The 114,313-nt window shown below is 53.7% G+C and carries 115 protein-coding genes, 3 tRNA genes, 1 riboswitch and 1 other annotated feature (1 of these 120 running past the window's edge); of the genes, 51 read left to right on the top strand and 67 right to left on the bottom strand.

What is annotated here, in order from left to right; all coding sequences use genetic code 11:
- Window positions 1-136 precede the first annotated feature (136 nt).
- A complete protein-coding gene (locus WG219_10805; GenBank protein WXL27901.1) occupies window positions 137-550 on the top strand; it encodes a hypothetical protein in 414 nt (137 codons plus the stop codon).
- Window positions 551-645: 95 nt separating this feature from the next.
- Here the strand turns inward: WG219_10805 and WG219_10800 are convergent, their stop codons facing one another.
- The 13 genes from WG219_10800 to WG219_10740 all read right to left on the bottom strand — a co-directional run bounded on the left by WG219_10800 (window position 646) and on the right by WG219_10740 (window position 13,517).
- Entirely contained in the window at window positions 646-1,749 is a 1,104-nt protein-coding gene (locus WG219_10800; protein WXL27900.1) for an AAA family ATPase, read from the bottom strand.
- On the bottom strand, window positions 1,746-3,443 hold the full coding sequence (locus tag WG219_10795; protein WXL27899.1) for a GspE/PulE family protein: 1,698 nt from the start codon (window positions 3,441-3,443) through the stop codon (window positions 1,746-1,748). Before WG219_10795 ends, WG219_10800 begins: the two co-directional genes overlap by 4 nt.
- Window positions 3,444-3,672: 229 nt before the next feature.
- The gene (locus tag WG219_10790) at window positions 3,673-4,035 is read right to left on the bottom strand and encodes a hypothetical protein (GenBank protein ID WXL27898.1); all 363 of its coding nucleotides are present in this window, start codon (window positions 4,033-4,035) and stop codon (window positions 3,673-3,675) included.
- Between the two features lie 701 nt (window positions 4,036-4,736).
- Complete coding sequence (locus tag WG219_10785; GenBank protein ID WXL27897.1) at window positions 4,737-5,729, bottom strand: amidohydrolase family protein; 993 nt, start codon at window positions 5,727-5,729, stop codon at window positions 4,737-4,739.
- Window positions 5,726-6,298, bottom strand: a complete 573-nt coding sequence (locus WG219_10780; protein WXL27896.1) for a 3-hydroxyanthranilate 3,4-dioxygenase — start codon at window positions 6,296-6,298, stop codon at window positions 5,726-5,728. Before WG219_10780 ends, WG219_10785 begins: the two co-directional genes overlap by 4 nt.
- Before the next feature lie 12 nt (window positions 6,299-6,310).
- Window positions 6,311-6,736 (bottom strand): RidA family protein, encoded by a 426-nt coding sequence (locus WG219_10775; protein WXL27895.1) that lies wholly within the window; start codon window positions 6,734-6,736, stop codon window positions 6,311-6,313.
- Window positions 6,726-7,514 (bottom strand): fumarylacetoacetate hydrolase family protein, encoded by a 789-nt coding sequence (locus tag WG219_10770; GenBank protein ID WXL27894.1) that lies wholly within the window; start codon window positions 7,512-7,514, stop codon window positions 6,726-6,728. Before WG219_10770 ends, WG219_10775 begins: the two co-directional genes overlap by 11 nt.
- Before the next feature lie 2 nt (window positions 7,515-7,516).
- Window positions 7,517-8,548 (bottom strand): 4-hydroxy-2-oxovalerate aldolase, encoded by a 1,032-nt coding sequence (gene dmpG, locus WG219_10765; protein ID WXL27893.1) that lies wholly within the window; start codon window positions 8,546-8,548, stop codon window positions 7,517-7,519.
- 10 nt (window positions 8,549-8,558) lie between these two features.
- Window positions 8,559-9,500 (bottom strand): acetaldehyde dehydrogenase (acetylating), encoded by a 942-nt coding sequence (locus tag WG219_10760; GenBank protein WXL27892.1) that lies wholly within the window; start codon window positions 9,498-9,500, stop codon window positions 8,559-8,561.
- A 12-nt stretch (window positions 9,501-9,512) separates the two neighbouring features.
- Window positions 9,513-10,328 carry a fumarylacetoacetate hydrolase family protein gene (locus WG219_10755; GenBank protein WXL27891.1) on the bottom strand — a complete coding sequence of 272 codons (816 nt, stop codon included), beginning with the start codon at window positions 10,326-10,328 and terminating at the stop codon, window positions 9,513-9,515.
- A gap of 14 nt (window positions 10,329-10,342) precedes the next feature.
- A complete protein-coding gene (locus tag WG219_10750) occupies window positions 10,343-11,809 on the bottom strand; it encodes a 2-hydroxymuconic semialdehyde dehydrogenase (GenBank protein ID WXL27890.1) in 1,467 nt (488 codons plus the stop codon).
- 113 nt (window positions 11,810-11,922) lie between these two features.
- Window positions 11,923-12,879 (bottom strand): LysR substrate-binding domain-containing protein, encoded by a 957-nt coding sequence (locus tag WG219_10745; protein ID WXL27889.1) that lies wholly within the window; start codon window positions 12,877-12,879, stop codon window positions 11,923-11,925.
- Between the two features lie 158 nt (window positions 12,880-13,037).
- Window positions 13,038-13,517, bottom strand: a complete 480-nt coding sequence (locus WG219_10740; protein ID WXL27888.1) for an AraC family transcriptional regulator — start codon at window positions 13,515-13,517, stop codon at window positions 13,038-13,040.
- A 449-nt stretch (window positions 13,518-13,966) separates the two neighbouring features.
- Here WG219_10740 and WG219_10735 point away from each other — a divergent pair, with 449 nt between their 5' ends.
- Genes WG219_10735 through WG219_10720 form a run of 4 tightly spaced genes read left to right on the top strand, consistent with a single transcriptional unit; the run spans window position 13,967 to window position 16,689 of the window.
- The gene (locus WG219_10735; protein WXL27887.1) at window positions 13,967-14,431 is read left to right on the top strand and encodes a cupin domain-containing protein; all 465 of its coding nucleotides are present in this window, start codon (window positions 13,967-13,969) and stop codon (window positions 14,429-14,431) included.
- 44 nt (window positions 14,432-14,475) lie between these two features.
- Window positions 14,476-14,889, top strand: coding sequence for a RidA family protein (locus WG219_10730; GenBank protein ID WXL27886.1), 414 nt, complete (start codon window positions 14,476-14,478; stop codon window positions 14,887-14,889).
- Window positions 14,890-14,920: 31 nt separating this feature from the next.
- Window positions 14,921-15,856 (top strand): tRNA U-34 5-methylaminomethyl-2-thiouridine biosynthesis protein, encoded by a 936-nt coding sequence (locus WG219_10725; protein WXL27885.1) that lies wholly within the window; start codon window positions 14,921-14,923, stop codon window positions 15,854-15,856.
- Between the two features lie 11 nt (window positions 15,857-15,867).
- Window positions 15,868-16,689: a tRNA U-34 5-methylaminomethyl-2-thiouridine biosynthesis protein gene (locus tag WG219_10720; protein WXL27884.1), complete on the top strand. Its 822-nt coding sequence runs from the start codon at window positions 15,868-15,870 to the stop codon at window positions 16,687-16,689.
- A gap of 73 nt (window positions 16,690-16,762) precedes the next feature.
- Here WG219_10720 and WG219_10715 read toward each other — a convergent pair whose 3' ends face one another.
- On the bottom strand, window positions 16,763-18,085 hold the full coding sequence (locus WG219_10715) for an OprD family porin (GenBank protein ID WXL27883.1): 1,323 nt from the start codon (window positions 18,083-18,085) through the stop codon (window positions 16,763-16,765).
- A gap of 359 nt (window positions 18,086-18,444) precedes the next feature.
- Between WG219_10715 and kynU the strand changes: the two genes are divergently transcribed.
- Both kynU and WG219_10705 read left to right on the top strand, forming a co-directional pair.
- A complete protein-coding gene (gene kynU / locus WG219_10710; protein ID WXL27882.1) occupies window positions 18,445-19,689 on the top strand; it encodes a kynureninase in 1,245 nt (414 codons plus the stop codon).
- 27 nt (window positions 19,690-19,716) lie between these two features.
- Window positions 19,717-21,129, top strand: coding sequence for an amino acid permease (locus WG219_10705; GenBank protein WXL27881.1), 1,413 nt, complete (start codon window positions 19,717-19,719; stop codon window positions 21,127-21,129).
- A 109-nt stretch (window positions 21,130-21,238) separates the two neighbouring features.
- Here the strand turns inward: WG219_10705 and alaC are convergent, their stop codons facing one another.
- Both alaC and acnB read right to left on the bottom strand, forming a co-directional pair.
- A complete protein-coding gene (gene alaC / locus WG219_10700) occupies window positions 21,239-22,477 on the bottom strand; it encodes an alanine transaminase (GenBank protein ID WXL27880.1) in 1,239 nt (412 codons plus the stop codon).
- Between the two features lie 169 nt (window positions 22,478-22,646).
- Window positions 22,647-25,256, bottom strand: a complete 2,610-nt coding sequence (gene acnB / locus WG219_10695; GenBank protein ID WXL27992.1) for a bifunctional aconitate hydratase 2/2-methylisocitrate dehydratase — start codon at window positions 25,254-25,256, stop codon at window positions 22,647-22,649.
- A gap of 410 nt (window positions 25,257-25,666) precedes the next feature.
- Between acnB and WG219_10690 the strand changes: the two genes are divergently transcribed.
- Complete coding sequence (locus WG219_10690; GenBank protein WXL27991.1) at window positions 25,667-26,146, top strand: DUF1289 domain-containing protein; 480 nt, start codon at window positions 25,667-25,669, stop codon at window positions 26,144-26,146.
- Window positions 26,147-26,165: 19 nt separating this feature from the next.
- Here WG219_10690 and WG219_10685 read toward each other — a convergent pair whose 3' ends face one another.
- On the bottom strand, window positions 26,166-27,029 hold the full coding sequence (locus tag WG219_10685) for a universal stress protein (GenBank protein WXL27990.1): 864 nt from the start codon (window positions 27,027-27,029) through the stop codon (window positions 26,166-26,168).
- Between the two features lie 258 nt (window positions 27,030-27,287).
- Here WG219_10685 and miaE point away from each other — a divergent pair, with 258 nt between their 5' ends.
- Window positions 27,288-27,893 (top strand): tRNA isopentenyl-2-thiomethyl-A-37 hydroxylase MiaE, encoded by a 606-nt coding sequence (miaE, locus tag WG219_10680; GenBank protein ID WXL27879.1) that lies wholly within the window; start codon window positions 27,288-27,290, stop codon window positions 27,891-27,893.
- 24 nt (window positions 27,894-27,917) lie between these two features.
- Here miaE and WG219_10675 read toward each other — a convergent pair whose 3' ends face one another.
- Window positions 27,918-28,646, bottom strand: a complete 729-nt coding sequence (locus tag WG219_10675) for a UDP-2,3-diacylglucosamine diphosphatase (GenBank protein WXL27878.1) — start codon at window positions 28,644-28,646, stop codon at window positions 27,918-27,920.
- Window positions 28,643-29,137 carry a peptidylprolyl isomerase gene (locus WG219_10670; GenBank protein ID WXL27877.1) on the bottom strand — a complete coding sequence of 165 codons (495 nt, stop codon included), beginning with the start codon at window positions 29,135-29,137 and terminating at the stop codon, window positions 28,643-28,645. The genes WG219_10675 and WG219_10670 overlap by 4 nt, the downstream gene beginning before the upstream one ends.
- 170 nt (window positions 29,138-29,307) lie before the next feature.
- Here WG219_10670 and WG219_10665 point away from each other — a divergent pair, with 170 nt between their 5' ends.
- The 3 genes from WG219_10665 (at window position 29,308) to WG219_10655 (ending at window position 33,910) form a co-directional block, all read left to right on the top strand.
- A complete protein-coding gene (locus WG219_10665; GenBank protein ID WXL27876.1) occupies window positions 29,308-30,972 on the top strand; it encodes a glutamine--tRNA ligase/YqeY domain fusion protein in 1,665 nt (554 codons plus the stop codon).
- A gap of 61 nt (window positions 30,973-31,033) precedes the next feature.
- Entirely contained in the window at window positions 31,034-32,416 is a 1,383-nt protein-coding gene (gene cysS / locus WG219_10660; protein WXL27875.1) for a cysteine--tRNA ligase, read from the top strand.
- 156 nt (window positions 32,417-32,572) lie between these two features.
- Window positions 32,573-33,910, top strand: coding sequence for a hypothetical protein (locus WG219_10655; GenBank protein WXL27874.1), 1,338 nt, complete (start codon window positions 32,573-32,575; stop codon window positions 33,908-33,910).
- 52 nt (window positions 33,911-33,962) lie between these two features.
- On the opposite strand, the gene folD is transcribed toward WG219_10655, so the two are convergent.
- Window positions 33,963-34,817, bottom strand: a complete 855-nt coding sequence (gene folD / locus WG219_10650) for a bifunctional methylenetetrahydrofolate dehydrogenase/methenyltetrahydrofolate cyclohydrolase FolD (protein ID WXL27873.1) — start codon at window positions 34,815-34,817, stop codon at window positions 33,963-33,965.
- A gap of 265 nt (window positions 34,818-35,082) precedes the next feature.
- Here folD and WG219_10645 point away from each other — a divergent pair.
- From WG219_10645 to WG219_10620, 6 genes are all read left to right on the top strand, one after another.
- A tRNA-Arg gene (locus WG219_10645) sits at window positions 35,083-35,159 on the top strand.
- Window positions 35,160-35,191: 32 nt separating this feature from the next.
- Window positions 35,192-35,267, top strand: a tRNA-His gene (locus tag WG219_10640).
- A gap of 53 nt (window positions 35,268-35,320) precedes the next feature.
- Window positions 35,321-35,405, top strand: a tRNA-Leu gene (locus WG219_10635).
- 288 nt (window positions 35,406-35,693) lie between these two features.
- Window positions 35,694-36,644, top strand: a complete 951-nt coding sequence (locus WG219_10630) for a GNAT family N-acetyltransferase (protein ID WXL27872.1) — start codon at window positions 35,694-35,696, stop codon at window positions 36,642-36,644.
- 543 nt (window positions 36,645-37,187) lie between these two features.
- On the top strand, window positions 37,188-37,733 hold the full coding sequence (locus WG219_10625; protein WXL27871.1) for a spore coat U domain-containing protein: 546 nt from the start codon (window positions 37,188-37,190) through the stop codon (window positions 37,731-37,733).
- 45 nt (window positions 37,734-37,778) lie between these two features.
- Window positions 37,779-38,165: a spore coat protein U domain-containing protein gene (locus tag WG219_10620; GenBank protein WXL27870.1), complete on the top strand. Its 387-nt coding sequence runs from the start codon at window positions 37,779-37,781 to the stop codon at window positions 38,163-38,165.
- 1 nt (window position 38,166) lies between these two features.
- Here WG219_10620 and WG219_10615 read toward each other — a convergent pair.
- Window positions 38,167-39,389, bottom strand: a protein-coding gene (locus WG219_10615) for an IS3 family transposase (protein ID WXL27869.1) whose coding sequence is annotated in 2 segments (ribosomal slippage) — window positions 38,167-39,104 and window positions 39,104-39,389 — 1,224 coding nt in all. Because the reading frame shifts where the segments join, the coding sequence is not laid out codon by codon here.
- Window positions 38,995-39,111: a sequence feature (AL1L pseudoknot), on the bottom strand. Its footprint overlaps the gene before it by 117 nt.
- A 309-nt stretch (window positions 39,390-39,698) precedes the next feature.
- Here WG219_10615 and WG219_10610 point away from each other — a divergent pair.
- Window positions 39,699-39,902 (top strand): FimD/PapC C-terminal domain-containing protein, encoded by a 204-nt coding sequence (locus WG219_10610; GenBank protein WXL27989.1) that lies wholly within the window; start codon window positions 39,699-39,701, stop codon window positions 39,900-39,902.
- Window positions 39,899-40,846 (top strand): spore coat U domain-containing protein, encoded by a 948-nt coding sequence (locus tag WG219_10605; protein WXL27868.1) that lies wholly within the window; start codon window positions 39,899-39,901, stop codon window positions 40,844-40,846. Before WG219_10610 ends, WG219_10605 begins: the two co-directional genes overlap by 4 nt.
- 256 nt (window positions 40,847-41,102) lie before the next feature.
- On the opposite strand, the gene WG219_10600 is transcribed toward WG219_10605, so the two are convergent.
- From WG219_10600 to ppsA, 8 genes are all read right to left on the bottom strand, one after another.
- On the bottom strand, window positions 41,103-42,065 hold the full coding sequence (locus WG219_10600; GenBank protein ID WXL27867.1) for an OmpA family protein: 963 nt from the start codon (window positions 42,063-42,065) through the stop codon (window positions 41,103-41,105).
- 107 nt (window positions 42,066-42,172) lie between these two features.
- Window positions 42,173-42,781, bottom strand: coding sequence for an RNA polymerase sigma factor SigX (sigX, locus tag WG219_10595; protein WXL27866.1), 609 nt, complete (start codon window positions 42,779-42,781; stop codon window positions 42,173-42,175).
- A gap of 68 nt (window positions 42,782-42,849) precedes the next feature.
- Window positions 42,850-43,674: a mechanosensitive ion channel domain-containing protein gene (locus WG219_10590; protein WXL27865.1), complete on the bottom strand. Its 825-nt coding sequence runs from the start codon at window positions 43,672-43,674 to the stop codon at window positions 42,850-42,852.
- Between the two features lies 1 nt (window position 43,675).
- Window positions 43,676-43,921 (bottom strand): CrfX protein, encoded by a 246-nt coding sequence (locus tag WG219_10585; GenBank protein WXL27864.1) that lies wholly within the window; start codon window positions 43,919-43,921, stop codon window positions 43,676-43,678.
- Between the two features lie 54 nt (window positions 43,922-43,975).
- Entirely contained in the window at window positions 43,976-44,971 is a 996-nt protein-coding gene (locus tag WG219_10580) for a zinc transporter ZntB (GenBank protein ID WXL27863.1), read from the bottom strand.
- Between the two features lie 20 nt (window positions 44,972-44,991).
- Window positions 44,992-45,480: a ribonuclease E activity regulator RraA gene (gene rraA, locus WG219_10575; protein WXL27862.1), complete on the bottom strand. Its 489-nt coding sequence runs from the start codon at window positions 45,478-45,480 to the stop codon at window positions 44,992-44,994.
- 103 nt (window positions 45,481-45,583) lie between these two features.
- The gene (locus tag WG219_10570; GenBank protein ID WXL27861.1) at window positions 45,584-46,579 is read right to left on the bottom strand and encodes an alpha/beta fold hydrolase; all 996 of its coding nucleotides are present in this window, start codon (window positions 46,577-46,579) and stop codon (window positions 45,584-45,586) included.
- A 63-nt stretch (window positions 46,580-46,642) separates the two neighbouring features.
- Entirely contained in the window at window positions 46,643-49,015 is a 2,373-nt protein-coding gene (ppsA, locus tag WG219_10565) for a phosphoenolpyruvate synthase (GenBank protein WXL27860.1), read from the bottom strand.
- Window positions 49,016-49,189: 174 nt separating this feature from the next.
- Between ppsA and WG219_10560 the strand changes: the two genes are divergently transcribed.
- Entirely contained in the window at window positions 49,190-50,008 is an 819-nt protein-coding gene (locus WG219_10560) for a pyruvate, water dikinase regulatory protein (GenBank protein ID WXL27859.1), read from the top strand.
- Between the two features lie 165 nt (window positions 50,009-50,173).
- Here the strand turns inward: WG219_10560 and prpF are convergent, their stop codons facing one another.
- The 5 genes from prpF to WG219_10535 all read right to left on the bottom strand — a co-directional run bounded on the left by prpF (window position 50,174) and on the right by WG219_10535 (window position 56,918).
- Complete coding sequence (prpF, locus tag WG219_10555; GenBank protein WXL27858.1) at window positions 50,174-51,361, bottom strand: 2-methylaconitate cis-trans isomerase PrpF; 1,188 nt, start codon at window positions 51,359-51,361, stop codon at window positions 50,174-50,176.
- 113 nt (window positions 51,362-51,474) lie between these two features.
- Entirely contained in the window at window positions 51,475-54,084 is a 2,610-nt protein-coding gene (gene acnD, locus WG219_10550) for a Fe/S-dependent 2-methylisocitrate dehydratase AcnD (GenBank protein ID WXL27857.1), read from the bottom strand.
- Between the two features lies 1 nt (window position 54,085).
- A complete protein-coding gene (prpC, locus tag WG219_10545) occupies window positions 54,086-55,246 on the bottom strand; it encodes a 2-methylcitrate synthase (GenBank protein ID WXL27856.1) in 1,161 nt (386 codons plus the stop codon).
- 68 nt (window positions 55,247-55,314) lie between these two features.
- The gene (gene prpB, locus WG219_10540; GenBank protein WXL27855.1) at window positions 55,315-56,199 is read right to left on the bottom strand and encodes a methylisocitrate lyase; all 885 of its coding nucleotides are present in this window, start codon (window positions 56,197-56,199) and stop codon (window positions 55,315-55,317) included.
- Window positions 56,196-56,918 carry a GntR family transcriptional regulator gene (locus WG219_10535; protein WXL27854.1) on the bottom strand — a complete coding sequence of 241 codons (723 nt, stop codon included), beginning with the start codon at window positions 56,916-56,918 and terminating at the stop codon, window positions 56,196-56,198. The genes prpB and WG219_10535 overlap by 4 nt, the downstream gene beginning before the upstream one ends.
- A 297-nt stretch (window positions 56,919-57,215) precedes the next feature.
- Here WG219_10535 and WG219_10530 point away from each other — a divergent pair, with 297 nt between their 5' ends.
- From WG219_10530 to pabB, 4 genes are all read left to right on the top strand, one after another.
- The gene (locus WG219_10530) at window positions 57,216-57,752 is read left to right on the top strand and encodes an ATP-dependent zinc protease (protein ID WXL27853.1); all 537 of its coding nucleotides are present in this window, start codon (window positions 57,216-57,218) and stop codon (window positions 57,750-57,752) included.
- Window positions 57,753-57,757: 5 nt separating this feature from the next.
- On the top strand, window positions 57,758-59,284 hold the full coding sequence (locus tag WG219_10525) for an inactive transglutaminase family protein (protein WXL27852.1): 1,527 nt from the start codon (window positions 57,758-57,760) through the stop codon (window positions 59,282-59,284).
- Between the two features lie 3 nt (window positions 59,285-59,287).
- On the top strand, window positions 59,288-60,274 hold the full coding sequence (locus WG219_10520) for an alpha-L-glutamate ligase-like protein (protein ID WXL27851.1): 987 nt from the start codon (window positions 59,288-59,290) through the stop codon (window positions 60,272-60,274).
- Window positions 60,275-60,510: 236 nt separating this feature from the next.
- Entirely contained in the window at window positions 60,511-61,878 is a 1,368-nt protein-coding gene (gene pabB / locus WG219_10515) for an aminodeoxychorismate synthase component I (protein WXL27850.1), read from the top strand.
- Between the two features lie 41 nt (window positions 61,879-61,919).
- On the opposite strand, the gene WG219_10510 is transcribed toward pabB, so the two are convergent.
- Entirely contained in the window at window positions 61,920-62,198 is a 279-nt protein-coding gene (locus tag WG219_10510; GenBank protein WXL27849.1) for a GNAT family N-acetyltransferase, read from the bottom strand.
- 495 nt (window positions 62,199-62,693) lie between these two features.
- Here WG219_10510 and oprI point away from each other — a divergent pair, with 495 nt between their 5' ends.
- A complete protein-coding gene (gene oprI / locus WG219_10505; GenBank protein WXL27848.1) occupies window positions 62,694-62,945 on the top strand; it encodes an outer membrane lipoprotei OprI in 252 nt (83 codons plus the stop codon).
- A 111-nt stretch (window positions 62,946-63,056) separates the two neighbouring features.
- On the opposite strand, the gene cysK is transcribed toward oprI, so the two are convergent.
- Window positions 63,057-64,031, bottom strand: a complete 975-nt coding sequence (gene cysK, locus WG219_10500) for a cysteine synthase A (GenBank protein ID WXL27847.1) — start codon at window positions 64,029-64,031, stop codon at window positions 63,057-63,059.
- A gap of 114 nt (window positions 64,032-64,145) precedes the next feature.
- Here cysK and WG219_10495 point away from each other — a divergent pair, with 114 nt between their 5' ends.
- The 4 genes from WG219_10495 to WG219_10480 all read left to right on the top strand — a co-directional run bounded on the left by WG219_10495 (window position 64,146) and on the right by WG219_10480 (window position 67,810).
- Window positions 64,146-65,210, top strand: coding sequence for a DUF748 domain-containing protein (locus WG219_10495; GenBank protein ID WXL27846.1), 1,065 nt, complete (start codon window positions 64,146-64,148; stop codon window positions 65,208-65,210).
- A 133-nt stretch (window positions 65,211-65,343) separates the two neighbouring features.
- The gene (locus tag WG219_10490) at window positions 65,344-66,189 is read left to right on the top strand and encodes a MoxR family ATPase (protein WXL27845.1); all 846 of its coding nucleotides are present in this window, start codon (window positions 65,344-65,346) and stop codon (window positions 66,187-66,189) included.
- 14 nt (window positions 66,190-66,203) lie between these two features.
- Window positions 66,204-66,599, top strand: coding sequence for a GFA family protein (locus WG219_10485; protein ID WXL27844.1), 396 nt, complete (start codon window positions 66,204-66,206; stop codon window positions 66,597-66,599).
- Window positions 66,600-66,631: 32 nt separating this feature from the next.
- A complete protein-coding gene (locus tag WG219_10480) occupies window positions 66,632-67,810 on the top strand; it encodes a VWA domain-containing protein (protein ID WXL27843.1) in 1,179 nt (392 codons plus the stop codon).
- A 56-nt stretch (window positions 67,811-67,866) separates the two neighbouring features.
- Here WG219_10480 and WG219_10475 read toward each other — a convergent pair whose 3' ends face one another.
- From WG219_10475 to WG219_10465, 3 genes are all read right to left on the bottom strand, one after another.
- A complete protein-coding gene (locus tag WG219_10475; GenBank protein WXL27842.1) occupies window positions 67,867-68,391 on the bottom strand; it encodes a DUF2937 family protein in 525 nt (174 codons plus the stop codon).
- A 21-nt stretch (window positions 68,392-68,412) separates the two neighbouring features.
- Window positions 68,413-69,189 (bottom strand): class II glutamine amidotransferase, encoded by a 777-nt coding sequence (locus tag WG219_10470; GenBank protein WXL27841.1) that lies wholly within the window; start codon window positions 69,187-69,189, stop codon window positions 68,413-68,415.
- A gap of 92 nt (window positions 69,190-69,281) precedes the next feature.
- Window positions 69,282-69,755, bottom strand: coding sequence for an MFS transporter (locus tag WG219_10465; GenBank protein ID WXL27840.1), 474 nt, complete (start codon window positions 69,753-69,755; stop codon window positions 69,282-69,284).
- A gap of 149 nt (window positions 69,756-69,904) precedes the next feature.
- Here WG219_10465 and WG219_10460 point away from each other — a divergent pair, with 149 nt between their 5' ends.
- The 3 genes from WG219_10460 (at window position 69,905) to WG219_10450 (ending at window position 72,967) form a co-directional block, all read left to right on the top strand.
- Window positions 69,905-71,941 (top strand): S9 family peptidase, encoded by a 2,037-nt coding sequence (locus WG219_10460; GenBank protein ID WXL27839.1) that lies wholly within the window; start codon window positions 69,905-69,907, stop codon window positions 71,939-71,941.
- 131 nt (window positions 71,942-72,072) lie between these two features.
- Window positions 72,073-72,441 carry a YajD family HNH nuclease gene (locus tag WG219_10455; protein WXL27838.1) on the top strand — a complete coding sequence of 123 codons (369 nt, stop codon included), beginning with the start codon at window positions 72,073-72,075 and terminating at the stop codon, window positions 72,439-72,441.
- 55 nt (window positions 72,442-72,496) lie between these two features.
- Window positions 72,497-72,967 (top strand): RNA methyltransferase, encoded by a 471-nt coding sequence (locus WG219_10450; protein WXL27837.1) that lies wholly within the window; start codon window positions 72,497-72,499, stop codon window positions 72,965-72,967.
- 13 nt (window positions 72,968-72,980) lie between these two features.
- Here the strand turns inward: WG219_10450 and WG219_10445 are convergent, their stop codons facing one another.
- The 5 genes from WG219_10445 to rnd all read right to left on the bottom strand — a co-directional run bounded on the left by WG219_10445 (window position 72,981) and on the right by rnd (window position 77,189).
- Window positions 72,981-74,207, bottom strand: coding sequence for a hypothetical protein (locus tag WG219_10445; protein WXL27836.1), 1,227 nt, complete (start codon window positions 74,205-74,207; stop codon window positions 72,981-72,983).
- A 69-nt stretch (window positions 74,208-74,276) separates the two neighbouring features.
- A complete protein-coding gene (locus tag WG219_10440; protein ID WXL27835.1) occupies window positions 74,277-74,726 on the bottom strand; it encodes a YcgN family cysteine cluster protein in 450 nt (149 codons plus the stop codon).
- An 84-nt stretch (window positions 74,727-74,810) separates the two neighbouring features.
- Window positions 74,811-75,743 (bottom strand): D-2-hydroxyacid dehydrogenase, encoded by a 933-nt coding sequence (locus WG219_10435; protein WXL27834.1) that lies wholly within the window; start codon window positions 75,741-75,743, stop codon window positions 74,811-74,813.
- Between the two features lie 22 nt (window positions 75,744-75,765).
- Entirely contained in the window at window positions 75,766-76,059 is a 294-nt protein-coding gene (locus tag WG219_10430; protein ID WXL27833.1) for a YcgL domain-containing protein, read from the bottom strand.
- Entirely contained in the window at window positions 76,056-77,189 is a 1,134-nt protein-coding gene (gene rnd / locus WG219_10425; GenBank protein ID WXL27832.1) for a ribonuclease D, read from the bottom strand. The genes WG219_10430 and rnd overlap by 4 nt, the downstream gene beginning before the upstream one ends.
- A gap of 141 nt (window positions 77,190-77,330) precedes the next feature.
- Here rnd and WG219_10420 point away from each other — a divergent pair, with 141 nt between their 5' ends.
- From WG219_10420 to WG219_10405, 4 genes are all read left to right on the top strand, one after another.
- Window positions 77,331-78,392 carry an SMP-30/gluconolactonase/LRE family protein gene (locus WG219_10420; GenBank protein ID WXL27831.1) on the top strand — a complete coding sequence of 354 codons (1,062 nt, stop codon included), beginning with the start codon at window positions 77,331-77,333 and terminating at the stop codon, window positions 78,390-78,392.
- A gap of 87 nt (window positions 78,393-78,479) precedes the next feature.
- Window positions 78,480-79,334: a sulfurtransferase gene (locus WG219_10415; GenBank protein WXL27830.1), complete on the top strand. Its 855-nt coding sequence runs from the start codon at window positions 78,480-78,482 to the stop codon at window positions 79,332-79,334.
- A gap of 237 nt (window positions 79,335-79,571) precedes the next feature.
- Complete coding sequence (locus tag WG219_10410; protein WXL27829.1) at window positions 79,572-80,057, top strand: hypothetical protein; 486 nt, start codon at window positions 79,572-79,574, stop codon at window positions 80,055-80,057.
- Window positions 80,058-80,208: 151 nt separating this feature from the next.
- On the top strand, window positions 80,209-81,396 hold the full coding sequence (locus WG219_10405; GenBank protein ID WXL27988.1) for an outer membrane protein transport protein: 1,188 nt from the start codon (window positions 80,209-80,211) through the stop codon (window positions 81,394-81,396).
- A 60-nt stretch (window positions 81,397-81,456) separates the two neighbouring features.
- On the opposite strand, the gene WG219_10400 is transcribed toward WG219_10405, so the two are convergent.
- The 12 genes from WG219_10400 to ttcA all read right to left on the bottom strand — a co-directional run bounded on the left by WG219_10400 (window position 81,457) and on the right by ttcA (window position 91,067).
- Window positions 81,457-82,023, bottom strand: coding sequence for a glutathione peroxidase (locus tag WG219_10400; protein ID WXL27828.1), 567 nt, complete (start codon window positions 82,021-82,023; stop codon window positions 81,457-81,459).
- A gap of 135 nt (window positions 82,024-82,158) precedes the next feature.
- Window positions 82,159-83,358, bottom strand: coding sequence for an MFS transporter (locus tag WG219_10395; protein WXL27987.1), 1,200 nt, complete (start codon window positions 83,356-83,358; stop codon window positions 82,159-82,161).
- Window positions 83,359-83,459: 101 nt separating this feature from the next.
- Entirely contained in the window at window positions 83,460-84,194 is a 735-nt protein-coding gene (locus WG219_10390; GenBank protein WXL27827.1) for an adenosylcobinamide-GDP ribazoletransferase, read from the bottom strand.
- Window positions 84,191-84,766 carry a histidine phosphatase family protein gene (locus tag WG219_10385; GenBank protein WXL27826.1) on the bottom strand — a complete coding sequence of 192 codons (576 nt, stop codon included), beginning with the start codon at window positions 84,764-84,766 and terminating at the stop codon, window positions 84,191-84,193. Before WG219_10385 ends, WG219_10390 begins: the two co-directional genes overlap by 4 nt.
- The gene (gene cobT / locus WG219_10380; protein ID WXL27825.1) at window positions 84,763-85,818 is read right to left on the bottom strand and encodes a nicotinate-nucleotide--dimethylbenzimidazole phosphoribosyltransferase; all 1,056 of its coding nucleotides are present in this window, start codon (window positions 85,816-85,818) and stop codon (window positions 84,763-84,765) included. Before cobT ends, WG219_10385 begins: the two co-directional genes overlap by 4 nt.
- Window positions 85,815-86,336, bottom strand: a complete 522-nt coding sequence (gene cobU, locus WG219_10375) for a bifunctional adenosylcobinamide kinase/adenosylcobinamide-phosphate guanylyltransferase (GenBank protein WXL27824.1) — start codon at window positions 86,334-86,336, stop codon at window positions 85,815-85,817. Before cobU ends, cobT begins: the two co-directional genes overlap by 4 nt.
- A 15-nt stretch (window positions 86,337-86,351) precedes the next feature.
- Window positions 86,352-87,014 carry a 5,6-dimethylbenzimidazole synthase gene (gene bluB, locus WG219_10370; GenBank protein WXL27823.1) on the bottom strand — a complete coding sequence of 221 codons (663 nt, stop codon included), beginning with the start codon at window positions 87,012-87,014 and terminating at the stop codon, window positions 86,352-86,354.
- A 138-nt stretch (window positions 87,015-87,152) separates the two neighbouring features.
- Window positions 87,153-87,311: riboswitch (cobalamin riboswitch) on the bottom strand.
- A gap of 49 nt (window positions 87,312-87,360) precedes the next feature.
- Window positions 87,361-87,888 carry a C40 family peptidase gene (locus WG219_10365; GenBank protein ID WXL27822.1) on the bottom strand — a complete coding sequence of 176 codons (528 nt, stop codon included), beginning with the start codon at window positions 87,886-87,888 and terminating at the stop codon, window positions 87,361-87,363.
- Between the two features lie 175 nt (window positions 87,889-88,063).
- A complete protein-coding gene (locus WG219_10360; GenBank protein ID WXL27821.1) occupies window positions 88,064-88,693 on the bottom strand; it encodes a C40 family peptidase in 630 nt (209 codons plus the stop codon).
- Between the two features lie 50 nt (window positions 88,694-88,743).
- Window positions 88,744-89,532, bottom strand: coding sequence for an NAD-dependent deacylase (locus WG219_10355; GenBank protein WXL27820.1), 789 nt, complete (start codon window positions 89,530-89,532; stop codon window positions 88,744-88,746).
- A gap of 14 nt (window positions 89,533-89,546) precedes the next feature.
- Window positions 89,547-90,218, bottom strand: a complete 672-nt coding sequence (locus WG219_10350; protein ID WXL27819.1) for a DNA-3-methyladenine glycosylase I — start codon at window positions 90,216-90,218, stop codon at window positions 89,547-89,549.
- 24 nt (window positions 90,219-90,242) lie between these two features.
- On the bottom strand, window positions 90,243-91,067 hold the full coding sequence (gene ttcA / locus WG219_10345; protein ID WXL27818.1) for a tRNA 2-thiocytidine(32) synthetase TtcA: 825 nt from the start codon (window positions 91,065-91,067) through the stop codon (window positions 90,243-90,245).
- Window positions 91,068-91,164: 97 nt separating this feature from the next.
- Here ttcA and WG219_10340 point away from each other — a divergent pair, with 97 nt between their 5' ends.
- From WG219_10340 to WG219_10325, 4 genes are all read left to right on the top strand, one after another.
- Window positions 91,165-91,767, top strand: a complete 603-nt coding sequence (locus WG219_10340) for a DNA-J related domain-containing protein (GenBank protein WXL27817.1) — start codon at window positions 91,165-91,167, stop codon at window positions 91,765-91,767.
- A gap of 149 nt (window positions 91,768-91,916) precedes the next feature.
- Window positions 91,917-92,516 carry a Yip1 family protein gene (locus WG219_10335; GenBank protein WXL27816.1) on the top strand — a complete coding sequence of 200 codons (600 nt, stop codon included), beginning with the start codon at window positions 91,917-91,919 and terminating at the stop codon, window positions 92,514-92,516.
- A 112-nt stretch (window positions 92,517-92,628) separates the two neighbouring features.
- Complete coding sequence (locus tag WG219_10330) at window positions 92,629-93,123, top strand: SprT family zinc-dependent metalloprotease (protein ID WXL27815.1); 495 nt, start codon at window positions 92,629-92,631, stop codon at window positions 93,121-93,123.
- A gap of 24 nt (window positions 93,124-93,147) precedes the next feature.
- The gene (locus tag WG219_10325; protein WXL27814.1) at window positions 93,148-93,684 is read left to right on the top strand and encodes a cytochrome b; all 537 of its coding nucleotides are present in this window, start codon (window positions 93,148-93,150) and stop codon (window positions 93,682-93,684) included.
- A gap of 41 nt (window positions 93,685-93,725) precedes the next feature.
- Here WG219_10325 and WG219_10320 read toward each other — a convergent pair whose 3' ends face one another.
- The 6 genes from WG219_10320 to WG219_10295 all read right to left on the bottom strand — a co-directional run bounded on the left by WG219_10320 (window position 93,726) and on the right by WG219_10295 (window position 100,000).
- On the bottom strand, window positions 93,726-93,998 hold the full coding sequence (locus WG219_10320; GenBank protein WXL27813.1) for a hypothetical protein: 273 nt from the start codon (window positions 93,996-93,998) through the stop codon (window positions 93,726-93,728).
- A 114-nt stretch (window positions 93,999-94,112) separates the two neighbouring features.
- A complete protein-coding gene (locus WG219_10315; protein ID WXL27812.1) occupies window positions 94,113-94,253 on the bottom strand; it encodes a hypothetical protein in 141 nt (46 codons plus the stop codon).
- 101 nt (window positions 94,254-94,354) lie between these two features.
- Window positions 94,355-95,536, bottom strand: a complete 1,182-nt coding sequence (locus WG219_10310) for a CaiB/BaiF CoA-transferase family protein (GenBank protein WXL27811.1) — start codon at window positions 95,534-95,536, stop codon at window positions 94,355-94,357.
- Window positions 95,537-95,567: 31 nt separating this feature from the next.
- The gene (locus WG219_10305) at window positions 95,568-97,205 is read right to left on the bottom strand and encodes an AMP-binding protein (GenBank protein WXL27810.1); all 1,638 of its coding nucleotides are present in this window, start codon (window positions 97,203-97,205) and stop codon (window positions 95,568-95,570) included.
- A gap of 158 nt (window positions 97,206-97,363) precedes the next feature.
- Window positions 97,364-98,503 carry an acyl-CoA dehydrogenase family protein gene (locus WG219_10300; GenBank protein WXL27809.1) on the bottom strand — a complete coding sequence of 380 codons (1,140 nt, stop codon included), beginning with the start codon at window positions 98,501-98,503 and terminating at the stop codon, window positions 97,364-97,366.
- 171 nt (window positions 98,504-98,674) lie between these two features.
- Window positions 98,675-100,000 carry a dicarboxylate/amino acid:cation symporter gene (locus tag WG219_10295; GenBank protein ID WXL27808.1) on the bottom strand — a complete coding sequence of 442 codons (1,326 nt, stop codon included), beginning with the start codon at window positions 99,998-100,000 and terminating at the stop codon, window positions 98,675-98,677.
- A 365-nt stretch (window positions 100,001-100,365) separates the two neighbouring features.
- On the opposite strand from WG219_10295, the gene WG219_10290 reads away from it, so the two are divergent.
- The gene (locus WG219_10290; GenBank protein WXL27807.1) at window positions 100,366-101,364 is read left to right on the top strand and encodes an AraC family transcriptional regulator; all 999 of its coding nucleotides are present in this window, start codon (window positions 100,366-100,368) and stop codon (window positions 101,362-101,364) included.
- A gap of 3 nt (window positions 101,365-101,367) precedes the next feature.
- On the opposite strand, the gene WG219_10285 is transcribed toward WG219_10290, so the two are convergent.
- From WG219_10285 to WG219_10270, 4 genes are all read right to left on the bottom strand, one after another.
- Window positions 101,368-102,714 carry an ATP-binding protein gene (locus WG219_10285; GenBank protein ID WXL27986.1) on the bottom strand — a complete coding sequence of 449 codons (1,347 nt, stop codon included), beginning with the start codon at window positions 102,712-102,714 and terminating at the stop codon, window positions 101,368-101,370.
- A gap of 2 nt (window positions 102,715-102,716) precedes the next feature.
- On the bottom strand, window positions 102,717-103,394 hold the full coding sequence (locus WG219_10280) for a response regulator (GenBank protein WXL27806.1): 678 nt from the start codon (window positions 103,392-103,394) through the stop codon (window positions 102,717-102,719).
- Between the two features lie 60 nt (window positions 103,395-103,454).
- Window positions 103,455-104,060, bottom strand: coding sequence for a hypothetical protein (locus WG219_10275; protein ID WXL27805.1), 606 nt, complete (start codon window positions 104,058-104,060; stop codon window positions 103,455-103,457).
- 102 nt (window positions 104,061-104,162) lie between these two features.
- Entirely contained in the window at window positions 104,163-105,344 is a 1,182-nt protein-coding gene (locus WG219_10270; GenBank protein ID WXL27804.1) for an MFS transporter, read from the bottom strand.
- A gap of 330 nt (window positions 105,345-105,674) precedes the next feature.
- On the opposite strand from WG219_10270, the gene WG219_10265 reads away from it, so the two are divergent.
- Together WG219_10265 and WG219_10260 are read left to right on the top strand one after the other, a co-directional pair.
- The gene (locus WG219_10265) at window positions 105,675-106,385 is read left to right on the top strand and encodes a 4'-phosphopantetheinyl transferase superfamily protein (GenBank protein ID WXL27803.1); all 711 of its coding nucleotides are present in this window, start codon (window positions 105,675-105,677) and stop codon (window positions 106,383-106,385) included.
- Between the two features lie 59 nt (window positions 106,386-106,444).
- Window positions 106,445-107,737: a M18 family aminopeptidase gene (locus WG219_10260; protein ID WXL27802.1), complete on the top strand. Its 1,293-nt coding sequence runs from the start codon at window positions 106,445-106,447 to the stop codon at window positions 107,735-107,737.
- Between the two features lie 7 nt (window positions 107,738-107,744).
- On the opposite strand, the gene WG219_10255 is transcribed toward WG219_10260, so the two are convergent.
- On the bottom strand, window positions 107,745-108,461 hold the full coding sequence (locus WG219_10255; GenBank protein WXL27801.1) for a UTRA domain-containing protein: 717 nt from the start codon (window positions 108,459-108,461) through the stop codon (window positions 107,745-107,747).
- 309 nt (window positions 108,462-108,770) lie between these two features.
- On the opposite strand from WG219_10255, the gene WG219_10250 reads away from it, so the two are divergent.
- The 7 genes from WG219_10250 to zapE all read left to right on the top strand — a co-directional run.
- A complete protein-coding gene (locus WG219_10250; GenBank protein ID WXL27800.1) occupies window positions 108,771-109,823 on the top strand; it encodes an ABC transporter substrate-binding protein in 1,053 nt (350 codons plus the stop codon).
- Window positions 109,824-109,874: 51 nt separating this feature from the next.
- The gene (locus tag WG219_10245) at window positions 109,875-110,681 is read left to right on the top strand and encodes an alkaline phosphatase family protein (protein ID WXL27799.1); all 807 of its coding nucleotides are present in this window, start codon (window positions 109,875-109,877) and stop codon (window positions 110,679-110,681) included.
- On the top strand, window positions 110,681-111,520 hold the full coding sequence (locus WG219_10240) for an ABC transporter permease subunit (protein WXL27985.1): 840 nt from the start codon (window positions 110,681-110,683) through the stop codon (window positions 111,518-111,520). Before WG219_10245 ends, WG219_10240 begins: the two co-directional genes overlap by 1 nt.
- On the top strand, window positions 111,507-112,301 hold the full coding sequence (locus tag WG219_10235; GenBank protein ID WXL27798.1) for an ABC transporter permease: 795 nt from the start codon (window positions 111,507-111,509) through the stop codon (window positions 112,299-112,301). The genes WG219_10240 and WG219_10235 overlap by 14 nt, the downstream gene beginning before the upstream one ends.
- Window positions 112,302-112,330: 29 nt before the next feature.
- The gene (locus tag WG219_10230; protein WXL27797.1) at window positions 112,331-113,320 is read left to right on the top strand and encodes an ABC transporter ATP-binding protein; all 990 of its coding nucleotides are present in this window, start codon (window positions 112,331-112,333) and stop codon (window positions 113,318-113,320) included.
- On the top strand, window positions 113,320-113,973 hold the full coding sequence (locus tag WG219_10225) for an HAD family hydrolase (protein ID WXL27796.1): 654 nt from the start codon (window positions 113,320-113,322) through the stop codon (window positions 113,971-113,973). Before WG219_10230 ends, WG219_10225 begins: the two co-directional genes overlap by 1 nt.
- An 89-nt stretch (window positions 113,974-114,062) precedes the next feature.
- Window positions 114,063-114,313, top strand: partial view of a cell division protein ZapE gene (gene zapE, locus WG219_10220; GenBank protein WXL27795.1) — the beginning only. The gene runs 865 nt beyond the window's last position; 251 of the gene's 1,116 nt are visible here — the first part of the coding sequence; it begins with the start codon at window positions 114,063-114,065; its stop codon lies beyond the right edge, outside the window.

Genomic DNA, 114,313 nt, shown 5'->3' with positions numbered 1-114,313 from the left:
GGCGCTTTCATGCATGTGTTTTTAACGTTTGACCGGGCTAGAAAATAATACTGTACAAATAACCAGTATTATCTGATAGTAAAGGCACATACCCAATCTGGCCGTGTCGTTCGAGGGTCGAGCAAAGCATGGCGTCATGACTGAGGAGTTACTGGCAATGCGGAATCTGCTTACTACTTGCTTACTGATGATGGCTTTGACGGGGTGTGCCCAACCCCAAATCGACCAGCCGAGAGTCAACGGCGCTTATTTAGTGATTGACGGTCAACAAGCATGGGCCGTACAGGTGGCGGATGGTAAGCGCACGCAGGAGCAGGGCCTCGTGGTGGATGTCATCAAGGCAGGTAGCCAAGAGGCATCGGTAGCAGCCAGCTATGTGATCGAGACAAAAAACTGTGGGCGCATGCAGTGGCTGAGTGAGCGATCAGATGCGGCAGATGGAATTACCAGCCTAATGCTCGTCCATAGTCAGTCAGGCGTTAATGGCTCTGGCTGTGAGCTTGGTCAGTCGGTTAGCAAGGTTTGGACTGTGTTGGACTACTCGAGCTAACACCTAGCCTGATTCAAACGCATGAACGGGCTGACGGCAGACTTCACTGCACACACTCAGCCCTTTCAATCTGTCTAGCGACTTACAGTGCCAGGCTATTGAACCAGTGAACGCAACGCATAGACCTCAGCCCAAGGCTCTTCCTTACGTGGTGCTATGACCGTTTCAAAGTAGTACTTGAGCCTTCTGCGGTCATCTGGATTGTCCTTTAGCGCGGAGCCGATGATGTGATGGAGCAGGTTCTCTACTGTCATCTTCCCGTCACCGTAATACCAAGCACTGAGGCACGCTGCGTGTGCCACGGATACTGCTTCTGCGGTAGATAAAGCTGCTCCGGCTAAGCGGCTGGTGCTGCGACCATCCGTGGTTTGGCCATTGCGCAGCTCATGAAACATTGTGGCCAGCACTTCGATAAGACGAACATCAAGCTCCATCTCAATGCCTGCGCGAGTGTTGGCTTTTTTGACATCCCGCAGAACGACGCCGATTTCATCAGGCAGGTTTTTGATTGGACGAATCTCTTCGAAGTCTAAGCGCCGCTTCAGGGCTGCACTCATCTCATGCACGCCAGCGTCAAGGCTGTTGGATGTGGCTACGAGGTTGAAACCCTCGCGAGCCAAGATGATACCGTCATCACCGGCTATTTCAGGAATTACCACCACACGATCTGACAGGATTGAGAGCAGGGAATCCTGAAGGGTCTGTGGGCAGCGGGCGATTTCTTCAAAGCGGACAAGCCGTCCTTCCATCATGCCGCGTAATAACGGGCTCGGTACCACTGCCTCGAAACAAGGCCCCTTGCTGGCAAGGATGGCTGCGTTCCAGCTATATAAGAGCTGCTGAACCTGTGTGACTGCGCCGCCTTGTAGGGTGAGCGTGGAGTTGCCAGAAATAGCCGCCACTAACAATTCAGACAGCCATGACTTAGCCGTGCCAGGCTCACCGACGAGTAAGCATCCCCTGTTTGTGCAGAGCGAAATGATGATGCGTGTGACCATCGCACGATCGGCTACGAATTTACGTTCGATGCCCAAGGTTTCATCGCCCAAGATGAATTTCTCAACGGCAATTGGCGACATGCGCCAACCAGGTGGAATTGGGCCAAGGTCCAGGGCCGCTAATCGTTCCAACTCATCATAAAAAAGTATTTCAGCGGGCTGGCGCTGAGCTGCTTTTTTGCTGTTATTCAGAGCATTCATACTGGGTTCCTCCGACCGCCGCGGACTTCGGGGGCCATACGCTCTTTAGGAAGAATTCGCGGCAATTCAGACATGGGAATGACACCCTCGATAACGTGATCGATAGCGCTGTCACGCATGGTGATAAGCCCTGAATCAAGCGCACGCCAACGCAACTCACCGATTGGGGGCTGGCTGGAGATGGCGTTGCGAATATCGTCATCCACTCCCATGTATTCGATAATCGCGACGCGTCCCCGTGTGCCGCGACCGCCACAGTTCTCGCATCCCTTGCCCTCAAAACAGCGGAAATCAGCAGGGGCACCATCGGGGAATAGCTCAGCAAGGATCGCCGGGTCAGGTACCGCTGGCACGCGGCAATGCTTGCAGATTCGTTTCGCCAGACGCTGAGCAATGACCGCCAGCAACTCCGCTGCAATCGAGTTAGGGTGAATGCCTAAGTCATACAGGCGCTGTAGAGAATCGACGGCATCGTTACTGTGCAAGGTCGAAAGCACGATGTGACCGGTTTGCGAAGCGCGAATAGCCTCCAGGGCGGTTTCCTTGTCGCGGATTTCACCGACCATGATCACATCAGGGTCCTGGCGCACGAAGGAACGCATGGCATCGGCAAAACTAAAGCCGATATCGCTGCGTACTGTGGTCTGCTGGACATTATCAATTGAGTATTCGATGGGGTCCTCAACCGTAATGACTTTGCGTCGCCCATCGTCCGCCAGGTTTTGCAGGCCTGCGTATAGAGTCGTGGATTTACCTGAGCCAGTAGGACCAACCACCAGCACTAAACCAGCAGGGTTATCCAGCAAGCGCTCGTAATAGGAGCCAATCAGAGGAGACATGCCGAGTTCGGCAACAGTCATCGCGCGTCCAGTCTGTGGGAGCAGGCGGATGACCGCATATTCACCGTGGTGCGAAGGTTGTACCTGCACCCGCAAGTCGTATGACATGTTGCGCAGCTGTAAGCGCGAGCGTCCGCCTTGTGGCAGGCGGCTCTCGGCAATATCTAAGTCTGCGCGCAGCTTAATGACGTTAATGATGCCTTTGAACTCGCGAGGGGATAGCGGGTACTGCGGCAGGTCCTGTAAATCACCATCTATCCTCAAGCGGATGCGAACACGCTTGCCATACTTTTCTATATGAATATCACTGGCTTTGTTTCGAACAGCATCCATCAGGATGGCTTCGTAAACGGAAACCAGGTATGGACTTACATGATCGTGGTCATCCTCGGGCTGCTCAGCATCGTCGTCCAGTTGCTGATAGCGCCCAGCATCGTCAAAGGCTGATTGAGATGATTGTTCGGCTGCAAATCGTTTTCCCTGCGCACATAAATTCAATGCACCCCAAACACGTCTGAAGTCGGTTGGCGTTACTAACCAGCACTCCACACTCAGGTTAGGGCTTAGGCGCTCAACCATATCAGCGCGAGCATCTGGGTTATCGGTGATGAATGTGAGTGTTGTATCGTTCTGTGCTACTGGGATCAGTCGAGAAATGTCCAAAAAGGCCCGTGAAAACCGACGGAACAAAGCCACATTTAGCGACGGGATAAGTGTATCGGCATCCACAAACTTCATGCCGCGCTGAAGCGCTAATGAGCGATAAAGGCCGACTTCCTCAAGGTTCATTTTGCGATTGAGGATGTCTAGAACGTTACTTCCTTCAGCGGCCGCTTGCGCTTTTGCCTGCTCCAATGAGGGCTCATTGACGACCCCCATGTCGATCAAGATTTGCTCGGAGTTGCGATTAAAATCTACACGACCGAGTGAATGCCCACGAACCAACTTTCCGCCACACTTGGTGTAGCTTACCAAGGTATACTCTGATCCAACCTTATCTTCTAGGCAGACTAAGTTACCTGCTTCTAGCAGGTAATCTTGTAGCTTAGAGATATTCGTTATAAACGTTGTGCAGATAACTAAGTCACAGGGGTTTGTCGAGCTCAATATTGCTTTCAGCCGACTGAGGGATGACCTCAATATTGGTCAAGCCTAAGCGCTCAAATCGTTCTTTAGCGGCCTCTGCAACGTACGTGTTTTGCTCAACATAGAGGACGCGCTCGGTGAGCTTGGAGAGCACAGCAGCAAAGTATCCTGAGCCTCCACCAACATGCATGACTACATCGGTAGGGTTGATATCAGGAAGAATTGAAAGAATTAGGCCGACTACCTCAGCCCGCGGAATCGAATGCCCAGTTGTGGAAAGCGGAAGATCTTTTCCATTAATAAAGTCGCTGCGAGAAATCGATCGCAGCGCAGAGCGAATCCTTGGGTGGTTTGTTTCCATCAAATAACTCCTACTGCAGTGCAGAGTTGATGCGCACCTACAATTACCAGCTGTATTGGGCAATATTTAACTTGCCCGGTTTTTACGCAGACGAGGTTATTTTTATAATGGCGCTTATTGGTTAGGTTTTGCTCGATTTAAAACGACCAAAACAGGTGGCTAATTTTTAGCCGTATTCCCATTTTATTACTTTTGCGAGTCTTTGTGTCTGACTGAAAGTGCTGTGAGGAGTTATGTTTTTTGGTTAAATTTTTCAAGTTAAGCAAATATACCCATTTCTAGGGATGTTATTTTAGTTGCAGGCACTGTATGTGCTGTTCTGCATATGTAGCAAATGAGAATCGATCAGTTGGCGCGTGGAGAATTATTGAGCATAGACAAACTGTCGTTATGCAGATGAGCTATTAAAGTTGAAATTATAAAAGCTTGGATTTAATAAGATGCCAGGACAAGTATTATTAGAGTGAGTAGGTGCGCCAAAATAACCATTGCTGGGTTTGGCAAGCACATACACACGCTATAATATTGAAAGTCATTAATGTTTTTATGCGCAAAATAACTATCAAGCGCATTAGTGCGTAATTAGCGTGACATTCGACTGGACGAGATTGAGTGCTGCTAGGCGCTGAGGAGCAGGGCGCCTGTTTTATCAGGGCCGCGCCTTTGAGTTGCACCGCCCCATTAATGAGGCGGTCTCTGCCTTAACCGTTCAAGCCAAAAAACGTCTGGGCATTTTGTCCGAGAATCCGTGACTTATCGCTCTGCACCAGTAGAGGATGCTCGTTAACGCCAGCCCCGATTCGCTGCTCGCCAAGGGGGAAGGGCGCATCTGACCCCAGCATGACGCGATCACTGCCCATCGTATCGACCAACAGCTTTAGTGCACCGGGATCAAACACAGCTGAGTCCACGTAAAAACGATTCACGTAGCTGGATGGCAGATACGGGCAGTCTTCGCGAACAATGTCCCTGTGCCGCCAAGCGTTATCCACTCTGCCTAGCAAGAACGCAAATGCACCGCCTCCGTGGGCAAAGCAAATGTTCAGTGAGTCAGGCAAACGTTCAAAAGCGCCTGACAGTATCAGCGACAGAATACCCAGCTGGGTTTCGGCGGGCATGGCCACTAACCAAGGCAACATCCATTTACGCATGCGGGCACCACCCATCATGTCCCATGGGTGAACCAGCACCGGGATGCTTTCGTTGGCACAGTGAGTCAAGAACTCGATAAGGGCCGGATCATCCAGATCCCGGTCACCCACGTGGTTACCGATCTGTATACCGATATGGCCCAGTGTTTTGGCGCGGCTCGCTTCACGGCATGCTGCCTCAATGTCTTGCAGCGGCACCTGAGCAAGCACTTTAAGGCGACTGCTGTAGTCGGCGGTCATTTCGATTGCCCGGTCGTTCATCAACTGGGCCCAGGGCAGGGCGCGCTCGATCGGGGCTTCATAAGCGAACATGACCGGCGTGGCGCACATGATCTGGATATCCAGCTGTTGCTCATCCAAATGCTCAACACGACGCTGCATATCCCACAGGGCATCATGAACGGGGCGGAAAGGCTGGCTGCCTCGCATGATCTGTCCTGTTCGGCCGTTGGTTTGCAGCCAGGGCGCGCGCTGCTCATCGAGCTTGGCAGCCTCAGCCTGGCTGATGAGCGGGAAAAAGTGGCTGTGCATATCGATTTTCATGAGTGTTTCACTGCTTCATGAGTTCGGTGCCAGGCTTGCCAGTCGCTGCCAGGGTGTATTTCGCCGCAATTGCTACAGCGGCGTTGTTCATCAGAAGTGGCGTAGAACTGCTGATAAACCGGTGGCAGGTCGTGAATGATGCTGCTCAGTTGCATCTCATAACGCTTGATCACTGTTCCGCAGCGGGCGCATGACCACTGCAACGCATCAAGGGAACCCTGTGGGCGTTGACGTTCGATAACCAGACACAAGCTGCCGGGCTCGGGTCGCTGCGGGGAATGGATGACGTGCGGCGCCATCAGGTAAATGTCACCTTCGCGCAGGTCCAGGCGCTCGTAGCGGCCACGGTCCCAGATCAGTAAGTGGGCATTACCTTTGAACTGGTAGAAAAACTCTTCCATTGGATCATCATGAAAATCAGTACGCTGGTTGGGGCCGCCGACGATGGTCACCATGTAGTCGGCGTCCTGCCAGATTTGCTGGTTGTTGACCGGTGGCTGAAGCAGGTGCTGGTGATCATCAATCCAGCGCTTAAAGTTCAGCGGCGGGCTGTAGTGGTGCTTATCCATTGCCTATATTCCTTAGCGCTGTAACGGGCTGTGGGCGACCGCTTTGATTTCGATACGCAGGTGCGGATGCGGTAGCTGGTGCACCGCTACGGTTGTGCGGGTCGGCCCGGTTTCATCGAAATACTCGGCATACACCTCGTTGTAGCCTGCGAAGTCATTCATATCGACCAAATAGCTACTGAGTTCTACGAGGTCTGCCAGGCCCGCGCCTTCGCTGGCCAGAATGTCGCGGATGTTCTCGATCACCGCTCGGGTTTGGGCGCGTATATCCAGATTGGTTGCGCCCAACTCGTCGACCTCAACGCCGTCAAAGCTGTTATCCGGACGCCGTGAGCTAGTGCCGGAGACATAGAGAAAATCCCCGGCCCGCTTGATGTGTGGGAAGCGCCCGCGGGGTTTTGCCTTGTCAGCTAATACAGTGGCGCGATTAGTGCTCATTGCTTGGTGCTCCTTTAACACTGAATCCACATTCGCCGTATCCGGCGATTTCAACGCTGACATGGCTGCCCGCATGCAGTGCTTCGGCAGCGGTCGCTGCGCCCGCCATGATCAGGCTTCCCGCTGGCAGGCACAGCTCTGCCGCGCTGAGCAGTTGCGAAGCCTGCACAATGCTGCGCAGGGGATGGCCCAGAATGGCGGCGGTCGAGCCAGTCTGGCGAACCCGCCCGTCAATGCGTACCAGCACCCCAGCGTTGCTCAGACCGCTGAAATCACGGGACCAGGGACCGACCACTAGACCGGCTGATGAGCAGTTGTCCGCGACGACGTCTTCCAACGTGAATTTGAAGTTCTGATAGCGGGAATCGATGATTTCAACGGCCGGAGCAACCGCTTCAAGATAGTCAGCGGCCTCAAGCTGTGTGAGGGGGCGGTCAATGGCTTTGCGCGTGATAAAACACACTTCAGGCTCAGTACGAGGGTGGATATAGCGCTGTAAATCAATAAAGCCACCATCCTCTTCAAGCATGGCATTGGTCAGCCAGCCCCAGATCAGGCTGTCTACGCCCATTTGCACCATCTTCGCCCGGCTGGTGAAGCCGAGTTTGACGCCGATACTGCGCTCGCCAATGTCATAACGGCGCTGCATTGAAGCACGCTGAATCAGGTAGGCTTGTTCGAGCGAGAAGGGGGTGTGGCTGCTGAACTGGCTGACGGCATTGGCGCTGCGAGCCGCGAGATCCAGTGCATCAGCTATTTTATGTAGGTCTTGCTGCATGATCAGTGCTCCTGAGGCTGGCCCTGAAGGTCGAGGGCAACGTCAACAATCATGTCTTCCTGCCCACCCACCATGCGGCGGCGGCCCAGTTCGACGAGGATGTCCATGGTTTTCAGGCCGTATTTGGCGGCGGCCACTTCGGCGTGACGCAGGAAGCTGGAGTACACACCGGCATAACCCAGCGCCAATGTTTCGCGGTCGACGCGGACCGGGCGGTCCTGCAGCGGGCGCACCAGATCATCCGCAGCATCCATCAGGCGATACAGGTCGGTGCCGTGGTTCCAGCCCAGACGCTCAGCCGCAGCGATAAACACTTCCAGCGGCGCGTTACCCGCACCGGCGCCCATGCCGGCGAGGCTCGCGTCGATACGATCACAGCCTTCTTCCACCGCAGCGATGGAGTTGGCCACGCCGAGGCTCAGGTTGTGGTGCGCGTGCATACCGGTTTGGGTTTCAGCATTGAGCACCGACTTGAACGCGCGCATGCGGTCGCGGATGTCGTTCATGTTCATGGCACCGCCGGAATCCGCCATGTAGATGCACTGGGCACCGTAGGACTCCATCAGCTTGCCCTGAGCGGCCAGCTGTTCGGCCGGGATCATGTGGCTCATCATCAAAAAGCCGACCGTATCCATACCCAACTCACGGGCGAATTCGATGTGCTGTTTGGAGACATCCGCCTCGGTGCAGTGAGTGGCCACGCGAACGGAGCGAGCACCGGCTTTGTAGGCTTCTTTGAGGTCGTGAACTGTGCCGATACCGGGGATCAGCAGCACGGTGATTTTCGCGTGCTTGATCACGTCGGCAGCCGCTTCGATCCACTCCAGATCGCTGTGAGCGCCGAAGCCGTAGTTGAAGCTGGAACCTTGCAGGCCGTCACCGTGGGTGACTTCGATGGAGTCGACCTTGGCTTCGTCCAGGGCGCGGGCGATGTCCTGCACATTCTGGATCGAATACTGGTGGCGGATGGCATGGCTGCCGTCTCGCAGGGTTACGTCGGAGATGTAGAGTTTTTTGCTGGGATCAAATGTCATGCTCATGTCCTCAGGCCTCGCCGTTCAGCATTTTTTCGGCCATGCGCTCAGCGGTGGCCATACCGGCGGAGGTCATGATGTCCAGGTTGCCGGCATACGCAGGCAGGTAGTGCGCCGCGCCTTCCACTTCAAGGAATACGGAGGTTTTCAGGCCGGAGAACTTGCCGTGGCCAGGAATGTTCAGCGGCGCGTCTTCTGGGATCACGTCGAACTGCACTTTCTGCTTCAGGCGGTAGCCCGGCACGTAGGCGTTGACGGCTTTTTCCATCTCTAGGATGGAGGCCTCAACAGCCGCTTGATCCGCTGCTTCGGACAGGACAAAAACGGTGTCACGCATGATCAGCGGCGGTTCAGCCGGGTTCATGATGATGATCGCCTTGCCCTTCGCCGCGCCGCCGATCACTTCGATGGCTTTGCTGGTGGTTTCGGTGAACTCATCAATGTTGGCTCGGGTTCCCGGGCCAGCGGATTTGGAGGCGATGGAGGCAATGATCTCGGCGTAATGGACTTTAGCCACTCGGGAAACGGCTGCGACCATCGGAATAGTGGCCTGGCCACCGCAGGTGACCATGTTCACGTTGAGCTTGTCGACGTGTTCAGCACCGTTCACCACCGGTACGCAGTACGGGCCAATTGCCGCCGGAGTCAGGTCGATCAGGCGGATGCCCGGCTTGATCGAACGCAGGAACTCGTCGTTCTTAACGTGGGCAGACGCGCTGGTGGCATCGAATACGAAGTCGATGTCTTTGAACACGTCCATCTTGGTCAGGCCGACCACGCCTTCGTGGGTGGTGGCAACGCCCAGGCGCGCAGCGCGAGCCAAGCCGTCGGAGTTAGGGTCAATGCCGACCATGGCGCCCATTTCCAGGTGCTTGCCATGACGCATGATCTTGATCATCAGGTCGGTGCCGATGTTGCCGGAACCGATGATGGCGACTTTTATTTTTCTCATCAGTGCACCTATTTACTGGTCGGCTAGATCGAACATCGCGGTGACGCTGCCAAGGCCCTGAATGTGGGCAGTGAAAACATCACCAGGATTGGCCGCGACCATCGGGCCCAGGGCGCCAGTGAGAACAATGTCGCCCGCACGAAGTGGTGTGCCCATCGCAACTAAGGTGTCCGCTAACCACACGGCGGCATTTAGCGGGTTGCCCATGCAGGCTGCACCGGCCCCAACAGAAACGGGCTCACCCTTAAGGTTCATATGCATACCGCAGCGAACCCAATCCACTTTGTTAAGTGCACGGGGCTGGCTACCGAGCACAAACAGTCCACTTGAGGCGTTGTCTGCGATGGTGTCGGCAAGTTGAATGTCCCAGTTGTGAATGCGGCTACCAACAATTTCGATAGCGGGCAGGGCAAACGCACTGGCGCGCAGAATGTCAGCGAGCGTATGCCGCTCGTGCAGCAGGTCATGCTCAAGCACTAAGGCTATTTCAGCTTCAACTTTGGGTTGCTGAGTATCAGCCCAAGCAATGGGCAGGTTGTCTGCGCGCCAGTTGCTGGCCAGTAGAGCGCCGAAGTCTGGCTGATCAACCCCCAGTTGCTGCTGCACTGCGCGTGAGGTGAGGCCGATTTTATGTCCGACCAGACGATCACCCGCGGCGATGGCCGTTTCTGTGTTGTGTTGCTGAACGGCGTAAGCCAATTGCACAAGGTTCGCGCTTTCATGGTCACCGGCTACCTGGGCGATAAGATCGCGAACAGGGGAGCAGGGTGTTCCGTGTTTAAGGGCTTGCTGCAATCGATCTGCAGCCTCAAGAAGAGCAGGATGCATAGTCAGTCTCCGGCTTAAGGGTGCATGCAGATGGTGGTGATCTCTGAATAGAAATCCAGAGAGTGGCGGCCGCCTTCGCGCCCGATGCCTGATAGGCGGACACCGCCAAACGGGGTACGCAAATCGCGCAGGAACCAGGTATTGACCCAAACCATGCCGACGTGGAATTTGCGGGTGATGCTGTGAGCACGTCTGAGATCACGGGTCCAGACGGCAGTGGCCAACCCGTATGCGCTGTCGTTAACGCGACGGATCACTTCTTCTTCAGTATCAAACGGGGCGATATGGCAGACCGGACCGAAGATTTCTTCGCGTACGCAGCGTGCATCGTCCGGCAGGCCAGTCCAAATTGTGGGCTGAACGTAGGCACCACGGTCACGCTCATCACCGAAGTTCGGAATACCGCCACCGGTCACGACTTCTGCGCCTTCATCCCTGGCTAAGTCAAAATAAGCCATCACCTTGTCGCGGTGCTTGTGAGAGATCAACGAGCCCATGTTGACCCCGTCTTCATCCGGGTAGCCAATCTTCAGATTTTCAGCGGCTTGCTTAAGGGCTGCGACAAATCGGTCAAAGATCGGCCGCTCGACGTAAACACGCTCAGAGCAGAGGCATACTTGGCCCGAGTTGGTGAAGCTGGAGCGGATAACACCCGCAACCGCTGCATCAAAGTCGCAGTCGGCAAATACTACCGCCGCATTTTTGCCACCCAGCTCGAACGACACATCACGCACACCTTCGGCGGCGACTTTCATGATGGTGGCGCCCGTGCGGGACTCGCCGGTGAAGGTGATGGCGTCGATGTCGGGATGCTTGGTGAGGTATTCGCCAGCCGAATTCGGGCCAAAACCATGGACCAGGTTGAACGCGCCTTCAGGGACGCCGGCTTCGTGCATCACCTCCGCGAGTAGAGTGGCGGTGGATGGGGTGTCTTCAGAGGGTTTGATCACGACTGAGTTGCCACAGGCCATCGCTGGAGCAACTTTCCAGGTCAGCAACAGCATTGGCAGATTCCATGGCGAGATGATCGCGACAACGCCATGGGGCTTGCGCACGGAAAAGCTGAATACATCACTGCCATCAGCGGCGCGCATCTCAAAGCATTCATTGCCTGCCTGATTAATCAGCTCGGCAAACGTGCGGAAATTAGCAACGCCACGGGCGATATCAAGGGTGCGAGCCTGATGAACAGGGCGCCCGGTGTCAGCTACTTCGGCCGCAACGAACTCATCAAAGCGACGCTCGATACCATCTGCGATTTTGTGCAGCAGCTGTGCGCGTTGGGCTGCGCTGTACTGCCCCCAGGGCCCTTGCTGGGCGGCCTTACCCGCTCTCACAGCGCGATCGACTAGGTCGGCATCCGCTTCACACACGTGACCGATCAGTGTCCCGTCAACAGGGGAAATATTGGCAAAGGTGGTTTTAGTAGTGACAAATTCGCCTGCGATGTAGTTACGCAGCAACACCGGTGATGGGTTCACAGCGACCTCCAAATATTATGATTTGAGGTCAGTCTAGGGAGATCAGTTACCCAGTAATAATTGAACTTGGCCCCCTGGTTATTGGTGTTTGGAATACCAAGGAGCCAGCGCAGTCAGTGGCTGCTTACATCCGGTCTGACGAGTGAGAGGCAGTCACGGAAAAGGCGGGCAGCAGGCGGGAGCTGCCGCGAGTTTGAGTAGAAGCAACCGATCTCGCCAAACTGCATGGGGATGCCAAGATCAAATGTCTTAAGCAGACCCGCTTCAACAAACTGCACCGTGGCCTCTTGAGGCATTAAGGCGACAGTTTGTTGGTCTTGCATCAACGCCAGGTTAGTGAGGATAGACAGCGACTCGACGACATTTGCCGGTGTCTGCAAATCGGCCTCGGCAAACAACATATCGGCGGTGCGCCTGAGCAACGAGTCCTGAGTGGGTAAGACCCACGGAAACCCATGCAGATCCTTAAGGCGCACCTGCCCTTGATGCTGATGCAATGGATGTTGCGAGCCTGCAACGACTGTCAGTGTTTCGGTGTAAAGCACATCAACTTGTAAGAGTGGTGACTCATTGCGCAAACGCCAGTCATCTGGCACGCGTCCGACAACCAAATCGACTTCGCCCATCGCTAAAGCCGGAAAAAGGTGGTCCATCTGGCCCACTCGCAATGAGACCAGCACTTCCGGGGCATCATTCTTGAGCAGTTGCATCGCTTGTGGAATCAAAGATGCAGATGCAGATATCAATGTTCCGACCATCACATGACCGCTGGTACCTTGCTGAAAAGAATTGACCTCATCCGTAAGCGAACGAAGTTCAGCCAGCAACGTTTTACCCCGGTTGACGACCAGGACGCCCAGCTCCGTAGCACTGACCCCGCGGTTGCTACGAAGCAGCAGAGGCGCATTAAAGTACGACTCCAACTCATGAATGATTTTGGTCACGGTAGGTTGGGTCAGGTTGAGGGCCTGTGCAGCCCTTAGCAGAGAGCCGCTTTGTACAACTTGTTCCAATACCACCAGCTGGTAGAACTTCAGCTTGCGGGCGACCGACATCATGGTGAACTTCATGGCTTTCTCCCCTCCACCGTAACGCTCAGTGCAGCTGTGCAAGGCGCACCTGATGAGCTGGGGGCGGGCGAGTAGAAGCAGGAAAAAAATACGGCCATGTACATAGCGTCCCTTCGTGTTTTGAGCAGGTTTGTCCTGATTGTTGTTCGTGTTGTTGGCTACTGGTTGTCCGGCTCTAACGGTGAATGCGGTTTGAGTGCAGAAAGATATTTAGCCGGTGTCGTGCCAAATGCAGCCTTAAACATGGTGATAAAGCCCGTCACTGCTTCGTAGCCAAGGTCAGATGCGATGCGTTGCACACTGTGCCCCTTGGCAAGCGCTTCAAGCGCTACCATCAGGTGCAGCTGACGGCGCCAATTGCTAAAGCTCATACCGGTTTCGTCCATAAGACGTCTGCTCAGTGTGCGCTCACTCATGTTGGCGAAGCTGCACCATTGCACCAACGTGCGGCGATCACCGGGGTTATCCATTAGCGCTTCAGCGACCTTTCTCAGGCGGGCGTCACGCGGCAGTGGAAAGAAGCTGTGAATACGCGGTTGAGCGGGGAGTTCTGCTAGCAGCAGTTGCTCAGCAAGCGTGCGACTTTCAGGTGCAAGCAATTGCTGTGGTTCAGCTAATGCAATGATTAGCGACTGCATTAGTGCACTGAGTCTTAGTGTGCAGCATTCGTCAGGCAGGTTACTGGCCAATGGCTCGATGAAGACTGAATAGCCTTGGGCGTTTGCAGAGGACCTGCTGGTATGGGGGATTCCGGCCGGTACCCACAGCGCGCAATGTTGTGGGACTAGCCAGTGTTTTTCATCCACGAAACAGCCCACAACCCCTTTTAAGGCCAATACCAGCTGCCCCTGGGCATGCTCGTGTGGCTGCGGATCTAGCAGCGTGCTGCTGCTTGCGTCGAAGTAATTAGAGTGTACGTGAGGCTCAGACGGAGAGGGCTGATGGCCTGTTGGTGGCTGGATGAGTAGGTTCATAAATATGGCGTATTTTGTGTATTTTTTGTCAAAACCACTAATACCCTAGCATGAGCTAGCTCCGTATGCTCTTACCACTTGTACTTAATTGTGATGGTAGGAATGGAGTAGTCATGGTTGATCTTTCACCCAATGCACGTCATGTCAGCGCTGTCGATGGTCATAAAGTTCGTCACCCATCCGGGGCATTTATGAACATAAAAGTGTTTGCCCATGAGACAAACGGTGCGTACTCGCTAATGGAAACCGTACTGCCGCCTGGCGGCGTGGTGCCTAAACACGTGCACGAACATGAGGATGAGAACAACTACATCCTTGATGGCCAACTCACCATGCACATTGGTGACGAGGTGTTTACAGCAAAAGCAGGGAGCTTCGTTGTAGCGCCTAAAGGTGTAACTCAATTCTTTCGCAATGACGGCTATGAAGACTGCCGCTTCCTGACGACGTTTACCCCAGGTGGCGCGGAGGAGTATTTCCGCGAGGCCGGAGAGTTGATCAAAAGCACGCCTAATGGCCGACCCAGCCGTGAAAAGTTACTGGCGCTGCAAGAAAAGTACGCCCTGCGTTACCTCTAATCCGCACATTCAAGCCTGCCGGTATAGCGGGCAAGGAGCTGCATATGACTCAGGCAGGCGTACATCTTTGGTCTCAGATCCCTAGCCTGGTACTGCCTAAACCTAAGTTTTTATACAGCCCGGTGGTGAAGGCGGGGGAGTTCATCTTCGTCTCCGGGCTTGTGGGGTTAGATCCGCACACCGGACAACTAGCCGAAGGCGGTCTCATCGCGCAGACACGCCAAGTTCTGAGTAATTTCAGGGCGCTGTGTCGGGAGCAAGGGTGGTCAAGCGACCACTTGATGTTGGTGCGTATTTATTGCACGGAGTTTGATCGATTCTCCGAGCTCAACAGCTATTGGGATGAGTTCTTTAAAGACATCCGGCCTCCAGCCAGAACCTCAGTTGGTGTTAGTGCATTACCCCTTAATGCACTGGTGGAAATGGAGTTTCAGTTAGTCGCAACAGCCACGGCGTAAATCTAATAACAAGTAAAACAGGAGGTGTTAAATGCAGCCTGGAGTCATTGTCAGCGGTTTTCTGGCACCGCACCCACCCCATATGCTGTATGCCGAGAACCCGCCACAAAATGAGCCTCGCGCCCAAGGTGGATGGGAGCAACTACGTTGGGCATATGAGCGCGCCAGGGCCAGCTTAGAAGAGCAGAGGCCTGATGTATTGCTTGTACATTCACCGCACTGGATCACATCAGTGGGGCATCACTTTATTGGTGTAGAGCGCCTGCAAGGTCGTTCTGTTGACCCTATTTTTCCGAACCTCTTCCGGTTTGATTACGACATGCAGGTCGATGTGGAATTGGCCGAAGCCTGTTGTGAGCAGGGACGAAAACTGGGGTTACACACCAAGATGATGCGTAATCCAAGGTTTAGGGTGGATTACGGCACCATCGTCACGCTGCACATGATCCGGCCACAGTGGGATATCCCGGTCGTTTCGATTTCCGCGAATAACACTCCTTATTACCTGAGCATGAAAGAAGGCTTAGGCGAGATGGATCTGCTTGGTAAGGCCACAGCAGAAGCCATTCACAAATCCGGCAAACGTGCCGTATTGCTTGCCTCCAATACATTGTCTCACTGGCATTTTCACGAGGAGCCACCTGTTCCTGAAGACATGACACGCGAGCATCCGCAGAACCTGTTGGGCTATCAGTGGGATATGCGCATGATCGATCTCATGCGCCGTGGCGATATGCGCGAAGTATTTCGTTTGCTGCCGCAATTCATCGAAGAAGCATTTGCTGAAGTCAAGTCAGGCGCATTCACCTGGATGCACGCTGCCATGGACTATCCGCAAATACCCGCTGACTTACACGGATATGGAACGGTAATTGGTACAGGCAATGCGGTAATGGAATGGAACCTGCTCAAAGCCAATCTTTATGAGCACGCCCAACGCCAACCCTCACGCGTAGCAAACTCATAAGGACAGTGCCCATGACAATTGTGTCTGCGTTTATGCTGCCCGGCAGCCCGCTGCCTCTTTTAAAGCCTGATGCACCTAATTGGCAGCAGCATCGCCGGGCCATTGAGCAAGCGGGTCAGCAACTAAAGGCAAGTCAGCCTGATGTTGTGCTGATTTACTCCACTCAATGGTTCGCGGTGCTTGATGAGATTTGGCTGACGCGCGCCCGCAGCCAAGACGTTCACGTTGACGAGAACTGGCACGAATTCGGTGATATGCCTTATGACATCGTCAGTGATGTTGAGCTTGCTCAAGCCTGTGTTGCACGCTGCAAAGCGCAGGGTATAAACGCACGGGGCGCCGACTACCAGGGGTTTCCTATTGATACCGGGACCATTGTTGCGACCACACTGCTAGGAGTCGGTACAGAAGACATACCTGTTGTGGTCGCTTCAAACAATCTCTATGACGACGCTGCGGCCACAGCAAAACTGGCAGCGTTAGCTGTTGAATGTGCTGCTGAGCAAGGGAAACGTGTCGCGGTTGTTGGGGTAGGGGGGCTCTCTGGTGGGCTGATCAGCCGGGATATGGAAGCGGCAGACGATCACTTCGAAAAGCCAGAGGATGATCGCCTTAATCGACGCGTATTAGAGCTGATTAAGGCCGGTAATCAATCTGCGCTACTCAGCGAGTTACCTGAATATTGTCAGGAAGCAAAAGCAGACATGGGGCTCAAGCACTTGCACTTTATTCTTGGGGCCCTGGAAGAACGCTATATGGGGGCAGACGTTCTTCATTACGGCCCTATCTATGGCGGTGGCGCTGCCACACTCGCCTTTAAAATCGGCAGTTAATCAGTTCATTGATTCATGCATTAAAGGCCCGGCTATTGAATTTAGGTGATTCAATAGCCGGGTAAATAATTAACTAAAATACATCAATGGGATAATCCGTTATTAAACGAAATTCGTTCATGTTTCCTTCTGGTTGAGCATGATTGGCGCGATGCCAAGTTTGCCTCAGTCTAAAAGAAAGGTCTTTCATAGGGCCAGACTGTACAACATACCGTGCTTCAACGTTCAACTCGTGATGCTTTGCGTTTTCACCCCAAATATTTGCGTACGGGCTGTTGGCAGGAACGTGTGTGCCGTCGATCCCGCTGCCGCGAATGTAGCGCGTCATAAAAGACAGACCTGGTAGGTTAAATTCCTCCATGGAGATGTCATATCGTAGTTGCCATGAACGCTCATTAGGCCCATTGAAGTCTGAGTACTGAACTGAGTTAGGTAAAAATATGGATCCGCCTTGGGCAGGTCGATTAAATCCATACCTATCTACATCGCCTGTACCCAAGTAATCAAACGGAATGTCCCCGTCAACTTTTTGTGCCGCAAGCGTTATGGTATGGGCGCCAAATGCGTAGGCAGCCGATAGTCCCCATGTAGTATTGTTGATAGAGCCCGCATTTGCGCTACCTGTATCGAGCGTACGGTAAAGGTTGAAATCAAAGTTAAGCGAATGATTATTTTTTAGCTCGATCTTCTTACCCAAGTTAAAGTAATACTGATGCCATAAGTCTTCGAAATGCGAGACGTACAATTTGGTGACCGTACCGGGGCTCAGGGTGTAGGTCGCGCCAATGTAGTCCACGCTTGGTGTTGAGACACCGGCGAACAGTGCCCAAAGCTCACCGTCTGTGTTGGTGCTCGTCGTGCCGGTCGCCCCGGTAAAATGCCCAGCCTCGATATTCAAATTCTCGAATTCGCGGATATCGAGACTTAAGCCTTTTGCCGTCTGGGCGACGAGTCGGTTATGACCTGTGGCAAATACCGGGTTGAATGGTTCTTGGTCGCCGAACACTAAGGTACTGTTTGACCAGCGTAATTTAAGCGCAGCCCCAGCCTTACTAAAGGTATCAGAAGGGTGGCCGTCATCATGAACCCTTAAATTGTCTGTGCCCGTTTTTCCAGAGGATGCATCTAGCTTAACGCCCGTAAAAGCAAGTGCATTTAAACCCAAGCCTATGGTGCCTTCGGTAAAGCCTGATTGGTACCGCAGTAAAAGCGCCTGTGACCAATCCTTAGCATCATTACGGCCATCTTTATTATTACGATTGAAATAGTAATTTCGGGCCAGGATGTTTAAATGGCTGCCTTCAATAAAACCATCTTCATGGTCATCTGCACTGGCGGTTAAAGGGAGTATTAACATAGATCCAACGATAACGCTGGCGGCTGCTTTCTTGTTCATAAGTCCTCAGATTGTTTTTGTTAGGAGGCGCGGCACGTCTGCTTCACATGCTGTTAGTAAGTATTTGATAATGAGGCTCATACCTCATCAGCACTTAAACAGTGCAACTTGATACTAGTAATATGCGTATGTAGGTTGTAATAGAAATAAGTGTGCTTGATATTCATCAACTCGATAACAGTCAGTATTTTCTCATTTTATTTACTGGGTATTGCTAAATGGAATACCAAGACAGTCTTTTTCTATTATTTCCCCAGAAACTGCCTCAGTAATATCGGTTCATCTACAACCCGATACCCGGCAAAAGCACTTATGTGGATGTTTTCTGTCGTGGATATCTAATAAAAACTGGAGTAGTGATGTCCGGCTCAGTGGCTTATACACGTGAAGACTTTCTGCGTTTGGACGCAGAGGACCAACTGGCGGCTTATCGTGATCGCTTTGATCTACCTGCGAATACTATTTATCTCGACGGCAACTCGTTGGGTGCTATGCCTGCACATGTGCCTGAGCGTTTTGAACGTATTCTTAAAAAAGAATGGGCACATGGCCTGATCCGCTCATGGAACGATGCGGATTGGTATCCGGCCCCACAACGTGCAGGCGCCAAAATCGCAAAACTGATCGATGCAAAAAACAACGAGGTGATCGTTGCTGACTCGACCTCGATCAACCTTTTCAAGGTGCTTGTCGCTGCCCTGCGAATTAACAAGGACCGTAAGGTTATTCTGGGTGAGCGCGGTAACTTCCCAACCGACGTATACATCGCTTCGGGTGTGGCTGAGCTGACCGGCAGTGAAGTCCGTTGTGTAGACCCAGAAGAGGTCTTAGATGCACTCAATGAAGACGTTGCTGTTCTATCCCTGACCCATGTGAATTACAAATCAGGCCGCCGCTACGACATGGCCAAAATCACTAAACGGGCTCATGAAGTTGGCGCGCTCGTGGTGTGGGACTTGTGCCATTCAGTAGGCGCAATGCCAGTTGAGCTCAATGCTGCACAGGTGGATTTCGCCGTAGGCTGCACTTACAAGTACCTCAATGGCGGACCAGGTTCACCTGCCTTTGTGTTCGTTGCAGAGCGCCATTTTGCAAATGTTGATCAGCCACTTACTGGCTGGCATGGACATGCCAAGCCCTTTGATTTTGATCACGACTACCGCCCACATCCGACTATCGACCGCATGCTTGTTGGCACAGCACCGCAGCTGGGCATTTTAGGGTTGGAAGCTTCCCTGGAAGTCTTCGACAACATCGACATGAACCTTGTGCGCGCCAAAAGCAAAGCATTGGGCGACTTGTTTGTTGCACTGTTTGATCAGCATCTTCAAGGGCTTGGCGTTGAGCTTCGCAGCCCGCGTGAAGGTGAAGAGCGGGGCAGTCAGATCTCACTGAGCCACGAGCAAGCTTATGCCGTTATGCAGGCGATGATTGATCGCGGAATCATTGGTGACTTCCGTGCCCCCGACATCCTCCGCTTTGGTTTTGCACCGCTTTATATCCGCTACGTGGATATCTGGGATTGCATTGTCAGCTTGCGAGAAATCCTCGAACAACGGATTTGGGACCGGCCTGAGTTCCTTGCACGCAAATCAGTTACCTGAATCTTGAGCCTAGCGGAGTAGAGTGCGATGACAAAAAAAATAAGCACTTTCAACAATCTCGTTGATCGTGAGAAAGGACTCAAAGCGCACCTGACCGGTGCGCAGATCTCAATGATTGCTATTGGTGGTGCGATTGGCACAGGGCTTTTCCTAGGCAGTGGCTTTGCAATTGGTTTTGCTGGGCCAAGTGTTTTAGTGAGCTATGCCATTGCCGCTGTAGTTGCTTTGCTACTAATGGGCTGCCTGGCCGAGATGACTGTGCGCCATCCTGCGTCAGGCTCCTTCGGCTCCTATGCGGAGTTTTATGTGGCTCCGTGGTTTGGCTTTGCCATTCGCTACGTGTATTGGTCTTCGGTGGTATTCGCAGTAGGGACTGAAATCACAGCGGCTGCCATGTACATGAAGTACTGGTTTCCGGACGTGCCGGGTGGCTACTGGATGGTGACATTTTCCCTTGCCCTCATCACCGTTAATGCGCTGAGCGTGAAAGTGTTTGGTGCAATTGAATACTCATTCTCGTTACTCAAGTTGTTAGCGATTGTGATCTTCATCCTGCTGGGGGCTTATGTGGTGTACAACGCACCCGCTGACTCCACCATTGGCTTCAGCAATTACACCAATGACCGAGGCTTTTTCCCTAATGGGTTATGGGGAACATGGGTGGCAGTCATCGTCGCTTTCTTTAGCTATTTAAGTATCGAGATGATTGCTGTAGCCGCTGGTGAGGCCAAACAACCGGAAAAAGCGATTACCAAGGCGTTCCGCATCACGATTGTGCGTTTGGTGGTGTTCTACATGTGCACCATCGCACTCGTGCTGGCGATAGTTCCGTGGGCGCATAACAGTGGCGGAGAAAGTCCCTTCGTAATGGTGATGAAGGCCACCGGAGTGCCTTATGCAGGTGCGATATTTAATGTGGTGATACTGGTGGCGGCACTGTCGGCCATGAACAGCCAGATCTATATCGCTACACGGATGATGTTCAGCCTGTCACGTGCGGGCCAGGCCCCCAAAGTGTTCGGCATCGTTAAAGGAAATGGCGTGCCACTTCCGGCACTGTTGCTGTCTTCTATGGGTATTGCGCTGGCAACCGGGATCTACCTGGCCTACCCGGAAGAGGCATTCACCATGATGATGTCGGTGGCGATGTTTGGGGCCATGTTCACGTGGGCGGGGATTTTCCTGACGCATTTGTTCTTCCGCCGGCAGAACCCTGTGGAGACCCTCAGTTTCAAACTGTGGGGCTATCCATGGACCAGTCTGTGCGGCCTCATACTCATGCTCGCGATTATGGTCACAACGCTGTTCACCAAAGAGTTCTTCTCAACCCTGCTGTGGGGAGCTGGATTTCTAGTGATTGTGCTACTGATCTACTTCCTTAAGTTTTCAAAAGGTACCCCTGACTCCTTAAAGCCTGAAGGCATTTCCAAACTGGTTTGACCTTCTGCTGAACAAGGATTTAAGCGCTGGCAGTCTGACTGTCAGCGCTTTTTTGTGGGATTGAAATCTGCCTGAGTACTGGCCGAACATTACATCCGGCCCATTCCAATCAGCTAGCGGAGGTCTTACGGGCTTTGCTGCCTTTGGCGGGCTCAAAACCATCCGTACGGAACATGGCTTTAATGCCTCGGATTGCCTGACGGGTGCGATCCTGGTTTTCGATCAGGGCAAAGCGCACATGGTCATCACCGTAATCACCGAAACCAATGCCCGGTGATACGCAAACCTTGGCTTCATGCAGCAGCTTTTTGGCGAACTCAAGGGAGCCCATGTGAGCGTACTGCTCTGGGATTTTTGCCCAGATGTACATGGATGCTTTGGGATTTTCGACCATCCATCCCAGCTCATGCAGGCCTTTAACCAACAGGTTACGGCGCTGGCGGTATTGCTCAGCAATATCGCGTACACATTGCTGATCGCCCTCAAGCGCGGCAATAGCGGCTACTTGCAGGGGAGTGAATGTGCCGTAATCGTGGTAGCTCTTGATGCGGGCGAGGGCGCTGACCAGTTCTTTGTTGCCGACCATGAAACCGATCCGCCAGCCAGCCATGTTGTAGCTCTTGGACAGGGTAAAGAATTCAACAGCAATATCTTTCGCGCCTGGTACCTGCATGATCGAAGGTGCTTTCCAGCCGTCGTACACAATGTCTGCATAGGCCAGGTCATGCACCACCAGTACGTTGTACTGCTTGGCGAGGGCAACCACACGCTCGAAGAAATCCAGCTCGACGCATTGTGCTGTCGGGTTGGAAGGGAAGCCCAGAATCATCATCTTCGGCTTTGGAATCGACTCACGAATAGCGCGTTCCAGCTCATTGAAGAAGTCCACGCCAGGGATCAGTGGCACTGAACGTACTTGAGCACCGGCAATCACTGCCCCGTAGATATGAATCGGATAGCTGGGGTTGGGCACCAGAACCGTGTCGCCGCTATCCAAGGTGGCCAGCATGAGGTGAGCCAGACCCTCTTTGGAGCCAATGGTGACAATGGCTTCGCTTTCTGGATCAATCTCAACCGCGTAGCGATCCTGATACCAACGTGATATGGCACGGCGCAAACGCGGGATGCCGCGTGACGTTGAGTAGCCGTGGGTGTCTTCACGCTGAGCGACTTGTACGAGTTTTTCGACAATGTGCGGCGGTGTAGCACCGTCAGGATTACCCATGGAGAAGTCGATAATGTCTTCGCCACGGCGGCGAGCAGCCATCTTCAGTTCGGCAGTGATATTGAAAACGTAAGGGGGGAGACGATCGATGCGCGCAAAGCGGCGCGGAGCCTGTTCAGCCATGTTTTCCTCGAGTACGTAAGCGCCCGGAACCGTCCGAGCGACGTTGGCCAGTGTGCTGGCCGATGGCAAAGATATGCTGACGCTGTTGATCTGTCTAGTGTTGCTAGCCGTTTATTCAAGGCAAAGAAAAGCCCCGCACTAGGCGGGGCTTTTCATGACGTTTTACAGCTTAAACCTGAACGGCTGGAATCTTCGCGTTAGCAGCTGCTTCGCGGAATTCAGCGATCTGGTCGAAGCTCAGGTAGCGGTAAACGTCGGCAGCCATGCTGTCGATGTCTTTCGCGTACGCCATGTACTCTTCAACAGTCGGCAGTTTACCGATGATCGAAGCAACAGCAGCCAGTTCGGCCGATGCCAGGTACACGTTAGTGGCGTCACCCAGACGGTTCGGGAAGTTACGGGTCGAAGTGGAAACCACAGTCGAACCTGTCTGCACGCGAGCTTGGTTACCCATGCACAGCGAGCAGCCCGGCATTTCCATGCGCGCACCGGCTTTGCCGTAGATGCCGTAGTAGCCTTCTTCGGTCAGCTGGTGAGCATCCATCTTGGTTGGCGGTGCCAGCCACAGACGAGTCGGGATGCCACCTTTGACTTTGTCCAGCAGCTTACCAGCAGCTCGGAAGTGACCGATGTTGGTCATGCAAGAACCGATGAACACTTCGTCGATCTTGTCGCCAGCTACAGTGGACAGCAGGCGGGCATCGTCCGGGTCGTTCGGTGCGCAGAGCACAGGCTCTTTGACGTCGGCCAGGTCGATTTCGATAACGGCAGCGTATTCGGCGTCCTTGTCGGCTTCCAGCAGTTGCGGGTTGGCCAACCAGGCTTCCATTGCTTGAGCACGACGCTCCAGAGTACGGGCATCGCCGTAGCCTTCGCTGATCATCCAGCGCAGCAGGGTGATGTTGGACTTCAGGTACTCGGCAATGGACTCTTCCGGCAGCTTGATCGTGCAGCCTGCAGCGGAACGCTCAGCAGAGGCGTCAGACAGTTCAAACGCTTGCTCTACGGTCAGCTCGTTCAGGCCTTCGATCTCAAGGATGCGGCCGGAGAAGATGTTCTTCTTGCCTTTCTTCTCTACGGTCAGCAGGCCAGCCTGGATCGCGTAGTAAGGAATGGCATGAACCAGGTCACGCAGGGTGATGCCAGGTTGCATTTTGCCTTTGAAGCGAACCAGTACCGACTCCGGCATGTCCAGCGGCATTACACCAGTGGCAGCAGCGAAGGCTACCAGGCCAGAACCAGCCGGGAAGCTGATGCCGATCGGGAAGCGGGTGTGGGAGTCACCACCAGTACCAACGGTGTCAGGCAGCAGCATGCGGTTCAGCCAGCTGTGGATGATACCGTCGCCTGGACGCAGGGAAACACCGCCGCGGGTCTTGATGAAGTCAGGCAGGGTGTGGTGTGTGGTGACGTCGATCGGCTTCGGATAAGCAGCAGTGTGGCAGAACGACTGCATAACCAGGTCAGCAGAGAAGCCCAGGCAAGCCAGGTCTTTCAGCTCATCACGGGTCATCGGGCCAGTGGTGTCCTGGGAGCCAACGGTGGTCATCTTAGGCTCGCAGTAGGTGCCCGGACGAACGCCTTGACCTTCTGGCAGACCGCAAGCACGGCCAACCATTTTTTGAGCCAGGGTGAAACCTTTGCCGCTGTCAGCAGGAGCAACCGGCTTCTTGAACAGATCGCTTGCGCCGAGACCCAGCTCAGCACGTGCTTTTTCAGTCAGACCGCGACCAATGATCAGCGGGATACGGCCGCCAGCACGAACTTCGTCCAACAGAACGTCGGTTTTCAGTTCGAAGGTGGTTACCAGTTCGTCGCTGCCATGACGGCGCACTTCGCCCTTGAACGGGTATACGTCGATAACGTCGCCCATGGCCAGGTTGGTGCAATCGAATTCGATTGGTAGAGCGCCGGCGTCTTCCATGGTGTTGTAGAAGATCGGTGCGATTTTGGTGCCGAAGCAGAAGCCACCAGCACGCTTGTTCGGTACGTAAGGAATGTCGTCACCGAAGAACCACAGTACCGAGTTGGTAGCGGACTTACGGGAAGAACCAGTACCGACTACGTCACCTACGTAGGCAACCGGGTAGCCTTTAGCTTTAACTTCTTCGATTTGTTTCAGCGGGCCAACAGCGCCCGGCTGAACCGGCTCAATGCCGTCACGGGCCATTTTCAGCATGGCCAGGGCGTGCAGCGGGATGTCAGGGCGCGACCAAGCATCCGGAGCTGGAGACAGGTCGTCAGTGTTGGTTTCGCCTGGCACCTTGAACACGGTCAGGGTGATTTTTTCAGCAACGGCTGGTTTGGCTTTGAACCACTCACCGTCAGCCCAGGATTGCAGCACTGCTTTGGCAGAGGCGTTGCCTTTCTTGGCGCGCTCAGCGACGTCATGGAAGGCGTCGAACATCAGCAGGGTGTGCTTCAGTTGTTCTGCAGCTACTTCTGCAAGATCAGCGCTGTCGAGAAGCTCAACCATGGTGGCGATGTTGTAACCACCTTGCATGGTGCCGAGCAGTTCAACTGCACGCTTCTTGTCGATCAGCGGGGAGGTAGCTTCGCCTTTGGCAACGGCAGAGAGGAAGCCCGCCTTAACGTAGGCTGCCTCGTCAACTCCTGGTGGTACGCGGTTGGTGATCAGATCAAGAAGAAACTCTTCTTCACCAGCCGGCGGGGATTTCAGCAGCTCGACCAGGCCTGCGGTTTGTTCGGCGTTCAGCGGCTGGGGCACGACACCCTGAGCGGCACGCTCTGCTACATGTTTGCGATAGGCTTCAAGCACAGTTATTACCCTCATCAGTTGTTCCGGGACTAACCGGAACGCGATCCAGAAAACAGCGTTTCAAGCGCATCATGGCTTTATGGGCCGTTCTGCCTTGAATCGTTATTTTCCTGAAGAAGCTGCTTTCAAAGTTTTACGCCGGCAGGGCGGTTAGATGAGGGCTGGTGCAGAACCGTAATCGGCTCTCGGCGCTGCACCAACGTCCAACCTGCAGGATCGACTGTGCTCGTGACGCTTTGAAAACAGCTTCCAACGGACGTTGCAGCCAAAAGATTGGCCGAAAGATTCTACTGGAAAGCTTTACCAAAGTTAAGCCAGCTATCAGGTTTATCTCGGTACTATCGGGGTGATCTCAGTAAGACAAAGGGCTAATATGCCTGTCCGTTCGCCAGCTTATCTTGCCTTTAGCAATGTCAAATCAACGTATCAAAACCCCTTGTGTCGGCCTCTGCTCTACTGTTTATGGGGATCTTGTGTGCCGGGGGTGCAAGCGTTTTCACCACGAAGTGACGGGTTGGAACGGTTACAGCGAAGAGCAAAAGCAAGCTGTCTGGCATCGGTTAGAGGCACTTTTGGTGCAAGTGATTGCAGCAAAGGTTGAGGTGTTTGACCCGCAGCGTTTGCGTTTTCAACTTGAACAGCGGCAGATCCGTTTTGTGCCGCAGCAATCACCATATTGCTGGGCGTACCAGTTGATAGCCCGAGGGGCACGGGTCATCAATCAGCTTGATGCCTATGGTTTGGTGCTGCTACCAGAGTTCAGAGAATGGTCTCTGCCCGAAGTGCGCGACGCCATAGACAGAGAGTTCTTTCTGCTTTCCGAAGCCCACTATGAACGCTACATCGCGCCGCGTTTTTTGCGGGGGCTAGATGGGGAGGGCGGCGAGTAATCAAGCCGCCCCACATGATTCAGCGCTGAGCTACGAGCTGTTCCAAGTGCTCAATAATATCGTCAGGCTTCAGAACTAAGATGTCTGTTTCGAGTGTGTCGAGAATCACCTCAGCCGTGTTACCAATAAGCACGCCGGACAAGCCAGTGCGAGCGACCGTGCCAACAACGACTACGCTTGCGTTCAAGCGCTTGGCAGTTTGTGGAATTAAGACGTCTGCAGGGCCTTCAACAATATGCAGGCGGTCATCAGTCACATCATATTGTTTCTGAAATTCTGCGCAGTTAGCACGGTAGCGGGCCTGAATGGTTTCAGTCAGTTGGAAGGTAGGATCGGCGGCTGAGAGCATTGGGCTCGGGTGAGCGCTAACGACATGCAGTGCCGATTGCGCCAGGGTTGCGATCTCGTAGCCATGGCTGACGATAGTGCTATGTAGAGTTCGATGTTCGGCGTCAGAATTTCCAACATCCACTGCCGCGAGGATGACGCCATCAGTCCAAGATGTATCTGTTTTTACAAGTAACACAGGGGCAGGGCAATAGCGCAGGACCTTCCAGTCATCTGGGGTCAAGATTGCTTTTTTGAGCAGGCTATCGTGGCTGTGCTGTTTAACCACTAGACCACAACCTTCAGACTGTTGCACGGTGACAATTGTTTGATGCAGTGATTCGTTCCAAGCTTGCTGCGATGTCACACTGAAGCCTTCGTTATTGAGTTCTTCAGTCAGATCGCAGAGCAAAGCGCTGTGATCTGTTTTCTTGTCGCAGATAAGAATATGCAGGTGAGACTGTGTGACGCTAGCAATTAGCTTGGCGCGCTTGAGGGCAAGATCTTCGTTTTGTGAGGGATCTACGACTACAAGAATGCTACGAATTGCTTGCATGACCAGCTCCTTAAACAGTTGTTTGAAACCACTATAACTGCCTGCTGACTTGTCCCCTTGACCGATGTCAATCGCTTGGGTATTCCAGCCTTGGGACAGCCTCGTATAATGGTTGTTTTTGTTGTGCTTGTTTAAGCTCAATTGCACTTGTGAGTCTATGCGTCTTTTAGCCAATAACGTCGTCAACACGGCCAACTCAAACCCACGACTGGCAGGTTTCAATTTGATCGTCAGTTATTTAGATGTGAGCGCGAGCAAATGAACTTCCCAGAGATACAAGAATTCCTAGGTTGCCCGACACCTGAATCGTGGGTCAAGGCTGCATTAAACGATCAGGCAACGATGTTGATTGATCATAAAAATTGCGAGTTCAAAGCTGCTAGCACCGCCTTGAGCTTGATGGCCAAGTACAGCACCTATGTTGATTTGCTTAATGCGATGTCACGCCTTGCCCGGGAAGAGCTTGTGCATCACGAGCAGGTATTGCGCATCATGAAACGCCGCAAAATTCCGTTGCGCCCAGTATCGGCAGCGCGGTATGCATCAGGCTTGCGCAAGGTCGTGCGCACCCACGAGCCCTTTAAGCTGGTGGACACCTTAGTGGTGGGAGCCTTCATAGAAGCCCGCAGCTGTGAGCGCTTCGAAGCGTTGGTGCCACACCTAGATGAAGAGTTGGGCAAGTTTTATTTCGGCCTGCTTAAAAGCGAATCCAGGCATTTTCAAGGCTATCTGAAGCTTGCTTACCAGTACGGTGAGGCGGCAGATGTTGATCAAGCGATCGTACGGGTACGTGAAGCAGAGCAGGTGTTAATTGAATCGCCGGATACGGAATTTCGCTTCCATAGCGGTGTGCCTGCATTCTGAATTAGCGCCCTACGGGGCGCTAATTTATTCGACGCTCAAATCAAACGCGGTTTGATTGAAGCCGTTTTCATCTACTTGCAGCGCCCAGCCTTGCTTGTCCCAATCTCCCAACACAATGCGTTGTGCCGGGTGACCGCTGATTTCAAGTTGATGTGTTGCCGGGCGGTGGGTGTGCCCATGAATCAGGGTGCGAACGCCTTGCTCAGTCATGGTGCGGACCACTTCCTCGGGCGTTACATCCACAATGTCGCTGGCTTTCATTCGGGTTTGCGCTTTGCTTTCATTACGCAGCTTACGCGCCAGTTTCTGCCGGGTAGACAATGGCAGGTTACGCAGAATGAACAGCGACAGGGGATTGCGCAGCCAGAAACGCATCTTCATGTAGGCGAGATCCTGCGTGCACAGGCTGTCTCCGTGCATGAGCAAAACCGTTTCGCCGTTGAACTGGACACGAGCCGGATCTTTTAGCAGGGTGCAGCCGGCTTCACGGCAAAAAGCCTTACCGATCAAAAAGTCGCGATTGCCATGCATCAGAAATACCTTCGTACCCTGATCACTTAGACGTCGCAATGCGCTGGCAATAGTGCGTTGGAAGGGCGTGATCGCATCATCGCCAATCCAGACCTCGAAGAAGTCTCCGAGAATATAGAGCGCCGTGGCCTGGCTAGCCCGCGTATCCAAGAAATGAAGAAACGCCCGGGTAATGTCCGGGCGCTCCTGTTCAAGGTGCAGATCAGAGATCAGCAATATCACTCAACGATCTCAGCACGTTCGATGATGACATCTTCAACCGGTACGTCCTGGTGACCAGACTTGCTGGTGGTAGCCACGCCTTTGATGGCGTTAACAACGTCCATACCTTCAACAACTTCACCAAATACGGCGTAGCCCCAGCCTTGAACAGTCGGGGAGCTGTGGTTGAGGAAAGTGTTGTCAGCTACGTTGATGAAGAATTGCGCAGAAGCAGAGTGTGGTTCCATGGTGCGCGCCATGGCCACGGTGCCGATTTTGTTGGAAAGGCCATTATTTGCTTCGTTCTTGATAGGAGCACGAGTCTGCTTTTGCTTCATGCCCGGCTCAAAACCGCCACCCTGAATCATGAAGTTGCTGATAACACGGTGGAAAACGGTGTTGTCGTAATGACCTTCCTGAACATACTGCTTGAAGTTGGCAGTAGTTTCCGGAGCCTTGTCTTCGAAGAGATTAATAGTGATAACGCCGTGATTGGTGTGCAGCTTGATCATGTAATAGTCGCTCTTTCGGTAAAACCGGGAGCCGCTCCGGCATTTTAGTGACAACTATAAGGCCGGGAGGCGGTTGGGGGCCTGTCAGGTGATTGACAGCTTCGGCTATGATAAGCGCTTTGTATTTGTCGGCCTACCCTGTGCCGCGCATCCGAATGATCAAGGACACCATGAGCAAGCCAGAAACCGTCGCCGCTGCCAACTTCCTCCGCCCCATCGTTCAGGCTGACCTGGATGCTGGTAAACACGCGAAGATCATCACGCGTTTCCCGCCGGAGCCTAACGGCTACCTGCACATCGGCCATGCCAAGTCGATCTGCTTGAACTTCGGCCTGGCCAAGGAGTTTGGTGGCCAATGCAACTTGCGCTTTGATGACACCAACCCAGCTAAAGAAGATCAGGAATACATTGACGCCATCAAAGAAGACGTCAAATGGCTGGGTTTCGAGTGGGCAGGTGAGGAGCATTATGCATCTGATTACTTTGAGCAGCTTCACGAGTGGGCTATTGAGCTGATCAAGGCTGGCAAGGCGTATGTGTGCGACCTCTCCCCGGAAGAAGCCCGCGAATATCGCGGCAGCCTCACTGAGCCAGGCAAGAACAGTCCGTTCCGCGACCGTAGCGTCGAAGAGAATCTGGATTTATTCGCCCGTATGAAAGCCGGTGAGTTTGCAGACGGCGCCCGCGCGCTGCGTGCCAAAATCGATATGGCCTCGCCGAACATGAACCTGCGCGACCCGATCCTTTACCGTATTCGCCACGCCCATCACCACCAGACCGGTGACAAATGGTGCATTTACCCAAGCTACGACTTCACTCACGGCCAATCCGATGCTATTGAAGGCATCACCCATTCGATCTGCACCCTTGAGTTTGAAGATCACCGCCCACTGTACGAGTGGTTCTTAGAGCACTTGCCAGTTCCGGCACAGCCTCGCCAGTACGAATTTGCTCGCTTGAACCTGAACTACACCATCACCAGTAAGCGCAAGCTTAAGCAGTTGGTGGACGAGCAGCACGTCAATGGCTGGGATGACCCACGCATGTCGACGCTCTCAGGGTTCCGCCGTCGCGGCTACACACCGGCGTCAATTCGCAACTTCTGCGACATGATTGGCGTCAACCGCGCAGGCGGCGTGGTGGATATCGGCATGCTCGAATTCGCCATTCGCGAAGATTTGGACGCCAATGCCAGCCGTGCCATGTGCGTGCTGAAGCCCCTGAAGGTGGTAATCACCAACTATCCTGAAGGTCAGGTCGAACAACTTGAGCTGCCTCGCCATCCGAAGCAAGACATGGGCGTGCGTGTTCTGCCGTTCAGCCGCGAGATCTTCATCGACGCCAGCGACTTTGAAGAAGTCCCTCCAGCAGGCTTTAAACGCCTGATTCCTGGTGGTGAAGTGCGCCTGCGCGGCAGCTACGTGATTCGTGCCGACGAGGCCATCAAGGATGCTGAAGGGAATATCGTTGAGCTGCGCTGCTCGTATGATGAAAACACCCTGGGCAAGAACCCTGAAGGTCGCAAGGTCAAAGGTGTGATTCACTGGGTTCCGGCAGCCGAAAGCGTTGAGTGTGAAGTTCGCCTGTACGACCGCTTGTTCCGCTCCGCAAACCCGGAGAAGGCTGAAGAGGGCGGTAGTTTCCTCGACAATATCAACCCGGAATCACTGGTAGTGCTCAAAGGTTGTCGCGCGGAGCCGTCACTGGCTAAAGCGACAGTCGAAGACCGTTTCCAGTTTGAGCGGGAAGGCTATTTCTGTGTCGACAGCCGTGACAGCACACCAGACAGCCTAGTCTTCAACCGTACCGTTACATTGCGCGACTCCTGGGTTTAAACCTGGGTGATTGATTTGAACCAGGCCGCTTGAGCGGCCTGTGCCTCCTCAAGGAATTTCGATGCTCTCCATCTACAACACGCTGACCAAAAGCAAAGACGAGTTCAAACCGTTAGTGGGTAATCAAGTACGCATGTATGTGTGCGGTATGACGGTTTACGACTTCTGTCACATTGGTCATGCGCGGGTAATGGTTGCCTTTGACGTTGTCACCCGCTGGTTGCGCCATCGCGGCTACGACGTGACTTACGTCCGTAATATCACCGACATCGACGACAAGATCATTCGGCGCGCCAATGAAAATGGCGAGCCGTTTGAAGCCCTGGTAGCCCGTATGATCGCTGCCATGCATGAGGACGAAGCACGCCTTAATGTGCTGCGCCCGGATCAGGAACCCCGCGCAACGGATCACATCGCAGGCATGCACGAGATGATCCAAACCCTGATCGACAAGGGTTATGCCTATGCTCCGGGTAATGGCGATGTGTACTACCGGGTTGGCAAATTTGTCGGTTACGGAAAATTGTCCCGCCGCAAAATTGATGAGCTGAAAATCGGCGCTCGTATTGAGGTCGACGAGATCAAAGAAGATCCACTCGACTTCGTACTCTGGAAGGGTGCTAAGCCAGGCGAGCCTAGCTGGGAGTCGCCATGGGGGGCGGGACGCCCGGGCTGGCATATCGAATGCTCGGTGATGTCTACCTGCTGCCTGGGTGAAACCTTCGACATTCACGGCGGCGGCCCTGACTTGGTGTTCCCGCACCACGAAAACGAAATCGCCCAGAGTGAAGCCGCCACTGGCAAGCTTTACGCCAATGCCTGGATGCATGCAGGTGCTGTGCGAGTAGATGGTGAAAAAATGTCCAAATCTTTGGGCAACTTCTTCACCATTCGCGAAGTGCTGGAAAAGTATCACCCGGAAGTCGTGCGATACCTGCTGGTATCCAGCCATTACCGCAGCCCTATCAATTACTCCGAAGACAGCCTGCGCGAAGCCAAAAGCGCACTTGAGCGTTTTTATAACGCCCTTAAGGGGCTGCCAGTGGCTGTGCCTTCCGGGGGCGATGCCTACGCAGAGCGTTTTGCAGCAGCGATGGATGACGATTTCAACTCACCTGAAGCCTGTGCGGTTCTGTTTGAATTGGCTCGTGAAATCAACCGGTTGCGCGATTCTGACACCCAAGCGGCTGCTGGTCTTGCTGCACGCTTGAAGGAGTTGGCAGGGTTGCTGGGTGTTTTGCAGCTGGAGCCTGAGGCCTTCTTGCAGGCCGGAGCAGAAGGGAAGGTCGATGCAGCTGAAGTTGAGGCACTTATAGCAGCTCGCTTACAGGCTAGAACTGATAAGAACTGGGCAGAGTCTGACCGAATCCGTGATCAACTGACCGCAATGGGCGTTGTATTGGAAGATGGGAAAGGCGGTACGACCTGGCGTTTAGTCGACTAACCCAAACGTACGCGCTAACTCGTCCGATCTAGTGTGGATAGCTATGACGCACGTCGCATTTTTTGTGCGATGTGTGTCATTCTTTTAGTTCGAAAGTGCTGCTTCGCTAGAGAATAGAGCCTTCGTACCACTCTCTACATGAATCAAGGACGGTATATGCGTAAAGCTTTTGCTCCAGTTCCGCGTCTCTTCCTTTTGTCTGGTTTATCTGTCGCAATCGCCGGCTGTGCAGGCAATCCCCTTCAGCCATCTGTTAACACCAGCGAACCCTCAAGCCTGCATGGCGAATTGACTACCCAAAGCAAGGTCAACGTCAATAATGGTTCGCGCTATCAAAGTTACGGACTTCGCCTGCAAGAGGGTGAAGCGGTACGTATTGAACAATCTGAACCTCTCGCGACTCAGCTGACACTGCTCGATAGCCAAGGGCGGCTGGTAGCAGGACCAGGTGCGGATAATCTGACGCTAGTGTCTTCCCAGACTGGCAGCTACACACTGTCGGTCAGCGGCTCTTCCTCGACGGATTACGGCCCATTCGCGCTAGCTCTACAACCCATCGAGGCCCGCAGCAGCGGTGAGCTTGGCGCAGGGGATAGCTTTGCTGGAAGCTTGAAGTCTGGTGGCAATGCTTACCAACTTAAAATCACAGAGGCCGCCATCTACACCATCAAAATGGCGTCAGATGCATTCGATACAACCCTCGCACTGCAAGGCAGAGGGCTTACTGCTGAGAACGATGACTTTGGTGATAGCACTAACTCTCAGCTGAGCGTTTTCCTTGAACCGGGTACCTATCAATTACGTGCCGGTGCACTAGACGAGGCAGCCCGAGGCGCTTACAGCCTGGACGTTGAAGAGCGAAAATTGCCAACCGGCGTAAAGTTCACTAATAGTGGTGCACTGCAGGCCGGTAAGACTATTACAGGTCTGGTCAGCATGTCGCCCGCGACCTATAGCATCGAGTTAAAACAAGCCGCGCGAGTACAGTTAGAAATGCGTTCCTCTGAACTGGATGCATTGCTGGCATTGAGCGGAAATGGCGTTGAATACACCGATGATGACGGTGCGGGCAATACCGACGCGCGGCTTAGTGCATTGTTACTACCAGGGCGATATAAGATTGAAGCGAAAAGCATCAACGACCAATCTGGCGTCTTCGAACTTAGTTATGTCCAATTTCCAGTCAGTGAAGCGCGCTTGACGAGTATTCGGCCGGGCCAATATGCCCAAGGCTCACATACACCCTCACGACCAGCTCAAGCGACAATTATTATCCCTGAAGCAGGCGAGTATGTAATTGACTTAGCTTCCGCTAACTTCGATGTGCTGCTTGAACTCAAAGGACACGGGGTTGAGGTGCAGGATGATGACAGCGGTGGCGGAACGAACGCCCGCATCAGTCAATATTTAGAGGCTGGCGAATATCAGGTGAAGGTGAGTTCTGTCGACGAAAGCGGCGGGAGATTTACACTTTCTGTACAAGGCGGTAACTAATACCGGCCGAAGTGGCAAAGCCCCCTTAGATTATCTCTAAGGGGGCTTTTTCTTACTTATGCAAATGCTCTGCAGCGTGCAGGGTGTTTTCCAGCAGGCCTGCGCGGGTCATAGGGCCGACGCCACCTGGGACGGGCGTAATCCAACCGGCGCGAGGCAGGGCAGTTTCATAGACCACGTCTCCAACCAGCTTGCCGTCATCCTGGCGGTTAATACCCACGTCAATCACGATTGCACCCGGTTTGACCCATTCGCCTTTGACCAGACCTGGTTTACCTGCTGCAACTACAACGATGTCTGCCTGACCGACATGGCCGGCCAGATCCTTAGTAAAACGGTGTGTGACGGTGACCGTACACCCGGCCAACAACAGCTCAAGAGCCATCGGGCGGCCCACAATATTGGAGGCTCCGACCACCACAGCATGCATGCCATACAGATCTTCCCCAGTGCTTTCCAGCAAGGTCATGATCCCTTTGGGAGTGCAAGGGCGAAGCAACGGCATACGCTGAGCCAGACGGCCAATGTTGTAAGGGTGGAAACCATCTACATCTTTGTCAGGACGGATGCGCTCAAGCAGAGGTGCTGAATCCAGATGATCGGGCAATGGCAGCTGAACCAAAATGCCGTCGATTAGCGGATCTTCGTTGAGGCGATCAATCAGAGACAGCAACTCTTCCTGAGTAGTGCTCGCTGGCAAGTCATAGGCCTGGGACAGGAAGCCAACTTCCTCGCAGTCTTTACGCTTATGCGAGACGTAAACCTGGGACGCAGGGTCGCTACCAACAAGAATTACTGCTAACCCGGGTGCACGCAGGCCTTGCTGGCGTCGCTCGGCAACACGTTGGGCAATCTGCTGACGCAGGTTGGCGGCAATTGCTTTGCCATCGATCAGTTGGGCGGTCATTGCGCTTGATTAACCATCACTAGAATGAACAAAAGGGTGTGTATTCTCGCATGACCAGCCTTTGGGGCAAAGGCGGAGGCAAGGTTTTCACGTAACTCCTTTAAATAACTGAATTTTTTTGAATTTTTTTGTTGACGACCTACAGCGACCTCTATAACATTCGTCCCGCTTGTCGAGCACAGCCAGTCGCTGGGTAAGACGGCAAAGGTAGAAGCTGAAGAGTTTTTCCCCGAGCCGAAAGCTTTGATCTGCTAAGCAGATATAGGCGCCCGTAGCTCAGCTGGATAGAGCATCCGCCTTCTAAGCGGATGGTCGCAGGTTCGAGTCCTGCCGGGTGCGCCATTTGGTGATCTTGGCTCAAGCAATGTAATATGGTGGGCGTAGCTCAGTTGGTAGAGCACAGGATTGTGACTCCTGTTGTCGTGGGTTCGATCCCCATCGTCCACCCCATATTCAAGAGAGCGCCAGGTTAAACCCTGGCGTTTTCGTATAAAGCGTTACAAGCGGACCTGGTGAAATTGGTAGACACACTGGATTTAGGTTCCAGCGCCGCGAGGCGTGAGAGTTCGAGTCTCTCGGTCCGCACCATTTGATTCTCCGGATATAGCCGGCCTCAAATACAAAAAGCCCTGATATGTTCAGGGCTTTTTTGTTTCTGCGCTAAAATCCTTTCACATTTCTTGCGCACTAAAAAATGATCTATCCCTAAAACACAGCGCAAATGCTGAATGGGCAGGGCAGATCTGCTGCCTGAATCGCGATGTACCGCACATGCTGTGAGCGCTATACATAGAAAAGGGCACTTACAAGTCGGTTTTATTCGCGTTATGTCGTAAGATGCCCGGTCGCAGAAAGAACCGTCATGGCCGTATAGCCATGAAGGGCTTTCATTCTTTGCAACTGAGTATCGTGAAGATGAATAAGCCTTTCATTTCGCTGTGCCCGGAAATTACTCGGGCGCATGCGCTGACGTTGGTGGAATGGTTACAGGACGAACGAGTCACCCGCTATCTAAGCGATTCACGCGATGTTTCTCGCGCCATTGAGCAAGCCATCAATCGAACACAACTACCGATTCTTACACACATCTTTAACCGAGATGGCCGGTTCTTCATAGCCTGTGACCGGCATGATGAGCCCGTAGGCTTCGTCCGACTGATCAAAAGCGGTTCAGATTGCGAGATCGTCCTCGCTATCGGAGAAAGCGCTAAATGGGGACGCCACCTAGGATCCCGCACGATCAGTGAAAGCATGAAGTTAGCCTTTCTGGAGATGCGTGCCGAGAGGGTGGTTGCCAAAATACATGCCGATAACGTTAGCTCCCTGAAAGCATTCTCGCGTAGCGGATTTGTACTCGAGCGAGAATCTCCGACATTGAAGTTACTCACAATGACAGCGCAACGTTATTTCCAGCTTTTGCGCAAAGGTGCTTTGACCAGCGCAGCGGGAATTGTCATTACCGAAGTCGACAGGGCCAGGCTTGAAAACTTGCTTATATTTGAACAAGGATCGGTTGTTGTAGACCTTGAGCACGAGCTTGAACGCGCCATTATCGTCAAACCACAGCAAGTGGCCCGAAATGTTGTAACGATGAACTCCCGCACGGTGTTGCAACTGGATGAAGAAGAGATCGAAGTGGCTTTGGTCTATCCCGAAGCAGCAGACAGCAGCGCCGGCAAGTACTCCGTATTGTCAGATATCGGCGCCGCCATCTTGGGCTACCAGGAGGGAGACACCATAGACTGGAGAATTACAGATCGCACTCAGCGCATTGAAATCCGTGAGGTTCTTTACCAGCCTGAAGCGGCTGGGGATTTTCATTTGTAGCTTCAAGTGCGACGTTAACAGGTAAGAGGTCAGCTACAAGCTGGCCTTATTTATGCGGCAGATACTGAGTAAGCAAGACGCACCTGCAATTTACGCAAGAATCCTAGACGAGGTATTGGCAGTACAATACCTCAATACTCTATTTAACATAATATACATTATGCGAATCATTAAATCCTCCAGCTACGAGCGCTCCTGTGCGGGATTTAAGCTCGCCTTGTAGACACAGATACATGATGACTTCATCGAGTCGCTCCCCGGCTAATAAGACCCAAACAGGAGATTTCATTCACCTAGGTGTGGGCAACAATTGTCGGCATTGATGCTCACATCAAGATAATTTTATTAACCTGGCGCACTTAGGTATAAGAGAAAACTAATGGGTCTAGTGCCGCTCGGCGGTTTATTTTCATTTTCCTAAAAAATATTAGATTTCCGCCTTGTTGTACTCGCAATACCTAGAGTATAACTTTTGCCCATATTCAGAACGGACAATCTGAATATGGGCACTCTTTATGCATCTAATATTTCTAAGGACGGAAAATGAAAGAATTTGCATTGAAGGCCATAGGCTTAGGCGCGATTTTGTTGGGCTCCCCAGTACATGCGTCTGCAAATAACCTTGCCGGTGAGGTTGAGGTAAAGATGGTTATTGGTGCTGGCTGCAGCATCACTAATGGCAATGTAAATGCTGGCGTCAATCAATGGGGCACGCTTGATTTCGGCTCCCACTCTGAGCTGTCAAATATCATTGACGCTCAAACGTTAGGTAGTAGTGGAAATATTCAAATAAAGTGTAGCACTGGCCTAAGTCCAAGCTTGTCGATCAACTCCGGACTTCATAGCACTGGCGGTCAGCGCTACATGAAGCATGCAACAACTCCTGAGACAATTGCATACAATGTGTACTCCGATGCGACACGCAATCAATTAATCCAACCTGACACTCCCGTCAATATTTCTGCTGTCGCTACAGGCAATGCGGTTGATATACCACTATACGGCCGAGTGTCGCCCGCCAACCAGGGCTCAACCTCTCCCGCCGCTGGAACTTACAGCGACACGTTATTAGTTACGATTTCCTGGTAACCCAATCTGCTTCCACTCCGCGCCGGAATAGGGACATTCTGAGCAATGGGCATTAAAAGTTACATAGTTATAGGCTGGATTTTTTTTAGTTCAGCCTCACTGGTTTTTGCGCAAACAGCGACTATCGACATCAGTGCAACAATACTGCCTTCGTGTGAAACAAGCAGCAGTATTAGTGGAAGTGGCAATTCAAACTTTGGCACCATCAATTTCGGCGAATATGTATCACTGGATAATGTTTTAACCATGATGAGTCATCAAGGCGCTGGCTCTATTAGGGTTAAATGCATGAATGGGCAAACCTACACAATTAGACTGGACGGAGGCCTCTACGGGAGTGTTACAACAAGACGTATGGCAAATGTTACGGACTCATCAATGACAATTAACTATATGAATCGCCCCGGGTTTCGTGGAGGCCGTTTCGTTTAAGTCAGGCCGCCATGGCCTGACTTGCTTGTTGCTGGTGGAAGTTTGCCTCAGCCTCCGCAGGCGGGATATACCCGATTGAGCTCAACAGCCGCTGGTGGTTGTACCAGTGCACCCATTTCAAGGTCGCCATCTCAACAGCTTCACGACTCTTCCATGACTGCCGGTAAATCAGTTCAGCCTTGTACAGCCCGTTGATAGTCTCGGCCAAGGCGTTGTCGTAGCTGTCGCCCTTGCTGCCAACCGAAGGCTCAATGCCGGCCTCTGCCAGCCGCTCGGTATAGCGGATCGAGACGTACTGACTGCCACGGTCGCTATGGTGAATCAGGCCACCCATACGATGTGGCTGTCGGGCGTACAGCGCTTGCTCCAGGGCATCCAGCACGAAGTCGGTCTTCATGCTGGTACTGACTCGCCAGCCGACGATGCGCCGTGCAAAGACGTCAATCACGAACGCCACGTACAGCCAGCCTTGCCAGGTCGAGACATAGGTGAAATCCGACACCCACAGCTGGTTCGGGCGCTCAGCATGGAACTGGCGTTGGACACAATCCAGCGGACACAGCGACTTGTCGCCGGCCACCGTCGTCCGTACAACCTGGCCACGCCTAATTCCCTGCAACCCAGCTCGCCGCATTAGCCGCTCCACCGTACATCTGGCGACCTTGAGGCCCTCTCGCAGTAACTGCTTCCAAACCTTCACCGCGCCATAGCACTGCATGTTGGTATCCCACACGCGCTGGATCTCCAAGCTCAACGCCTCATCGCGCTGAGCACGGCAACAACGCAGTGCCGGATTGCGCAGTTGGGCCGCATGTCTGCGGTAACCGGACGGGGCGATCTGCAAGACACGGCAGATCGACTCGACCCCGAGACGGTCACGGTACTGATCGACAAAAGCCCTCAGGACTTGGTGCGGCGGTCGAGCTCCGCCTGGGCAAAATACGCACTGGCCAGACGCAGAATTTCATTGGCCTTGCGCAATTCCCGGTTCTCCCGCTCCAACGCCTTGATGCGTTCGCGCTCTTCGGTGGTCGGGCCTGGACGCTGGCCTGCGTCGGTCTGATGGCGGCGAATCCAGCCATGCAACGTTTGCGCTGCACAGCCAATCTTCGGCGCGATGGCTTCAATGGCGGCCCACTCGGAGGGGTAGTCGTTCAGGTGTTCCAGAACCATGCGCACGGCACGTTCACGGACTTCAGGGGAGTAGGTCGTAGTCTTTTTCATGGCCTCATCTTCTCAAGAGTTGAGGCCTCCACGAAACCCGGGGCGATTCACTATGAGAATCAGTTAATAGGTTACACCGACAGAAATGGCCACCTACTCGTACCATGGGTATCTGCCTATTATCCTGCACACTTTGAAGTCGACACACTGAATCTTCCAGCCAACGTCTCTGTTAAAAACGTTGATCAGCGTGTATCCGTACGACAAGGCAGTGGGGTGCTACTCAACTTTCCATTTAGCACAATTGTCGCCGCCACGATCAAAGTTGTGAGTGATGATGGCAGTCCACTACCAGTGGGTAGTCAAGCCATGGAAGTAAATAGTGGCCGCTACGCACCAGTGGGATGGGATGGACAAGTATATTTCGAGGAGTTGGGCTCAAAAAATAGGCTGATAATAACCCAGCCGGATGGACGCACTTGTCAAGCTGATTTTTTGTTGTCAATCAAAACCCCGAACATCACAAGAATAGGCCCACTACCCTGCATATTCACAACTGGAGTCGCGCCATGATTCGTCCTATCACCGGAGCGATTATTTTAGGGACTGCTTTAATGTTGGTGAATACAGAGCTACAGGCAAACTGCAGCACGTCTTCCGCAAATGTGAGTTTTGGGGCATTGAGTTCGTTTGCCCTTGCTACTAATACTGAGACTGTAACAGCTGAAACAGGATTCAAATGCTCTAGCGGTGTGCTGAGTCTGTTGGGCGAGAATAAAATTACCTCAACTATCTCAACATCATCAAATAGCCTCGGCACAACGCCACGACTTTATAATACTGCAACGAATACTTACCTGCCCTACAGCATTTGCCGTGATAGTGGCTGCGGCTCATCCTATGGCACTGGTGATACTGTAAGTTGGAGCAAGTCGAGTGTCGTGGGGATCTTGAATTTGTTCACAGGAAGCGATGGAAGTCTGCCTTTGTATTTGCGTATCACACCAGGCTTAGCACTGCCAGCTGGAACCTATACGGATACGATTGTACTGACATGGAACTGGAAGATATGCTCAGCAGGAGTCGGCTCTGTCTGCATTTACAACACCGGGCAAGCTACCAGTGTTGTGACAGTCACGCTCAATGTTCTCAACGACTGCTTTATAGATAAAGCGCCTGATGTCTCTTTTGGTAGTGCCGCGATCGTGTCTGCCTTCCCAGAAGTAAATCAAAGTATTGACGTGCGCTGCACACTCAATAGCACCTATCAGCTAGGTTTTGATAATGGTAATAACTTTTCAGAAGGCTGGCGGCGTATGGTAAATGGACCTAACACTATCCAGTACAACATTTATAAAGAAACAGGCACAGCTGTGTGGACTACGTCCAACACGACCACCAGTACAGGTAGTGGCGCGACACAAAGCATTCCATACAGGGTGGCTGTAAATCCTATTCAGCCTAATGTGCCGGCAGGTACCTATATTGATTCAGTTAGAGTGATACTGACTTACTAGTCTTACCACTCCTGCGGTAGATCAATGAGTCGATGCGATACCAGCTCTTTGACTGATACGCAGACGCAAGATCTAAGTGATAACTCAAGGCTGGAATATAAAAGACCGAGTTAGTCTAGTCTACATTTCGCACCGAGTATGCCGTCTAACATCGTTTTCAATGGTGGTCTTGAAATAGTTGACGACGCTAGTCGTTAAAGCACAGATATAGAAAGGCCCGGCTATTGCCGGGCCTTTCCTCACAAGCTTAGTTCAGTTACTGGCGAACTTGAGCTTCTACTTCTGCTTCAACGCGGCGGTTTACAGCGCGGCCTTCGGCAGTTGCGTTGTCAGCGACCGGACGGGACTCGCCGTAACCAGCAGCGCTTACGCGGCTGCCATCAACACCGTACTGGTTAACCAGAACTTCACGAACAGCGTTTGCACGGTTTTCGGACAGTTTCTGGTTGTAGGCATCGCTACCAACGGAGTCAGTGTGACCTTCAACCACGGTGGTGGTTTGTGGGTACTGATTCATGAAGTCAGCCAGGTTTTTGATATCGCCGTAGCTTTCTTCTTTAACAGAGGACTTGTCGAAGTCGAACTTAACGTCCAGTTCAACACGAACCAGTTCCAGCGGCTCTTCAACAGGAGTCGGCTCAGGAGTCGGCTCTACAGCTGCTACAACTGGAGCTGGCTTGCTGCCGCCACCGAAGTTAACACCGATACCGACGCTTGGCGCCCACTCGGTGTCGCCTTGGTCGATGTTGTACTGAGCTTCAACGCCAGCACGTGCATAGAAGTTCTCAGTGATGTAGAACTTAGCACCGCCACCCAGATTAGCGAAGGTGGAGCGATTGCGGGAGTTGCTGCCATTCTGATCAACGCTCTGATCAGAGAAACCAGCGGAAATGTATGGACGAACTACATCACCAGGGTTGTTGAAGTGGTACAGAGCGTCCAGAGCGGTGTTAGCGCCCTTGATGTTCTTACCATCATCGCTACGTGCGTTGTGAACTTCATCATAGGCCAGACGCAGTTCAACGTCGTCAGTCAGGAAGTAGCCGATGCTACCGCCGAACAGGTTGCCGTCATTTTTGAAATCACGAGCACTGTCGAAATACTGCTTCTTCGCAAAGCCCTCGATTTCTACAGCGCCTTGACCTTGAGCCAGCGCGCTGAGGGAGGACGAAGCCAGCAGCGAACCGATGACAACGCCTAATGTGTTTTTCAATTTCATTACGAGAATCCCTATCTTGTGTGCTCAGTAAGTTGTCTGACAAACAAGACAACTCTACAGGTCATTCTAACAGATATAACCTGAAATTAGGACAGCATTCCACCTAATTAAGTTTCACTTCCGTCAGAAAATTTGTCACGCAGGCGATCAAGCGCGCGCTTGTAACGCATTTTAGTCGCACTTAAGCCCATGTGCATAATATCAGCGATTTCTTGAAACTCCAGTTCAGCGACAAAACGAAGCACAAGAATTTCTCTGTCAATCGGATTAACGTGAACAAGCCAGCGATCAAGCCCGCCTTTATCCTCAATTTTAGGGGATTTTTCTTCTGAGGCCTCTTCAATCGGATCAAGGCTGAGGGCATCAATCAGGCGGCGCTTGCGCCGCTCTTTTCTGTATTGGGTTATGCACTCGTTATAAGTGATGCTGTAAAGCCAAGTTTTAAACTTTGATTTACCCTCAAAGTTTTTAAGGCCATACAGCACCTTAAGCATTACTTCTTGGCAAACATCGTCGGCATCACGCTCATTTCCCAGATAGCGGGCACAGACATTGAACAAAGTGCGCTGATACCGGCGCATGAGTTCTTCATAAGCTCGAGTGATGTGAAATAGCTCATCATGCGCACGCATCGCCAGCTCCTCATCGGAGAGCGAACGCGGATCATATCGTGAGGGCGCTGTGGTGGTTTTATTCAAAACAAGTCGGGCCGACATTCAAAACTGGAGCCAAAACGGGGTGCAAAGCCCCGTGAGTTGGCCGCATACAATAGCAGGTAATGAACTTATCGGCTGCTAACTTGCTGATCGAGCAGGGTTCGATTAGAGACAGAGATCAAATCGCCATCATCCGTCAGTAATGTGGTTTTTACCGTACCGATCTCTTCGATTTGGCCTTCGACGGCACCGATCTGAACGTACTGCCCGACTTCATAGAGTTCACGCACGTAAATGCCGGCAAGAATCTGACTGGCGATGTCACGGCTACCCAATCCCAATGCCAAGGCAACAGCCAGACCAACAGAAATCAAAACAATGGCAATCACGTTGTTCAGCAAATCGGTTTTAACTTCAAGCTGACCAATAGCAACAGAGATGCTGATAATGATGACCAGGCCTTGAGCAATCCGCCCCAGGCCGTGGGCGTATTCGAGGCCAACACCTTCAGCGGCACCACGGACCAGGCCACTTACCAGGTGAGCCAGAAGAACACCAGCAAGTAGTACCAATGCTGCACCAAATACCTTCGGTAAATACAGCGCCAACACATCAAGTGTTGCGGACACGCGCTCAAGGCCCAGTGATTCTGCAGCAGAGACAAGGAATATAAGCAGTACAAACCAGTAGACAATTTTGCCGATCAGGGTGGATACCGGTACCTGTATACCTGCACGGGCAAGCATCTTGGTCAGGCCAGTTCCGGCCATCAGGCGGTCAAGGCCGATTTTCCCAAGCAGTTTTGAGAGCAAAGTATCCAACAACTTGGCGACGACAAACCCCAGCAGCACTAGGATAAGTGCCACAAACAGGTTTGGGATAAAACCTGCCACCTTGGTCCACAAGGCTGTCATTGCGGCTACGAGGCTATGAGTCCAGGGATCAAGTTCCATTTCAGTCAACCTTATTTGTCGTACGTCGTGTAGATTTGCGGCGAGAAACAGGCGCTACATGCGCAGAGCCATTATTCAGCGCAATCATGATGGCACTTAGGCAGTTTCCCATCAGGCTGAACATATCCCCTGCCCCAACCTGTCGGTTGGCAGTTTTGAGGACGCGGTTCAAACATGCATCGTCATCACGCACGGATGAGGATGAGTTGAGTAAATCGCGCAGCGATTCTTCAAATGGATCGTGCATAGCGCACCTCACAGGATGTTTCGGCTAGACGAGACAATCTTGATGCAAGTCACATCACACCCAGCGTAAGCGCCTGAACAATAGCCATTGGCCAACTGCCACAAGGCCAATCAAGATGCAGGCCACTAGGAAACCAAAAGGGCTATCTGAACCAGGTATTCCGCCTACATTGATACCCAGCAACCCTGTCAGAAAGCTCATGGGCAGGAATATGCTGGTGATCACCGCGAAGCGATACATGGTGCGATTCATGCGCTCGTTCATTCGGCGGTTTTCTGCCTCCATAAGCAGGTTGACCCGCTCACGGTTCAGCTCAAGCTCTTCCAGGTAGCGTGTTAATCGGTTGTTCAGCTCATTCCAATAACCGCTATTGCAATCAGAAAACCATGCCAGGGCGACTCCCGTCAGCTGAGCAAATATGTCACGCTGTGGGGCCAGAAAACGTCTCAAGCCAGCGGCTCGACGACGAATTTGCATGAGCATGGCGTGGTCGGGCGCGGGATTATCCAGAGCGTCAGCGCGCTCCTCTTCCGCGTCGACCTGCTCAGACAGTTCAGACACCAGCTGGTCGATCTTGTCTGTCATGTAATGAGCGAGGTTAAGGATCAGTTCCGCTGCCGTCTTAGGCCCATGCCCGTCTAAGAGGTCTTCGATCAACTCTTCAGTCGCATGCAGAGGGCGTAACCGCAGAGATATGGCACGTTGCGAGTCTGCAAAAATACGTGCGGACACCATATCCTCGGGCTCAGCCCCAGGATTGAGGTTAACACCGCGCAGAAACAGCAACAGTTGGTTCTCAGGCAAAGACAATAAGCGCGGGCGCGTATTTTCTTCTAGAAGCAGATCGCAAACGAACTCGTTCAATCCGCTTTCCAAACGCAGCCAGGATTGAGTTTGAGGGTGGCCTCGATCCCAGTGCAGCCAGAGGCTCTCATGAGCCTCCAGTTGCAAGTCTTGCAGTTCCTGCCGGGTGATGCTGCGGGCACCACCCTTACCGTTGAGAACGAAGGCGTGAAGAAGCCCCCACTGGGCGTTGTCGTCCTCAAGCATGGCGCGCTCCTGCACCGCTATTACTCCGGCATTTTTAACGCTGACGGCGAAATAATGACGCCGTTGTTATCCGCATAAATGAACTCGCCCGGACGGAAGGTGACACCGCCGAAGGTAACCGGTACGTTGAGGTCACCAATGCCACGCTTGTCCGTCTTCATTGGATGACTGGCCAAGGCCTGGATACCAAGGTTTGTTTGTGCCAACACATCGACATCACGCACACAGCCGTACACGACGATGCCTTCCCAGCCGTTTTTGGCAGCTTTCTCAGCCAACATATCGCCCAAGAGTGCACGGCGCATTGAGGCACCACCATCGACTACGAGAACTTTACCTTTACCAGGTTGATCAACCTGCTCTTTGACCAAGGAGTTATCTTCAAAGCATTTGACGGTAACAATTTCTCCGCCAAATGAGTCACGGCCACCGAAGTTGCTAAACATTGGTTCGACGACTTGCACCAGTTCAGGATAGGCGTCGCACAGGTCAGGGGTGATGTACTGCATATCAAAGCTCCTCGTGGTGTCGTTTGGTCTGGTCAGGACATTGCTGATTCCTGACTATCATAAGCTACTGCGTTCATTAAAGAACCCACTGTAGCTTATCGGGTCACGCACTACAGGGCTGTAGTTCTTCAGTCGCAGTTGCATCCATCACAGGCGGATGCTGATGATTCAGCCACTGTTTGATCAATGGCCACACCTCTCGCTGCGCTTCTTTGCTAAGAAGCATTTCGACATGCCCGAAGTCACTGCTGAATCCGTTAGCCTTACCTAAAACCAAAAGTTGTTTTGCTTGCGAGCCAAACTGGTTGAGCATCTTTTCGCATCCCCAGGCCGGATCCATTCTGTCGGCTACTGCTGTGACAGCCATGGTAGGGATGTTCACCTCAGCAAGTCCTGCCCACCAATCGCGCTCAGGAGAACGAAATCGGCCAAATAATCCATGCCATCGCATTGCCTCGATAGCTAGGCTGGCAGGCTCATCTTCTGGACCGCGCTTCAAATCAGGGCCGCTGAGAAATTTTCGAACTGTAAGCACAAGGCGCGCGCACCATTCAACTGGAGGAATCTTAAGGGCCCAGTGGCCGCTGCTGACCTGGCTGCCAAACAGCATGACCGAAGCTATTTTTCCCTGATCTAGGTGCTGCCCACCGAGTGCAGCGGCAATAATTACGCCCCCCAAAGAGTGCCCCAACCAGTGGGCCTTTTGCGGATTCAGCTCGTAAATAAATTCGGCAATGGCAGGGAGATCGAAGCGGACATAGTCATTAACGGTATTGCGCAAGTACTGCCGGTTGCGCGGAGACAGGCCGTGTCCACGCATTTCCACGAGCCATACATCCATACCCTCACGCGCCAGATCCGCTCCAAGCCCTATTCCTTTGGGCGAATACCAAAAGCGGCGGTTGGAAAAACTACCTGCGAGCAAAATCACGGGCATACCCCGCTGCTGCTGATCAGCTTTGCCCAATCGGGTCAGGGCCAATTCAACGGTAGGATCAGGACTGTTTCCAGGTTTGAGGCGGTAAACGTCCTCAGTGAGATCTCCGCGGAAATCTGCACTGATAAGCGCTACGGGAAATAATTTGCTGCTGCTTCGCATCTTTCTACTGACACAAAAAAGGGCGGGGTTAACCCCGCCCTTGAACTGAAAGTTAATGCTGTTTTAAGCAGTCTGGCCTTCGGCGAGGAAGAACCATGTGTCGAGCACCGAATCAGGGTTCAGCGACACGCTTTCAATGCCCTGCTCCATCAGCCAACGGGCCAGATCTGGGTGATCCGAAGGGCCCTGGCCGCAAATACCGATGTACTTGCCTGCCTTGTTACACGCTTGAATGGCATTGCTCAGCAGTTTTTTAACTGCTGGGTTACGCTCATCGAACAGGTGCGCAATGATGCCGGAGTCACGGTCCAAGCCCAGAGTAAGCTGAGTCAGGTCGTTAGAGCCGATGGAGAAGCCGTCGAAGTATTCGAGGAACTCCTCAGCCAGCAGTGCGTTGGATGGCAGCTCACACATCATGATGATGCGCAGGCCATTCTCACCACGAGCAAGACCGTTAGCAGCCAGCAGATCGACAACCTGGCTTGCCTCACCCAGGGTGCGAACGAACGGCACCATGATTTCAACGTTGGTGAGGCCCATTTCATTGCGGACTTTTTTCAACGCACGGCATTCCAGCTCGAAGCAGTCGCGGAATGATTCGCTGATATAGCGGGATGCACCACGGAAGCCCAGCATCGGGTTCTCTTCTTCCGGCTCATACAGTTTGCCGCCGATCAAGTTAGCGTATTCGTTGGACTTGAAATCCGACAGACGCACGATGACCTTCTTCGGCCAGAATGCAGCCGCCAAGGTGCTGATGCCCTCTACCAGTTTCTCAACGTAGAAGTTGACCGGATCGCTGTAACCAGCGGTGCGTTTTTCGACGCTGTCTTTCAGCTCAGGCGGCAGGCCTGCGTAGTTCAACAGTGCTTTAGGGTGCACGCCGATCATACGGTTGATGATGAACTCCAGACGGGCCAGGCCAACACCTTCGTTTGGCAGTTGGGCAAAGTCGAATGCACGATCTGGGTTACCAACGTTCATCATGATCTTGAACGGCAGCTCAGGCATTGCATCAACGGAGTTGGTGCGTACATCGAAACCCAGTTCACCCTCGAAGATGAAACCAGTGTCACCCTCAGCGCACGACACAGTTACACCCTGCCCGTCTTTCAGTGCCTGAGTGGCGTTGCCGCAACCGACAACCGCCGGAATACCCAGTTCGCGGGCAATGATGGCCGCGTGGCAGGTACGGCCACCACGGTTGGTGACGATTGCGCTGGCGCGCTTCATCACAGGTTCCCAATCCGGGTCAGTCATGTCGGAAACCAGTACGTCGCCCGGCTGAACTTTGTCCATTTCCGATACGTCGTTGATGACACGTACGCGACCAGCACCGATTTTCTGGCCAATTGCACGGCCTTCAACCAACACAGACCCCTTCTCTTTCAGGAGGTAGCGTTCCATGACGTTGATGTTGGAGCGGCTCTTCACGGTTTCAGGACGGGCCTGAACGATGTAAAGCTTGCCGTCATCGCCATCTTTAGCCCACTCGATGTCCATCGGACGGCCGTAGTGTTTCTCGATGATCATGGCCTGTTTAGCCAGCTCGCTGACTTCAGCGTCAGTCAGGCAGAAGCGGGCGCGGTCTTCACGATCCACATCAACGACCTTGACCGATTTACCGGCTTTGGCTTCATCGCCATACACCATCTTGATTGCTTTGCTGCCCAGGTTACGGCGCAAGATGGCCGGACGGCCTGCTTCAAGTGTTTGTTTGTGTACGTAGAATTCATCAGGGTTAACGGCACCCTGTACAACAGTTTCACCCAGGCCGTATGCACCGGTGATAAACACGACATCACGGAAACCGGACTCAGTGTCCAAAGTGAACATCACACCTGCGGTACCGGTTTCTGAGCGCACCATGCGCTGCACGCCAGCTGACAGGGCTACCAATTTATGGTCAAAGCCCTGGTGGACGCGGTACGCGATAGCACGGTCGTTGAACAGCGATGCGAATACTTCTTTTGCGGCACGGATAACGTTATCGACACCACGAATATTCAGGAAGGTTTCCTGTTGGCCAGCGAACGACGCGTCTGGCAGGTCTTCTGCGGTTGCGGATGAACGAACAGCAACGGCCATATTGTCGTTGCCACCGGCCATAGCAGCAAAAGCTTCACGAATCTGCTTGTCTAGTTCGGCTGGGAAAGGTGCATCCATCACCCACTGACGAATTTCGGCACCGGTTTTAGCCAGTGCGTTGACGTCGTCGACATCGAGAGCGTCAAGCGCTGCGTGAATTTGTGCATTCAAGCCGCTCTGCTCAAGGAAGTCCCGGTAGGCCTGGGCCGTGGTAGCAAAACCGCCAGGTACAGAAACGCCAGCGCCTGACAGGTTGCTGATCATCTCGCCCAGGGAGGCGTTCTTGCCCCCTACGTGCTCAACATCGTGGTTGCCGAGCTTATCGAGGGAAACTACGTACTCTACCAAGGTGATCTCTCCACTAAGGTGTTGGAAAAGCTCATGGGGCAGGCTAAGCCAGCGCTAAATGCCAGTCGTGTGGCCTACCCCTGGAAAATAAGTAACAATGCCGCGCAGGTTGGCCCTGCCAAACGGGCCTTATCATAGCCAAGAATACTCCCTAGCTTAAGGCCCACGGCGCAAATGAAACGTACAGCTTTCTTCATCTCCGATGGTACTGGTATTACAGCCGAAACATTAGGCCAGAGCCTGTTGGCGCAATTTGAGACCATCGACTTCGTCAAGCTGACGCGCCCCTACATCGACTCCGTAGAAAAAGCGCGCGCTATGGTACAACAAATCAATGCCGCCGCCGAGAAAGACGGTAATCGCCCCATCATTTTCGACACGCTTGTCAATCAGGAAATCCGTGAAGTGCTCGCTGAATCTGAAGGATTCATGATCGATATCTTCTCTTCCTTCCTCTCCCCACTGGAGCAGGAGTTGGCATCAAGCTCTTCTTATTCAGTGGGCAAATCCCATGCAATCGGCCAAAGCTCTAAGTACATGGAGCGGATTGAGGCAGTCAACTTCGCCCTTGATAACGACGATGGCGCCCGCACCCAGCACTATGACAAGGCTGATCTTATCCTTGTGGGTGTCTCCCGCTGCGGCAAAACGCCAACCTGCCTGTATATGGCCATGCAATATGGCATTCGCGCGGCAAACTACCCTCTGACTGAAGAGGACATGGAGCGCCTGCAGCTGCCAGCAACACTTAAGCAACACCGGCACAAGCTGTTCGGCCTAACCATTGACCCAGACCGCCTTACCGCGATTCGCCACGAACGCAAGCCTAACAGTCGCTACGCCAGCTTCGCTCAATGCGAATTTGAAGTGCGCGAGGTTGAAAACCTGTTCCGCCGCGAAGGTATTGCATACCTCAACTCAACGACCTTCTCCGTTGAGGAGATTTCCGCCAAGATTCTGGTGGAAAAAGGTGTCGAGCGCCGCCTCAAATAGTGCTTATTGCTACACGCCACTGAAGTCGCCCTACAGGGCACTGCCCATTGTAGGAGCGACTTTAGTAGCAAAATTTGTTCGTTCAAACTCTTAAAATACCGACTCAAGCCATTGTTTTAAAAGAATAAGAACTCACAAATTAAAGTGCTTTGTTAAAAGCTCGGCTCAGAACGATTCCTGCGGAACCCGCACCCATCCTTCCATCAAGATACGCGCCGAGCGCGACATGATGGCCTTCTTAACGACCCACTCTCCCTGCTCCTGCTGAGCTTCTGCCCCCACGCGCAGAGTTCCGGATGGATGGCCGAAACGCACAGCATTAGGCTCACCACCACCTGCTGCCTGATTCACCAGCGTACCGGGTATGGCAGCAGCTGTGCCGATTGCGACAGCAGCAGTTCCCATCATCGCGTGGTGCAGTTTGCCCATGGAAACTGCACGAACCAACAAATCAACATCTGAGGCCTTAACAGTTTTACCGCTAGAGGACACATAGTCTTTAGGCGGACTAACAAAGGCTATTTTGGGAGTGTGTTGGCGAGTTGCTGCTTCTTCTGGGGTTTTGATCAGCCCCATGCGCAATGCGCCCGCGACACGGATAGCCTCCAGCCGGGCCAGCGCTTGAGGGTCCGTATTGATCTGTTCGCGCAGTTCAGTGCCCTGATAGCCGATTTCTTCCGCCTTAACAAACACGGTCGGAATACCAGCGCTGATCATGGTTGCCTGCAGGGTGCCGATGCCCGGAACGTCCAGTTCGTCCACAAGATTGCCAGTGGGGAACATGGAGCCGCCCTCCTCGCCATCATCGGACGGATCAAGGAACTCCAGAACAATTTCCGCCGCTGGGAATGTCACGCCATCCAGCTCAAAGTCGCCGGTTTCCTGAACCTCTCCGTTGGTTACTGGAACATGAGCGATGATGGTTTTCTTAATATTGGCTTGCCAGATGCGAACCACACAGATGCCGTTCTGCGGAATGCGCGATGGATCAACCAACCCGGCGTGAATAGCAAAAGCGCCAGCGGCGGTAGACAGGTTGCCGCAGTTGCCGCTCCAATCTACAAAGGCCTTGTCTATTGAGATCTGACCGTAGAGGTAATCAACGTCGTGATCCGGCTGGCTGCTTTTAGACAAAATTACACACTTGCTGGTACTCGAGGTTGCCCCTCCCATACCGTCAATGTGCGCTGAATAGGGGTCAGGGCTGCCAATCACCCGCATAAACAGGCGATCCCGCGGGGTTCCCGGAACCTGGCAGGACTCAGGCAAATCTTGTAGGCGGAAGAACACGCCTTTACTGGTGCCGCCACGGATGTAAGTGGCTGGAATCTTCACTTGCGGTAAGTGGGCCATGGCTTGATCCTGAAATAGCGTATCGGTGGCGAAGTGGGTTATGTGCTGTAGGAACGACGTCAGCCGAAAACTGTTCGCGACTGAAGTCGCTCCTACAGGGTGCGCAGGGTTGTTTAACCTGCGCTGGACTCAAGGAAGTCCTTGGCAAAACGCTGCAACACACCGCCTGCTTCGTAGATCGAAACTTCTTCGGCGGTATCCAAACGGCATGTCACCTGCACTTCGACTTGCTCACCATTCTTACGATTGATGATCAGCGTCAGATCGGCGCGCGGTTTGCGCTCACCGATCACGTCGTACGTCTCAGTACCATCGAGCGCCAAGGTTTTACGGTTAGTGCCAGCCTTAAACTCCAGCGGCAACACCCCCATACCGATCAGGTTGGTGCGGTGAATACGCTCGAAGCCTTCGGCCACGATCGCTTCTACACCAGCCAAACGCACGCCCTTAGCGGCCCAGTCACGAGACGACCCCTGACCGTAGTCTGCACCGGCGATGATAATCAGCGGCTGCTTGCGGTCCATGTAGGTCTCGATTGCCTCCCACATACGCATCACTTTGCCTTCCGGCTCAACGCGTGCGAGCGAACCTTTCTTCACCTCACCATCGACAACAGCCATTTCGTTGACCAGTTGCGGGTTGGCAAAGGTCGCACGCTGCGCAGTCAAGTGATCGCCACGGTGGGTCGCGTAGGAGTTGAAGTCCTCCTCCGGCAGGCCCATTTTGGCCAGGTACTCGCCAGCAGCCGAGTTGGCCAGGATGGCGTTAGACGGCGACAAGTGATCCGTGGTGATGTTATCCGGCAGCAATGCTAACGGACGCATGCCTTTAAGCGTACGCTCACCTGCCAGCGCACCTTCCCAGTACGGCGGACGGCGGATGTAGGTGGACTGTGGACGCCAGTCATACAGCGGGCTGTCAGCTTCTTTGACCGTGCCCAGATCAAACATTGGAATGTAGATCTGTTTGAACTGCTCCGGCTTCACGCTGGCAGCCACTATGGCGTCGATCTCTTCATCGCTCGGCCACAGGTCTTTCAAGGTGATCGGATTGCCTTGTGCATCATGCCCCAGTACGTCTTGCTCGATATCGAAACGCACCGTACCAGCGATGGCATAGGCCACAACCAGCGGCGGCGAAGCGAGGAAGGCCTGCTTGGCGTATGGGTGAATCCGGCCATCGAAGTTACGGTTACCGGACAACACAGCAGTGGCGTACAGGTCGCGGTCGATGATTTCCTGCTGGATCACCGGGTCCAGCGCACCGCTCATGCCGTTACAGGTGGTGCAGGCATAGGCGACGATGCCAAAACCGAGTTTTTCCAGCTCAGGCAATAGACCGGACTCTTCCAGATACAGCTTGGCTACTTTAGAGCCAGGAGCAAACGACGTTTTAACCCAAGGTTTGCGGACCAGACCCAGCTCGTTTGCTTTTTTAGCCAGCAATCCCGCTGCAACGACGTTGCGTGGGTTAGAAGTGTTGGTGCAGCTGGTGATTGCAGCGATGATCACGGCACCATCAGGCATCAACCCTTGCGCTTCTTCCTGCTTAGCTGCAGCCAACTTGGCTTCATCTGCAATACCGCGCTCATTCAAGGCAGAGGTCGGCAGACGCTTGTGCGGGTTGGACGGACCAGCCATGTTGCGCACAACGGTGGACAGGTCAAACGTCAGCACTCGCTCATAAACCGCTGTTTTCAGTGCATCAGCCCACAGGCCAGTGGTCTTAGCGTAGTTCTCAACCAGGGCAACCTGCTCCGGCTCACGGCCTGTGAGCTTGAGGTAGTCGATGGTTTGCTGGTCGATGTAGAACATCGCCGCTGTGGCGCCGTACTCAGGGCACATATTGGAGATGGTGGCGCGGTCGCCGATGGAGAGGCTGTCTGCGCCCTCACCGAAGAACTCAACCCAAGCACCTACAACACGCTCCTTACGCAGGAACTCAGTCAGGGCCAGCACGATGTCAGTTGCCGTGATGCCTGGCTGGCGCTTGCCAGTCAGTTTTACACCGACGATATCCGGCAGGCGCATCATCGAGGCGCGACCTAGCATGACGGTTTCGGCTTCCAAACCGCCAACGCCGATAGCAATTACGCCCAAGGCATCTACGTGCGGCGTGTGGCTGTCGGTCCCTACGCAGGTATCCGGGAAGGCCACGCCACCACGCGCCTGGATCACCGGACTCATTTTCTCCAGGTTGATCTGGTGCATGATGCCGTTACCAGCCGGGATCACGTCGACGTTTTTAAACGCAGTCTTGGTCCACTCAATAAAGTGGAAGCGGTCTTCGTTACGACGCTCTTCAACTTCACGGTTTTTCTCAAAGGCTTGCGGGTCAAAGCCTGCATATTCCACGGCCAGCGAGTGGTCAACGATCAGTTGAGTGGGCACCACAGGATTGACCTTGGACGGGTCACCGCCCTGCTCTGCAATGGCGTCGCGCAGGCCTGCGAGGTCAACCAGCGCAGTCTGACCAAGAATGTCATGGCAGACCACACGAGCTGGATACCACGGGAAGTCCAGCTCCTGCTTGCGTTCGATTAGCTGCTTCAGCGAATCGGTCAGCGCGGCCGGATCGCAGCGACGCACGAGCTGCTCAGCCAGCACACGGCTGGTGTAAGGCAGCTTGGCCCAGGCACCGGCTTCGATGGCATCGACCGCCTCACGGGCATCGAAATAATCCAGCTGAGTACCCGCTAACGGCTTGCGGTATTGGCTGTTCATGTTATTTACGATCCTTCAGGGCGACGAATTTCAGGTCTTCAGGGCCGGTGTAATTGGCGCTTGGACGGATGATCTTTCCGTCGATGCGTTGCTCAATCACGTGACTGGACCAGCCGGCAGTACGGGCAATCACGAACAGCGGAGTGAACATTGCAGTCGGAACGCCCATCATGTGGTAGCTCACCGCGCTGAACCAGTCCAGGTTCGGGAACATTTTCTTGATTTCCCACATCACTGATTCAAGGCGCTCAGCAATGTCATACATCTTGGTGTTGTTCTGCTCGTTTGACAGCTCGCGAGCAACCTCTTTGATCACTTTGTTACGCGGGTCAGCAACGGTGTACACCGGGTGGCCGAAGCCGATAACCACTTCTTTCTTCTCAACGCGGGCACGGATATCGGCTTCCGCCTCGTCCGGATTGTCGTAACGCTTCTGGATTTCGAAGGCGACTTCGTTAGCACCGCCGTGTTTCGGGCCACGCAGGGCACCGATACCACCGGCAATGGCCGAGAACATATCGGAGCCCGTACCGGCAATCACACGAGAGGTGAACGTGGAGGCGTTAAATTCGTGCTCTGCATACAGGATCAGCGATGTATGCATGGCGCGGACCCAAGACTCACGCGGCGCTTCACCGTGCAGCAGGTGCAGGAAGTGGCCGCCGATGCTGTCGTCGTCAGTTTCAACGTCGATACGCTTGCCGTTATGGCTGAAGTGATACCAGTACAGGAGCATGCTGCCCAAGGAGGCCATCAGCTTGTCAGCGATATCACGTGCACCCGGGTGGTTGTGATCGTCTTTCTCTGGAGCCAGGCAGCCTAGTACCGATACACCTGTGCGCATCACATCCATCGGGTGTGCGGACGGAGGCAGTTGCTCCAGAGCCGTTTTCAGAGCTGCTGGCAGACCGCGCAGGGCTTTCAGCTTAGCTTTGTAACCCGCCAGCTCAGCTACGTTTGGCAGCTTACCGTGGACCAGCAGGTGAGCGATTTCTTCGAATTCGCAGGTGGTAGCAACATCGAGAATGTCATAACCACGGTAATGCAGGTCGTTGCCGCTACGGCCTACGGTGCACAGTGCAGTATTGCCAGCGGCAGTGCCGCTCAGGGCTACGGATTTTTTCGGTTTGAAGCCAGGGGTGGTCTCTGGGGTAGCGCTCATGGCGGTTATCTCCTCATCTGATCCAGCAAAATTCTTGTTATATCAAGGCTGCGCTTGCGGCCCGGGGCTTACTTCTTGGCTGCGAACAAGGCGTCGAGGCTTTGCTCGAAAGCGTGATAGTTGATGCGATCGTAGAGCTCCATGCGGGTCTGCATGGTGTCGACAACATTCTTCTGAGTGCCGTCGCGGCGCAGCGCGGTGTAGACATTTTCAGCAGCTTTGTTCATAGCGCGGAATGCCGACAGCGGATACAGCGCCAGTGCGACATCAACCGAGGCCAGCTCTTCTGTTGTGTACAGAGGAGTAGCGCCGAACTCTGTGATGTTGGCCAGGATCGGGGCTTTAACGCGGTCAGCAAAGGTTTTGTACATGGCCAGCTCAGTGATGGCCTCTGGGAAGATCATGTCTGCACCGGCTTCAATACAGGCCGCAGCGCGATCCAGGGCAGAGTTAAGGCCCTCAACAGCCAGCGCATCGGTACGCGCCATGATCACAAAGCTGTCATCAGTACGGGCATCAACGGCTGCCTTGATACGATCAACCATCTCTTGCTGGGTGACGATTTCCTTATTCGGGCGATGACCACAACGCTTAGCACCGACCTGATCTTCGATATGGATAGCAGCAGCGCCAAACTTGATCATCGACTTAACGGTACGGGCGACGTTGAACGCAGAAGCACCAAAGCCGGTATCCACATCAACCAACAGCGGCAGGTCGCAGACATCGGTAATGCGGCGCACATCTGTCAACACATCATCCAGGCCAGTAATACCCAAATCCGGCAGCCCCAAGGAGCCTGCGGCCACACCACCGCCGGACAGGTAAATGGCCTTGAACCCAGCACGCTTGGCCAGCAAAGCGTGGTTGGCGTTAATCGCGCCGACCACCTGAAGGGGATGTTCTTCAGCAACCGCATCGCGGAAACGCTGGCCTGGAGTTTTCAAGCTCATGACTCACCTCGGGATTTCGCAGTTTGAGTTTGCGCGCTCAGGTAATGGCGCTCGATGTTGCGTTTTGAAGCGCCGATGTGACGGCGCATCAACAGCTCGGCCAGTTCGCCGTCACGGTCGGCAATGGCGTCGAGAATTCGGTGGTGTTCGTTAAAGGCCTGACGCGGGCGGTTAGGCGTCGCGGAGAACTGCAAGCGATACATACGGACCAGCTGGTAAAGCTCTCCACACAGCATCTGCACCAGGGTTTTATTACCGCTGCCTTGAATGATTCGATAGTGGAAGTCGAAATCACCCTCCTGCTGGTAATAACCGACACCTGCCTTGAATGCAGAGTCCTGCTCATGCAATTCAAGCACGCGGCGTAGCTCATCAATCTCAGCCTGACTCATGCGCTCGGCCGCAAGACGGCACGCCATGCCTTCAAGCGATTCACGGATTTCATACAGCTCGATCAACTCTGCGTGGCTCAGCTCAACCACTCGGGCGCCTACATGGGGAATCCTTACCAGCAGCCTCTGCCCTTCGAGCCGATGGATCGCCTCACGCAATGGCCCACGGCTAATCCCATACGTTCTGGCCAGTTCCGGCTCAGAGATTTTGCTCCCGGGAGCAATCTCCCCCTGAACAATGGCGCTCTGGATGCGACGAAAAACCTGTTCAGACAACGTTTCAGTGTCATCTTGAACAGTGGCTTGTGGAACCGCTTCATCGAGCATATTGTCGACACCATTGAGTGCAATTTCGTTAAATCTAGCGATGGAGAGCGGCAAGGTCAACCAAAAACAAATGGATTGTCGACAATCTTTTCGATAGGTATAAAATTGAGCCCCAAGAGCAGTTTTTACGTTTTGAAACTGCCGCAAGTGCCTGCCACGACTGAAAATTCACATGTTAGAATGCACGCCACTCGGCCCTTTCAGAACAATTCCCGGGCACCTGCTAGACTCCAAAAAATAATTGCGACCCAGCAGAACTGCTGCTTGTGTCAACTCGGATGTTTTGCCTCAGGACCTATGATTAATAAACCTGCGCTCTTTCTTTTATGTCTACTGCTAGCGCCAAGCTTGAGCTGGGCTAATGACAAAAACATTTATGGGCTGAATGAATACGTCAACCTTGTTGACTTCGACCTGCGTTTGGCCGCCAAACTCGATACAGGCGCCAAGACAGCCTCACTGAGCGCCCGGGACATCACTCGGTTTAAACGCAACGGCGAAACTTGGGTTCGTTTTAACCTCGCTGTGGACTCTACCCACACCTCTTCAATTGAGCGCCCGCTGGCGCGCATCAGCAAAATCAAACGCCGCGCTGGCGACTACGATCCAGACGAAGATAAGACTTACACTGCCCGCCCAGTTATTGAGCTTGATGTTTGTATGGGGAACAACCTGCAGACAATTGAAGTCAACTTGACGGATCGCAGTGCATTCGAATATCCACTATTGATAGGCTCAGAAGCGCTGAAGCGCTTTTCAGCACTGGTCGATCCGAGTATTACCTACGCTTCAGGCAAACCCGCTTGTAGCATTGACGTAACCCCTGCCGAGTAACCCCAATGCGCTCTCTTACTCTCCATCTGAAAGTCCTGGTCATACTCCTTGTGAGTCTGGGCGTTCTGATTACGGCTTATCAGATCTTTGTTCTCGGTATCCCCATGACCGAAGACGAGACCGATGATTTATGGAATATCGACGCTAAGGTCGAATTCCAGGCCAGCCCGCGTGAGCCTGTGAAGCTGCAGATGTTCGTGCCGCCACTGACTCAGGATTACGTGAGCCTCAACGAGAGTTTCATCTCTAATAACTACGGCGTAAGCGTCAACCGTGTTGATGGCAACCGTAAAGTGACGTGGTCTGCGCGTCGCGCCAGCGGCAAGCAAACCCTCTACTACCGTTTGGTTCTCACCAAACGCTATAGCGGTGAGCAACTAAAGGCCAAAGGCCCGATCTTCCGTGACAGCCTGCCTGTTGAAGGCCCGGAGAAAATTGCTGCCGAAGCCTTGCTCGCGCCGATCCGTCAGCACTCCGCCGACGTTGAGACCTTCATCAGCGAAACCATCAAACGTGTCAACAACACCAATGATGACAACGTAAAACTGCTGCTCGGCGGCGACGCTTCCACAGCTAAGAAAGCCAAGGTCATTGACCTTCTGCTGTCCATTGCCCATGTGCCAATGGAGCGCGTCCACACAATCCGCCTCGCCGCCGATATAGCCCAGAGCCCTGAGCTATGGCTGCGCAGCTTTAACGGTGAAAACTGGCTGTACTTCAACCCTGAAACAGGTGAACAAGGCCTGCCTGATGATCGCTTGGTTTGGTGGACTGGCGATGCAGATCTGGTAACGCTTGAGGGCGGAAAACAGGCTCAGGTGAGCTTCAGCTTGGACAGCAGCGAGATGAACGCCATCCGCCTGGCCAAACTGACGGATGAAAACACCGACGCGGACTTCCTTGAATACTCCCTGTACGGCCTGCCGCTGCAAACCCAGCAGACCTTCATGATCATGGTCATGATCCCGTTTGGTGTACTGGTCATCCTGATCCTGCGTAACCTGGGCGGCCTGCAAACACTGGGTACATTTACTCCGGTACTGATTGCTCTGGCCTTCCGCGAAACCCAACTGGGCTTCGGCATTGTGCTGTTTACCATCATCACCGCATTGGGCCTTTCACTTCGCTCCTATCTTGAGCATTTGAAATTGCAAATGCTGCCTCGCCTGTCTGTGGTTCTGACCTTTGTGGTTGTGCTGATTGCCGTTATCAGCCTGTTCAGCCACAAACTCGGCTTAGAGCGCGGCCTCTCCGTTGCTCTGTTCCCAATGGTAATTCTGACCATGACCATCGAGCGTCTGTCTATCACCTGGGAAGAGCGTGGCGGTAATACAGCCTTTAAAGTGGCTGTCGGCACCCTGTTTGCGGCAACTCTTGCACACCTGCTGATGAGCGTTCCGGAGTTGAACTACTTCGTGTTCACCTTCCCGGCTGTGCTGCTGATTCTGGTGGGCTTCATGCTGGCTATGGGTCGCTACCGCGGCTATCGCCTGACTGAGCTGTTCCGCTTCAAAGCCTTCCTGAAGGATTGAGCCATGTTCGGACTCTGGAAAACTTGGAAGGCCCTAGAAGCCAAAGGCATTATGGGTATCAACCGTCGGAATGCGGATTACGTTTTGAAGTACAACAAACGTAATCTGTATCCGATCGTGGATGACAAGATCATCACCAAGAAACGCGCGATTGAAGCTGGAATCGCGGTGCCTGAAATGTACGGCATCATCGATACCGAGAAAGGCATCGAGAAACTGCGCGAGATCATTGGTGACCGCCCAGACTTCGTGGTCAAACCAGCACAAGGTGCCGGCGGTGACGGAATTCTGGTCATCGCAGACCGTTTTGAGGACAAGTACAAAACGGTCTCCGGCAAGATCATCACTCATGAAGAGATCGAGCAGCAGATCTCCAGCATCCTCTCAGGCTTGTACTCCCTGGGCGGCCTGCGTGACCGTGCACTGATCGAGTATCGGGTAACCCCTGACCAGATCTTCAAAAGCATCAGCTATGAAGGCGTTCCAGACATCCGCATCATTGTGCTGATGGGCTACCCCGTCATGGCCATGTTGCGCCTGCCAACCCGGCAGTCCGGCGGCAAGGCCAACCTGCACCAGGGCGCTATTGGTGTTGGTGTAGACCTTGCTACTGGTATCACCCTACGCGGCACCTGGCTGAACAACAAAATCAGCAAGCACCCTGATACCACTAACGCCGTTGATGGTGTTCAGTTGCCAAACTGGGATGGTTTCATGAAGCTGGCCGCTGGCTGTTACGAGCTGTGCGGCCTTGGCTACATTGGTGTGGACATGGTGCTGGATCAGGATAAAGGCCCGCTGATTCTGGAGCTCAATGCCCGTCCGGGGTTGAATATCCAGATTGCCAACGATTCTGGGCTTACTCATCGCGCCCACGCGATTGAGGCTCACTTGGCTGAACTGGCGAAAAAAGGCGTCAAGGAAACACCAGAGGAGCGTGTGCGCTTCTCTCAAAGCCTCTTTGGCAACGTGACCAAGCCCAGCATCTGATACTGAGGCCTGTCCGTACTGGACTATTGATATGCCCCACGCCCTGCGACATCCTAACAATCGCAGGGCGTTTTACTTTCATGCATTACCATAAGCAAATTACAATCGGTGGACATTGGTAATTAGCGCAGAACATCCACTTGTAGATATCGAAATCCAGACTAAAGCAGAAACGCACTAGGATGATGTTTCTTGACGTTCTACAATCGCCCTCTGTGCCAAGCCATAAGTCCCTCATGCCTACATGCTACGTACATGATCTGCTCTATCACGCGGATCCCACCTTCTTTTTCAGCCGTGTACTACATGCTAGCGGAGCTGTTCTGCTGGACAGCGGCAGACCCGAATCCACACGCGGACGTTATGACATCCTCAGCGCGTGGCCATTGGCGGAATTTGAGGCATTCACCAACGAGTCGGCCAACGCATTTTTCAAACGCCTGCGACTGGCGCTTGGCCAGCTAGGTAACGCACGCATCCCCGATGGATACGAGCTGCCATTTGCTGGCGGTCTGATTGGTTACCTAGGATATGACTTTGGGCGTCGGATAGAGCGGCTACCAAACAATGCAGTGGACGACCTTGGCTTAAGCGATGTTCGCATAGGACTGTATGCTTGGGCGCTGATCAGCGACCATGAAACCAAGCGAAGCTGCCTAGTCTTTCACCCCACCGTGCAGAGCAGTGAACGGGATCGCCTTATCGGATTGTTCGCCGCCCCTACAGATCTACAGCCCTCGGAAGCGTTTGCTCTGCTCGGTGACTTTAAGGCAGATATAAGCAAACAGTGCTACCTAAGCGCTTTTGAAAAGATTCAAGGCTATATCAAGGCCGGCGACTGCTATCAGGTTAATTTTGCTCAGCGTTTCCGTGCGCCCTATCAAGGCTCCCCCTGGACCGCCTACCAAGCCCTGCGCAAGTCATGCCCCACCCCCTTTTCCGGTTTTATCAGCTTGCCCGGGGGTAATGCGGTTCTCAGCCTTTCCCCAGAACGTTTTATCAAGATCCACCAAGGCACCGTCGAGACCCGCCCGATTAAAGGTACACGCCCAAGATATTCGGAACCTGAACACGATCTGGCCATGGCCGAAGAGCTGCTTAACAGCCCTAAAGACCGCGCAGAAAACCTAATGATTGTCGATTTGCTGCGAAACGATCTTGGCCGTTCTTGCCGGATAGGCTCAGTCCGTGTACCCGAGCTGTTTGTGCTGGAAAGCTACCCCAATGTCCACCATTTGGTCAGCGCTGTGACAGGTCAACTGGATGACGAGCACGATGCACTCGATCTGCTCGCTGGTAGCTTTCCCGGTGGCTCAATAACCGGGGCGCCTAAAATTAGGTCGATGCAAATCATTGATGAGTTAGAGCCAACGCGCCGTGCCCTGTACTGCGGCTCGCTCCTATACCTCGACGTCCGCGGTGAAATGGACAGTTCCATCGCCATTCGCAGCCTACTAGCAATAGATGGACAAATCAGTTGCTGGGGCGGTGGCGGGATCGTAGCCGACTCAGAAGCAGATGCTGAGTATCAGGAGTCTATTACCAAGGTAAAGGTGTTGATGAGCACCTTGGAACAGTTGAGCGAAAACACAAAAGCCCGCTAATGCGGGCTTTTGTGAACTGCAACATGCTCCGGAAATGCAGCCTAGTCAGCCTGCTTACGCTGACGGCGTTCTAGGTAGCGCTCAACATAGGAGCACGAAGGGATTACGGTATACCCCGAGCGCTCAGCAAATTGTAGAGCGTGCTCAGTCAGCGCAGCAGCAATACCGCGACCGCGTAGAGAGTTGGGTACAAATGTACGATAGATATCCAAGGTCTGCTTACCCAGATCCATATAAGCCAGATAGGCCCGATCACCGTTCACGGTAGTCTCAAACTGATGAGCAGCCTGATCGTGCTTTATGGATAGCTCCTCGCTCATCGCAACTCCTCTTTCATACATATACGATCAAATTCAGCAACAGCGTGTAAGACCATTCTTAGGCTGCTGTTTACTGATACTCCTCTGAGCTTAACAGGCACAAAGGCCTGAGGTCACCTGAATCAATTACTTACGCGACATTGAATTTGCTACGTGCCACTTCTGCTAGGACACTTACGCTGTGTAAATGCCACTCATCAAACCATACTTTGACCCTTACGAAGTCTGTCCAGTTCAGTCCCGGATATGGCAGAGCATAATGTAAGTCCAAAGCTTTTCTGGAAGCTCAGACAGGTTCTTACTTGCTGAAACTGTTTGTTTTTTAATCAAACTTAAAGAAAACAGTACAAATTTAACCTTCCATAAGAAAAAAAACGTTCCTGCTTGCTCTATCTCCGTTTACTTACTACAAGTTACAGGTACTATGTACGCCGGCGAATTTCCTAGTGTCGGGAAATTGCTTTTATGGAAAAACTCCACCTTAAGGGGAACACGATGAACAACGTTCTGAAATTCTCTGCTCTGGCTCTGGCAGCAGTTCTGGCTACCGGTTGCAGCAGCGTATCTAAAGAAACTGAAGCTCGCCTGACTGCAACTGAAGATGCAGCTGCTCGCGCTCAAGCTCGTGCTGATGAAGCCTATCGCAAGGCTGATGACGCTCTGGCTGCTGCTCAGAAGGCTCAGCAGACTGCTGACGAAGCCAATGAGCGTGCTCTGCGCATGCTGGAAAAGGCAAGCCGCAAGTAATAGCTCTCAAGGCTATTGGAAAGCCGACCTGGAAACAGGTCGGCTTTTTTATTACCTGCGTAAAATCAGAATCCCGCAGGCTGGTGCCATAGGCACCAGCCCGATGAAGCCTTACTGCTGCAACTCTTGTTCTGTAAACAGATCACTGAACAGCATGCTGGACAAGTAGCGCTCACCGGAGTCTGGAAGGATCACCACGATGGTTTTACCCTGCATCTGCGGCTCTTCAGCGAGCTTCAGGGCAGCCGACATAGCAGCACCGCAGGAAATCCCACAAAGGATCCCCTCTTCTCGCATCAGACGTAGGGCAACTGCTTTGGCGTCCTCGTCCTGAACCTGCTCAACCCGGTCAACCAGACTCAAATCCAGATTACCCGGCACGAAGCCCGCGCCAATGCCCTGAATTTTGTGAGGAGCAGGCTTAACTTCGTCGCCTGCAAGGGTCTGACTGATCACAGGTGAACCGACAGGCTCAACCGCAACAGAAAGAATCTGCTTACCTTGGGTCTTCTTTATATAACGGGAAATACCCGTGATGGTTCCGCCGGTACCAACACCTGCGACCAGTACGTCTACGGCTCCATCGGTGTCGTTCCAGATTTCAGGGCCGGTGGTTTTTTCGTGAATTGCAGGGTTGGCCGGGTTATTGAACTGCTGCGGCAAAAAGTAATTCGCTGGATCGGATTCAACGATTTCAGTCGCTTTCTCAATGGCGCCTTTCATGCCCTTGGCAGGCTCTGTAAGTACCAACTCCGCCCCCAGTGCCTTCAGCACCTTACGGCGTTCCAAGCTCATGGACGCAGGCATGGTCAGAATCAATTTGTAGCCACGGGCAGCAGCAACGAATGCTAGGCCAATACCGGTATTGCCGGAGGTTGGCTCGACAATCGTCATACCCGGTTTTAGTACGCCGCGCTCTTCGGCGTCCCAGATCATATTGGCACCAATACGGCATTTAACCGAATAACCGGGGTTGCGCCCTTCCACTTTGGCGAGAATCGTGACGCCTTCAGGTCCTAGGCGGTTAATGCGAACCAGTGGCGTATTACCGATCGCTTGTGCGTTGTCAGCAAAAATGCGGCTCATGGTGTGGTGCCCTTGTACGTGCATGAGAAAGCCTTTAAGCCTAAGACCAGAGGACACAGGCGTCCAGTCGCAGAGCGTCTAAGCTATAGCTTTATTTGATTCAAAACAATTGCCATGAAAAAACGCTACCGTTGCACGCTCGCATTCATCACCGTGCTGTTACTTACCCTCATCACTTTGCACATTGCTCTGCCCGGGCTCATTCGTGACTACTTAAACAAGCAACTGGCCAATATGGGCGACTACCGAGGGCATATCCGCGATATTGATCTTGCACTATGGCGTGGCGCCTACCGTATCAACGACCTGAGCATCGACAAAATTAACGGTAAGGTCCCGGCGCCACTGCTCAGTGTACCGGTGATCGATTTGTCCGTGAGCTGGCGTGCATTGTGGGAAAAGCACTCCGTGGTTGCCGAGGTCGAGTTTGAACGCCCGACCCTGACATTTGTTGACGGTGACAATACAGCCACATCACAAACAGGCGAAGGCGTTGACTGGCGCACCCAGTTGCGCGGTTTACTACCGATCACCCTCAACGAGGTACGCGTCAGCGACGGCACTCTGGCCTTCCGCAACTTCAACGCAACCCCTGCAGTAAATCTTCAAGTGACCGAGCTCAATGGGCAGCTGCTCAACCTCAGTACTGTCAGTGATGAGAGTAAACCGAGGCCTTCGCAGTTGAGCGCGACGGCCAAAGCCTTTGGACAATCGCCAGTTGAACTGAAGAGCGACTTTAATCCACTCGGTGAGCTGGATGATTTTGACCTGCAGCTGCGCATAACCGCTGTACAGCTGCGCGAACTCAATAGCTTTACCCGAGCGTACAGCAGCTTTGATTTCAATAAGGGCAATGGCGACTTGGTCTTGGAGCTTAAAGCTCGACAAGGGCAACTCAAGGGCTATGCCAAGCCTATCTTGCGCGAAGTGGACATATTTGACTGGCAGCAGGATGTCGCAAATAAGAACAAAAGCTTGCTCAACGGATTATGGGAAGCGGTCGTTGGCGGCAGCAGTTTTGTTCTAAAAAACCAGAGCAAAGACCAGTTGGCCAGCCGGATCGAAATACGCGGTGACCTCAACGCGTACGATGTCAGCCGCTGGCAAGCGTTTAAAGCCGTGCTGCGCAATGCTTTTGTCGAAGCTTTCAATAACCAGTTCGACAGCAACAAACCCTAAGCGTACGTGACCACTCATTCAGTGAATGAATAGATGGTCTTCGTTCACAGCCACCGAGTCGTCACGGTATAGTCATTACTTTGGCCAACTCCTACGCTACGTTGGCTATCCGTTTCCGTTCGAGGATTTACTGATGAAGTTCGAAGGCACTCAGTCTTACGTTGCCACCGACGACCTCAAGCTGGCCGTCAACGCCGCCATCACCTTACAGCGCCCGCTGCTGGTTAAAGGTGAACCCGGTACCGGCAAAACCATGCTAGCTGAGCAACTGGCTGAAGCTTTTGACGCCCGCCTGATTACCTGGCACATCAAATCCACGACTAAAGCCCATCAGGGCTTGTATGAGTATGATGCGGTGAGCCGCCTGCGCGACTCGCAACTGGACTCGGACAAAGTCCATGACGTCAAAAACTACATCAAGAAAGGTAAGCTCTGGGAAGCTTTTGAGGCTGAAGAGCGCGTTATCCTGCTGATCGACGAAATCGACAAGGCCGATATCGAGTTCCCCAACGACTTGTTGCAGGAACTCGACAAGATGGAGTTCTACGTTTACGAGACCAACGAGACGATCAAGGCTAAACAGCGCCCGATCATCATCATTACCTCGAATAACGAAAAGGAACTGCCGGACGCCTTCCTGCGCCGCTGCTTCTTCCATTACATCGCCTTCCCAGATCGTGACACCCTGCAGAAAATCGTCGACGTGCACTACCCCAACATCAGCAAAGATCTGGTGGCCGAAGCACTCGATGTATTCTTCGATATTCGCAAGGTGCCTGGTCTGAAGAAGAAACCTTCCACCAGTGAGCTGGTGGACTGGCTCAAGTTGCTGATGGCTGACCACATTGGTGAGTCTGTATTGCGTGAACGCGACCCGACTAAAGCCATTCCGCCATTGGCCGGTGCATTGGTCAAAAATGAGCAAGATGTGCAACTTCTTGAGCGCTTGGCCTTTATGAGCCGCCGCTCTTCACGCTAATGGAGTGTCGAGCGATGCATAGTGGAAGTTGTTTGTGTAATGCGGTGCAGTACCAAATCAGCAGCCCGCTCACTTCTGCTACGCATTGCCATTGCAGCCAATGCCGTAAGGGGCATGGTGCCGCTTTCGCCAGTTATGCCAGTGCCCTGCGTGAAAACTTCAATATTACTGCCGGGCAGGATTTTATAGTGCGCTATGAGCCCTCGCCCGGCGTTACCCGAAGTTTTTGCCAGCGTTGTGGCGCTACCCTGTTGTGGGAGAGCGACAATGAGCGACCTGAATGGTTGGCCATTGCGCTGGGGACACTGGATACGCCCTTAGGCATCATCCCTCAGAAACACATTTATACCGACGACAAAGCCGATTGGTACCACATCGCCGACAATCTGCCGCGCGAAGGTCGCTCCTGACGCTTGTCTGATCAATACATGAGGGCGCAGCCATGCTGCTCAACCTGTTTAATGAAATGCGTGCGGCCAAGGTACCGGTTTCCGTCAGGGAGCTGCTGGACCTGATTAATGCCCTAAAGCATAACGTCGTGTTCGCTAATATGGACGAGTTCTACTACTTGTCCCGCGCGATTCTGGTTAAGGACGAACGTCACTTCGACAAGTTCGACCGAGCCTTTGGCGCCTACTTCAAAGGGCTGGAAAACCTCGATCAGCATATTGAGGCCCTGATCCCGGACGAGTGGCTACGCAAAGAGTTCGAGCGCTCCCTGACTGACGAAGACCGCGCCAAAATCGAATCACTAGGTGGGCTCGATAAGCTGATTGAAGAATTCAAGAAGCGTTTGGAAGAACAGAAAAAACGCCATGCGGGTGGAAACAAGTGGATTGGCACCGGCGGTACCAGCCCGTTCGGTTCCGGCGGTTATAACCCGGAAGGTATTCGTATTGGTGACGCGGGTAAGCGCCAAGGCAAGGCAGTCAAAGTCTGGGACCAGCGCGAATACAAAAATCTCGATGATCAGGTTGAGCTGGGCACCCGCAATATCAAGGTAGCCCTGCGCCGCTTGCGCAAGTTTGCCCGTCAGGGGGCTCAGGACGAGTTTGATCTGGACGGCACCATTGATCACACCGCCAAAGATGGAGGCTTGCTCAACATCAAGATGCGACCCGAGCGACGTAACACGGTCAAACTGCTGATCTTGTTCGACATCGGCGGATCCATGGATGCCCACGTCAAAGCCTGCGAAGAGCTGTTCTCCGCGTGCAAGACCGAGTTCAAACACATGGAGTACTTCTACTTCCATAACTGCGTGTACGAGTCGGTGTGGAAGAACAACTTACGCCGTACCTCAGAACGTTATTCGACCTTCGATCTGCTGCACAAATACGGCTCTGACTGGAAAGTGGTGTTCGTAGGCGATGCAGCCATGGCGCCTTATGAGATCACTCAACCAGGCGGCAGTGTCGAACATTGGAACGAAGAAGCCGGTTACGTCTGGATCAAACGCTTTATGGACAAGTACAAAAAGCTGATCTGGATTAACCCGTATGCCAAAGACACTTGGGGCTTCACCGCTTCTACGGCCATCATGCGTGAACTACTAAATGACCAGATGTACCCGCTGACACTGCAAGGCTTGGAAGACGGTATGAAATTCCTGTCCAAGTAACCGGCAGAAATAACAAAGGCCCTGATGGGCCTTTGTTTATCGGCGACGAGACAGCTTTAACGCCAATGTTTCTGCTGTGTGCGGCGGGTTGTGCCCTGCCCCAGCAACGCCACGATCATCAGCAGCCCCCCCTCAACCAGCAACGCCAGTAACAATGCACCTGCCAATCCCCAAGCGATCACTTCTGGCGCAAACAGGACCTGGTAACGATAGGCTTTCAGGGTTTCACTCATCAGTTCTTGATCAGCATTGATGATCAGATGCCAAGTCTGGCTGTACCACGGCCCGTGCATCGCGATGCTTTCGCGCTTGAGAAATGTAACGCGGTCTACCAGCTCGCTCAAACTAGCTGCATCGCTGCGCATGACCGGATCAGCGCTTTGCGCATAATGGCCAACCAGCGCAACCAAGTCGCCTTTAAAAAATCGTTTTGCCGTTTTGCGGAAGCCTTCTAGGCCTTTTTCGGACTCCAGGAGTTGAGCCTCAACTCGCTTTTGGTAATCGTCTATAAAACCTGGCACCTGTATGCCGACTAAGAGCCCCAGTGCGAATAACACCATTCGCAAATAACTGATGAACATGCTTATTTCCTTCTTATAAAACTATGTGGCAATTCCCTGTGCGATGCATTCTCCCCCCCGCCACAGGCGCCATTCTCCAGGCGCGTAGCGAGTCCAATGTTCGTTGTCGGTCAATGGCTCGGTGGCCATAACGGTCACAACATCATTGGGGGTTGTTTCAGACTGAAAATCGACCTGCACATCTGCATCCTTTAAATGTGCAGGGCCAAACGGTGCCCGCCGGGTGATATACGCCAACTTGCTTGAGCAGAAGCTGAACAGCCAATCACCATCACTGAGCAGACAATTAAAGACACCGAAGGCGCGGTAACGGGCACAGGCTTCAATCAAAGTCGGCAACAATGCCTCAACTTCGACCGGTTGTGGGAACTCTCTGCGTAGACGATTAAGCAGGTCACAAAATGCCGACTCACTGTCGGTGTCCCCCACTGGCCAGTAATTGTCGAGCTGCGGGGTAAACCCAGCCAACTGACCATTATGGGCGAAACACCAGTTTCGCCCCCACATCTCGCGAACAAACGGGTGGGTATTGGCCAGGCAAACGCGCCCCACATTTGCCTGGCGGATATGGCCGATGACTACTTCACTCTTGATGGGGTAGCGCTGTACCAACTGAGCCACCTCAGACTCACTGCTGGCGCGCGGATCTTGGAACAGACGAAGACCCGGCCCCTCGTAAAACCCGATGCCCCATCCATCTCGGTGCGGGCCCGTTCGTCCTCCCCGCTGCATCAGACCGGTAAAACTGAACACGATGTCAGTTGGCACATTGGCACTCATGCCCAGTAATTCACACATTCAGTTCAAACCTCAACAGCAGCAGTCTCAGCGGGTTATTCGCAACGTTAGCAAGTGCCAGGTAGGCGTATCACCTTGGGACGACAACGGAATTACAGTCGCGGTTCGACCCGTGAGCCGTGACGACGCGGATAATCATCATCACGATAATCGTCTGTTTCGTCCCGACTGGACATCATCTCCCGCAAGGTGGGTTCATCCTCAGCGATTGGCTCATAGCCTCTGCGGCCGTTCCACCAGCGTTCAATCGGCCAGCGCACCATGACAAATAGCAGATACAGGCCAAACACGATCAAACCATACATGCTCAAATCAGCAATCGCGCGCCAGGCATTGCTGCCCACCCCTAAGAGCAGATCCATAGCAGCAATGGCAATTGACGGCGCCAGTTTGTCCTGCCCTGGGTCAACCAGTGTTGGGCTGAATAGCAGAACAAACACCACTACCCGCAAAGGCTCACGCAAATAGCGCCACATCCAGCTGGTCATACGGAAACCAACCAGCAAGCAGCCAAACGCCGCGATCAGGTAGATCCCCCAGGCAAGCAGGTAGTCGTTTTCAGTCATAACCACAGATTCTCAGACATGGAGCTGGCGGGTGCTCAGCGCAGGTTATACAAATATCAGCAGCCGTCAGGCGAAGTGCTGCTTATCATAGCGGCTTTTAACCGCCATCGCGTCACCTGCTGGCGGCCTTTTATAACTGGAGTTTTATTATGTCCAACGCCCCTGTCGCCCGCCTTGAGGCCGCTGCCGATCCTTACTGCTGGTTGGAAAATCGCGATGCGGCCGAGGTGCTTGACTATCTCAAAGCTGAGAACGCCTATCTCGAGGCCCAGCTAGCGGATGAGGCAGCGCTCAGAGAACAGCTGTTTCAGGAGATCAAAGGGCGAATTCGCGAAACCGATCTGGGGCTGCCGTCGCCTTGGGGGCCTTATCTGTATTACCACCGCACCACTGCAGGTGATGAATACCCGCGCCACTATCGATGCAAACGCCCTCACAGTGATTCGGTTGAAATCGACCCATCCAGCGAAGAATTGCTGCTGGACCCCAATGCTTTGGCAGATGGCGGGTTTATCTCGGTTGGGGCATTCAGCATTAGCCCTGATCATCAGCGTCTGGCCTACAGCTTGGATACCAGTGGCGAAGAGGTCTATGAACTATTTATCAAGGATCTGAGTAGCGGCAAGGTGACTGCCCTGCCCTTTGCCAACTGTGATGGCCGCATGACGTGGGCCAACGATAGCCAGACAGTGTTTTTTGTCGAACTGGACGACACCCATCGCCCGTACAAACTGTTCCGCCATACGCTGGGTGAACAGAATGCCGAGATGATTTTCCACGAAACGGATGAGCGTTTTTTTCTGTCTTGCTACCGCAGCAGCTCCGAACGCAAATTGATACTGCAACTAGGTAGCAAGACCACGACCGAATGCTGGGTTGTGGATGCTGATACACCTGAAGCTTCGTTCACCTGCCTCGCCCCACGCGAAGAAGGTCACGAGTACGATGCAGACCACGGTAAGCACAATGGCATTTGGACTTGGTTTATCCGCAGCAATCAACACGGTATCAACTTCGCCGTGCTTACCGCAGATGATGCTACACCGCAGCGCGAACACTGGCAGCTATACCGGGCGCATGATCCGGAGGTAATGGTCGACGGCATCACCCTCAATGAGCAGGCTGTTGTTCTGAGTCTGCGTAAAGGTGGCTTGCCGATCATTGAGGTGCAGCCAGAAGCAGCCCCGGTTTACAACGTACACCTGCCCGACGCCGCCTACAGCCTGTTCGTTCAGGACAGTTTGGAATTCGAAAGTCCGGTGATCCGCCTACGTTATGAGGCGCTCAATCGGCCGGCTCAAGTGCGTCAGCTGCAGTTGAACGATGGGACACAGCAGGTTCTTAAAGAAACCCCAGTTTTGGGGACTTTTAATCCCGATGACTACATCAGCCAGCGCCTCTGGGCTAGCGCCGGGGACGGTACCCTAGTGCCTATCAGCTTGGTGGCCAAACGAGATGTACTAGGCAAACCGGCACCACTTTATCTGTATGGCTACGGCGCCTATGGTGAATGTCTTGACCCATGGTTCTCTCATGCTCGGTTAAGCCTGCTGGAGCGCGGCTTTGTATTTGCTATCGCTCATGTACGTGGCGGTGGTGAACTGGGTGAAGCCTGGTACCGCGGCGGCAAACTGGAGCATAAGCAGAATAGCTTCAGCGACTTTATCAGCTGTGCTGAGCACCTGATCAGTGAGGGCTACACTGACAGCACACAATTGGTTATCAGCGGTGGGAGCGCTGGTGGTTTGCTGATCGGAGCAGTGTTGAACCGACGCCCTGACCTGTTTGCCGCTGCTATCGCAGAAGTACCGTTTGTGGATGTACTCAACACCATGCTCAACCCGGACTTACCACTGACCGTTACTGAATACGATGAATGGGGAGATCCGAATCACCCAGAAGTGTTCGAACGCATCAAGGGCTATGCCCCTTACGAGAACATCAGCGCCCAGCCCTATCCGGCTATTCTGGCCGTTGCCGGTTATAACGATAGCCGAGTGCAATACTGGGAGGCAGCTAAATGGGTGGCAAAATTGCGGACGAAAAAAACCGACAGCAACCTCCTGCTGCTGAAAACTGAACTGGATGCAGGCCATGGAGGAATGAGTGGTCGTTATCAGGCGCTTAAGGATGCAGCGCTGGAATACGCTTTTATCCTTAAATGCTTGGGCTTTAATAGTTTTTAGTAGCTGCTAGCCCAATACAAAAATCGTTTACTGCACTTCAGACAATCGGCCCAGTACAGGCTTGCGCAGTTCTCAGCGTGTAAACGGGCGGCTAAACTCAACGTATCATCCCTGCAAACAACGGCCATCCCATGAGCAGCAACACCGCAACAGGCAAACTCGACCGCATCCTGGCACAGGCACAGCGCGAACGAGAGGAAGGTTACCGAGCCAAAGCTCTAAAAATGTATCCGCATGTCTGCGGCCGTTGCGCCCGCGAGTTTTCCGGCAAGCGCTTGAGCGAACTCACGGTTCATCACCGTGACCATAACCACGACAACAACCCGCAAGACGGCTCCAATTGGGAGCTGCTGTGCCTGTTCTGCCACGATAATGAGCATGCACGTTACACCGATCAGCAGTATTTCAGCGAGAGCTCCACAGCAAGCCCCCAAGGCCCCCAAGCCACACATAAGGCATTTGCCGACTTGGCTGCTTTGTTACAGAAAGGCAAACAGTAGCCCTGCTGCCGTATAATCCCGGCCTTGGTTCTAACGCACAGACAAGGCCGGTTACGTGGCAAACAAACGATACAGTTGCATAGGCTTATACAATCCCAAGTCGCCGGAAAATGTCGGTGCCGTTATGCGTGCAGCTGGCTGTTATGGCGTGGCCTCGGTTTTTTATACGGGCAAACGCTATGAGCGCGCCCGCGACTTTGTCACCGACACCAAGCGTATCTATATGGATATCCCTCTGATCGGTGTTGAGGACCTCAAACAGATCATTCCACTGGGTTGTACACCAGTTGCCGTTGAGCTGGTGGACGGCGCCCGCCCCTTGCCTGATTACACCCATCCGGACCGGGCGATTTATATCTTCGGCCCGGAGGATGGCTCGCTGAATGAAGAAATCCGCTCGTGGTGTGAAGATGTCGTGTACATCCCCACCGAAGGCTGTATGAACCTAGCTGCAACGGTTAACGTGGTGCTGTATGACCGTATGGCTAAAGGCCTGAACACCCGCTCAGGCCCTAAGTTCAAATAAATTACCTGCTGTTTCAGCGCAGCAATTTATTATCGAGTACCTTCGAAGCCCGCCCCATCACGTTCTCGCTGATTTCGACAAAGTCTTCGGTGCTGACTTTATCCAAGCGCATCAAGCCACGCGCTACGTCATCCAGTGAGCGCGGGGCTGTACTGTCTTTTGTGGCTGCACGAATTTCGCGGTCCAGCTCCTGAAGCAGCAGAACAGCACGTGCAGTCACCGGCCCTGTGGAGCGGTCAGTACGCAGACTCTTAACGGGTTTGCTCCAACGAATCAGTTGCTCGCGGATCTTTTGGTAGCGCTCTTCGCTTAATCCACCAGCTCGGCGCATCAGCTCAATTGAGTAATATTCAGCGATACCTTCGGTTACCCAGTCACTGCGGTCTGTCGCGCTGATACGGCTAAAAACATGAACCAACTCGTGGACTAACGAGCTTGTGCCGTTCTCGCTCACCAAAGGGCGATCACTGTGCATGTAGTAGGAGTTGCTGGCCGACAAACCGCCGCGCCACATTGGGTCCCCAGCCCCCACGATTAAGAGCTTGGACGGATCACGTGGAAACACCTCTTGGGCTACAGGCCAAATGAAGGTCAGCAAGGTCATGACATCCATGCGGCGCATCCCCTCACCCACGGGGGCTGCAATTGCAACGTCAGTTTCACCAAGTTTTACACGGCGAGTGCCCACTTTGCCGGCCACAATCCAGCCAGTGGGTCGATCAAAGTGCCGCGTAGGATTATCCACCCGAAACTTGTTCTTACCGACCCGCGGCCACCCTGTTTCAACAGACTTCCAGCCTTTGGGTAATTCAAACTTAACCCGTGTTACGAATTGGGTCTTGTCGACATGATCCAGCTTAGCCGGTGGAACCAGGTCGTCTCCCCGGAACAGCGCCCAGTCTGGTGTGATGCGAGCGTCAAAACGCCCCGGCTCGCGCTCATGATTTATACGGACCTTATACGTCAGGTTCGACTTACCTTGAGCAGGCTTCCATACCCCCCGCCCTGGTGTACTCTGCGTCCACTCCCCATCGGCGGCAAAATCACTGTAGTTCTGCTGGTCCCCCAGATTGAAGTCCAAACTGCGAATGACTGAACCATCTTCTATCGTCATGCGTACTTCAGCCTGCTCGGTTTCCGGCAGAAAGCGCACGTTGAAATCGACATCAACCTTTTTCGCCCAGACCGACGTACTCAGGGACAATACAGCAGCAGATATCAGTAAACGGCGAATCAGCATGACAACGCTCCACAGTGCATTTGATCGTCTCTCATTAGGATTGGGCTGCCGGAAGGTCTCGCATCTTGCTCAACCGGCGCGGAAAATCATGTGATCTTCCCAATCTTCTTCCGCCACGCTGGATTCACTGAGCATGCGCCCAGCTTGGGAAATACGTTGCTTATGTACCTGATCCGGATCTCCACAAACCAGGTGGTGCCAAATCAGCAAGTCTTTGCCTTCACTTACCAGTCGATATGCGCAGGTCGGCGGCAGCCACTGGAAGCTATCCGCCTGAGCCGGTGTGAGCTGAATACAATCTGGCACAAACTTACGGCGATTGCTGTAATCCTTGCAGCGGCATGTTTCCAGATCCAGCAACTTGCACGCAATGCGGGTGTAGTAGACGCTACCGTCATCCTCATCCTCTAGCTTTTGCAAGCAGCACAAGCCACAGCCGTCACAGAGGGACTCCCACTCATCCTGATCGAGCTGATCAAGGGTTTTACGTTTCCAGAAAGGTTCGACTTTTGCGGCCATTTACACATTACTAAAGAGAAGGGATAAAACCGGGCAGTCTAGCTGCTGCCCGAGATACGGCCAAGCTACAAGCTAGCGGCGCTCTCAATAACCGCGACTAAAGTCCACCCGCCCCATCAATGGCTTGGCAGACTGGTAGCAGCGCAGGTTGTCAATGAACAGCTTAGCCATGAGATGTGGATCGGTCGGCGCAGAACTGTGGCCGGTTAATAGCAGATTAGGCGTGTTCCAGAATGGGTGCTCAGTTAGCAGGGGTTCTTGCCTGCACACGTCGATGACAGCGCCTGCCAACTGGCCTTGCTGCAACGCCGCAACCAAATCTGAATCGACCACAGCGCCCCCCCTCCCGGCATTGATAAACAGCGCGTGAGGCTGCATGCAAGCAAACAGCGCTTCGTCATACAGGTCGTGTGTATCGTCGGTATCCGGCAGCAGATTGATCAAAAAATCAGTCTCAGCGGCAAATGTTGGTAAATCCCGTAAGTCACCAACTCGCTCAAAAGGCGGCAGTTGGCGAGCGCTGCTGGCTATACCGGTTAACTTCAACCCGAACGGCGCAAGAAACTGCGCTACGCGCAGGCCAATATCCCCTGTACCGACAATCAATACGCGACGCCCAGCAAGGCTTTGCGGTGATCGGTTGTTCCAGTGGCGCTCACGCTGTTCCTGCCATTGCTGGGCCAGTTGACGCTGATGGGCGAGCATATGACAAAGCATGAACTCAGCCATTACCTGCCCAAAAATTCCAACAGCTCGCGTTAGTTGGTAGTCGTGTGGCAAATCAGTAGCCAATAAGGGCTTGATGCCCGCCCACGTCGATTGCAGCCAGTCGGGCTTATGTCCCTGACGCAGCAGGCCCGCCAACAGGTCAGGCTGACCTAGCCAGATCGTGCAGTTGCCAGCCTGCTGACACAACGTGGCAGGATCATCACTGGCAAACACATCAAGATACGGTACCTGCTGACGCACGTAGTCCGCGTAAATCTGGTGCTGGCGCTCGGCAATCAACAGGCGCAATGGTCCATCCCCTTATGACGGATCAAACAGGATCGTTGCGGCAGAGCAGTTCGTCAGGCAAGTGCTCAATGTATTCATCCTCTTGAGGAGGCATCTGCAGATGAAAGCCCTGTTCTTTCAGGTTTTCGAGCACCTTATTGATATCCTCACGTGCTAACTGGCGCTCCGGCGTCAATACCAATTCCATGGCCAGTGCGGGTTTGCCGAAGACATTCAACAAAGCTTCGGGCACACGGGACAAACCCTCGCTGCGCAGTACGTACAAGTACATTTCGTTCTTACGCGGGCTTTTGTAGATTGAGCAAATCTGTTTCAAACGGACTCTCCAGCAGTACCAAGGCAGTTCAGCAGCGCTTGGCCCATCAATTCACGTCGCCAGCCCTTGAGGGAATCAGGCAATTGGTACGGCCCATTCGGGTAACCGCTCTTCAGCAGGCTTTCCAGGGTTTTCTTGCGCAGCATTAGTTCTGGCGCAATATTCAGCCTCTCGCCCTCACGCAAACCGATTGCGCGCAGCTTTTTAAGGACTCCAGAAGCCTCTATTGGCAGGGGTTCGGGCAATGCTTCTGGCCACTCAGAGGCAGGTGATGCTGCAGCCTGTTTGATCAGCTGCAGCAAGAAGTCGCCATCCTGCCTAACCGTTCTTGGATGCATGTCTTCAATACGCGCTAAGGAGACCAGGTTGTCCGGCTGGGTTCTGGCAATCGGCCACAGGGAGTTTTCACGCAACACCCGATTGCGCGGCTGATTACGGCTACGCGCCTGCTCTTCACGCCAACTGCACAATGCACGTAGGACTGCCAGCTGCTGACGGGATAGCTTCCACGCCAACTTAGCATCGCGATACGCCAACTCTGGATGCACCTCTCGACACAGATGACTCACCAACTCGGCGCCATCCTCCAGCACCCATGCATACTTCTCCTCGCTGAGCTGTTTTTTCAAGCGAGGATACAGCTCAGCAAGGTGCAACACATCTTCAGCGGCATAGCTGATCTGTGTGTCAGACAAAGGACGCTGCAACCAGTCCGAACGGGTTTCCCCTTTGGGCAACTCGATATTCAGCACGCTTTGAACAAGGCGCGAATAGCCCATAGAAAAGCCGATATTGAGGTAGCCAGCGGCAAGTTGAGTGTCAAATAGCGGAGTTGGCAGGCTACCGGTGAGGCGCTGGAAAACCTCAAGATCCTCACTGCAGGCATGTACAACTTTAACGACATGAGTATCTGTCAGTAAGGCCGCAAAGGGCTGCCAGTCGCTAATCAGCAGCGGATCAATCAGATAGGCACACGCGCCATCGCTGACCTGTAGCAAACCGGCAATTGGGTAAAAGGTATCGACGCGCATGAACTCGGTGTCCAGCGCAACAAACGGCAGCGTTCGCCACTTGGCACAATGCTGCGCAAGGCTGGTGTTATCACCAACCCATTGGATTTCAATCGCCACACGGCTCTCCCACTATTGATACCGTGAAGTATATATCGCACACCCTTCAATGTGATGCACTGATACCATCGGACATACAGACGCCCGGCCAATGGGGGCGTATTCAGTGTCGTTCACGACAGGCAAAGGAAAATAACAATCATGCGAAAGCTACTTGCCCTACTTCTGTTGTTAATTGTTGCGGTTGCTCTTTGCCTAGGCTTGAGCAGCAGCCCGATCCAGCCCCTTAGCTGGGATGCACCAGCGCCCCCACCACTGACTGGTACGCTGGAACCCAACGACACCCTCATGAAGGCTGAGTTGATTGCTAAGGGACAGATCGAGGGTCCGGAGGACACGGCGGTAGATACTGATGGGCGCCTGTATACAGGGCTGCATAACGGACAGATCGTTCGCATAGGCGCGGATGGCTCGATCGAAGTCTTTGCCGACACCAAGGGCCGGCCCCTGGGTATGGATTTCGATACCAGCGGCCACCTGATCGTAGCTGATGCCTATCAGGGGCTACTGAGTATTGATCAACAGGGCACTATCAGCGTGCTGACGCGTGAAGCGGAAGGCGTTGCGTTCAAATTCACTGATGATCTGGACATTGCCAGTGATGGGACCATTTATTTCAGCGACGCAAGCTCACGCTTCGAACAACCCGACTACCTCCTTGATCTGCTAGAAGCACGACCACATGGCAGGCTGCTTAGCTATAACCCGAAAACCAAAGAAACCCGTGTCCTGCTCAAGGATCTTTATTTCGCCAATGGCGTAGCGCTTTCAGCCAACGAAGACTTTGTTCTGGTCAACGAAACCTACCGCTACCGCATCACCCGTTACTGGCTTAAAGGTGAGAAAACCGGCAGCCACGACATTTTCATCGACAACCTTCCTGGCCTACCAGACAACCTCCAAGGTGATCGTCAAGGCACATTCTGGGTTGCTCTGCCGTCTCCACGTAAAGCGGATGCCGACTGGCTGCATCGAAATCCTTGGGTCAAAGCCCAACTGGCCAAACTCCCGCGCAGCTTATGGCCTAAGGCAACACCCTATGGGCTGGTAATTGCGCTAAACGAAAAGGGTGAAATTATTCAAAGCCTGCATGACACCAGTGGCAGCCACTTACGCATGATTACTTCAGCCAAACCGGTCGGAGACTACCTCTATTTCGGTAGTCTGGATAATGATCGAATCGGTAAACTCAAAATCCGTTAACTCTCACTTGGGGCGACTGCTGGGCTGTCGCCCCCTTTATAAGCGGGTTTATGATGACGATATCTTTCGACCGTCAGGATGCCCACAATGCCCCTCGCTCAATTGATCAGCCCCGAGCAACTCAAACAACGCCTCCAGCAAAATGACCTGCGCATTCTCGATTGTCGCTTTGCTCTAAATGATCACGACTACGGCCGAAAAAGCTACAGTGAGGGGCATATCCCCGGAGCTCTCTTTGCTGATTTGGAGCATGATCTCTCCAGCCCGGTACGCAAAGGTATAACAGGTCGCCACCCCCTCCCCGATCCTCAAGCACTCATCCAGCGCTTACGCCAGTGGGGCATCAGCAATGACAGTGAAATCGTTCTGTACGATGACGGCACAGACGCATTTGCTGCGCGGGCCTGGTGGCTGCTGACATGGCTGGGTAAACGCGAAGGCGTCTTCCTACTTGATGGCGGGCTAAACGCTTGGAAAGAAGCAGGTGGAGCATTGACGACTGCGACTGTGAACCTACCCGCGGGAAACTTTGACGGCAGCCCGGATAACAGCCTGCTGATCACAGCTGAACAACTGCAGCAGCGTCTGGCCAGCAGCGAACTGACATTGCTGGACGCACGCGCCCTACCGCGTTTTAAGGGCGAGATCGAGCCCCTTGATCCGGTTGCTGGGCATATCCCCGGAGCGCAGTGCGCTGTTTACACCGGTAACCTCGATGAAAACGGCCGCTTCCTCAGCCCTGAGCAGCTTCACAAACGCTTTAGTGAACTGCTCAAGGGCCGCCCTGCATCAGCGCTGATTGCCTACTGCGGTTCTGGCGTAACGGCATGTCATAACCTTTTTTCGCTCAATTTAGCCGGTTACCCGCTCGCCCCACTCTATGCGGGTTCATGGAGCGAATGGATCACTGATCCTGAACGCCCCATCGCCACGGGTGAATAAGGGCGTTGAAAAACCAAAGGCCCGACCAGCAAGCAGCTCACACGCCTGGCCGGGCTTTTCAGTACGAATGGCTATATAGGGCGATTGACGAGACCAAAAACAATTTAAAAACAGCCCATTACATACATTATGTAGAGCTAGGCTTTAATTGAAGCGGCTAACCCCGCTTCAGGCTGGGCCTTTTTCTCATAGACGCAACAATTGCCCAGCGCCCAGCAATCTATCAGCGAGGGTAATATGGGAATCACCGCCAGCGAACTGAGCCAGCATGTCATACGGCCCACCCTTGAATATTTAGATAAGCATTCCGCAGCAGCTGAACATTTACTGCTTGCAATTGCTGCCAGCCAGTCCCAGCTCTGCGCCAGCCTTGATGATGATCGTGGACATGGCTTGTACCGTATTAACACTCATGATCATCGATACATCTGGGATCACTATCTAGCCCGAGATCCCGACTTGGCAAGCCTCGTTCGAGGCCTGGCCAGCCAACACGCGTTTCTTAGTGCTCCTGACACTGAACTGATCGTTAACTTGCGCTATGCCACAGCAATCGCTTGGTTGTTAATCGAGTCAGCATCTAACGGTAAAACTTTACCGGATATAACTGATGCTACCGGAATGGCTCAGCTCTGGCGCGTGGCATTCAACGCTAACGGTCAACTGCATGATTTCATTAAAACCTGGCAGGGCTTAATTGGCATTCAGTACAAAGTTGCCTAAAAGGTCAGTTTTTTTAAGGTAAAACGGTCTAAAACGGGAACTACATCAATATTGGCATTGTCTCCATCGAGCAGCTAACCGCCAATTCAAATAATCAGGAGCTCATCCCGTGACCAATAAATTCTCAAAAACCTGCCTTTCACTGGCTTTGATGTCTGCAGCCAGTTACTCATTCGCGGGCGGTTTTGCAATTAACGAGCAAAGTGTTAGCTCGATGGGTACGGCATATGCAGGACGATCGTCCTCGGCAGAGGATGCCACCACAGTGGTTAGTAATCCGGCAGGTATGGCCAGACTCAAACGTGAACAGATCAGCGCCGGCGCAGTATTTATTCACGCAAAAACCGACATATCTCACGCAAGTGGCCAACTGAACGGCAGTAATGACGGGGACATGGTTCCTTTCACAACGGTCCCAATGGGTTTTTACGTCAAACCCATTGATGAAAACTGGACTTTTGGTCTCGGTGTTTACGTACCATTTGGCCTGACCACCGACTACGAAAAGAGTTTTCAGGGACGCGCTGAGGGCCTTAAAAGTGAAGTTCGGGTGATCACACTACAGCCAACGATCAGTTACCGTTTTAATGACCAGTTTTCTATTGGCTTTGGCCCCACCATCAACCGTATCGATGGTGAGTTGACATCGGCCGTACCAAGCCCATTTGGTGAAGCCAAAGTCAAAGTCAAAGGTGACGACACCGCTGTTGGTTACAACATTGGTGCACTTTATGAGTTCACCCCTAGCACACGTGCAGGTATCACCTATCACTCCAAAGTAAAGTATCGCCTCAAAGGTGATACAAAAATGGACTTGGGCAATATCCTGAGTGTCAAATACGACGGTTCACTGCGGGTTTCCACCCCTGAGTCCGTTGACTTCTCTGTCACCCATGACCTCAACGATCAGTGGACAATTTACGCAGGTAGCACCTGGACTCGCTGGAGTCGCCTGAAAGACATCACAGTTGAGAACAAAGACGTATCCCCCCTGCTGTCTGGTCAGTTAAGCACTATCACTGAGCCACAAAACTGGCATGACACATGGAGTCACGCCATCGGTGCAGCCTATAAGCTAAACCAGCAGTGGACGTTACGTGCAGGCTTGGCGGTTGATCAGTCCCCCACCAACAATACCGACCGTTCACCACGCATCCCAACTGGCGACCGCAGGGCATTTAGCCTCGGGGCTGGCTGGAGCCCGAATGACGACGTGACGGTGGACGTAGCCTACACCTACCTGCGTGAAGAAAAAGTAAGTGTCAGATCAGATGAATACAACGCTGACTACAAAAACAGCGCACACGGCTTTGGTACACAAGTAACCTACCGTTTCTAATCATCTAGGCGTCATGAAACGGGCCAAAGCACTGCTAGCTGAGGCCCGTTTCTTTATGCGCTACTCAGAAATTTTCGGATGTTGCGAGGCAATCGCCTGCTCTATCGCTTCTATCAGCTCAGGTGAGTCAGGGCTCGTCAGGCTGGAAAAGCTGGCAATAACGCTGCCCTGGGCATCAACGACGTATTTGTAAAAGTTCCAGCGCGGTGCACTGGTCTGTGCAGCCAGCTCACGGAACAATGGGATCGCGTCACTCCCCCTTACCGGCTGTGTTTCCGTCATGGTAAAGGTGACCCCGTAGTTGACGTAACAGACCTTAGCTGTTTCTTCGCTACTGTCAGCCTCCTGACGGAAATCGTCTGAAGGTACGCCCAGAACCTCTAGACCTTGGGCTTTGTAACGCTGATGCAGCGCCTCCAGCCCTTTAAACTGTTTGGTGAACCCGCAAAAACTGGCGGTATTCACGACCAACAAAGGTTTCCCGGCAAACTGTTTGCACAAGTTGATCGTTTCTGTACTGCGCAAGCGTGGCAATTCACCTTGCAACAGCACTGGGCACTCATCAGCCATCACCGGTCCGTTTAGCACCGCCAGCGAAAAGATGCATCCGCGTACTAGCCAATTCATGTTCACTCCAGCCAAATCAGCACACACTCAAACCAAGTTGCAATAAGGCCAAGCCGCCCTGCTGCCAGCCCCACCAGGCCAGCACGAGCAAAAGCCCTGAAGCGGCCATCAATAATGCGCTTAACACCCTTGTACTCACCGAGGGACCTCCTGCATTTGCAAGCGAGGGACAGGTTGCTCGCGCACAGGCCAGTTTAGTAACGCCGCCATAAGGCTGAGTAGAATCGAAATCTGCCAAACCAGATCATAGCTCCCGGTTTTGTCATACACGTAACCACCCAGCCAACCGCCAAGGAACGATCCCAACTGGTGAAACAGGAAAACGATGCCACTCAACATTGAAAGGTTACGAACACCAAACAGTGTGGCCACGGTCCCATTCGTAAGCGGCACCGTAGACAACCACAACACCCCCATTGCCATACCGAATGCGTAGGCACTCCAGGTAGTAAGCGGGGCAACCAGGAAAATCACAATGACTACGCCACGCAGCAGGTACAAAGCACTCAATAGCTTAGGCTTGGAGTAGCGACCGCCGAGCCAGCCCGCGCCATACGTTCCGACAATATTGAATAGCCCCACCAGGGCCAGTACCGTCGTACCGACCATCGCAGGCAGATGCTGATCAACCAGATATGCCGGAATGTGCACCCCGATGAACACCACCTGAAAACCACACACAAAGAAACCCAAGGCCAGCAGCCAGAATCCTTGGTGTGTGCAGGCTTCGCGCAAAGCTTCACCAAGGCTTTGCTTGGGGCCATGGTCTACGATGGGAATATCGCTAAGCATGCTAGCGAGCGGCACAATCAAGGCGATCAGCACGGCTAATGCGATTAATGCTCCCGACCAACCAAGCCACGCGATCAACCCCAGAGAGCCTGGCAGCATTGCGAATTGACCAAACGAGCCTGCTGCCGCTGCGATCCCCATGGCCATACTGCGTTTTTCTATTGGCGCAGCACGGCCCACAGCACCTAGCACAACTGAAAACGAAGTTCCGGACAGTCCAAGGCCAATAAGCACACCAGCACTGAGCGACAAACCTAAAGGCGACTCAGTGAACGCCATGCACAACAAACCAACCGTATACAGGACGCCGCCGACAAGCACTGCTCGCTTCACACCAAAGCGATCAGCCAATGCGCCGGTAAAGGGCTGGACCAAGCCCCAAATAAGATTCTGCAACGCAATAGCAAAGGCAAAAACTTCTCGCCCCCAGCCAAACTCAGCGCTCATAGGGGCAAGAAACAGACCAAAACCGTGCCTAACGCCCAAAGACAAGGCGAGAATCAGTGAGCCACCCACCAACAGCAGCAATGCACTGCGCCCCAACGTTCCCATAGCTTTTTGGCCCTGATCAAATTGAAGTGGCAGGATTGATCAGCCTGCCGCCACTTACAAGTAGTCTTTGGTGCAAAAGGAACTCATCTCACTCACCCTAAAGTGAGCGCCAGTGATACCAGCACAATACATTCCGTAATTTCTACCAGCGCACCTGCAGTGTCACCGGTACAGCCGCCTAAACGCTTAAGCATAAGCAGGCGCAGGTAACCGAAGACAATGCCTGCAGTCAGCAGGACAACAAGCCCAGCAAGCCCGGTAAGCAACATAGCCACACCATGCATCAATAAAACCAAGCGCAGCTGCTTGCGTGGCATATGCTCAGTCAGCAAAGTACCCAGGCCACCCTCTCGCGTGTAGGGTGTGGTCAGAAACAGCAGCGGTAACGCCACTCGCGCCACCCAAGGTACCAGGATCAGCCAAATAACATCGCCAGCCTCAAGAATGGCAACCAAAGCTGAAAATTTAACCAGCATCAGCAGGATAAGCGTGACCACAGCCACTGGGCCGCTGGCTGGATCTTTCATGATCCGCAGCGTGCGTTCTTTATCACCCAGCCCACCAACCCACGCATCAGCGCTGTCTGCCAGACCATCTATATGCAAAGCGCCTGTCAGCGCAATCCAAGTAGCCAGTACAAGAGCAGCCTGTAGCAGCGTTGGTGCCGTAGCGGTAAACAGCAGCTCAACATATAGCAATGCACCAATCAACAAACCGACCAGTGGGTAAAACAGCAGGGACCGACCGACCTGCTGCGGCTGCGGCATATCGGCAAGCGTCACCGGCAGACGCGTTAGAAACTGCAATGCAATCCACCAGGCCGTCATATCAGCTCCTTCAATACACCCTGATCATCTAAGCTCAGGCGAAAGCGCTGGGCAAAACCGACGTTAACCTGCAGCAACCCTTTGCGCGGCAAGCCCCTGGCTCTGGCCACCAGAAGACGTATTACACCGCCATGGGTCACCAGCAACAGCCGCTCGCCTTTGTGTTGCAGATAAAGCTGCTGCAGCGCGCCCAATACCCGGTGCTCGAAATCCATTAGCGACTCTGCCTCAGGCGGAGTGAATGCGTAGGGATCATCCCAAAACTGGCTCAAAGCAGCCGCATCCGTCTTATACAGATCTGCACTGCTTCTGCCTTCCCAGGCGCCGAAGTGCAGCTCCTGCAAATCGTCCCTCAGCGTCAGCTCACAACCTAGCGTTAACGCCAATTCTTGGGCAAAACGTGAGCAGCGCTGAAGTGGTGAACTTACGATGTGGTTCCAACGCTGCTCGCCTGCCACCGCTTCGCGAAGTTGCGACCAGCCTTTTTCAGTCAGTGGATCGTCTGTACTGCCCCTGAAACTACCCGCCAGCTCACTTTCGCCATGGCGAATCAACTCTATTAACAGTGTCATAAGGACTTATCCGATACGGCCGCTTCAGCAAAGGTAGCCATATCATTGTGCAGTGCACAGGCCATACGCAGCAGGGGAACAGCCAGTGCAGCACCACTGCCCTCACCCAGTCGCAACCCCAGTCCAAGCAAAGGGCGCGCATCAAGTGCTTTTAGTACACGCAGATGCCCTGGTTCCGCACCGTTGTGCGCAAACTGCATCCATACTTTGCAAGATGGGTTTAATTGCGTGGCATAAAGAGCTGCAACAGTGCAAATGAAGCCATCTACAAGCACGACAACGCCCATCTGCGCGCATGTCAGGTAAGCACCGGTAAGGGCCGCAATCTCAAACCCACCGAAATAACGCAATGCTTCCCACGCTCCGTCAACATGCTGCCGATGAGCCGCCAGTGAGGCATCGACCACTTTAGCCTTATGGGCAATACCCTGTGTATCCAGCCCGGTTCCTGGGCCTGAAAGTTCAGAAGCAGGAATATCCAGCAACCAGCAGGCGAGCGCGGTAGCAGCCGTGGTGTTGCCAATACCCATTTCCCCGGCGACGAACAACTCACAGCCGTTTTGAAAGGCCCGGAGAACCGCCTCCCGACCACATTCAAGGGCTCTGTGCAGCTGGTCCTCACTCATGGCCGGCCCCCGCAAGAAACTGGCGGTCCCCTTACCCAAGTGCAACTGGCGAACGCCCTGTATCGGAGTAGGCGACTGCACAGTACCCAGGTCGATGACCTCAAGACTTGCCCCTAACTGCCTGGCCAACACACTGATGGCGGCGCCACCGTTCAGAAAGTTACTGAGCATCTGCACCGTCACAGACTGCGGATAAGCTGACACGCCTTCTGCAACGATGCCGTGGTCCCCCGCAAAAATACTGATGTGCACCCTATCAACGGCTGGGCACTCTCTGCCTTGTAAAGCCGAAAGCTGGACGGCAAGCTCCTCAAGCTGTCCTAAAGAGCCGGCGGGTTTGGTCAATTGCGACTGTCGGGCCTTCGCTCGTGCACGCTGCGCCTCGTCTGGTGACTTACAGGGTTGATGCCACCACTGCACGCTCATAATGCGCCCCCTTTGAGCACCATCGGCAAACCCGCCACACAAAACACAACTCGCTCACACTGCTGAGCCAGCGCCTGGTGTAACCAGCCAGCCTCATCGACATAGCGGCGACTCAGCTCACCCAGTGGCACGACACCCAAACCGGTTTCATTACTCACTAAAATAACCTCGCCGGGTAACTCCGGGATCAGCCTCAGCAAAGCATCACACTCTACCCGCAGACGCGACTCATCCTCCAACATCAGGAGATTACTAAGCCAAAGTGTCAGGCAATCCACCAACAGACATTTACTTTCACTCGCCTGGGCTAGCAGAGCGTCCGCCAAGGATAGCGGCTCCTCTACCAGTGCCCAGTGATCCGGCCTGCGGGCTTGGTGGTGAGTAATGCGCGCACTCATTTCGGCATCCAGCGCCTGGGCCGTGGCGAAATAAGTCACATCCAGACCTGACTCGTAAGCCAGGCGCTCCGCAAGACTGCTTTTACCTGAGCGTGCACCGCCGAGAATCAATTGCCGCATGAAATAGCTCTCTCGTTAAACATCGTGACCACAGGGCTCGTTCCAACCATTCTCATGCAACAGCTCATGCAAAGGTCGTGGCTTCGCCCAGCCTTCCTGAACCAGCATGGGCTCGTCATAAAAGGCGTTAACAGGTCCAAGACAGATGATGGCGACCGGTTTACTGCCCTCTGGCATCTTTAATAAGTCAGCCAGCGCCTGTGGCTCGAACAGAGACACCCACCCCATTCCCAAGCCTTCTGCGCGGGCAGCCAGCCACATGTTCTGAATGGCACAAGAGAGCGAGGCCAGATCCATCTCCGGCAAAGTCCGGCGCCCGAACACATGAGCATCACGCCCCGGCATCAGGCCAACGACCAATACTTCTGCGCACTCGCGGATACCTTCTACCTTGAGTTGCTGGAACTCGTCACTACGCTCACCCAACGCCGCAGCAGTACGCAGCCGCTCAGCTTCAACTAACGCCCCAATCGACTCACGCAATACCGGCGCAGTGATACGTATGAATCGCCAGGGTTGCATCAAGCCAACGCTAGGAGCCTGATGAGCGGCTTCGAGTAAACGTGATAACACCTCAGGTTCAACCTTCCCCCCAGAAAAATGACGCATATCGCGACGCAGAGCGATCACCCGGTAGATCGCCTCTCGCTCGGACTCACTGAACACATAGGAGGTCATCTGCGCTTCTCACGAAATGCAGATAAAAGATGGGGATGAAACATGAAAGATGCCTGCTAGCGCGATGAATTGAGAGCCATCAGAGGAATAGCAAGCCCACGCCCTGTATGAGCGCGCACATGACAAAGCCCTCCGCGATGTCGTGGAATATGCACAGGCCGGTCTCCGGGCTTGTGAGCGGATGCTCATTCACCGTTGCGGGGGCAGCGCCGGAATTATCAATTCAAATGACTCACCGACTTCCCAGTTTCACCCCATGAACCATATGGTCGGGGCACCTGTTGCAAGCCGGGAAGCCTAGTGGCTTCTGTGGCCAACGTCAAACAACGCTGCTTCGAACTGCTGGCTAAGGATTGCTCGCAAGCCTCTGCGGGAAAACACGCTTGGCGCTCAGATAAGTACGTTGCCAGTAGCTGTTACTGAGGCTATCGAGGCGAACAGTGCCACCTTTGGAAGGTGCATGCACAAAACGCCCCTCGCCTACATAGATACCTGCATGACTAACCTGGCGCCCACCACTTGTTGCAAAAAACACCAGATCACCGCTTTGTAGGGCATTACGGCTTACGGTTGGGGCGCTCAGGTTGATCATTTCACGGGTCGTACGGGGCAACCGTATTCCCGCCGCATCACGGTAGACATAGCCGATCAGGCCACTGCAATCAAAACCGCTGTCGGGCGTATTACCGCCCCAGACATACGGTGTTCCTACAAGACCCAGTGCACTGAACAACACATCATTAGCGCCACCGTAGCTTGTGATAGGTGGGCTATAGACAGCTTTAGGCTGCGGCGCAGGGGCTGGCGGCTGACTGGCACATGCACCGAGCAATGCCGCAAATGCAATAACAGACAAGCGAAGGAGTACGGTCATGAGCAAGCCCATCCTGAGCCGGAATATCTCTAGCCTCTACTGTGCCTGCTTATTCTCTTAAGTGCAAGCTTTAGGTTTATGCTCCAGGTTATTGATATCTATAAATTTCAATTTTTTATAAGGCACAAACGAAAACGCCCGGGCAAGCCCGGGCGTTTTGTTAATTTCTTAGGTTTTATTGGTGACGGGTTGGCGTATCAACCGTTGCCATCGCAAGCGCTCGCTTGGCCTCAATGAACGTACGCTTCCAGTAACGATCCTGGAGACTATCAACACGCACGCCACCGCTGCGGCTACTAGAGGAATGGATGAACTGGTCGTCCCCCAGATAGATGCCCGCATGGCTTACACGACCACGACCATTTGTGCTGAAAAACAAAAGATCGCCAGGTTTAAGATCGCTGCGAGATACCAGTGGCGCATCAATATTGATCATCTCGCGAGTCGAGCGAGGCAGCTGCATGCCAGCTTCTTCCTTAAAGAGGTAGCCGATAAATCCACTGCAATCAAAACCCGACTTAACCGAACCACCGCCGAAGCGATAGCGGGTACCGATCAAAGAGAGACCGTGATTGAGAATGCTGTCTGCCAGCTCGGGCAAACGGTATGACTTTTCATCAGTGAAATCGCCAATCACGGCTTCCTTTTCTTCAGCTACATCTTCTTCAGCTGGAGGGAAGACTGGCGAGTTCGTTACCAACGCATGGTCCGGCTGCTCCGGCTGCGGTTGGTAAGGCTGGCTGGCGCAAGCCGCCAAAGCCAATGTGAGTGCAATGGGCACGAGGGGTGCGAAACGCTTTAGCATATGGGCACGACCGTGTCGAAGAGTCCTTATCAAGATAGGGACTATGCCTTCTATTGATTAGATTTGCAAATTCTATCGACAGGCGTGTGACTTATCAGCCGCGGAATAACATCTAACGCCGCCCCCGACAAACGGACATCGACCTGACCGCTCAAAGCAGTGACTTGCGGATTAATCTCTACGGTGAAGCCCCCGCTGGCACGGGCTTGCAGCACAGGCTGAATAATATAGGGGAAGCTTGCAGAGGTCCCGATACTCATCACCATATCAAAACCTTTGTGCAATTCTCGCCGAAGCGTTTGCAGTGGGAGTTCCGGCAGCATTTCTCCAAAAAGCACCACCGGCGGACGCAACACACCGCCACACTGACTACAACGAGGTGGCAAGGGCTGCTCTAGGCGCCCCGAAAGATCACTCTCAACCGCAGCGCAGGATATGCAATGCAACGGCTGCAACTGGCCATGAATTTCAATCAGCCGCTCAGCCGGGCTGCCAGCCATACGATGGTAACCATCAATATTTTGTGTAAGCACCCAACATTCGGGGTTGTTCTGCTGCAGTTCAGCGATCGCCCCATGAGCGGCATTCGGACTCGCGCCGAGACATGCCTTACCCAGCTCGGCAAGGTACTTCCAGCAAAGCGCAGGATTTGTTTGCAGCATATCACCGGACAAGGCTGCCTCGATTGGCAGCCCCTCGGCTGTCGTTCCGTTATAGAGCCCTCCAAGCCCCCTATAGGTCGGTAAACCTGAGCCAGCAGAGAGCCCTGCGCCTGTAATGAGGAGAATGCGTTCAGCAGATCTGAGCTGGTCTGCTACGCGGAGAGTCAATGCGTCCATCCCCTCCCCCGCTATCAGTGGTTAACGGTATAAGCCAACATCAAGGAAAGCTGACACAAAGGTCGCCCGCTCTGTTCATGCCATTGATTGAAGGCAGACTGGACCAATGCCAAATCTTTCTGGCTAGTTGGGGCCTTGTCGATAATTTTTTGTGCATTTAACGCAGCAACAACATCCTCGGTCAGCACGAAGGTGTCCTTGCCAATCATGCGCAAGAAACGTGGTGCCGAAAGTCCGCCCAGCTGATTGCCGTTTTTCGCAAGGTAGCGCCACAGGCCAGTAATATCCGTAACAGGCCAGTCTGCGATCAGAGCAGCAAAGCTGCCCTTGCCCTTCTGCACATCTAAAATGAACTGAGCATTGCGCGGAACGCTTTTGAGCTTGCCCAAATGCCGGATCAAGCGTGCATCCTGCATCATGTTCTCTAGGCGTTCAGCTCCGATCAGCACCACTTTCTCAGGATCAAAACCAAAGAAAACTTCTTCAAAAGCTGGCCACTTAGCATCTACCACACTGTGCTTAAGGCCTGCCCGGAAGACTCGCAAACTCAGGGTCGACAAGTAACGATCGTCAGTAATCTGACTTAACTCATCACGACTAAGTGGCTGCGGCAGGCGCTGTTCCAAAGCAGCCTTAGAACCGAAGCGGTTAAGGCAGTATTCATGCAGCCATTTGTAGTCGTGCATCCAGAGCGTCCTTACGGGTACTGATCAGAGGTTCATAACATCAACAAAACGCGGCGTTGCGGTTTCGTCGATCTTCAGGCTCTTGAAGTCAAACAGATTGCGGTCAGCCAATTGTGAAGGGACGACGTTCTGCAAGGCACGGAACATGACCTCTGTACGCCCAGGCGTTTTACGCTCCCACTCCTGCAGCATCTCCTTGACCACTTGGCGCTGCAAGTTTTCCTGGGAGCCACAGAGGTTGCACGGGATGATCGGGAACTCCTTCATGCGGCTGTACGCCTCGATGTCGCTCTCACTGCAGTAGGCCAACGGGCGGATCACCACGTTACGGCCATCGTCGGCCAAGAGCTTGGGCGGCATGGCTTTCAGGGTGCCACCGTAGAACATATTGAGGAAGAAAGTTTCCAGGATGTCATCGCGATGATGGCCGAGCGCCATTTTGGTCGCTCCGATTTCATCGGCATAGGTGTACAACGTACCGCGACGCAGGCGCGAGCACAGCGAGCAGGTGGTTTTGCCTTCTGGAATTTTCTCTTTGACCACCGAATAAGTGTCTTTTTCGATGATGTGGTAAGGCACACCAATAGACTCAAGATAGGCCGGTAGAACATGCTCAGGGAAACCGGGCTGCTTCTGATCCATATTGACCGCGACAATCTCGAACTTGATCGGCGCAACCTTCTGCAAATGCAACAGCACATCCAGCATCGTGTAGCTGTCTTTGCCGCCGGACAGGCAGACCATGACCTTGTCGCCGTCCTCAATCATGTTGAAATCGGCAATCGCCTCGCCTGCCTGACGACGCAGGCGCTTTTGCAGTTTGTTCTGGTTGACCGAAAGGGTACCCATGATGCGCTGGAATCCGAAAGCTGAGGAAAACACACCATTTTACTCGGAAAGCTCACAACACCCCACCCCAATCAACGGCAAATGCTAATCTTCGGCGATGAATGATTCCCCGAACTGTCAGTCTGCCCTATGCGACGAACTTTATGAGCACCTCAACTCAGCGCCAGAAGGCCTGAGTGAATACCGCTTAATCCAACTCATAAAGGCAGGCAAACGTAATAATCTGCCTGATCTACCACTCAGTGATAGCGTGGGCTTGTTCCGTACACATTTCATCCTGTTCAACGGGCTGTATCATCTGCGTGACCTGCTCTGGTCCAAGCAATTGGCCACTCTAAGCATTTCCTCACTGTGTATACAGCTGCTGCCTTACCAATCCGGCGTCAATGGGTTGAGTGAAAACGACCCTCTGCGCACCTATTACATGGACTTGAGTCAACTCGACAGCACAGGTGCGGACGAGGTCGAACATTTATTGCGCAGCTTTTGGCTACGCTTGCATAACAATGAAGACGTTAAGGCAGCGCTAGAGCTTTTTGAACTCTCGCCTGGTAATGAACCGATTAGCCTTGGCACCATCAAGGCTCGTTACCGCCGACTGGTCAGCCAGCACCACCCAGATCGAGGCGGCAGCACCGCGCGCCTTCAAGCTATCAATAAGGCCATGGAGATACTGGAGCGGCATTACCGTAGCTCTTGATACTCCTATTTGCTCTAAGCGACTGCCTTTGAGTTCCTATTGTCGATCTATACTGCGACATAGGGTCGCATTATATGCACCCCCCTGCGTCATGCTCTGGGGACCGGGCGTCAGCCGCAGGTGACCTTAATAACAAGAGGAGACTCGGCATGATCAATCACGTCTGGGGGCTTTTCACCCATCCTGATCAAGAGTGGCAGGATATTCGTGGTGAGGAAGAAAGCATCAGCCACATGTATCTCACCCATGTCTTGATACTGGCTGCCATACCCGCGATATCAGCCTTCATTGGCACTACACAAGTTGGTTGGTCCATCGGCGGCCGCACGCCGGTGATGCTGACTGAATCCAGCGCGCTCCAGCTCACCATCCTGACCTACTTGGCAATGCTCGCTGGTGTTGCTGTGATGGGTGCCTTTATTCACTGGATGGCACGGACTTACGACGCAAGCCCCAACCTCACTCAGTGCATCGTATTTTCCGCTTACACCGCCACTCCCCTGTTCATCGGCGGCCTCGCGGCACTCTATCCGCACATGTGGTTGGCCATGATCGTGGGTACAGCTGCCATCTGCTACACCGTGTACTTGTTGTACGTTGGCATACCGACATTTATGGGTATACCGGATGAAGAAGGGTTTATGTTCTCCAGCTCAGTGCTCGCTGTTGGCCTGGTGGTGCTGGTGGCCATGATCGCCAGTTCAGTGATCTTGTGGGGTGTAGGCGTTGGCCCGATTTACACCAACTGATATTCATCCGCATGCAACAAAACGAAACCACCTCCGGGTGGTTTCGTGCTTTTCAGGCTGCTTCAAAGTGCTGGATTAGGCATAATCCTCGGGTTAGCCAGACGTTGATGCTATGCCTGAACAGATACACGACCGCGTTGAAGCTTGCTACCTGCAAGCTGAAGACTTCTTCAAGCAACAATTTCCACGCCCCGAGGTGTGCTTCAAGCTGCGCGGACAAAAGGCCGGTGTAGCCCACCTCACGGAAAATAAGTTGCGCTTCAATCTACAGTTGTATCGGGCCAATCAAGACGACTTCATTCGACAAACCGTTGCCCACGAAGTCGCTCATATGATTGCCCACCACCTGTTCGGACCTCGCATCCAACCGCATGGTGAAGAATGGCAATTGATTATGCGGGGTGTATACGAGTTACCGCCTAATCGCTGTCACAGTTATGAAGTTGAGCGCCGCCAGGTGCTTCGTTACATATACCGCTGCTCATGCGAGAACGGAGAATTCCCATTCTCTGCTCAACGCCACGCACTGGTTGGCAAGGGACGCCGTTATTACTGCCGACGCTGCAAGTCCACCCTGATTTTTACAGGTGAACAGCGTATCCAATAATCAGCCCTAAAAATGAGAGTCAAAATGACCACCCACCTAACAACCAATAATCCTCAACGCTACGACACCATTAGCCGAATCCTGCACTGGGGTATGGCCGCAGGTTTTGTCTGGGTCCTCACCAGCGCCCTGGCCCACAAGTTCCTGAGCGAGGGGGCTCTGGACAACTTTATGTGGCCTACCCACAAACCTGTAGGCTTTATCCTGGCCATTTTTATGGTCATTCGTATTATTTGGGCCGTGCTCAACCGTAAACGTCGCCCTGCTTCAAAAGGTGCAGCTGCGAGCCTCGGCCACCTTGCTCTTTATGCGGTGATGTTTGCAGTGCCGTTCATTGGCCTGCTGCGCCAGTACGGTTCAGGGCGTGCGTTTGATGCCTTTGGTGTGCAGATCATGGCGGCCACGCCTGAGCAGACCTACAAATGGATGATCGACCTCGGTGGCAACTTCCATGGCCTGCTGGGTTGGGTGTTGCTTGCACTTGTCGTAGGCCATATCGCGATGACTGTCCTGCATCGCCGTAATCCTGAAACGGACGTATTGCCGCGTATGCTTGGCTGATACCGAGCCGGGCGCTCGCTGGGCGCCCGACCTCACACGGCTTAAAGAAATTTGAAGTGCCCTCTTTCTCCAGCCTGATAATGCCCAGGCAGGGTACAGGCAAAGTCCAACTCCCCCGCCTCCGCAAACGTCCAGACTAAATCTTTAGCGCTACCCGGTTCGATCAACACCGCATTGGCGTCGGTGTGTTCTGCCTTAACTACCTCGGGATAGCCTGGTGGGTTTGAATCGCCCACGCCTGAGCGCTCATGCCAAATCACTTTTTGCGAAAAACCAGTGGGCGTCAACGTGCCACTCTTCATCAGGGCGCTCATTTCACGCTGATGCTCTAACTGTTCATCAGCTCGCCCGATGTTGAACTCATGCAGGCAGGCCCCGTTATTCTTGATAACAAAGCGTACCGTTTCACCGGCTGTGACAGTTATTGATTACTGACTGTTGCTGATATCGTCCAATTGCACATAAACAATACGGGCCGTTGGGCTGTCTTTAGCGTTGTCAGGCGCTGCGCTGACGACACAAGCAGACAGCAGCAACCCCACTGCAATCACTGATTGAGTAAGTTCCATGGGCACCTCAGTTAAGGATGAATGTGCCGCCATCTTAGAAAACGCTGCATGCCGGGCAGATGACTCCAGCACTACATTATTTTAGTCATACAAAATCAGGCTCAGGCCACCACCTTTGCTGCCCTTAGTTGCGCGATCTGTTCCGAGCTAAAACCAATAGTAGTGAGTACATCATCCGTATGCGCCCCAAGTGAAACGCCACAGTGCTTTGGCGCATCTAACCCACTGGAGAATTTTATCGGGCAGGCGATTTGCGCTTGAATCTTTCCATCAGGCAAGGGCACCTCTGCCACCACGCCACGCGCCTTAAGCTGCGGGTGTTCTACCGCCTCACTCAGGTTTAGCAAGGGCTCAACGCATGCATCCATGTCAATGAAGATGGCTTGCCATTCAGCGAAGTCGCGCTTCTCAAACTCAACTTCAATCTCGCGTCGTAAAGCCTGCTGCTCTTCTGGCTTCTGCGATAAGCCTTTCGCGGCAAGTTCAGGCCTACCAATGGCTGCGCACAGCTGCTGCATAAATTGCGGTTCAAGGCTGGCAACTGAAAACCACCGACCATCACGGGTGCGGTAATAGTCGTAGAACGAACCGCCGTTGAGCGCCTGATTTTCCATCTGTGGCTCAACACCCGCCCCCAAATAGCCTGCACCGGACATAGCATGCAAGCTGAATACACAGTCCGTCATGCTGATATCGACGTGCTGACCCTGCCCCGTCACTTGGCGGTTGACCACGGCGGCCAACAGCCCGATCACGCCATGCAGTGACCCACCGGCTATATCGGCCGCTTGAATACCTAATGGCAGCGGCCCCCGATCCTGACGCCCGGTATAACTGGAAAGCCCAGAGAGCGCCAAATAATTCAGATCATGCCCAGCGCGATCCTTATAGGGGCCAGTCTGGCCATAACCGGTAATAGAGACGTAGATAAGTTTGGGGTTTATGGCCTTGAGCGCCTCATAGCCCACGCCCAGCTTGTCCATGACACCGGGACGGAACTGCTCAAGTACGATGTCGTACTCCGCCACCAATTTCTTTACCACTTCTACTGCTTCGGGTTTCTTCAGATCCAGTGCGATACTGCGCTTGTTCCGGTTGAGATAAGCATGACTAGTGGACATGCCCGCCGCATGGGGCGGCAGTACACGCACCAGATCCATCCTTCCCGGCGATTCAACCCGCAAAACCTCCGCTCCCATATCCGCCAAAAGCAGTGAGGCGAATGGCCCTGGCAGCAACGTTGAAAAATCCAGCACTTTCAGTGAAGACAGCGGGCCACTCATGGCACCTCCTTGAAGAGTTCAATCAAAAGAATTACTGCCACACAAGCGGCCTAGTCGTGTTCCTAACCAGCGGGTCGTTTGCAAACCGACTTTCGAGGACGTTTCGGCGGATTTTCATCGTGGGTGTCATGCAACCGTTATCGACGGTCCAGGCATCCCTTACGATTACCATGTGGCTGATGCGTTCATGGGGTAAGAGCTGTTCGTTCAGACTTGCCAGTGTCTGCAGCAGCGACTGTTCAACAACCGTTTTCGGCTGGCCGACCGCAGCCGGTGTAATCTCTACCAACGCGACTGGCTGATCCATGCCGCTGCCTATCAGGCAAACCTGCTCCACCCAAAGGTTCTTGGCGATTTCACCCTCAATGGGAGCTGGTGCGACGTACTTGCCTTTACTGGTTTTGAAAATATCCTTCACTCGCCCAGTAATTTTCAGGTATCCATCACTGTCGACGGCACCTTTATCCCCTGTATGCAGCCAGCCATCGCGAAGCGTTTCAGCGGTTTTCTCGGGGTCGAGGTAATAGCCCAGCATCATGCTTGGGCAGCGCAACAGAATCTCACCGTCATCGGCAATGTTCAGTTCAAGGCCAGGCATTGGCTGGCCCACCGTGCCGATGCGGATTGCACCAGGCCTGTTAAAGAACCCGTAGGCAAAGTGCTCGGTCATGCCATACCCCTCACAAATATGCATGCCGACTTTCTGGTACCAGTCGAGCAGTGCTGTTGGTATAGGCGCCGCCCCACTGACTAAAAAGCGTGCTCGATCTAAGCCTAGACCGCGACGTATCTTGCGTGCCACCAGCTTGCCCACTATTGGAATACCCAGCAGTCTTTCGAGTTTGGCCTGCGGTACTTTCTCCAGCACGCCCTGCTGCAATCGCGTCCAAAGACGGGGTACAGAGAAGAAGACAGTTGGACGAACATGCTGCAAATCACGCAGAAAGCTGTCTAGGGATTCGACAAACGCAATACGCCCTGAGCTGTATAGGCCATTAACCTCCACCAGTATCCGCTCAGCAGCATGGGATAACGGCAGGTAGGAAAAATACTGTTCACGCTCAGTGATATTCAGCTCCCGGACCGAGTTAGTTCCCGCCCACGCAAACGACTGTGCTGAAAGCATCACACCTTTGGGCTTACCGGTTGTGCCGGAGGTGTAAAGAATGCTGAGCAAATCGCCGGGGGCTGGCGGGTGAATTGCCTGAAGCGGCTCATGGCTGCTCAGCAGTGCATTCCATTCATAATCAGCCGGTAAAGTTGGATATGGCAACGCAATACGGATCACATCCGAACCGATGCCACTGGACAGCTTGTCGGGCTCATCAAGCTTGCCGACGAATATGGCTTTAGCCTGTGAGTGCTTCAGCACGTAGTCGATACTTTCAGCGGACTGCAAGGGATAGAGCGGCACGCTGACTAAACCGGCCATCATGATGGCCAGATCAGCGATGATCCATTGCGCGCAATTCTTGGACAGCAGAGCGACCCTGTCGCCAGGCTCACAGCCCATTGACTGCAAGGCGGCCGCAATGCGCCGAGCCTGATCATCAACCTGTGCCCAGGTGTAATCATGCCATTGACCATTCACTGGCTGACTAAGCCAGATAGCAGCCGGTTTAGAGCTAACCCAATGCGCCAGGCGTTGCAGAGGCAGTTCAACTGTCATGGCCATCCCTCGGTTTATTGTTGTTTTCCGGGCTGGACTGTCACGTTGGGGCAGTCCGTGGAAATACCGCAAGACTGAATACCTATAGCTGATCAGCAGTGTGCTCGGGAGGATTACCCACGTCTACCCTGCGAGCATTAATTACGCGCACAGCTGGTCTATAGCTTCATGCCCCGGCTGATGATCTCTTTCATGATTTCGGAGGTGCCTGCGAAAATCCGCTGAATCCGTGCATTCGCGTACATCTTGCAAATGGGGTACTCCCACATGTAGCCCCAGCCGCCATGGAGCTGAACGCCCTCATCCACGACACGACCGAGTAGCTCTGTTGTAAACAGTTTTGCCTCTGCAGCAACTTCAGGGGTGAGTTTCTTCTGGTTATGGTCGAGTACACAGCGATCGACAAAAACCTGGGCCACATCAATCTGTGTGCGCATTTCCGCCAGTTTGAAACGTGTGTTCTGGAAGTGTCCGATCGGACGGCCAAATGCTTTACGCTCACGCACATAATCGATGGTTGTCTGCAATGCTGCCTCAGCGCCCGCTACAGCACCGCAGGCGTTGGTCAGACGCTCCTGCGCCAACATATTCATCAGGTAAAAAAATCCACCCTTGGCATCACCCAACAGATTGGCCTTTGGCACCTTGACGTTATTGAAAAACAGCTCAGCGGTGTCCTGGCTTTTCATGCCGAGCTTCTTCAGGTTCTTGCCGCGCTCGAACCCTTCCATACCACGCTCCACCAGGAACAGGCCCATGGCATGTTTATTCGCAGGGTCAGTCTTCGCCGCAACGATCACCACATCGGCCAACAGGCCATTGGAGATAAAGACTTTGGAACCGTTGAGTTCGAAATGATCACCTTTATCGACAGCAGTTGTGCTCATACCGGCCAAATCGGAGCCTGCACCCGGTTCCGTCATGGCAACAGCAAGAATCAGCTCCCCGGAGATGATGCCCGGCAGCAATCGTGATTTCTGTTCAGCATTGCCGTACTCAGTGATGTAGGGGCCACACAAGGCAGAGTGCAACGGCAACATAAAACCGGCCTCATTAATCTTGGCCAGCTCTTCGCACATGATTTGCTCGTAGCGGAAGTCCTTCAACCCAGAGCCACCGTATTCCTCATCGGCCCACGGCAACAGAAAGCCCATACTTCCAGCTTTCCTCCAGACCTCACGGCTCACAACGCCAGCCTCCTCCCATTCATCCTGATAAGGCACAACTTCTTTTTTCAGGAAGCTGCTGAAGGCATCGCGAAATAATTGATGTTCTGTCTCAAAAAGAGTCCGTTGCATGGCGCTGATCCCCTCCGATTGATCGTCCACGCAGGTTAGGCGCCGCACTTGAGCGTCTCAATGACGCAATTGCTCAGTCAGATTGACCCTTTCGTACAGACAGAACAGCAGGCACCCGCCCATAAAAAAGCCGCTGGCCATACGGGCAGCGGCTTTCCGATCACACTTAACTCAGTTCACTTTAGCGTTCACAGCGGTAGCGTGGTTCATGCTTGCGCCACCACTGGCCAGCTCTTTGTGTAACTGGTCTTCATTCAGCTCTTTACACCATTTCGCCACTACAACAGTCGCAACACCATTACCAATCAGGTTGGTAAGGGCGCGGGCTTCGGACATAAAACGGTCAATACCCAGAATCAGCGCCAGCCCGGCAATCGGCAAGTGGCCAACAGCCGACAACGTGGCAGCCAGAACAATAAAGCCACTGCCTGTAACCCCGGCAGCACCTTTGGATGCCACCAACAGCACCAGCAAAAGCGTGATCTGGTGGGTGATATCCATCGGCGTATCCGTTGCCTGGGCAATAAACACGGCAGCCATGGTCAGGTAGATGGAAGTACCGTCCAGGTTGAACGAATACCCCGTTGGAATGACCAGACCGACCACCGACTTCTTGGCGCCCAGCTTCTCCATCTTCGACAGCATGCGAGGCAGTACCGACTCCGAAGAGGACGTGCCCAGCACGATCATCAGCTCTTCACGGATGTAGCGGATAAAGCGCAGGATGCTGAAGCCATGGGCGCGTGCAATACCACCCAGCACAACCAGAACAAAGACCACACAGGTGATGTAGAAGCACAACATTAACTGGCCCAATTGCACCAGCGAGCCGACACCGTACTGTCCAATGGTAAAGGCCATGGCACCGAATGCACCGATTGGCGCCAGCTTCATGATCATATTGATAATGCCGAACATGACATGGGCAATACGGTCAATGAAATCCAGTACCGGGCGGCCATAGTCACCCATGCGTTGCAAAGCAAAGGCAAAAATCACCGAAAAGAACAGCACTTGCAGGATGTCGCCATTGGCAAACGCCCCCACCACCGTGCCAGGGATCACATTCAACAGGAATCCAACGGTCGACTGCTGCTCACCGGCCGCGGCGTAACTCGCGATCTTGCTGGCATCCAGCGTGGCCGGATCAACATGCATACCTGCGCCCGGCTCAACCACGTTCACTACAATCAGACCTATGATCAGTGCAACGGTGGAAACAACCTCAAAATACAGCAACGCATAACCGCCGGTTTTACCGACCGCTTTCATGTCCTGCATGCCGGCAATACCACTGACGACCGTGCAGAAGATGATGGGCGCGATCACCATTTTGATGAGTTTGACGAAACCGTCACCCAAAGGCTTCAAAGCAACAGCGGTGTCTGGGTGAAAATGGCCAAGCAGGATGCCGATGGTGATGGCTACCAGCACCTGTACGTACAGCATTTTGTAAAACGGCTGGCGTGGGGCAGCGTCGAGTGTGGTGTCAGTCATTGCAGTGATCCTCTGCGGGACGCAGGTGTTATTTGAAAAGTTGCGTCACCGGATATAAGTGCAACTCCCCTTCGCCAAGGGGAGCCTTTCAGTCAGCGAAAACGCTGTCCTGAAATGCCTATCGCAATGGCTGTGCCAACGACAAAAAACAAAATATATTCCTCGTATTTCAATAACTTACGAGATTTAAAGTTCGGCATTTTGGTACCACTTATGGCGGTTTCCCGCACAACCATCCCTCTTGGACTGGCGGGTTTCCAGCTAACCCGAGCACAGGGCCACTACTACCTAGGTTTACAAAACACAGCTTGTTGCAGAGTCGGGCACGTGGCTAAGATCGACCCGCCTTTGACAGAGCCGACCCCATGCGTGAACGGACCATCGCCATCCACTTTGTCCGCGCTGCGTTGCGCGGAGCACAACGCCACGGATATGACTGTGATGCACAGTTGCGACAAGCCGGTATCCAGCCAGCCCTGCTGGATGAGCCGCGCGCGCGGATCGCCCCTGAGCAATTCGCCCACCTGATACAACTGCTGTGGGAGCTGTTGGACGACGAATATCTGAGCTTTGGCAACAGCGCCAGCAAGCGCGGCACCTTCGCCATGATGTGCCACACACTGATTCACTGCCGAACCTTGGAGAAAGCGCTGCTACGGGGAAGCCTGTTCTACAGCCTGTTCCCTGATGCACCTGCTATCCGAGTTGAAATTGAAGGTGAATGGGCCTGGCTGACAGTCGATGGTGCTGCTTTATGGGATCCAGACCACTTCCTCGTGGAGAGTCTGTTGGTGATCTGGCATCGGTTGGGCAGTTGGCTGATTGGCCAGCGCATACGCATCGAGGAAGCAACCTTCGCCTACAGCGAACCACCCCATGCCAGTGAGTACGAACTGCTGTACCCATGCAGGCGTGTGTTCTCCAGCACTGTTACCGGGCTGCGCTTTCATGCCCGCTATCTGAGCATGCCTCTGCTGCAAGACGAACGTACTCTTAAGCACTTTCTCCAGCACTCTCCTGCCGACCTGTTGGCCAGACCTGACGGCGGTCACAGCCTGGTCAGCCAAATACGTCGCCTGCTAGGCCGTGACTGCAATCAGTGGCCAGATTTGGAGCAGGTGGCCCGGCAGCTCAACATCAGCCCTCAAACCCTGCGGCGACGCCTGCACGAAGAAGACTCCAGCTTTCAGGAACTCAAAGACAATCTTCGCCGCGACTTGGCGATTTACCACCTAGGCCGAAACGAACTGGCAATTCAGGACATTGCTGAGCAGCTAGGCTTTTCAGAACCCTCAGCATTTCATCGCGCTTTCAAGAAGTGGACAGGGCTGACCCCTGGCGCTTACCGCACACAGGAAAACTGAGCCTCAGCTCAAAGCAAAGCGCATGCGGAAGGAGGCACCGCCCAGTTCCGACGTTTCGAGGAAAAGCTCGCCGGAATAGCTCTCAACGATATCCAGCACAACCGCCAGGCCAATCCCCTGCCCCGGATTCTGTACATCCAACCGCACTCCCCGTTGCAAGATGCGCTCACGCTGGCGCTCAGGCAGACCTGGGCCATCGTCCTCCACCACCAGCTCGCAAGCTTTGGGCAGGTTTCTAACCGTTACCCGAATCTGTGAGACGCACAGCCGATAAGCGTTTTCTAGCAAATTACCGAGCAACTCCAATAAGGCACCGTGCTCTAACGGTAATTGCTGTTGAGCCTCCACCTGCTGGATAACGGTGACTTGCTTCTCCCGGTAGACCTTGTCTAACGCAGCGCAGACACTGCTTATTGCCGGAGCGACCAGGGCCCTGTGGCGAATGAGCCCACTCTTGCGCAAGCTGGCACGTTGCAGTTGGTAGTCAATCTGCTGGCTCATGCGCTCGATCTGCTGTTGCAATATCTGCGATTGCTCACGGTTTTGCAGCTGAGTAGCCACCACATCACCGACCCCCTGCAACACAGCCAGTGGCGTCTTAAGACTATGTGCCAGATCATCCAGCGAGTTGCGATATCGCTCGCGTTGCTGACGTTCACTTTCCAGAAGTCGGTTAAGTGAACCGGTCAAACGCAGCAGTTCCTTAGGATGCTGGTCACTCAGACTCTGGCGCGAACCAGATTCAATTTCATCCATTTCCTGACGTAAACCGCGCAGGCTACGAAAGCCCCATGTCAAACCAAACCAGAGCATGGCCAACAGCACCACCAAGGCGCCCCCCAGCCATAGGTAGAGCTGCTCTGTGAATTCCTTATACATGGATTGGTAGTTACTGGCCGGCTGCATGGTAACCACGCTGAACGCAGCACTTTTACCCCGCAGCAAGTCGATCTCTACGTCATACACATAAAATTCATGCCCCTGATCGTCGCGAATACTGACAAACACATGCTCGGTGCCGTCATAGCTCGGCATGTAGTGCACGCCAGTATTTAGCGTAGGACGTGATTGCCACACCAGATTGCCATCACGGTCATAGATGAAACCCAGCAGTTTGGTATCCAGTGCGTCGAACTCTTCATCCGGCAAGACGTCTGGCATCTTAAGCACGCCATTTTCGGTGCGTGCAGCAGACACCAACGCCACTGCGTCGGCAGATAAGCGGGTTTCAATTGACTCCTCCAGTGCAATTACAAATGCACTGCGCAGGATAGGTAGCAACGCCAACATGAACACGACGGCCAGCGCCGTTGCTCCGAGCATCAAGCGGGTGCGTAAGGAGAAGCTAATGCTCACCGGCAACGCTCATTGAACAAATAGCCTTGTCCACGCACGGTCTCAATGGGTTTGAAGCCCTGATACCCCTCGAGCTTTCGGCGCAAGCGGCCTACCAATACTTCAATGACGTTGGGGTCGCGTTCCTCATCATCCGGATACAACTGTTCGATCAGCCGTTCCTTGGCTACCACTTGCTGCTGATGGCGCATGAGGTACTCAAGTATTCGGTATTCGTATGCCGTCAACGCCAGATTCTGCTCAGCCAAGAGTGCCTGCTTACGATTCAGGTCCAACACCAATGGGCCCGCTGAAATCGTTGCCTGGGTAAAACCCGAGGCCCGGCGTAACAATGCATTCAGGCGTGCTTCCAGCTCTTCAAACTGAAAAGGCTTAACCACATAGTCATCCGCGCCGGCGGCAAGGCCTTCAACTTTGTCTTGCCAGTTACCCCGGGCAGTCAGAATCAGGATCGGAAACGTCTTGTCTTGGCTGCGTAGCTGACGAATGAGATCCAGCCCGCTCATGCCCGGCAAGCCGAGGTCAATGACAGCCAGATCGTGGTTGTATTCACGACTGCGATACAGCGCTTCTTCAGCATCGGCAACTGCATCAACCACATGCCCTTGTTCACCCAAGCGGGTGTAGAGGTGATGACGCAACAGTGCCTCGTCCTCCACCACCAACAGTTTCATCTCGCGCCTCCTGCAAATGGAATGGCCGGGTGAACTCCGGCCAGAGCGTGTGAATGCACGTTAGAACTTGTAGTTAGCACCTATGTAAAGCTGCCCACTGCTGTGCAAGTCCAACGATCCCGCCTTGGAGCCACCATGAGGCGCCATCTCTGTGCTGGCATTGGTGCGAAGATAACGGTACCCCGTCTCAATGGACGCATTTTGGTTGATATCTTGTAGTAAACCAGCCTGCAAACCAACAGCATAGCCAATGTCACTGTCGCGCTTATAACCCTTACTGTCCTGCTCCAACTTAACCAAACCTGCAGTGGCACCGCCAAACAACTTGGTGTTGTAGTTGCCTACGGGAAGAAAAAGATCATAGCTGCCCAGCAGGTTTTGCTGACGGAGTTTCAAACCACTGTGCGTGTCAGAAAAGTTCTCATAGGTGGCGTAGTAACGGTGACTATCACTCACTTGCCCAGCACGAATACCCCAAGTTCCGGTGTGATCAATCACTTTATCGAAGTTAGGGCTGTTGAGGTTTCGGTTCAACGAGCTGGATTTCTGGATATTGTTGTCAGTCTGGCCCCAGGTCAAACCAACAAAATTATCAGCTGCGTTGGCAGCGACAGCAGCGAAAGTCAGGGTAGTAGCCAGAGCCAGTTTGCCAATTGTGCGGTTCATAAGGTGTTCCTCGTGATGGGTGGTGTTGCTTAACTCGGAGCCTATGTTGCCCAAGCCAACCTGAACCGACCCTGAACCCTTCCTGAACCAATGCTGAACAAACTACACGTTACGCGCTTTTATCCCTGCTGCCACAAACACCAATGCCAGAACGCCCAGCATCGGCAACCAACCGGCATGCTCCCAGATGTAACCGGCCCCATAGCCAATAAGGCTGGAACCCAAGTAGTAGGCGAACAGATACAGCGCTGATGCCTGTGCTTTAGCACTTTTGGCTTGCTGACCGACCTGCCCGCTGGCTACAGCATGGGCGGCAAAGAACCCCAGAGTAAACAAAGCCAAACCCGCAACTGCCATGCTCAGCCATGGCGCAGCGCAAAAGCCAACGCCTAGCAGCATTATTCCGATACTTGAAAGCAGTACGCGCCTGGCGCCAAAGCGCGGCACTAATTTGCCTGCCCACCCAGCACTGAAAATCCCCACGAGATAGACCGTGAACAGCAGACCTATCAACGTCGAAGACAAGTTGAACGGCGCACCGGCCAACCGGAAACCGACATAGTTGAACAGCGCCACAAAGCCGCCCATTAACAGGAATGCCAGCCAGAACAATCGGCGTAGATTCGGGTCACGCAAATGCCCGGCGAAGTTTGCCGATAGGCCACGCAGAGACAGTGACTGAGCGGTGAAGTGACGGGATGGCGGCAAAAGCCAGACAAACAACGCCAGGGCCAGTAGCCCCATGCTAGCGACACCACCTAAGGCCAGTTGCCAGCCACCAATATCACTGAGCAGGCCAGCAATCAGTCGCCCCAACAAGCCGCCCAGTGCTGTGCCGCCGATATAAAGGCCCATGGCAGCAGGCAGTGATTCAGGGTCAAACTCTTCCCCCACATAGGCCATTGCCAGCGCCGGTAAACCGCTCAATGCCAGCCCTAACAATGCGCGCAGCCACAGCAAATGGCTCCAGCTGTCCACCAATGCGGTGGCAATCCCCAGTACCGACGCCAACCCCAGTGCCGCCACCATTACAGGTTTACGTCCCCAACTCTCAGCAAGCGCCCCCGAAATCAACAGGCAAAACGCCAACGTCAGGGTAGTAAATGACAGCGCCAGACTGCTGCCAGCCGCCGAGACTGAAAAGTGCTCAGCCATAAGTGGCAGCAATGGCTGTACGCAATACAGCAATGCGAAGGTAGCGAAACCGGCACAGAACAACGCCAGGGTTGCACGGCGATAAGCGGCGGTGCCGCGTAACAGATGGGAAGAAACTTCAGAGGACATGACTTACTCGCGCAGGCCTGTGAATGGCCGCTACGCAGATTAGCACGCAAGCTAACGATTTTTTATAGGCTTGAGCTGTATTTTTACCCATACCGATGAGTGCAGCAGATAAAAAAACGGGAGCCAATTGGCTCCCGTACTCATTCTGAGTGTGAACGCTCAGGCCCGGGGCCTTAGCCAAAAACAACCTCACCTGCATTTACTTAGAAACGCAGGGCGAGTGTCTCAAATAGATGCGGCAAACATCGTTGATGTTTGTTACGGACGTGCAAAGAAATGTAAACGCGCTCACGGTTGGCGGTTAATAAGCGCCACGGCACAATAGCCGGTATGACTAGCACAGCCCTGCCTACCTGCTGCACCCCGTTCAGTGACCGCTGGCCATTGCCGCATCCTGAGCCGAGACTACAACTGATCAGCACTCACTTCGACAAAGCTCGCCTGCAGCCTGAAGACTTTGAGCGCAGTGCGGTGCCTATGATCAAGGCGGTAGCCAAACGCCAAGCCGAATTTCTTGCCGGGCGCGTCTGTGCTTGCGAAGCGTTACGCCGCCTGACTGGTACAGGTAGCGTCCCAGCAAGTGGTGAAGACCGCGCGCCGCAGTGGCCGGAGAATACACTGGGTTCCATTACCCACAGCGACAGCTACGCGGCAGCGGTAGTCGGCAGCCGCACAGATTGGCAAGGCCTCGGCATTGATGCCGAGACGCTGATAGAACCACAGCGGGCACAGCGGCTATCCGGGGAAATCCTTACAGGCTCGGAGCTTGAGCGAATTCAGCACCTGCCCGCGGCAGAACAAGCGCGGCTCATCACCCTGACTTTTTCAGCCAAGGAAAGCCTATTTAAAGCGCTCTATCCGCAAGTGCTTAAACGCTTCTGGTTCCATGATGCCGAACTGTTATCGGTGGACAATGCCCAGCAATTCACTATGCGCTTGTTGATTGATCTCGATGCAAACTGGGTAACTGGGAGTGTTGTTACTGGGCAGTTCTGCCAAATGGACAATTATTTGCTGACTCTCATCGCCATACCGCGCTGACAACGCCAAATCACAGGTCAAATCCGCTACTATCCGCGCACTGCCGGTTGGAGTTTTCTATGCGCGACGAATTGAACCTGGGCCTGATCGAATTCCTCAAGTCCTCCCCAACACCCTTTCATGCAACTGCGACACTGGCACACCGCCTGGAGGCAGCCGGTTTCCAGCATCTGGATGAACGCAGCGGCTGGCACACGGAAGCCGGTGGCCGTTATTACGTAACGCGCAACGACTCATCCATCATTGCTTTCAAGCTCGGCAAGCGCCCACTGACCGAAAGCGGTATCCGCATGGTTGGCGCCCATACAGACAGCCCGTGCTTGCGAGTAAAACCGCAGCCTGAACTGCAACGCCATGGCTACTTTCAGATTGGTGTTGAGGTGTACGGTGGCGCCCTGCTCGCCCCTTGGTTTGACCGCGACCTGTCCTTGGCAGGACGCGTGACCTACCGCCGTGACGGTAAGGTTGAAAGCCAGCTGATCGACTTTAAAGCTCCGATCGCGGTAATCCCTAACCTGGCTATTCACCTCAATCGCGAGGCCAATCAAGGCTGGGCCATTAACGCCCAGACAGAACTGCCGCCAATCTTGGCTCAATATGCGGGCAGTGATGACCCGGCCGACTTCCGCGCCCTGCTCACTGAGCAACTGGCGCTCCAGCACGCCTTTAATGCGGATGCTGTGCTGGACTATGAGCTGAGCTTCTACGACACCCAAAGCGCCGCGGTGATTGGCCTTAATGGCGACTTCATTGCTGGTGCGCGCCTGGACAATCTGCTGTCCTGCTATGCAGGTCTGCGCGCCCTGCTCAGTGCTGGTGACGACGAAACCTGCTTGCTGGTTTGCACCGATCACGAAGAGGTCGGCTCCTGCTCAGCCTGTGGTGCTGACGGCCCGATGTTGGAACAAGTGCTGCGTCGCCTGATTCCAGACGGTGAAGACTATGTCCGCTGCATTCAACGTTCTCTGCTGGTCTCAGCAGACAACGCCCACGGTATCCACCCGAACTACGCAGACAAACATGATCAAAACCACGGTCCAAAGCTGAATGCGGGCCCGGTTATCAAGATCAACAGCAACCAGCGCTATGCCACGACCAGTGAAACTGCAGGTTTCTTCCGCCACCTGTGTCTGGAAAACGAAGTACCTGTACAGAGCTTCGTGACCCGCAGCGACATGGGATGCGGCTCCACCATAGGCCCGATTACGTCCAGCCAGCTTGGGGTGCGCACAGTCGATATTGGCCTGCCAACCTTCGCTATGCACTCGATTCGGGAAATGGCTGGCAGTCACGACCTCGCCCATCTGGTCAAAGTGCTCAGCGCTTTCTACGCCAGCCCTGAGCTGCCGTAACCCCGCTTCAGTCCGGCACCTCGACGCTCACCTGCAGGGCGTCGTGGCGCCAGAACTCCAGATCGCAATCAATCAAACGCCCGTGCTGATCGCGATTGACACGTACAATGCGCAGTGCCGGGCTTCCTCTGACGACCTTCAATGCCGTTGCCGCTTCACTGTGTAACGCAGTCGGCACGATCTCAAAACGCACCCGTCCGTACTGAATATCGTATTCCTGCTCGTACAGCTCAGTCAGCGAACGGGTCAGATCAAAGCTCAGAATGCCGGGAAAGTACGTCGGATTGAGGTAATGCTCCACATACAGTACCAGTCGCCCGTCCACCCGACGCGCGCGGCGAATCTGGTACACCCTGGATAGTCCGGGCATGTTCAATAAATGGCAAACCTCAGAGCTGGCTGGCACCTGCTTGGCACTGATTACCTCGGTTGCAGGTACCCGCCCTTGTTCCCCCACCATTTTATGGAAGTGACTGCGCACCAATGGGTTGTAGGCCAAACGCGGTGGAGAGACAAACCAGCCGCGCCGATCCTCACGGTAAATCAACCCCTGTGCCTCCAGCTGGCCCAACGCCTCGCGTAGCGTAATCCGTGTTGTTGCAAACACCTCGCTCAATTTACGTTCAGCCGGTAACTGGCTGCCAGGTGTCAGCAGACCATCCTTTATCTGCTCTTCAAGTGCTCTGCTGATTGCCAGCGCAGCTCTCGGCTCAACATCACCCATGCCACCACCCTCACTGGACTAGACCAAAACCGTTTCCAACCGCTCTGAAACAGGTGTTTCTAACGATATTTCAATCTTAAGCAGGCCTGATGACAGCGAAGTGACGGCCCCCTTCAGCTCAACATTTGTTATCTAAGAACACGAACTGCGCATATTTACTGACTAGATGTAATGCTATGTTTGGTGAGTGCAGCACTGTTGTTTGAAGCAATAAAGGCGGGTCTTTGCGGTGATATGACACGAAACCGTCATTTATCCCGCCTACATTTCTGATCTAGACCAGAACCTTCAACCGCAAAGGAGCTTCCGATGAAAAACCTGCTACTGGCCTCACTGTTGGGGTCGGCCATTGCCATGACCACCATGGCGCAGGCAAACGATGTGAAAGCACTGGAACAAGCCGCACGCAGCGAGGGCGTCGTTAACAGCGTGGGCATGCCGGACAGCTGGGCTAACTGGAAAGACACCTGGGCCGACCTGACTAAGCTCTATGGCCTCAAGCACATGGATACCGATATGAGCTCGGCGCAGGAAATCGCCAAGTTCGCAGCAGAAAAAGAAAACGCTACCGCCGATATCGGTGACGTCGGTGCAGCATTTGGCCCCATCGCCTTCCAACAAGGCGTCACCCAGGCGTACAAACCCTCGACCTGGGATCAAATTCCATCATGGGCCAAAGATCAGGACGGTCATTGGGCACTGGCCTATACCGGCACCATCGCGTTTATCGTTAATAAGCAACTGGTAAAAGAGGCGCCAAAATCCTGGGCTGACCTGAAAACCGGTAAATACAAAGTCGCCATTGGCGACGTCAGCGCGGCAGCCCAGGCGGTAAACGGCGTACTGGCTGCATCCATCGCATTAGGCGGCGATGAGAAAAACATCAAACCAGGCCTGGAGCTGTTCGGCGAGATTGCCAAGCAAGGCCGCCTGTCGATGGCTAACCCCACCATCCAGACCCTTGAGAAAGGTGAAGTTGAAGTGGGTGTAGTGTGGGACTTCAACGGCTTGTCCTACCGCGATCAGATTGATCCCGAGCGCTTTGAGGTGCTGATCCCATCTGACGGCTCAGTGATTTCCGGCTACACCACCATCATCAACAAATGGGCGAAAAACCCTAACACTGCCAAGTTGGCTCGCGAGTACATCTTTAGTGACGCTGGCCAGATCAACCTGGCTAAAGGCAATGCGCGCCCAATACGCGCTGAGCATCTGACGCTACCACCTGAGGTTCAGGCCAAACTGCTGCCCCAGGAACAATACGCCAAGGTCCAGCCGATCAAGGACAACGCTGCCTGGGAAGCCACTTCCAAGGTGCTGCCACGCTTGTGGCAGGAACACGTCATCATCTACATGAACTGACGCTCAAGACCCCGGCAGCAGCCGGGGTCGCCTGAAGGAACAAGGCCTCACATGCCACACAAAGTCATTCTCGTTCTGTTGGATGGTCTGAGCTATTCAGTCGCCCAGCATGCCTTAGGGCACCTGCACGCCATGTGCCAGGCGGGCCGCGCCGCACTGTATAAACTGGACTGCGAACTGCCGGCACTATCACGCCCGCTTTACGAAGCCATCCTGACCGGTATCACACCCATCGACAGCGGCATCGTTAATAACGATGTGGTTCGGCTTTCTCACGGTCAGAGCATCTTCCATTACGCACGCACTGCTGGGCTCAGTACTGCTGCGGCGGCCTATCACTGGATCAGCGAGCTGTATAACCGGGCGCCGTTCGATGCAGGACGGGACCGGCATACCCACAACAGCGCATTGCCGATTCAACATGGTCACTTCTATTACGCTGACCACTACCCGGACTCCCATCTGTTTGCGGATGCGGAAAGCCTCAGGCAGCAGCATCGGCCTGACTTTCTTTTCGTCCACCCGATGAACATCGACGATGCAGGCCACAAGTACGGCCTGGACAGCCCGCAATACCGCAACAGCGCCCGCACTGCGGACGTGTTGCTGGGCACCTACATCCAGCGCTGGCTGGATGACGGCTACCAAATACTGATAACCGCTGACCACGGTATGAACAATGACCGTTCCCACAACGGTCTGCTAGTCGAAGAGCGAGAGGTGCCGTTGTTTGTGTTGGGCAGTGCATTCAGCCTGAATGCCTCGGCCCAGCCAACTCAGCTGCTGCTGTGCGGCACCGTCTGCGAGTTGCTCGGTGTCCGCCACGATAAACCTGTCTGCCGGGAGCTTTTGCAGTGATAAAGAACCTGCGCGGCAAATGGCTGGCGCTGCTGTGCCTGCTGCCATTTGCACTGTTCTTTGTAGCATTCCAGATTGCTCCGCTGATTCTGGTCGCTATCAACAGCTTTAAAACCAGTGAAGGCTGGGGTATTGGCAACTTCACGGCCGCCTTTTCCTCGCCCTTCTACTTACAGGCGATCAAGCACAGCCTCGAAGTTGCATTCTGGTCGAGCTTCTTCGGCATCGCTATCGCCATCATCGGCAGTTACTCATTGCGTCAGATCGACAGCAAATTGCGCGATTTCGTGATGGCCTTCGCCAACATGACCAGCAATTTTGCCGGTGTTCCGCTGGCCTTTGCATTCATCATTTTGCTGGGTTTTAACGGCGCTCTGACCATTTTGCTTAAGCAACTGGGCATCATTGAGGACTTCAACCTGTACTCCAAAACAGGTTTGATTGTGCTCTACACCTATTTCCAGATACCGCTGGGGGTGATGCTGCTGTACCCGGCCTTTGATGCCCTACGTGTGGACTGGCGTGAATCCGCCAGCCTGCTCGGCGCCAGCAACTGGCAATTCTGGCGGCATATTGGTTTGCCGGTGCTGATGCCCGCGCTGCTGGGCACCTTCGTTATCCTCTTGGCCAACGCGCTGGGCGCATACGCCACGGTGTATGCGTTAACCACCGGCAACTTCAACATCCTGCCAATTCGTATCGCCGCCATGGTCTCTGGAGACATCTTCCTCGATACAAATATGGCCAGCGCCCTGGCGATGATCCTGGTCGGTCTCATGACCCTGATCACCCTGGTCCATCAATGGATACTGCGCAGGAGCTACCATGTCTCACGTTGAAAAACGCACAACAGTCCTGCACAAGGCGGTGGTCTACAGCCTGCTGCTGGTGCTGCTGATGCCGCTGCTGGCCACCCTGCTGTACTCCATCTCTACCAGCTGGTCGGCGACTATTCTGCCCAGCGGTTTCACCTTCAAATGGTATGTGGAGCTGTGGGGCGACGCGCGCTTTCTTGCGGCCTTTGGCCGCTCGCTGCTGGTGTGTTTTACCGCTCTGGCCTTGTCGCTGTTTCTGATCCTGCCGTTGTTGTTCGTGATCAATTACCACTTCCCCAAACTTGATGGGGTGATGAATGTACTGATCCTGCTGCCCTTCGCCGTGCCGCCGGTGGTGTCGTCCGTGGGCTTGATGGAGCTGTTTGCCGGTGATCCGCTGCCCATCATTGGCACGCCGTGGATCATGATCGGCTGCTACTTCACCATTGCCCTGCCCTTTATGTACCGGGCCATCAGCAACAACCTGCAAGCCATCAACCTGCGCGACCTGATGGATGCAGCCCACCTGCTCGGTGCCAGTACTTGGCGTGCAGCGTTTATGGTGGTGCTGCCCAACCTGCGTAAAGGGCTTATGGTCTCGGTGTTTCTCTCGTTCAGTTTCCTGTTTGGTGAGTTTGTATTCGCCAATTTGCTGGTGGGTACCCGCTATGAAACCCTACAGGTTTACCTCTTCAACATGCGTCAGGGCAGTGGCCACTTCACCAGTGCGTTGGTGATCTCCTATTTCATTTTTGTACTGCTGATGACCTGGGCGGCTAACCGCCTCAACAAGGACAAGGCGTAAGCGCCAGACAGATCAAGCAAGGGCCTTCCATGAGTTATCTGAGTATTCAGAACCTGCACAAGTGCTACGGCGAAACCACGGTGTTTACGGACATCAACTGCGACATTGCCAAGGGTGAATTCATCACCCTACTCGGCCCCTCTGGCTGCGGTAAATCCACCCTGCTGCGCTGCATTGCTGGCCTGACCGATGTTGATGGAGGCCAGATCAAGCTTGAAGGTGAGGATCTAATCCCCCAGCGCCCGCAAAAACGTGGCATCGGCATGGTGTTCCAAAGTTATGCGCTGTTCCCCAATATGACCGTGCAACAGAACGTTGCCTTTGGCCTGCGTATGCAGAAAATCAAGGGCAGTGAGGCTGAGCAGCGCGTCAAGGAAGTGCTGGCGCTGGTCGAGATGACTGATTTTGCAGGGCGCTACCCCCAGCAGCTTTCCGGCGGACAATGCCAACGGGTTGCCCTGGCGCGCTCACTGGTGACCCGCCCGCGTCTGTTGCTGCTGGATGAACCGCTGTCCGCACTGGATGCGCGCATTCGTAAACACTTGCGCGAACAGATCCGCAGCATCCAGCAGGAGCTGGGGCTCACCACCATTTTCGTCACCCACGATCAGGAAGAAGCCCTGACCATGAGCGACCGTATCATCCTTATGAACGGAGGTAAGATCGTCCAAAGTGGTGCTGCAGAAGACCTCTATACCGCCCCTGCTGATGCTTTTGCCGCTGGTTTTATTGGCAACTACAACTTGCTTGACCAGGTCTCTGCCTCGCAGCTGCTGTCGCGCCCGGTTAACAGCCGCATTGCGATCCGCCCGGAGGCCATCGAAGTCAGTCACAATGGCAGCATCGAAGCGCTGGTGCGCAGCCACAGCCTGCTCGGCAATGTTATCCGCTATCGGGTTGAAGCCCGAGGTATTGAACTGCTGGTAGATGTGCTCAACCGCTCCCCTGCAGACCTGCACAGCAACGGGCAGCGCATTACCCTAAACATTCAAGACAACGCAATTTGTGAGGTGGCCTGATGGCCTTGGCAATATTCGACCTGGATGAAACCCTGATCGCAGACGACTGCTCAACCCTATGGAGCCAAGAAATGGTCAAGCTCGGCTGGGCTGACGGTGCCAGTTACCTGCCCCGCGAACAGGAGCTGATGCGCCAGTACGCCAAGGGTGATTTATCCATGGAGGAATACATGGCGTACACCCTGACGCCACTGGTGGGGCGGACACCCGAAGAGGTCGAGCATGTCATTGAACCGTTTGTTGAGGATGTCATTGAGCCGATCATCTACTCCGACGCCATGCGTTGCGTCGCTCGCCACCGTGAAAATGGTGACCGTATTTTGGTGATTTCAGCCTCGGCCCACTTTCTGGTCAGCGCCATCGCCGCCCGCCTCAACATCGAAGAAGTCCTGGCCATCGACATTGCCGAACAACACGGCCACTACAGCGGTCACACCCAAGGCGTGCTGACCTATCGTGAAGGCAAGGTGCAGCGTCTGGAGCAATGGTTGCACGAGCAAGGAGAAACGCTTGAAGGCGCCTATTTCTACTCTGACTCGCGCAATGACCTGCCCCTGCTACAAAGAGTCGACAATCCCCACGTGGTCAATCCTGACCCTGTATTACGCCAGCATGCGGAGAACGCCGGCTGGCCGATTCTGAGCTGGAAGTAGAGCCATACAACGTCCGGAGCTGGACAGCCTCAGAGAAAAACAATAGCTTGCTAAGCAATTGCACTCCCAGCTCCCGGACTTAAACCTCAATGAGCCTGCTCTCCCCCATTGCAGCCTACCGACATGCCATTGAGCATGATGGGTTCCAACCTGACCCCGCGCAGCAGCAAGCCGTAGAAATCCTGCAACACTGCCAGGAGGCCATCCATTCAGGCGCCTCAGCCGTTGAAGGTGTGTACCTATGGGGACCAGTCGGGCGCGGCAAAACTTGGCTGATGGATTGTTTCTATCAGGGCTTACAAGTGGGGGCCCGACGTCAACACTTCCACCACTTCATGCG

The sequence above is a fragment of the Pseudomonas mendocina genome (assembly GCA_037482215.1).
GTDB lineage: Bacteria > Pseudomonadota > Gammaproteobacteria > Pseudomonadales > Pseudomonadaceae > Aquipseudomonas > Aquipseudomonas mendocina_E.
Note: the sequence above shows the minus strand (reverse complement) of the source record. Positions and strands in the feature narration are given on the sequence as shown.

What these genes read in the sequence shown, in the direction of transcription:
- WG219_10805 (WXL27901.1), top strand. Translation starts at nt 137, where the DNA reads ATGACTGAGGAGTTACTGGCAATGCGGAATCTGCTTACTACTTGCTTA.
- WG219_10800 (WXL27900.1), bottom strand. Translation starts at nt 1,749, where the DNA reads ATGAATGCTCTGAATAACAGCAAAAAAGCAGCTCAGCGCCAGCCCGCT.
- WG219_10790 (WXL27898.1), bottom strand. Translation starts at nt 4,035, where the DNA reads ATGGAAACAAACCACCCAAGGATTCGCTCTGCGCTGCGATCGATTTCT.
- WG219_10785 (WXL27897.1), bottom strand. Translation starts at nt 5,729, where the DNA reads ATGAAAATCGATATGCACAGCCACTTTTTCCCGCTCATCAGCCAGGCT.
- WG219_10780 (WXL27896.1), bottom strand. Translation starts at nt 6,298, where the DNA reads ATGGATAAGCACCACTACAGCCCGCCGCTGAACTTTAAGCGCTGGATT.
- WG219_10775 (WXL27895.1), bottom strand. Translation starts at nt 6,736, where the DNA reads ATGAGCACTAATCGCGCCACTGTATTAGCTGACAAGGCAAAACCCCGC.
- WG219_10770 (WXL27894.1), bottom strand. Translation starts at nt 7,514, where the DNA reads ATGCAGCAAGACCTACATAAAATAGCTGATGCACTGGATCTCGCGGCT.
- dmpG (WXL27893.1), bottom strand. Translation starts at nt 8,548, where the DNA reads ATGACATTTGATCCCAGCAAAAAACTCTACATCTCCGACGTAACCCTG.
- WG219_10760 (WXL27892.1), bottom strand. Translation starts at nt 9,500, where the DNA reads ATGAGAAAAATAAAAGTCGCCATCATCGGTTCCGGCAACATCGGCACC.
- WG219_10755 (WXL27891.1), bottom strand. Translation starts at nt 10,328, where the DNA reads ATGCATCCTGCTCTTCTTGAGGCTGCAGATCGATTGCAGCAAGCCCTT.
- WG219_10745 (WXL27889.1), bottom strand. Translation starts at nt 12,879, where the DNA reads ATGAAGTTCACCATGATGTCGGTCGCCCGCAAGCTGAAGTTCTACCAG.
- WG219_10740 (WXL27888.1), bottom strand. Translation starts at nt 13,517, where the DNA reads ATGCAGTCGCTAATCATTGCATTAGCTGAACCACAGCAATTGCTTGCA.
- WG219_10735 (WXL27887.1), top strand. Translation starts at nt 13,967, where the DNA reads ATGGTTGATCTTTCACCCAATGCACGTCATGTCAGCGCTGTCGATGGT.
- WG219_10730 (WXL27886.1), top strand. Translation starts at nt 14,476, where the DNA reads ATGACTCAGGCAGGCGTACATCTTTGGTCTCAGATCCCTAGCCTGGTA.
- WG219_10725 (WXL27885.1), top strand. Translation starts at nt 14,921, where the DNA reads ATGCAGCCTGGAGTCATTGTCAGCGGTTTTCTGGCACCGCACCCACCC.
- WG219_10720 (WXL27884.1), top strand. Translation starts at nt 15,868, where the DNA reads ATGACAATTGTGTCTGCGTTTATGCTGCCCGGCAGCCCGCTGCCTCTT.
- WG219_10715 (WXL27883.1), bottom strand. Translation starts at nt 18,085, where the DNA reads ATGAACAAGAAAGCAGCCGCCAGCGTTATCGTTGGATCTATGTTAATA.
- kynU (WXL27882.1), top strand. Translation starts at nt 18,445, where the DNA reads ATGTCCGGCTCAGTGGCTTATACACGTGAAGACTTTCTGCGTTTGGAC.
- WG219_10705 (WXL27881.1), top strand. Translation starts at nt 19,717, where the DNA reads ATGACAAAAAAAATAAGCACTTTCAACAATCTCGTTGATCGTGAGAAA.
- alaC (WXL27880.1), bottom strand. Translation starts at nt 22,477, where the DNA reads ATGGCTGAACAGGCTCCGCGCCGCTTTGCGCGCATCGATCGTCTCCCC.
- WG219_10690 (WXL27991.1), top strand. Translation starts at nt 25,667, where the DNA reads ATGTCAAATCAACGTATCAAAACCCCTTGTGTCGGCCTCTGCTCTACT.
- WG219_10685 (WXL27990.1), bottom strand. Translation starts at nt 27,029, where the DNA reads ATGCAAGCAATTCGTAGCATTCTTGTAGTCGTAGATCCCTCACAAAAC.
- miaE (WXL27879.1), top strand. Translation starts at nt 27,288, where the DNA reads ATGAACTTCCCAGAGATACAAGAATTCCTAGGTTGCCCGACACCTGAA.
- WG219_10670 (WXL27877.1), bottom strand. Translation starts at nt 29,137, where the DNA reads ATGATCAAGCTGCACACCAATCACGGCGTTATCACTATTAATCTCTTC.
- WG219_10665 (WXL27876.1), top strand. Translation starts at nt 29,308, where the DNA reads ATGAGCAAGCCAGAAACCGTCGCCGCTGCCAACTTCCTCCGCCCCATC.
- cysS (WXL27875.1), top strand. Translation starts at nt 31,034, where the DNA reads ATGCTCTCCATCTACAACACGCTGACCAAAAGCAAAGACGAGTTCAAA.
- WG219_10655 (WXL27874.1), top strand. Translation starts at nt 32,573, where the DNA reads ATGCGTAAAGCTTTTGCTCCAGTTCCGCGTCTCTTCCTTTTGTCTGGT.
- folD (WXL27873.1), bottom strand. Translation starts at nt 34,817, where the DNA reads ATGACCGCCCAACTGATCGATGGCAAAGCAATTGCCGCCAACCTGCGT.
- WG219_10630 (WXL27872.1), top strand. Translation starts at nt 35,694, where the DNA reads ATGAAGGGCTTTCATTCTTTGCAACTGAGTATCGTGAAGATGAATAAG.
- WG219_10625 (WXL27871.1), top strand. Translation starts at nt 37,188, where the DNA reads ATGAAAGAATTTGCATTGAAGGCCATAGGCTTAGGCGCGATTTTGTTG.
- WG219_10620 (WXL27870.1), top strand. Translation starts at nt 37,779, where the DNA reads ATGGGCATTAAAAGTTACATAGTTATAGGCTGGATTTTTTTTAGTTCA.
- WG219_10610 (WXL27989.1), top strand. Translation starts at nt 39,699, where the DNA reads ATGGAAGTAAATAGTGGCCGCTACGCACCAGTGGGATGGGATGGACAA.
- WG219_10605 (WXL27868.1), top strand. Translation starts at nt 39,899, where the DNA reads ATGATTCGTCCTATCACCGGAGCGATTATTTTAGGGACTGCTTTAATG.
- WG219_10600 (WXL27867.1), bottom strand. Translation starts at nt 42,065, where the DNA reads ATGAAATTGAAAAACACATTAGGCGTTGTCATCGGTTCGCTGCTGGCT.
- sigX (WXL27866.1), bottom strand. Translation starts at nt 42,781, where the DNA reads ATGTCGGCCCGACTTGTTTTGAATAAAACCACCACAGCGCCCTCACGA.
- WG219_10590 (WXL27865.1), bottom strand. Translation starts at nt 43,674, where the DNA reads ATGGAACTTGATCCCTGGACTCATAGCCTCGTAGCCGCAATGACAGCC.
- WG219_10585 (WXL27864.1), bottom strand. Translation starts at nt 43,921, where the DNA reads ATGCACGATCCATTTGAAGAATCGCTGCGCGATTTACTCAACTCATCC.
- WG219_10580 (WXL27863.1), bottom strand. Translation starts at nt 44,971, where the DNA reads ATGCTTGAGGACGACAACGCCCAGTGGGGGCTTCTTCACGCCTTCGTT.
- rraA (WXL27862.1), bottom strand. Translation starts at nt 45,480, where the DNA reads ATGCAGTACATCACCCCTGACCTGTGCGACGCCTATCCTGAACTGGTG.
- WG219_10570 (WXL27861.1), bottom strand. Translation starts at nt 46,579, where the DNA reads ATGCGAAGCAGCAGCAAATTATTTCCCGTAGCGCTTATCAGTGCAGAT.
- WG219_10560 (WXL27859.1), top strand. Translation starts at nt 49,190, where the DNA reads ATGAAACGTACAGCTTTCTTCATCTCCGATGGTACTGGTATTACAGCC.
- prpF (WXL27858.1), bottom strand. Translation starts at nt 51,361, where the DNA reads ATGGCCCACTTACCGCAAGTGAAGATTCCAGCCACTTACATCCGTGGC.
- acnD (WXL27857.1), bottom strand. Translation starts at nt 54,084, where the DNA reads ATGAACAGCCAATACCGCAAGCCGTTAGCGGGTACTCAGCTGGATTAT.
- prpC (WXL27856.1), bottom strand. Translation starts at nt 55,246, where the DNA reads ATGAGCGCTACCCCAGAGACCACCCCTGGCTTCAAACCGAAAAAATCC.
- prpB (WXL27855.1), bottom strand. Translation starts at nt 56,199, where the DNA reads ATGAGCTTGAAAACTCCAGGCCAGCGTTTCCGCGATGCGGTTGCTGAA.
- WG219_10535 (WXL27854.1), bottom strand. Translation starts at nt 56,918, where the DNA reads ATGCTCGATGAAGCGGTTCCACAAGCCACTGTTCAAGATGACACTGAA.
- WG219_10530 (WXL27853.1), top strand. Translation starts at nt 57,216, where the DNA reads ATGATTAATAAACCTGCGCTCTTTCTTTTATGTCTACTGCTAGCGCCA.
- WG219_10525 (WXL27852.1), top strand. Translation starts at nt 57,758, where the DNA reads ATGCGCTCTCTTACTCTCCATCTGAAAGTCCTGGTCATACTCCTTGTG.
- WG219_10520 (WXL27851.1), top strand. Translation starts at nt 59,288, where the DNA reads ATGTTCGGACTCTGGAAAACTTGGAAGGCCCTAGAAGCCAAAGGCATT.
- pabB (WXL27850.1), top strand. Translation starts at nt 60,511, where the DNA reads ATGCCTACATGCTACGTACATGATCTGCTCTATCACGCGGATCCCACC.
- WG219_10510 (WXL27849.1), bottom strand. Translation starts at nt 62,198, where the DNA reads ATGAGCGAGGAGCTATCCATAAAGCACGATCAGGCTGCTCATCAGTTT.
- oprI (WXL27848.1), top strand. Translation starts at nt 62,694, where the DNA reads ATGAACAACGTTCTGAAATTCTCTGCTCTGGCTCTGGCAGCAGTTCTG.
- cysK (WXL27847.1), bottom strand. Translation starts at nt 64,031, where the DNA reads ATGAGCCGCATTTTTGCTGACAACGCACAAGCGATCGGTAATACGCCA.
- WG219_10495 (WXL27846.1), top strand. Translation starts at nt 64,146, where the DNA reads ATGAAAAAACGCTACCGTTGCACGCTCGCATTCATCACCGTGCTGTTA.
- WG219_10490 (WXL27845.1), top strand. Translation starts at nt 65,344, where the DNA reads ATGAAGTTCGAAGGCACTCAGTCTTACGTTGCCACCGACGACCTCAAG.
- WG219_10485 (WXL27844.1), top strand. Translation starts at nt 66,204, where the DNA reads ATGCATAGTGGAAGTTGTTTGTGTAATGCGGTGCAGTACCAAATCAGC.
- WG219_10480 (WXL27843.1), top strand. Translation starts at nt 66,632, where the DNA reads ATGCTGCTCAACCTGTTTAATGAAATGCGTGCGGCCAAGGTACCGGTT.
- WG219_10475 (WXL27842.1), bottom strand. Translation starts at nt 68,391, where the DNA reads ATGTTCATCAGTTATTTGCGAATGGTGTTATTCGCACTGGGGCTCTTA.
- WG219_10470 (WXL27841.1), bottom strand. Translation starts at nt 69,189, where the DNA reads ATGTGTGAATTACTGGGCATGAGTGCCAATGTGCCAACTGACATCGTG.
- WG219_10465 (WXL27840.1), bottom strand. Translation starts at nt 69,755, where the DNA reads ATGACTGAAAACGACTACCTGCTTGCCTGGGGGATCTACCTGATCGCG.
- WG219_10460 (WXL27839.1), top strand. Translation starts at nt 69,905, where the DNA reads ATGTCCAACGCCCCTGTCGCCCGCCTTGAGGCCGCTGCCGATCCTTAC.
- WG219_10455 (WXL27838.1), top strand. Translation starts at nt 72,073, where the DNA reads ATGAGCAGCAACACCGCAACAGGCAAACTCGACCGCATCCTGGCACAG.
- WG219_10445 (WXL27836.1), bottom strand. Translation starts at nt 74,207, where the DNA reads ATGCTGATTCGCCGTTTACTGATATCTGCTGCTGTATTGTCCCTGAGT.
- WG219_10440 (WXL27835.1), bottom strand. Translation starts at nt 74,726, where the DNA reads ATGGCCGCAAAAGTCGAACCTTTCTGGAAACGTAAAACCCTTGATCAG.
- WG219_10420 (WXL27831.1), top strand. Translation starts at nt 77,331, where the DNA reads ATGCGAAAGCTACTTGCCCTACTTCTGTTGTTAATTGTTGCGGTTGCT.
- WG219_10415 (WXL27830.1), top strand. Translation starts at nt 78,480, where the DNA reads ATGCCCCTCGCTCAATTGATCAGCCCCGAGCAACTCAAACAACGCCTC.
- WG219_10410 (WXL27829.1), top strand. Translation starts at nt 79,572, where the DNA reads ATGGGAATCACCGCCAGCGAACTGAGCCAGCATGTCATACGGCCCACC.
- WG219_10405 (WXL27988.1), top strand. Translation starts at nt 80,209, where the DNA reads ATGTCTGCAGCCAGTTACTCATTCGCGGGCGGTTTTGCAATTAACGAG.
- WG219_10400 (WXL27828.1), bottom strand. Translation starts at nt 82,023, where the DNA reads ATGAATTGGCTAGTACGCGGATGCATCTTTTCGCTGGCGGTGCTAAAC.
- WG219_10390 (WXL27827.1), bottom strand. Translation starts at nt 84,194, where the DNA reads ATGACGGCCTGGTGGATTGCATTGCAGTTTCTAACGCGTCTGCCGGTG.
- WG219_10385 (WXL27826.1), bottom strand. Translation starts at nt 84,766, where the DNA reads ATGACACTGTTAATAGAGTTGATTCGCCATGGCGAAAGTGAGCTGGCG.
- cobT (WXL27825.1), bottom strand. Translation starts at nt 85,818, where the DNA reads ATGAGCGTGCAGTGGTGGCATCAACCCTGTAAGTCACCAGACGAGGCG.
- cobU (WXL27824.1), bottom strand. Translation starts at nt 86,336, where the DNA reads ATGCGGCAATTGATTCTCGGCGGTGCACGCTCAGGTAAAAGCAGTCTT.
- bluB (WXL27823.1), bottom strand. Translation starts at nt 87,014, where the DNA reads ATGACCTCCTATGTGTTCAGTGAGTCCGAGCGAGAGGCGATCTACCGG.
- WG219_10365 (WXL27822.1), bottom strand. Translation starts at nt 87,888, where the DNA reads ATGACCGTACTCCTTCGCTTGTCTGTTATTGCATTTGCGGCATTGCTC.
- WG219_10360 (WXL27821.1), bottom strand. Translation starts at nt 88,693, where the DNA reads ATGCTAAAGCGTTTCGCACCCCTCGTGCCCATTGCACTCACATTGGCT.
- WG219_10355 (WXL27820.1), bottom strand. Translation starts at nt 89,532, where the DNA reads ATGGACGCATTGACTCTCCGCGTAGCAGACCAGCTCAGATCTGCTGAA.
- WG219_10350 (WXL27819.1), bottom strand. Translation starts at nt 90,218, where the DNA reads ATGCACGACTACAAATGGCTGCATGAATACTGCCTTAACCGCTTCGGT.
- ttcA (WXL27818.1), bottom strand. Translation starts at nt 91,067, where the DNA reads ATGGGTACCCTTTCGGTCAACCAGAACAAACTGCAAAAGCGCCTGCGT.
- WG219_10340 (WXL27817.1), top strand. Translation starts at nt 91,165, where the DNA reads ATGAATGATTCCCCGAACTGTCAGTCTGCCCTATGCGACGAACTTTAT.
- WG219_10335 (WXL27816.1), top strand. Translation starts at nt 91,917, where the DNA reads ATGATCAATCACGTCTGGGGGCTTTTCACCCATCCTGATCAAGAGTGG.
- WG219_10330 (WXL27815.1), top strand. Translation starts at nt 92,629, where the DNA reads ATGCCTGAACAGATACACGACCGCGTTGAAGCTTGCTACCTGCAAGCT.
- WG219_10325 (WXL27814.1), top strand. Translation starts at nt 93,148, where the DNA reads ATGACCACCCACCTAACAACCAATAATCCTCAACGCTACGACACCATT.
- WG219_10320 (WXL27813.1), bottom strand. Translation starts at nt 93,998, where the DNA reads ATGAGCGCCCTGATGAAGAGTGGCACGTTGACGCCCACTGGTTTTTCG.
- WG219_10315 (WXL27812.1), bottom strand. Translation starts at nt 94,253, where the DNA reads ATGGAACTTACTCAATCAGTGATTGCAGTGGGGTTGCTGCTGTCTGCT.
- WG219_10310 (WXL27811.1), bottom strand. Translation starts at nt 95,536, where the DNA reads ATGAGTGGCCCGCTGTCTTCACTGAAAGTGCTGGATTTTTCAACGTTG.
- WG219_10305 (WXL27810.1), bottom strand. Translation starts at nt 97,205, where the DNA reads ATGACAGTTGAACTGCCTCTGCAACGCCTGGCGCATTGGGTTAGCTCT.
- WG219_10300 (WXL27809.1), bottom strand. Translation starts at nt 98,503, where the DNA reads ATGCAACGGACTCTTTTTGAGACAGAACATCAATTATTTCGCGATGCC.
- WG219_10295 (WXL27808.1), bottom strand. Translation starts at nt 100,000, where the DNA reads ATGACTGACACCACACTCGACGCTGCCCCACGCCAGCCGTTTTACAAA.
- WG219_10290 (WXL27807.1), top strand. Translation starts at nt 100,366, where the DNA reads ATGCGTGAACGGACCATCGCCATCCACTTTGTCCGCGCTGCGTTGCGC.
- WG219_10280 (WXL27806.1), bottom strand. Translation starts at nt 103,394, where the DNA reads ATGAAACTGTTGGTGGTGGAGGACGAGGCACTGTTGCGTCATCACCTC.
- WG219_10275 (WXL27805.1), bottom strand. Translation starts at nt 104,060, where the DNA reads ATGAACCGCACAATTGGCAAACTGGCTCTGGCTACTACCCTGACTTTC.
- WG219_10270 (WXL27804.1), bottom strand. Translation starts at nt 105,344, where the DNA reads ATGTCCTCTGAAGTTTCTTCCCATCTGTTACGCGGCACCGCCGCTTAT.
- WG219_10265 (WXL27803.1), top strand. Translation starts at nt 105,675, where the DNA reads ATGACTAGCACAGCCCTGCCTACCTGCTGCACCCCGTTCAGTGACCGC.
- WG219_10260 (WXL27802.1), top strand. Translation starts at nt 106,445, where the DNA reads ATGCGCGACGAATTGAACCTGGGCCTGATCGAATTCCTCAAGTCCTCC.
- WG219_10255 (WXL27801.1), bottom strand. Translation starts at nt 108,461, where the DNA reads ATGGGTGATGTTGAGCCGAGAGCTGCGCTGGCAATCAGCAGAGCACTT.
- WG219_10250 (WXL27800.1), top strand. Translation starts at nt 108,771, where the DNA reads ATGAAAAACCTGCTACTGGCCTCACTGTTGGGGTCGGCCATTGCCATG.
- WG219_10245 (WXL27799.1), top strand. Translation starts at nt 109,875, where the DNA reads ATGCCACACAAAGTCATTCTCGTTCTGTTGGATGGTCTGAGCTATTCA.
- WG219_10235 (WXL27798.1), top strand. Translation starts at nt 111,507, where the DNA reads ATGTCTCACGTTGAAAAACGCACAACAGTCCTGCACAAGGCGGTGGTC.
- WG219_10230 (WXL27797.1), top strand. Translation starts at nt 112,331, where the DNA reads ATGAGTTATCTGAGTATTCAGAACCTGCACAAGTGCTACGGCGAAACC.
- WG219_10225 (WXL27796.1), top strand. Translation starts at nt 113,320, where the DNA reads ATGGCCTTGGCAATATTCGACCTGGATGAAACCCTGATCGCAGACGAC.